Here is a 115,343-nt window from a genome sequence, read left to right on the forward strand (position 1 = left end):
TCCCCCAGCTTCTTCTACTCTATCCTCCGGGAACGCTGCCTCAAAGTCACAATTTCCTCTTACAGCAGCGTAGCCTCTTAATGAGTCATGATCTGCCTGAAGCTCAGAATCTCCGCAATGAATCATCAAATCCATATCAGGATGCATTTCGCGGATTTGGCTGAGTTCAGAGGTTAACCCATGGCTATCACTGACTATCAGAACCTTCATGAGTTCTCAGCTCCGGTCACAAAAGAAGGAAGCAGCTCCTCCAGCTTTTTGAGAGCATTCGCCCTATGGCTGATCTGGCTTTTTTCCTCCGGCATTAATTCAGCCATTGCTTTGTTTTTTTCTTCTGTAAAGAAAATAGGATCATAGCCAAATCCATTAGTCCCTCTTTTTTCTCTTAAGATATGGCCTTCACAAGTTCCTGCAACTGTTACAGTAGTTTTTCCGGGTGCAGCGATTGCAAGAGCACAATAGAACCGCGCCTGCCGCTTATGATCCGGAATACTTTCGAGCTCATCCAGAACCTTTTCCATGTTTTTCTGGTCGTTTTTTTCTTCTCCTGCATAGCGGGCTGAATAGATGCCTGGCTTTCCTCCAAGCGCATCAATGATCAATCCTGAATCATCGGCAATTACCATTCTTCCAAAAGCTTCAGAAACGGCTTCCGCTTTCAGAATGGCATTCTCTTCAAACGTGCTTCCTGTTTCCTCTACATCGTGAAAATCAGGATAATCCAGCAGCGTTTTAACTTCATACCCAAGAGGTTTGAACATCCGTTCAAACTCTCTGGCTTTGCCTGCATTTTTAGTAGCGATAATCACTTCCTGCATGCTATGACCTCCCCTCCAGCTTTTCTCTTTTACTTAGAATACTTTCTGTGATTTTCTCTCCAAGCGCAGCCTTTTGAAACTCAAACAGCTCTGATATCCCTTCCTGTGCAGCACCCAGCATTTCCTGCAGCTGGGTATAAGAAAAAGTCGCTTCTTCTCCCGTTCCCTGAAGCTCCACAAACTCACCGCTGCCAGTCATAACGACATTCATATCTACTTCCGCTGAGGAGTCTTCAATATAATTCAAATCCACTGCAGCCTGCTTATTTTTAAGAATTCCCACGCTTGTGGCAGCAAGGAAATCATTGATTGGGTAGTGAGCAAGCTTCTTGCTGCTGTACAGTTTATCCATCGCCTGTGACATAGCGACAAAGGCTCCTGTAATAGATGCTGTCCGGGTCCCTCCATCCGCCTGGATTACGTCGCAATCAAGCCAAACCGTTCTTTCGCCAAGCGCATCAAGATCCACCACTGCGCGGAGAGCACGGCCGATCAGACGCTGGATTTCCATTGTTCTACCTGAGATTTTCCCTTTTGCCGATTCCCTGATGTTTCTCTGTTCGGTTGCTCTTGGAAGCATGGAATATTCAGCTGTTATCCAGCCTTTCCCCTGTCCCCTCATAAAAGGAGGGACCCTCTCATCGATACTTGCTGTGCAAATCACCTTCGTGTCTCCCACAGTTATAAGCACAGAGCCCTCAGGATGCTTTAAGTAATCTGATTCAATATGTATAGGCCTAAGCTGCTTCGGTTCACGTCCATCTGCACGCATAAGCTGATTCCCCCTTCTTTTCCATATGTAAAAAAATAATTTATCCAGAGCATCGCCCTAAGTATGTTTTTGTCCAGGTACATTGGCATGCCTTCATTTTACCAACAAAGAAGAGGCGGCATTAAATGCCAACCTCTTTTTCCTGTTATTATATAGTATAACAAAATCTGCTCTATTAAAAACTTTCTGTATTCACATTTTCAGGACGGGTTACAGGCTCAGATAGTTTTTGGCCATCCTCATTGACAATCTCTGCTTTGCCATCGACTGTGACAGCCACGCTTTCGATGCCCTTTTGTTCTGTCAGTGAAAGGACAAGTGTATTCAGCAAGTGCTTGGAAATCATTTTCTCTTCGAAGCTGCTGAAAACATTCTCATTGAAGTTTAATGTGACTTTTCCTTCTTCAACTTTTGGAGCCTCAAGCAGCTCTACATCCGGAAGGAAGTCTGTCACCAGATTGGAAGCATAGTTCGGCCCCTTTATCAGTTCGGATACAACCGCTTCAACTTTATTGTCCATATCATTGCTGACACGCTTGGTGACAGGCACGTAATAATAGTTTTCTTCATCCCCGCCCAGATAATAAACGGTAACCGGCTTCGTATTCGTGATATCCACTACTTCCGTTGTATCCATGTTTATTCCATTGGCTCTGCTTAACGCCGAACTGACCGGAGTGCCATTCACAGGCATCTCCTTTAATTCATGTCCGTTTAATGTCAGCTTAACTTTATCAATGGAATCAAATTGTGTAAGTGTCCAGGTTACTGATTGGAGAATTTTCTTTTCATCCTCCTTAGCATATTCCTTAAATTCTTTTGAAAAATCGACGGTTGCAACTTTATCTTTAATATTTACCGAAACTTTTGTATCAGCCGGAAGGACTGCACGGAAATCATTAGGAAGAAATTCTGTAACAGGACCGTTTTCTACCAGGTATTCTAACGCCTGTGTAGCAACTGAATTAGTTTTTGGCAAGTCAATAGTCTGGGGAACGACATACCCGTTCTTATCAATCAAGTAAAGCTCTGTTTTAAGATTTGCCGTAACACCCTCTTCATTTTCGGCTGTTTCTTTTCCAGCTGTTTCTTCGGCTACACTCTCGCCTTCATCGGTATAAGATACTGCTTTTGGCGGATCGACCTTTTCCTTCCCCTGGCTTCCGAACAATCCGCATCCTGATAATAGAACAGATGATACCAGCACAGCTGACACTATAGACGTTTTTTTATTTATAGACATACATAATCCCCCCTGAGACAGTTTGTACTACATGTATACGAGCCTATCTGAAATTTAGACCGGCTTTTGGGATAAAAGTGTTAATAGATTTTTGACAAATTTGGACAAACCGAAAGAAAGGTTTGAAATGGCATCCATTAAAAAAGAAGCCCCCATAAGGAGCTTCTTTGTCATATTTGTTTCTGCAGTTCATCTTTTACCAGGACGGCTTTGATTTTAAAATAATCTATTTCTTCCGGAAGTTCTTCTTTGATTGGTTTAAGTTTGTCTCTTCCAGCTTTTTCAGCAGCCTGTAAAACGAGCTTTTCTTCAGTTTCATTGAATATTTCTGACCAGTCAATTACATTGCCTTCTCTGACAGAGCGAAATATATGCTCTTGAATTGTTATCGGTGAGAAATTTCGCTTTTTGGCTATTTCTCTTATTGAATCTCCATCCTTGTAATAGTCAAAGGAAATCAGGTAGCTTGGGCGATCATCTATTGGTTCCTCTGTTTTTGAAGGTGCTTCTGCAGCCGGATTAGGCGAAATATTATGTTCTTCGGCAAACTCTCTGATAGCCTGGATAAAGTCTTCCCCATACTTTTCATACTTCATTTGCCCTACACCTTTAATATTTAACATCATTTCCTTGCTGACTGGAAAATACCGGCTCATTTCTTTTAATGATGCATCAGCAAATACTACGAAAGGAGGGACATTTTCCTCATCTGCAAACTTTTTCCTGAGCTTTCTCAGCATCTCGAAGAGCTCAATGTTTTCATCTGTTTCCTGAACAGGCACCGGTTCGCTTATTTTCATAAATAATCTTTTCTGCCCCTTCAACACGGGAACCGCACTGGCTGACAGCCTTACTGTTGGATATTTCCCATCTGTTAAAGCCAGATAGTCCTCGGCCAGAAGATAGTTTATCATATCAGCAATCTCTTTTTCTTTGCGGTTTTTCAGCAATCCAAATGTTGAAAGTTTATTAAAATTCATTTCGCGGATTCTCTTATTATTGGAGCCTTTTAAAACCTGGGCTGTCAAAGTAATGCCAAATCTTTCTCCCATCCGCTTAATGCATGAGAAAATCATTAATGCTTCCTGAGTAATATCCATGCTTGTCCGTTCATCCAGACAGCTGCTGCATTTGCCGCATCGAATAGGATCGGCATTTTCATCAAAATATTCAATGATATAGGACTGGAGACATTTTTCTGTATGGCAGTAATTCACCATATCCTTTAGCTTGCTGTATTCCTGCTCCATTTTTTGTTGATTCAGACTGCTCTCCTCTATCAAAAACTTCTGCAGCTGGATATCCTGAGGGGCAAACAGCAGGTAGCATGTACTATCCACGCCATCTCTGCCAGCCCTCCCCGCTTCCTGATAATAGGCTTCAATGTTCCGCGGAAGATTATAGTGGATGACAAATCTGACATTGGATTTATCAATCCCCATTCCAAAAGCATTCGTGGCGATCATAATGTCTGATTCATCGTATACAAAGGAATTCTGTGCTTCTTTTCGTTCTTCTTCCTTTAAGCCTGCATGATACTTGGCAGCTGAGCAGTTCTTGCTTTTTAAAAATTGGTACAGCTGGTCCGTTTCCTTGCGGCTTGAAGTATATATAATTCCCGCTTCGTTTTTATGTTTCTTTATGGTCTGCAATATAAAGTCCCTTTTGTTAACACCTTTCAAAACGTGGAAAGATAAATTCTCCCTTGCAAAACCGGTAATAAACGTATGTTCCTCTCCTATGTTTAAAAGCCTGCGAATATCCTCTGCGACGTCACGTGTTGCTGTTGCTGTCAAAGCAGCGATTACAGGTTTCTGGTACAGGCTGTTTAGCTCTTCGACAACGGAACGATAACTTGGTCTGAAATCATGTCCCCATTGAGAGATGCAGTGCGCCTCATCAAAGACGATAGCACTAATTGAAATATCGTTTAATAATTCCAAAAAGGCCATGGAACCAAATCGTTCCGGCGCCACATACACGAGCTTATATTCACCATTGCGTATTCCGGCCATAACATGCTGATACTCAGCTGAAGACAGCGTGCTGTTGATAAAAGCAGCCGGGATGCCGGCAAGGCTAAGAGCATCTACTTGATCTTTCATCAGGGAAATTAAGGGAGAGATCACAATGGCCGTTCCGGGGAGTACAAGAGCGGGTATTTGGAAGCAGATTGACTTTCCGCCTCCAGTTGGGAGAATGCCAAGAGTATTGTTTTGAGAAAGGATATTTTGAATAATATCCTGTTGGCCAGGGCGGAAAGAGGTATATCCAAAATATTTTTTCAGATAGTTTTCGGCTTGTGCCAGCAAATTGATCACCAACTCAACTAATATAATTTGTCTATCATTCTCATGATACCAAAGCTTTTTTAAAATGTAATCCTAAAAGAAAAGCGGAAGCGCCTTGCCCGCGAAGGAACGCAGACTAAGAACGCCACGTCCTGTGGCAACGTCTGCATGACCCCCATCCTGGGGGCCTCACCTCGAGGGGCTGGGCAAGGCGCTGGAGCTAGACAGTTATCCGCGTTCAAAATTTTATACTTATCTTAAAAAAACACCTTCTGAAAAAGTTCAGAAGATGTCTGCATTTATTAAAGCGATATTTTTTCTACGGTATTTACGGGAGACCCCAGCCATTTTGAAGCAATTTTAGAAAAAATGGCTGTTGAGCCCGTTGTGCAGAATTTATATTCAGGGTTCTCAGCAACAGCTTTTAGCATTCCATAGTGATGCAGAATGGTACTTGCTTCCCTTGCTGTTTCCTCACCGGAACTGATGACATTTACGTCTTTTCCCATTACATTTTTTATAATTGGTTCTAATAAAGGATAATGGGTACACCCGAGAATGAGTGTATCCATTCCTTTGCCTTTAATAGGCTGAAGAGTCTCAGCCACGATTTTTTTGGCAACAGAGCCTTCATACTCCCCGCTCTCTACAAGAGGAACGAATTTAGGGCATGCCAGACTATGCACATCAGATCTCCTGTTTAACTGAATCAGCGCATTTTCATATGCCTTGCTTCTGACTGTGCCTTCTGTGCCAATGACACCAATTTTATGATTTTTTGTTACTTTTATAGCTGTTCTGGCCCCAGGGAAAATGACACCGATAACCGGTATCGTGAGTTCCCTGCGTATTTCTTCAAGGGCTACAGCAGTAGCAGTATTACAGGCAATGATCAGCATTTTAATATTTCTTTCAAGCAAGTATTTCGTCATTTGCCAGGTAAAAGATTTTACCTCGTCTCCAGGCCGGGGGCCATAGGGGCATCGGGCTGTATCTCCAAGGTAAACAATATCTTCATTTGGCAGCTGCCGCATGATTTCTTTTGCGACTGTTAAGCCTCCGACTCCGGAGTCAATAATTCCTATAGGTTGTTTCACAAGTACCGCCTCATTCTCCTCGCATATCATGGTGTAATTTCATTAAGTTATCTTTTAGGAACAAGACCTCATTATGTGAAGAATTTTTTAAAACTTCTTTTAGATAATCCTGGCGTTTTTTTATAACTTCTTCAATAATCCGTTCTCCTTCTTCAAGCAGGTGGATCCTGACCACTCTTCGGTCATTTGGGTCTTTAACCCTCTTCACAAGGGTGTTTTTCTCCATTCGGTCAACAAGATCTGTTGTCGTGCTGCATGCAAGATACATTTTGTTTGATAGCTCACCGATGGTCATATCGCCTTCTTCAAAAAGCCATTGCAATGCAACAAACTGAGGAGGGGTAATGGTGAAATCACTTAGAATTTCCCTTCCCTTCTGCTTGATAATGCCGGATATGTATCTTAAGTCTTTCTCAATTTCAGCTACAACATCATTTATTTCATTTGTTTTAGGATCTTCAAGCTTCATTCTTAAACACTCCCATTTAAGCTTATACGACGTTTTCTGCCCTTGTGCATTTATTTTCACCTTTTTCCGTATAAATTTCAAGATAGAAATAAAACCAATAATGAAAAACCCCTTTATAAATGTGATAACCGGCTTCCCAGAAGGATAGCCGGTCTAAATTAAAGTTCTAGCTCTCCCATTCGAAGGAGCTCTACAACAGCTTGTGATCGCCCCTTTACACCAAGCTTTTGCATGGCATTGGAAATGTGGTTCCGAACCGTTTTTTCACTTATAAACAATTCACCAGCGATTTCCCTTGTTGTTTTATCTTGTACTAACAATTCGAATACTTCTCTTTCTCGTTTGGTGAGTAACGGCTTGTGAGTATATTCATTCTCCTTCAAGTATTGTAACCCTCCTTGCCTTTCGCCAGCTATGAACCGCGGGATGGGTATATATTTAGTCACCATATCATATGTCAGCAAAACAGCCGAAGTGACTATATTTAGTGAAAGGAGAAAGTTATTTTCAAAAATGTGCCATTTGTGCCGCTAGGCTCGGACTTTAACCCCGCTTTTCAGCATTTCTTTCATCTCTGCGGTCCAAGGCACACCCTTGCCTGTCACCTTTGATATCTGCACCATCGTGCCCCTGCCGGTGAAGCAAACTGAACCGTCTGATTTCTTGCCCATATAATGAAGATCAACAGAAGAATTACCTATCGAAGCAGCTTTTACATAAATTTGTATCTCTTCATCAAAGAAAACCTGGCAGATAAAATCGCATTGGAGGTCTGCTACGACTGGTATGGTTTCATTATTATGTTTTACCCAGTCCTGCATAAAGCCTTTGCTTTTGAAAAATTCTATCCGTGCTTCTTCATAATATGTGAATGGAACGGTATTGTTCAAATGTCCAAACATATCTGTTTCAGAAAATCTGACTTTTACTGGATGGAAGAAAATGAATTCTTCTTCCCATTTTTTAAAATCGTCAATATAGCTCAATTTTTTCATGGCAGTTCCTCCCGGCTATTAATGAATGAGCGCTCACTCTGTTATATTTCATTATAGTGTTTTTGGAATTATTTGAAAACCTTTCAGCATGTGTTAAAATATTATGCCTCTAATCAAATTTATGGAAAATTACTTCTCCCCGTTGATTTTCCGTTCCAGGTAATCAAGCTTTCCCACGGGGCTGCCGACGCTTCGCGTCTGCGGCCCTCCCATGGTACGCTACTTGCGAAGGACGTTGAATAAACTTCCTTGAATCCACACCGCATGAAGAAAATGCCATGCATTTTCGAGGATCTCGCGCCTTCCACTCCACTCAGCTCAGTGGTTAAATTTAATTAGCTGCTCAAAGAAATAAATTATACGAATATAGCCTAAAAAACCCCTCTCCAAAAAGGAAAGGGGTTTTAAGATGTTTAGATCTGATCGCTTCCAAAGAAATTTTTGAAAGACTGGAATGTTGTATCGCGGTTAAGTGCCGCAATGGATGTTGTTAAAGGAATGCCTTTCGGGCAGGACTGTACGCAGTTTTGAGAGTTTCCGCAGTTGGCTAGTCCGCCATCACCCATAATTTGCTCCAGGCGTTCTGCTTTATTCATTTCACCAGTTGGGTGAGCATTGAACAAACGAACCTGTGATAAAGGAGCTGGCCCAATAAAGTCAGATTTGCTGTTTACATTCGGGCATGCTTCCAGACAAACACCGCATGTCATGCACTTTGACAATTCATATGCCCATTGGCGCTTTCTCTCAGGCATACGCGGTCCTGGTCCCAAATCATAAGTACCATCGATCGGAATCCACGCTTTAACCTTTTTCAAGGAGTCAAACATACGGCTTCTGTCTACCTGCAGGTCACGGACTACAGGGAACGTGCGCATCGGCTCAAGACGGATCGGCTGTTCCAGCTGATCTACAAGAGCCGTGCAGGACTGGCGGGGCTTTCCATTAATAATCATTGAACATGCACCGCAGACTTCTTCAAGACAGTTCATATCCCATGCGATTGGAGTAGTATGTTCACCCTTCACGTTGACCGGATTACGGCGAATTTCCATAAGGGCAGAAATAACATTCATATTTGGACGGTAATCTATTTCAAACTCTTCCTGATAAGGGGCTGAATCAGGAGTATCCTGGCGGCTGATTACAAAACGGACTGTTTTAGTTTTTGTTTCTTGCATGGATTAATTCTCCCCTTTCTTTTTAGAATAGTCACGCTTACGCGGTTTTATTAAGCTTACATCAATGTCTTCGTAATGGAATGCAGGAGCGGAATTTGCATCAACAAACTTCGCCATTGTTGTTTTCATGAATTCCTCATCGTTACGCTCTGGGAAATCCGGCTTATAGTGTGCACCGCGGCTTTCATTACGGTTGTATGCACCAATTGTAATAACACGAGCCAATTGAAGCATATTCTGCAATTGGCGGGTAAAGCTTGCACCCTGATTGCTCCACTTCGCAGTGTCATTAATATTGATGTTTTTATAGCGCTCCATAAGTTCAACAATTTTTTCATCTGTTTTCAAAAGCCTGTCATTGTGGCGTACAACCGTTACATTATCTGTCATCCATTCACCAAGCTCTTTATGAAGGACATATGCATTCTCTGTGCCATCAAGAGACATAATATTATTCCATTTTTCTTCTTCCTGTTTTACGTGGCGGTCAAATAATGATGATGGCAGATCTTCAGCACTCTTATCAAGGCCGCTGATATATTTGACAGCATTCGGACCTGCTACCATACCGCCGTAAATGGCTGATAGAAGGGAGTTTGCACCCAGACGGTTGGCACCATGCTGTGAATAATCACATTCACCTGCAGCAAATAGGCCAGGAATATTCGTCATCTGATCATAGTCCACCCATAGTCCGCCCATTGAATAGTGGACAGCAGGGAAGATTTTCATTGGCACTTTACGCGGGTCTTCACCCTGGAATTTTTCATAGATTTCAATAATTCCGCCAAGCTTAATATCAAGCTCTTTAGGATCTTTATGGGAAAGATCAAGATAGACCATGTTTTCCCCATTAATGCCAAGCTTCTGGTTAACACACACGTCAAAAATTTCACGGGTTGCAATATCACGAGGCACCAGGTTTCCATAAGCAGGATATTTCTCTTCAAGGAAATACCATGGTTTGCCATCTTTATATGTCCAAACTCGTCCGCCTTCACCACGCGCAGATTCACTCATTAGACGAAGCTTATCGTCTCCCGGAATAGCGGTTGGATGAATTTGAATAAATTCTCCATTTGCATAATAAGCACCCTGCTGATAAACAATCGAGGCAGCTGAGCCTGTGTTAATAACAGAGTTAGTGGATTTCCCGAAGATAATTCCAGGTCCGCCGGATGCCATAATAACGGCGTCAGCAGCAAAAGACTTGATCTCCATAGAAGTCAGGTTCTGGGCAACGACACCCTTACAAGCTCCATCATCGTCGATTACTACCCCTAGGAATTCCCAGCCTTCGTACTTTGTTACTAAGCCTGCAACTTCATGGCGGCGGACCTGCTCGTCCATCGCGTAAAGAAGCTGCTGACCTGTCGTAGCACCAGCGAATGCTGTACGGTGATGCTGTGTACCGCCAAAGCGGCGGAAGTCAAGCAGCCCTTCAGGGGTACGGTTGAACATAACACCCATACGGTCAAATAAGTGAATAATTCCTGGTGCTGCCTCTGCCATCGCTTTAACAGGCGGCTGGTTTGCCAGGAAGTCTCCGCCATAAATTGTATCGTCAAAATGAATCCACGGAGAATCGCCTTCCCCTTTTGTATTTACTGCTCCGTTGATGCCGCCCTGGGCACAAACAGAGTGAGAACGTTTAACCGGCACTAAAGAAAATAATTCAACCGGAGTCCCTGATTCTGCAACTTTAATTGTCGCCATTAAACCGGCTAATCCGCCGCCGACAACTATAACCTTTCCTTTACCCATAGTGACTCACTCCCTAATTACTAGTACAACTTAGAAAAGCGCAGAGCGCCTGCCTATCGCGCTTAAAGCCAGACTGCTTCTCAAAGCTGCAATATTATTGGCACGTTATAAATCCGAAGTCTAATAGTCTTTTATTGTCTTTTAAATGAATGCTGTTAGAGCACGTACACCAACAATAGATAGTGCAATGAATATTCCGATCGTTACATACGTGGAAATAACCTGTGAACGAGGAGATACTGTAATTCCCCAGCTGACAAGGAATGACCAAAGCCCATTAGCAAAGTGGAAAATTGCAGAAATGACTCCAATAATATAGAACCAGAACATAAATGGATTAGATAGGATGTTCTCCATCATCTGAAAGTTAACATCTGCTCCAAAGGCAGCCTGTACACGTGTTTCCCAAACATGCCATGCAACAAAAACCAGTGTAATGACACCTGAAACACGCTGCAGCATAAACATCCAGTTTCGGAAGTATCCATACCTGCTTGCGTTATTTTTTGCAGTAAAAGCAATATAAAGTCCATAGATTGCGTGGAACAGCAAAGGTAGATAGATTACAAACGTTTCAAGGAATATTCTGAATGGAAGACTTTCCATGAAATGCGCTGCATTATTAAAAGATTCCTCTCCCCCTGTTGCAAAATGGTTCACTACAAGGTGCTGCACCAAAAACAAACCAACCGGTATAACCCCAAGTAATGAATGCAATCTGCGATTAAAAAACTCACGATTACCTGCCATAAACTTTCCCCCCCTGATTTTAAAAAAATGATGCTGAGCCCCCGCTCAGGACATCATCTCGAAAATGTTATTCATTTTCTTACAATTATGTGACATGTCCATTTTACTCCCAAGATAATAGAGCGTCAAGAAAACGGATACATAAAATGTTCCATATTAATAAAATTTTTAAAAAATATTAGCGGCTAAAAAACATATATTATTCTGCGGTTCAATATGACCCAGTTGCTGCTCTCCAGTATACTGGAATAGTAATTATTTCTATGCAAATCGTTCTATTTTTTCCCGAATTGATATTAACTCTCTCAGCATATTGTATATAATAGAATCATAGAAAGAGGGGAGACTATTGAGCGAATTAGCATCTGCGAAATCCACTAATGAAGATCACATACAGTCAGTTCCGGTTTTTGGCTATGAACTAATCCGGGAAGTGCTGCTGCATGACCTTTTGGGAAATGAAGCACCGGAAATTTTATATTGGGCAGGCAAAAGGATCGCACGCATGTATCCTCTGGAAACAGCCGGCCAGATTGCCGAGTTTTTTATAAACGCCGGCTGGGGAAATCTTTCCATCGCAAACGAATCGAAAAATGAAATTGAAATGGAATTATCCAGCCAGCTGATTACAGACCGCTGCAAAAAAAATCATAACTGCACCTTTCAGCTTGAGGCCGGATTTATAGCCCAGCAGATTGAACTTCAAAAAGAAGTCATTTGTGAGGCATTCGAACATCCCCGCAAAAAAACTGGCAAAATCCTTATTACAGTGAAGTGGGATAAAAAGGATCCTGCTGAGTAATATCATATGTACAAACAATAAGCTATCAATTTTGATAGCTTATTGTTTGATATTCCTGGAATTAAGCCTTAACCGGAGAAACCGACAGATTGAATGCATCATGCAAAGCATCAACTGCATCAATCATTTTGCTGTTTTCAACAACCGCCGATACTTTAATTTCTGATGTGCTTACCATTTTCACCGTTATTTCATTCGCGGAAAGCACTTCGAACATTTCTGCAGCCACACCCGGATTGGAAATCATGCCTGAGCCAACAATCGAAACCTTAGCAAGGCCCGATTCCCATTCAATTCTGTCATAATTTAATTGTTCTCTATGCTTTTCCAGCACTTTTACTGTATCTGTGAGATCTTCATTCTTTATTGAAAATGAAAGGTTTGTCGTCTGAGCCTCTGTCATGCTCTGGATAATGATATCAACGTTAATGCGATTTTTGGCAAGCGCCGAGAAAATAGTAGACAATCCAGTCATTGAATTAGGAAGACCAAGAATCGTCACCCTTGTTATATCATCCTCAAATGCCACACCGCGCACGACTAAGTTTTGTTCCATTTTTACTTCCTCCTCAATGATTGTTCCGGCTTCCTTCTCAAGGCTTGAACGCACTTCAAGGGGAAGTCCATAATTTTTCGCAAATTCGACTGCTCTTGGATGGAGCACACCTGCCCCCAAATTGGCCAGTTCAAGCATTTCATCATAGGAAACAGAATATAATTTTCTGGCATTCTTTATAAAGCGGGGATCTGATGTAAATACCCCGGTTACATCAGTATAAATATCACATTTATCAGCTTTAAGTGCTGCAGCCAGTGCAACAGCCGTTGTATCAGATCCGCCCCGGCCAAGTGTGGTGATGGAACCATCTTCAGTCATCCCCTGGAAGCCTGCCACAATTACAATTTTCCCCTGGTTTAATTCACCCTGAATGGTACCTGGATCAATATTCACTATCCTCGCATTGCCATGGACTGCTTCTGTTTTAATGCCTGCCTGCCACCCTGTAAAAGAAACGGCGGGATGCCCTTTCGCATTTAAAGCCATTGCCAATAAAGAGATGGTCACCTGTTCGCCGGTTGTAAGCAGCATGTCCATTTCCCTTTTATCAGGTGAGGGGGAAATCTCCCTTGCCATGCCAACCAGCTGATCAGTTGTTTTGCCCATTGCCGAAACAACTACAACAACATCATTTCCCCGATTTTTTTCTTCAATTACCCGATTGGCAACATTTTGAATTCTGTCTACAGTCCCCACGGAGGTGCCCCCGAATTTCTGCACAATGATTCCCACAGCTTTCCCTTCTTTCTAAAGAAATAGTAATTTTGTGATTTGCCGTCCTATGTAAGTGAAGCATATCAGTTCACTCTGCTGTATTTGACAATGGCCTTAACTCTAAAATACCCTTTTGGGCAATAAAAAAAGCAATGGAATAGTTTACTATCCCATTGCTGTGCAGCCAAAGTATAAAAATGAGCAAACACAGTGAGATAGCTCTCCAGGACGGCATTGTCCTGACAATCCTGCATTTATTCAATGCAGAACCAGCAGAAAAAATGATGAGATTTTCTCCACTTCGGCGAACGTACCCTTTCAAAGCTTTTCATGGAAGCTCATTCTTCTCCAAGCTTTTACTGATGAAGTTCGCACCTCTACCTTCACTTAACGATTCGGTTCATAGTCCCAAAACTTTGTTTGAACTAAATGAACATACGCTTTATCGCTATAAAGTGATATTGATATAAAGTTTGAATTAGTATAACATATCTGAAATTTTCTGTCTATATCCATTTATGACTTAGGATTTCCATTTTGTTCCTCGAGCCTCAACTTCAATTCCTCGGCAACATTCTCAGGAATGCCTATTTTCCTATACTCCTCTATTGGTGCTTCTTTCATTTTCTTTACAGATCCAAAGGCTTTCAGCAGCTGTTTCTTTCGTTTTTCTCCTATGCCGGGAATATCATCAAGAATAGACTGAAAGGCATTTTTCCCGCGAAGCTGGCGATGAAAAGTAATCGCAAAACGATGAACCTCGTCCTGAATTCTCTGAAGCAGATAAAATTCCTGGCTGTTCCTTGCAAGTGGAATAATTTGAAGCGGATTACCATATAAGAGCTGAGAAGTCCTGTGCTTTTCATCCTTCACCAGGCCAGAAATCGGAATATCCAGACCGAGCTCATTTTCAAGCACATCCCGTACAGCTTCAACATGCCCTTTTCCCCCATCAATCATGATTAAGTCCGGAAGCGGCAGCTCTTCTTTCAGTACCCTTGTATATCTGCGCCGGACTACTTCTCTCATGGATTCATAGTCATCAGGGCCTTTAACAGACTTAATCTTATATTTACGGTATTCTCTTTTCTCTGGTTTGCCATCAATAAAGACGATCATGGCTGAAACAGGGTCCGTTCCCTGGATATTTGAATTATCAAATGCTTCTATCCGGTGAGGCGTATATATTCCAAGCTGATCCCCCAGATTTTCTACAGCCTTAATTGTCCGTTCTTCATCACGCTCAATTAAAGAAAACTTCTCCTGGAGAGCAATTTTTGCATTTTTATAAGCAAGCTTCACCAGGTCCTTTTTTTGCCCTCGCTGCGGTTTTAGCACCTTAACATCCAGAAGCTGTTCTGCCATTTCAGCATCAACCGAATCCGGTGCCAATATTTCTCGCGGTTTAAAGTGGTTTGCTTTTGTATAAAACTGGCCGAGGAAAGTTAAGATTTCTTCTTCCGGCTCATTATAAATAGGGAACATTGATACATCTCTTTCAATGAGTTTACCCTGTCTGATGAAGAATACCTGAACACACATCCATCCTTTATCAACCGCATATCCAAATACATCCCGGTCGGTAAAGTCTGTCATTGTCATTTTTTGCTTTTCCATTGTTGCATCTATATGGGCAATTTTATCCCTAAGCTCCTTTGCCCTTTCAAAGTCCAATTCTTCAGCAGCTGCTGTCATTTTTGCAGTCAGGTCTTTTTTAATCTCTTTGTATCCGCCATTCAAGAATTTTGCAATCTCGTCTGTCATTTGCTTATATTGGTCTTCACCTACGGCCTTCACGCATGGCGCAAGACATTGGCCTAAATGATAATAAAGGCAAACTCTGTCCGGAAGAGTTGAACATTTGCGGAGAGGATAAATTCGGTCGAGCAGCTTTTTTGTTTCATTGGCAGCCTGCACATTGGGATATGGTCCGAAGTATTTTCCCCTGTCTTTTTTTACTTTTCTGGTTGTAATTAGACGGGGATGGCGTTCGGCCGTCAATTTGATAAAAGGGTAACTTTTATCGTCCTTCAGCATTACATTATATTTCGGATCATATTTCTTGATCAGATTCATCTCAAGGATCAGTGCTTCCATATCTGAAGAAGTGACAATGTACTCAAAATCTACGATCTCATTAACAAGTCTTAATGTTTTTCCGTCATGTGAGCCTGTGAAATAGGATCTTACACGGTTTTTCAGGATTTTTGCCTTCCCCACGTATATGATGGTACCCTGCCTGTCTTTCATCAAATAACATCCCGGCTGGGCAGGAAGCAGCATCAGTTTATTTTTTATCGTATCATTCATGGCACTACACCTCCCCGGTTAAAACTTTTTATTGAAGTTCAATTTATTCATTGTTTGGCATAATCATTTTGGGGTGAAAGCTAGTATAATACTTTGTTTGCGCTGGCAGCAAACCAATATTATTTAGCCGCTAATATGCAGATGGCACATTATTACCATCTTATTATATCAGCCTGGAAACCTGCAGCATAACAACAAAACCCATATGACAAAAAAATCCCGATGTCCTTATGGGACACCGGGAAAATTCCTTATAAATTACGCATGTTTTGAAAGTAATTCAGCGAGAGCCTCTTTCGGCTGGAAACCAACCACTTTATCTACAACTTCACCGTCTTTTAGAACGATTAATGTCGGAATGCTCATTACGCCAAACTTTCCAGCAGTTTCCTGGTTTTCGTCAACATCGATTTTTACAATTTTTACTTTATCGCCCATTTCAGAATCAAGCTCTTCTAAAACAGGAGCGATCATTTTACAAGGGCCGCACCAAGGAGCCCAGAAATCTGCCAATACTAATCCCGAACCAGTCTCAGCAGTGAAGTTTTGGTCAGTTGCATGTGAAATAGCCATTTGATATGCCTCCTAAAATTTAACTCAAATACTAACGACAGTATACCATCGTTTATTATATGTTGCGAACAATCTGCTCGATCGTAATTTACCCTATTTGGAACAGATTATTCTCTTTCTTTCCCTATTGGCACTATGTATAATGGGCGGCCATCAGCCGCCCATTCGATATACTATCTTATGCATTTACTTTAAGCTTTTTGAATTCTTCAGTTAACAGTGGAACAACCTCAAACAGATCTCCAACAATACCATAATCAGCTACTTTAAAGATATTGGCTTCCGGATCTTTGTTAATGGCTACGATTACTTTTGAGTTGGACATCCCAGCTAAATGCTGAATAGCACCGGAGATGCCGCAAGCAATATATAGATCTGGTGTTACAACCTTACCGGTTTGGCCAATTTGCAGCGAGTAGTCACAATAATCAGCATCACAAGCTCCGCGTGATGCACCCACTGCTCCATTTAGAACCGAAGCAAGTTCTTTTAATGGCTCAAAGCCTTCCTCGCTCTTAACGCCGCGGCCGCCGGCAATGATAACCTTAGCTTCGGATAAATCAACGCCTTCACTTGCTTTGCGGACAACTTCCTTAATGATCGTGCGAAGATCTTTGATTTCTGCTGCAACAGAAGCAATATCTCCTGATCTTGATTCATCTTTCTCCAATGGAGCTATGTTGTTTGGACGAATTGTTGCAAAGAGGAGGCCATCTGTAACAATTTTCTTTTCAAAAGCTTTACCTGAATAAATCGGGCGTGTGAACACCAGGTTGCCGCCTGCCTCTTCAAGGCTCGTTACGTCAGAGATTAAACCTGACTCCAGCTTGGCAGCAATTTTAGGAGCGAGATCTTTCCCTAATGCTGTATGTCCAAAAATCAGGCCTTCCGGACTTTCGGAATCAATCACAGCCATTAAAGCCTGTGAAAAGCCGTCAGGAGTATACTGCTTCAGCTTTTCATCTTCAACAGTTACAACACGGTCAGCACCATAGTGAATCATTTCATTAGCTAAAGCGCTTACAGAATCACCAATTAAAACACCTACAACCTCTCCGCCTTCTGACGCAGTCTTACCAGCTGCAACAGCTTCGAAGGATACATTACGCAATGAACCGTCACGGACTTCACCTAACACTAATACTTTTCTAGCCATATGTTTTACCCCCTGCGTTATTATTATCAGTTATTGATGATCAGACAACTTTGGCTTCAGTATGAAGAAGTTTCACAAGTTCCTTAACTTGATCTTCCAGCTCGCCTTCAAGAACTTTTCCTGCTTCCTTCTTAGGAGGCAAATAGATTTCAATTGTTTTTGTTTTGGCTTCAACATCGTCCTCATCAAGATCAAGATCATCAAGCTCAAGCTCATCAAGTGGCTTCTTTTTTGCCTTCATAATTCCCGGCAAAGATGGATAGCGCGGCTCATTTAACCCCTGCTGAGCTGTGACCAATAATGGAAGTGATGTCTCAATTACTTCTGAATCCCCTTCAACATCGCGCACTACTGTCGCAGAGCTGCCATTGATATCAAGCTTTGTAATAGTTGTTACATAAGAAATGCCCAAAATTTCTGCTACACGAGGTCCAACCTGTCCCGAACCCCCATCAATTGCTACATTTCCTGCAATGATTAAGTCAGCATCTTTGTCTTTCAAGTATTCGGATAAGATTTTTGCAGTCGTGTATTGATCTCCACCTTCAAGATCATCTTCTGTATTTATTAATACAGCTTTATCGGCACCCATCGCAAGAGCGGTACGGAGCTGCTTTTCAGCTTCTTCTGTTCCTACGGAAACAACCGTCACTTCTCCGCCATTCGCATCCCGAACCTGGATTGCTTCTTCAATTGCATATTCATCATATGGATTAATGATAAATTCAGCGCCATCTTCATTGATTTTGCCGCCGGAGATGGTAATTTTTTCCTCAGTATCAAATGTTCTCTTCATTAATACGTAGATGTTCATGATTTCCCTCCTAGTAATTAAGCATTGTCATAAAACAAAGCCATTAATTAAAACATTTCTTCACTTCGAAAGATTGAAAATATTTAACGCATACAGAAAGGCTTATCTGCTTGGAACTGCCCGCTTTTAGAATTGAGCGGGCGCTCGCTCACAGACCATAATATAACCATTGAATCTTCTGAAGATTAGATCATCCGCATACAAGTCTATTATAATAGATTATGAGGATGAATGTAATCTTTCAGTACAAATCTTTTAAAACACTATTTTCCGGTAAAGCTTGGTTCACGCTTTTCAATAAACGCAGATATGCCTTCCTTGCCATCTTCAGAAACAAATACTTCCCCAAACAATTCTGCTTCTTTTTTAACACCTTCGTAGAATTGCCCCGTCTTTCCGTAGTTTAAGAGCTCAATGGCCGCCTTGATCGAACCAGGGCTCTTCTTGGCAATTTTCTTCGCCATACTATAAGCATTGTCCAACAGCTGCTCCTCAGGATAGGCATGGTTAGCCAGACCATATTGCACTGCCTCAAGCCCGGTAATTGGGTCACTAGTGAAAAGCATTTCTGCTGCACGCGCTGCACCTACATATCGGGGAAGCCTCTGAGTTCCGGCAAAACCAGGAATTAATCCAAGCTGAAGCTCTGGAAGACCCAGCTTTGCGTTTTCAGCTACGAGACGGAAATGACAGCCCATGGCAAGCTCCAAACCGCCGCCCAATGCCGCTCCATGAATCGCTGCAATAATTGGCTTAGGGAATTTTTCCATTCTCTCAAAGAGATCCTGTCCATAAGTCGCCAAGCTTGAAAAATCTTCACCGCTTTCAATGGTTGTAAATTCTTTAATATCAGCGCCTGCTGAGAAGAATCTGCCCTCCCCATGAATAAGGATTACCCTAATTTCCTCATTATTTTCAACTTCATCCAGGACAGCTGAAAGCTCTTTCAATAGACCTGATGAAAGAGCATTCGCAGGCGGACGTTCAATAGTAATCGTCGCCACAAAGTCCTGATGGGACCATTTTAGATATTCCATCTTATCCCTCCTGACTATATTATGGAGCACTTTATCTGCCTCAAAGTTTTCCGCACCCGCCGATCAAAAGTTTATGAACAGGCTCTGCCAATGCAGTAAGATCATATTTTTGCTCATTCATTACCCATGTGGTCACTGTTTCATCCATGGTGCCAAAAATCATCTGGCGCGCCAGCCTAATGTCCAGATCAGCTGGAAACTCACCGCTCTCCCTGCCATCAGCAAGAATCCTTTCCACTAAAGCAAGATATCCTTTGAGCACCTCATTAATTTTATGGCGAAGGTCTTTATTGGACTGCCTCAATTCGAGCTGGGTTACAATTGCCAGGTGCCTGTCTTCCGAGAGCATTCTAAAGTGTGATTCTACCATCATTAATAGTTTCTCTGCAGCTTTTTCTTTTCCTGCAATTTTTTCTTCAATTTTCTCAACAAAGTAGCCCATTTTATCCTGAAAGAGGGATATTAATATATCTTCTTTGTTTTTGAAATATAAGTATATGGTGCCATCAGCGACACCAGCCTGTTTGGCAATTTTTGATACCTGGGCCTGGTGATATCCATTTTCAGCGATCACGACTACAGCCGCATCAATAATTTGCCGGTATTTAGGCTTTGTTTTTTTCAATAGGTTCCCTCCTTTCAGAATAAACAGGTGCATAGATTTTTAAGGAGCAGCAGGGCTGGAGTAATGCCATACCTGCTGCCGGGATTGGCCAATCAGCTTCGTTTATTTTTGAATTTAAAAAACGATCTAAAATGAATGAATCATCATTCATATTTTTATAATAGTAGGACAATTCATTCGTGTCAAGAAATTATCCCTAGAAATATATTTTATTATTACATTTCTTTTATGTCTGGACAAGCTTAATGGCGCAAAAATAAAGAGCCGATCGAAAATCGGTCTCTGAAGTTAAGCCCGCTTTTCCTCTTCTTCTTTAAATTTCTTTTTTTCTTCATCTACTAATGCCCTTCTCAGTATTTTTCCAACAGCTGTCTTAGGAAGCTCCTTGCGGAATTCATATTGCCTTGGAACCTTATATGCTGCAAGATGCTTTCTTGCAAACTCATTCAGCTCTTCTTCCGTTGCTTCTTTGCCCTCTTTCAGCACAATATATGCTTTTACTGTTTCTCCGCGATATGGGTCAGGTATACCTGCAGCAATCACTTCCTGCACGGCTGGATGCTCGTATAGCACTTCCTCTATTTCACGGGGATAAATATTGAATCCCCCTGCAATAATCATATCTTTCTTCCTGTCCACTACATAGAAGTATCCATTCTCATCCATATAGCCCAGGTCACCTGTAAGCAGCCAGCCATCTCTTAAAGTCTGTGCTGTTTCTTCCGGGCGGTTCCAATAGCCTTTCATTACCTGAGGACCTTTAACTGCAATTTCGCCCACTTCTCCTGCCGGAAGCGCTTCTCCCGTTTCCAGTGAAAAAATCGCTGCATCTGTATCAGGCCAAGGGACACCTATACTGCCTTTGACACGGGGGCGATCCCATAAGAAATTAGCATGTGTAACAGGTGAAGATTCCGTCAAACCATACCCCTCGACAAGCTTTCCTCCTGTTATTTCTTCAAATTTCTGCTGGACTTCAACGGGCAGGGCAGCAGATCCGCTGATGCAAGAGTCTATGGAAGATAAATCATATTTTTTTATATCCGGATGGTTCAATAACCCAATGTAAATCGTTGGGGCACCAGGGAATAAGGTCGGCCTCTCTTTATGAATAGTTTTCAGGGTCGTTTCCGGATCAAATTTCGGAAGGAGGACCATTTTTTGAGCATCCATAACAGATAAGATCATAACGGTTGTCATTCCATACACGTGAAAGAACGGAAGTATGCCCAGCACTGTTTCCTCACCGCGTCTGCACTTATAGAGCCAGGCTTTACACATGGCTGTATTGGATACCAGATTGCTGTGCGTAAGCATGACACCCTTTGGAAAACCGGTTGTGCCGCCTGTATATTGCAGTAATGCCAAGTCTTCTTCAAAATCGAAGTCATGGATTTTCATCGGTTCAGCCGGCCTCTTTAAAATCTCCGTCAGCAAATGGTTATGCCCTTCATGTTTTACATTTACGACAATGCCATACTGTTTTTTCTGGATAAAAGGATATATTAGATTTTTAGGGAATGGAAGAGCATCTTTGACAGCGGTTACAACTATATGCTTCAATTCTGTCTGCGGCACCACTTTGCTCACTTTCGGAAATAAGATATCCATTGTAATAATTGCTTTTGCTCCTGAATCTTTCATTTGGTATTCCAATTCCCGTTCCATATACAGCGGATTTGTCTGGACAACAACCCCGCCAGCCATCAGAATTCCATAATAGCTGATAACGGACTGAGGAGTATTCGGAAGCATAATCGCGACGCGGTCTCCCTTTTCAATTCCAAGATTCTGTAAATAGGCGGCAAGCTTCAGGGAAGATTCATATATATATTTATATGTGAATTCCTTTCCCATAAAGTGGATGGCTATTTTCTCCGGAAATTCATCTGCAGCATTTTTCAAATAATCTTGTACCGGCTGTTTGGGATATGACAAGGTTGAGGGGATTTCTGCCGGATATTGCTTAAGCCATGGTTTTGCTACTGCCATTTTGTCCCTCCTTTGCTTCATGCCCATCAGAAAAGCGCAAGCGCCTTACCCACCCCCGACAAGCACAAGACGAGCCTCACGGAAAGGCGTTCTTTGCCTTTTGGGAGGATTGCCCGAAATGTGAAGGCGACTGCCCAGGGACGACAGGCATAAGACAGTTCCTGTAAGAAGGCGTTTTTCCTTCTGAAAGGAAACGGCTTATGACCCCGAGTCCCTATGAGCCGCAACTAGACAAGCTTGTGACCTCGAGGGGGTAGGCTACTTGCGCTAGACAGTTATTGAAGTTCAAAGTTTCACTTGCTAAACTTTTAGAAAAACGATGGACACCTTCTGAACTTTTAGAACATTCTAACTGTTCGACCTTATTATAATATAATGCTGGTTCTATGACAATTAGAATACGACCTTACAATCAGGAAGATATTTTTTTCAGAGGGCTGTCCAGCCTATCGGGGATATTCTTTTTAATGGACATAAAAAAAATCGCCATATATAATGGCGATTTTCCCATATCCTTATTTCACAAAAATATTATGTTATGAAAAATATATAAATGGCCCCTATAAGAATAAACACTCCGCTAAGAACCAGCAGAACCTTTGCTAACTTTTCCAATGTTAATTCTCTCCTTATGATAAACCTGCACCAATGACATAAGACAATCCGATTGACAGCACCATGGAAATAAAACCGACTGCTTTGTTATTATTTTCAATTTCTTCGTCAATTCTAAACTTAGGTGTTAAAAATTCAAAAATGAAATAGCCGATCAACAAAAGAAAAAATCCAAAAATTCCCCACGTAATCATTGTCAGCAAGGTATCATTATGCATGATGGAATGTCTGAAGATATTGGCAATCCCAAAAATTTTCCCGCCGGTCGCCATCGCTACAGCGACATTTCCATTTTTGATTTCTTCCCAATTGCGATACTTGGTAACTAATTCAAAAACAGCTAAAAAAACAATCATACATAAAATGACTACACTATAATAAGCAGCTGTCTGAATAAATTCATTTTCCCAAAATTCTTTCATTTCCATTCTCCCCGCTGGAATTTAAGTACCCTCCCCCCTAATAAAAAACAAAAGGAGAGCGGGTGGCAAAGCTTATTTAAATTCAACGACTGTAACCCCTGTGCCGCCTTCTCCTGCTTCACCAAATCGAATTTTTTTAACTGACCTGTGATTTTTCAGATATTCCTGAACACCCTGCCTCAAAGCACCAGTCCCTTTACCATGAATGATGGAGACACGGGGATATCCAGCTAAAAGGGCATCATCTATATATTTCTCCACTCTTAAAAGTGCGTTTTCATATCGTTCGCCCCGTAAATCAAGTTCAAGGCTCACATGAAAATCTTTGCCTTTTACTGTTGCTACTGGTTTTGTTTCAACAGGTTTTGGACTCTTGACATATTCTAAATCCCTTTCGGCTACTTTCATTTTTAAGATGCCGATTTGAACCTGCCATTCATTGTCAGACACCTTTTCAAGCAAATGCCCTTTTTGTCCAAAACTCAGAACTTTTACCTCATCGCCTGCTTCAAACACATGTTTATTATTCTTTGGCTTTAATTTATTCTTTGCTGAGCTCATCTGCGGTGCAGCTTCGGACAGGCGTTTCTTTGCTTCTATCAGCTCATGTTCCTTCACTTCAGCATGTTTCTCCATGCGCATTTTTCTTAAGTCGCGGATAATTTCTTCTGCTTCTGCCTTGGCTTTCTCAACGATATCCTCGGCTCTTTCTGCTGCTTTCTCATGCATTGCATCTTTTTCCTCATAAAATTCAGCCATTTGCTTTTGCAGATCTTTATGAAGTTTTTCTGCACTTTTCAAAAAGTCATTGGCTTCTTCCATGTCAGCCTCTGCTTGTCTGCGGCTTTCTTCAAGGGATGCAATCATATTTTCAACCTGATTTGTATCTGCTCCTATATAGGATCTTGCGGTCTCAATCACTTGATCCTTGAGCCCAAGCCGTTTTGATATTTCAAAAGCATTGCTTCGGCCCGGAACCCCAATCAGCAGCTTATAGGTTGGACTAAGCGTTTCAATATCAAATTCAACACTGGCGTTGATAACTCCTTCTCTGTTATAGCCATAGGCTTTCAGTTCAGGATAATGAGTTGTGGCGATAACTCTTGCCCCCCGCTTGTATACTTCGTCAAGAATAGAAATCGCCAGGGCAGCACCTTCCTGCGGATCTGTACCTGCACCAAGCTCATCGAATAATACCAGACTATTGAAGTCAACCTGGTCAAGAATATCCACGATATTAACCATATGCGAAGAGAAAGTACTCAAGCTTTGTTCAATTGACTGTTCATCCCCGATATCAGCATAAACATTTCCGAAAACAGCCGTTTCAGAACCATCAAGCGCTGGGATCTGCAGACCGGCCTGAGCCATCAATGTACAAAGCCCCACTGTTTTTAATGTAACTGTTTTACCGCCGGTATTTGGTCCCGTAATGACAATGGTCGAATATTCAGCTCCGAGCTTAATATCATTTGCCACTACCTCATCAATAGGAATAAGCGGATGACGGGCTTTGAATAATGAAATTATCCCTTCATTATTAATTTTCGGCTTGGAGGCCTTTATGCGTTTACTGTACCTGGCTTTAGCAAACATAAAATCGATTTCCCCAAGCACCTCTACAATGGTTTCCAGTTCACTGCTGTTTTCAGCGGCCTGTACTGACAGTGCGATGAGAATCCGTTCAATCTCCTGCTGTTCTTTTACCCTGATGCCCTGCAATTCATTGTTCAGCTGGACAATGGACGCGGGCTCAATAAATAATGTCTGGCCAGAGGAGCTTTGGTCATGGATAATACCGCCGTAATGTCCCCGGTACTCCTGCTTTACAGGTATGACAAAACGGTCATTGCGGATTGTAATAATCGCATCAGAAAGCATCTTTTGGGCACTGGTGGAGCGAATCATGCTCTCCAGACGCTCTCTTACACGTGATTCTTTCGTGCGCAGCTGATTTCGAAGAGAACGGAGAGTCTCGCTTGCACTGTCAAGCACTTCTCCATTGTCGTCAACCGCATTGCGGATAGACGTTTCCAGGTCAGCCAGTACAATAATTTTATCTGTATATCCCAGCAGGATCGGCAGGCTGCTTTCTTCCTCGGCAAATTCCTCGATGAACCTCTTCATCTGCCTGCTTGCATGAATCGTGCTGGATATCTGGTTAAGTTCCTGGGGACTAAGCATCCCTCCAATGACCGCTCTCTTCACATGAGGACGAATATCAAAAATGCCTCCAAGCGGTACATTTCCCTTAATTCTAAGTACTGTCACGGCTTCATCTGTCTCTTCCTGCCTGCGGATAACTTCTTCATAGTCAGTGGAAGGACGAATATTTATGGCCTTTTTTCTTCCCAAGGATGAAGAAACGTGCTCAAGCAGCTGTTCCTTCACTTTATTGAACTCAAGTATCTTCAAGACTCTTTCTTGCATGAGGATTTTCCCCTTTCATGCCCAATTTCCTACTGGCGTTCTTTCAGAAATTTGAGCAAATCTTCTGTTTCCATGGCATTTAAAACGGATTCCTTCTTGATCCATCCCTTCTTTGCCGCAGAAACTCCGATTTCCATGTGATTTAAAGTGTCTATTTTATGTGCATCAGTATTAATCACTATTTTCACACCAGCTTCCTGAGCTTGTCTGATATGCTCGGAAGCAAGGTCCAGCCTGTTCGGATTTGCATTCAGCTCAAGGGCTGTATTTGTTTCTTTTGCAAGCTCGATGAGCATTTCCATGTCTACTTCATAGCCTTCCCTGCGGCCGATCAATCTTCCCGTAGGGTGGGCAATAATGTCGACATGGGCATTCTGCAGCGCCGTTTTCAAGCGAGCCATGATTTTCTCCTTCGGCTGTGAGAAAGAAGAATGAATAGAAGCAATGACAATGTCCAATTCCTCTAGAAGTTCATCATCATAATCAAGCGATCCATCGGGCAGAATATCCATTTCCACTCCTGACAGAATCGTGAAATCATCGAATTGCTCATTAAGCCGCTTTATTTCTTCTTTTTGACTGCGAAGTCTTTCAGCAGTCAAACCGTTCGCCACTTTCAAGTACTGAGAATGGTCTGTTATTGCCATATATTTATAGCCGCGGGCCCGGCATGCTTCAATCATTTCTTCAATGGAATAGGCGCCATCACTCCAGGTTGAGTGCATATGAAGGTCACCCTTAATATCTTCAAGAGATATTAATTCCATGTCTTGCGTATATTCATCCACTTCTTTCCCATCTTCTCTGATTTCAGGAGGAAAGAATGGAAGTCCGAAATGGGCGTAAAATTCCTCTTCATCCTTAAAGGTAAGGATTTCACCTGTTTCAGTGTTTTCAACTCCGTATTCACTGATTTTTTCCCCGCGCTCTTTTGCAAGCTGGCGCATTCTGACATTATGATCCTTCGATCCAGTAAAATGATGGAGTGTAGTGGCAAATTCATGCGGCAGAACTATACGGAAATCAGCCGATATATCATAGGAATGTTCAAAAACAACGGAAACCTTTGTATCTCCTGCGGCAATCACTTCTTTAATCCCGGATAAACTTAATAACTGCTCTTTGACTGAAGCAGGATTGTCTGTAGCTATAATAAAGTCGAGGTCTTTGATTGTTTCCCTCATTCTCCTTAAGCTTCCTGCCCTTGAGTATTTTTCGATATCCTTCATTTCCTCCAGGGCGGCTTCTATGCCTACCGCTATTGGCAGCATATATGCAAGCGGCAGCCGTTCCGGTCTGGTTCCTGCATTTTCAAGGGCAGCGAGTATCTTTTCTTCCGATTTTTCCCCAAAGCCTGCAAGTACGCGGACCTTCTTATTGCGGCAGGCATCCTCAAGATCTGCGGCATTTTCGACGCCCAGCTCTTTATATAGCTTGGCAATTTTCTTGCCGCCCAGTCCAGGGAGCTGAAGAAGAGGAATTAATCCTGAAGGCACTTCTTCTTTTAATTCATCCAGAACAGAAGACTTTCCTTCTTTTATGTACTCCTCAATAACAGCAGCGGTTCCTTTCCCGATGCCGGATAGCTTTGTAAAGTCTTTTATTTCAGTCAAGCTTTCATCATTTGATTCAAGTGCCAGTGCCGCTTTTCGGAACGCAGCTGTTTTGAAAGGATTTTCTCCTTTTAATTCCATATAAACAGCAATTGTTTCTAAAAGCCTCACAACATCTTTTTTATTTATACTCACGAAAACCACCTGCCTGTAACTGTATTCGTATTCGTATTATCTCTTATTTTGTGTTTGAACTTCAAATCATGGCTATCTCTAAAGCCTCTTACTTAATAAGTGAGGTTTTACCTTTTAATATTGCCCGTTGGTTTCCACTGCGGACACTTGCTTTCCGCGCGGGGAGGTACGGGAGCCTCCTCGGCTTCGCCTGTGGGGTCTCCCGCTCCCTCTCCTCCCGCAGGACATTGAATAACCTCCTGAGCAACACCGCACGAAGAAAATGCGAACGCATTCTCGAGGATCAAGCGTCCTCCGCTCCAACCAACTCAGTGGATTTAGCTAGATTGTAGATTTAAATCCACAAAACTTATATTAACAGCCTTTCAAAAAGAAAACTTCTCTAGAAAAAGAGAAGTTACGCAGCCATATATTCAACCCACATTTCTTTGAGCTGGTTAGAGAGAACAGGCGTATTCTTAACCATTAATTCTGCCATAAAGGAATTATTGATCGGCCCCTGCAGCACTTCTATTGGAACCAGTGCGGCTATGTATAATAGAATAAACATGATAAGATAGACTTCGATAAATCCGAGAATGCCGCCAGCCCAAACATTCAGCTGTTTTAGAATAGGAAGATGGGCAACAAAATCAAGCATGCTTCCAATAATCTGCAGTAATATTCTTACCGCAAAAAAAATCACGACAAAAGCAATGGCGCGATAGTAAGCATCTTCAAGATCTGCATTCTCAAATAACGTCTGAATCGCCGAGTCACTGCTAAAGCTGGGATATGGCACCCATAAAGTCAGCTTAGGTGCTAGCTCGCCGTAATACATACGGGCTACAATGAAAGCAATAATGAATCCAGTCAAATGAATTAATTGAAGGATAAATCCTCTTTTCAAGCCTATAAAAAAGCCAAAAACCAAAATAATGATAATTGCAAGATCCAGCATGACTACTTTCCGTCCTTTACTCTATTTAATTCGTTTTCCAGCCGTTCCAGACGGTCTGTTAGCTTTATATAATCATTAACAGCATTGACTGCGGTTAGCACGGCTAACTTACTAATGTCGAGTGAAGGATTCTTCGAACTGATCTCACGCATTTTATCGTCAACCAGCGAAGCGACAAGGCGAACATGGCTGGAGCTCTCCGAGCCTACTATTACATATTGCTGTCCATAAATATCTACACTTGTGCGATTTCTTTGTATCTCTGACAACGCCCATGCCCTCCTTTTTTAAAGAATCCTAATCAATATCATAACATGAACGTATATTGGTGGGAAGTCAAAGCATGTCAAAAGAGCTCAGTTCATGTAAATCTTTTTCCAAATAGAGGCAGCAGATTCAAACAGTTAACAAAGATGAGGAGAATTAATATGAGCCAAGTAGTACTTTTAAAAAAGGCAAATGAAATCTCAGAAATGAAGGCCTATTATTCAGGCAGGCTAAATGACAAGCTGCCTCCCGGAAGCGTATTTGCTGCAAAGGTGCCAGGGTGTTCGATCACTGCCTATAAATCGGGGAAAGTACTCTTTCAGGGCAGCGGAAGTGAAACAGAGGCAAAAAAATGGGGAGATACCGCACGCAGTGCACAGCCGAGCAAAAAAACCAGCCCTGCAGCGGCCAACTTGCCGGAAAATATCAGTTCCCTTTCTGTCATAGGATCAGACGAAGTGGGTACCGGTGATTATTTTGGCCCCATCACGGTTGTTGCAGCTTACGTAAAAAAAGATCAAATCCCTTTGCTGAAGGAGCTTGGAGTAAAGGACTCCAAGAATCTGGGAGATGAAAAAATCATTGAAATCGCAAAACAGATAAAAGATATCGTTCCCTACAGCCTGTTAACCCTGCATAATGAAAAATACAATAAGCTTCAGCAATCAGGGATGTCACAGGGGAAAATCAAAGCATTGCTGCACAATCAGGCAATCGGGCATGTTTTAGGGAAAATTGCTCCTGAAAAGCCTGAAGCCATTTTGATTGACCAGTTTGCAAAGGAAGAGGTTTACTTCAACTATTTGAAAAACCAGCAGACCATTCAAAGGGAACGGGTCTTTTTCAGCACAAAAGCGGAAGGAATCCACCTCGCAGTTGCAGCAGCATCCATCCTGGCCCGCTATGCGTTTGTGCGCCACTTTGAAAATCTTAGCACAAAGGCCGGTTTCCGGCTCACTAAAGGCGCCGGTCCGAAGGTTGATGAAGCAGCAGCCCGGCTGATCAGAGATAAAGGGCGTGAGGCATTGCCTTCTTTTGTAAAACTGCACTTTGCGAATACTGAAAAAGCGATGAAGCTTTACAGCAGGAAGTATAATTGATAATGAAGCAGCCAATTTAAGGAGATTGGCTGCTTTTTCCTGTTTAAGAGGACCATAACTCTTTGGAATAAATATTTATCGGCCAAAAGCAGAGGTTTATCGGCCAAAATGAGAGGTTTATCGGCCAAATGAGCTGTTTTAACGGCCAAATAAAGAAAAGGCAGCCTTCGGGCTGCCTTCCTCATTATTTTATCCTCTCAATACTGCTCCGGCTTTTTCCTTCACAGCATCCAATACTTTATCATGTGCTTTTGTTACATCTTCATCCGTTAGTGTACGTTCAGGGTCGAAGTATTTAAGGGAGAAAGCAATTGATTTTTTGCCTGGCTCCATCCGTTCGCCTTCGTACAGGTCAAAAACATGAACGTCTTTTAATAGCTTGCCGCCGGCTTCTTTAATGATTCCTTCAAGCTCGCCTGCTGCTGTTCCCTTATCTGCCACAAGGGCAATATCCCTTGTGATGGAAGGGAAACGCGGGATAGCTTCATACTGCAAAGGTGAAACTTCTTCATCCAGGATCGCTTTTAAGGAAAGCTCAAACGCATATGTTTCTTTCAAATCAAGCTCTTTTTCCACAGTAGGATGGATTTGGCCGACAAATCCCACTGATTTCCCGGAAAGCAATATTTCTGCTGTTCTTCCAGGGTGCATCCCATCCTTTTGTGCCTGACGGAATTCAGCCTTATCGGATAGTCCCAGCTTATCAAATAAGCCCTCAAGAACTCCTTTTACAGCGTAAAAATCAACCGGCTTCTTTTCTCCCTGCCATGGGTGGCTGTGCCATAAGCCAGTAACCGCTCCAGCAAGGTGCTCACGCTCTTCAGGCAGATCCTCTTCTCCATTGGAGAGGAAGACCGCTCCTGTTTCATAAACAGCCAGGCTGTCGTTCTGGCGTGCAGAGTTATATTTTAATACTTCTAGAAGCTGCGGAACAATACTTAATCGGAGCAGGCTGCGATCTTCACTCATAGGCATTGCCAGCTGCACAGGTTTGCGCTCTTCCAGTGCATATTGAGACGCTTTTGCTTCATTTGTTAATGAATAGGTTACTGCCTGGTAAAGTCCTGCACCTTCGAGGTAACGGCGGACCATTCTGCGTTTGTTCTGGTATTCAGATAGATGCCCTGGTGTAGAGGACCCAACAGGCAAAGTGGATGCCAGATTGTCGTAGCCAAATAAGCGGCCAACTTCTTCAATAAGGTCTTCTTCAATCGTAATGTCGCCTCTGCGTGTTGGAACTGTAACAGTAATCGTATCGTTATCAGTATTTGTTTCAAATTGAAGACGGGCAAATATATCCTCTACTTCTTTCATGGATAGTTCCGTGCCAAGCACACGATTGATTTTTTCAAGCGTTACAGACACCACAGCGGGTTCCACTTGCAGTGCATCTGCTTCCACGGAACCTTCAAGCACTTCCCCGCCCGCATATTGTGCAAGCAATTGAACAGCTCTTTCTGCAGCAGCTCTAACTCTGTTTGGATCCACACCTTTTTCAAAACGGGCACTTGCTTCGCTTCTTAAGCCATGATCTTTTGAAGCTTTTCTAACCGTTGCCCCTTTAAAATAAGCTGATTCGATAAGTACATTTTTAGTGTCCGACTGTACTTCAGAATTTGCCCCGCCCATGACGCCGGCAAGTGCAATGGGTTCAGACCCATTTGTTATTAAAAGGTGATCTGAGGTTAACTCACGCTTGGCATCATCAAGAGTAACAATCACTTCACCATCTCTTGCTTTGCGGACAAGGATTTGCTTTGATCCCAGCCGGTCATAATCAAAAGCATGAAGCGGCTGGCCGTATTCAAGCAGAATGTAGTTTGTGATGTCCACCACGTTATTGTGAGGGCGAATGCCCGCCGCCATTAAACGAGCCTGCATCCATACAGGAGATGGACCTATTTTTGCATTTTTTACAACCTTCGCAACGTAAAGAGGATTATCTTCTTTTGCTTCCACCTGAACTTCAATATAATCAGAAGCCTTTTCAGATGAAGTCTCAGCCTGCGGCTCAGGAAGCTTTACTCCTCTTCCTAAAATAGCAGCTACTTCATAAGCAACACCCAGCATGCTTAAGCAGTCAGAACGGTTCGGAGTCAGCCCAAGCTCAAGAATCTGGTCGTCACGATTAAGCTGCTCAAGAGCATCCTGGCCAACTTCTGTATCATTAGGGAAAACATAAATGCCCTCAGCATATTCCTTTGCAATCAGCTTGCTTTCAATGCCCAGCTCTTGAAGTGAACAGATCATTCCATTTGATTCTTCGCCTCGCAGCTTCGCGCGCTTAATTTTGAAATTGCCTGGAAGCACAGCTCCAACGGTAGCCACAGCCACTTTCTGCCCTTTATCCACATTTGGGGCACCGCATATGATTTGTACAGGCTCACCAGCTCCTGTATCAACTAAGCATTTATTCAGCTTATCAGCATTTGGATGCTGTTCTCTTTCAAGGACATGCCCTACTACAACACCTTTGATGCCTTCATTCAAAACTTCTACACCTTCAACTTCGATACCGCTTTTTGTAATCTTTTCTGCAAGCTCTGCAGGTGTAACGCCTGATAAATCAACATATTCCTGCAGCCATTTATATGAAACGAACATTTATGATCCTCCTCTTTTATTGTCCAGCTCCTGCTTCTGCCCCCTCGAGGTTATAAGTCATTCTGCCATGAAGGTTAAAGAACAACCTTCATGGCAGCTTGCCTTATGCATGTCGGGGTTGAACAGTCGCCTCCGCTTTTCTAATTACTCATGAATTGAAAATTGCTTTAAGAAACGAACATCATTTGTATAGAAGTGGCGAATATCATCCACACCATACTTCAGCATGGCAATTCGCTCAGGTCCCATTCCGAATGCAAAGCCTGTGTATTTCTTAGAGTCGAAGCCTGCCATCTCAAGAACATTGGGATGAACCATTCCGGCGCCAAGAATTTCAATCCAGCCAGTGCCTTTACATACGCTGCAGCCTTTTCCGCCGCAGATTTTACAGGAAATATCCATTTCCACAGATGGTTCTGTAAATGGGAAGAAACTTGGGCGAAGACGGATTTCCCTGTCATCTCCGAACATTTTCTTCGCAAACACTTCCAGTGTTCCTTTCAAATCGGTCATTCGGATGTTTTCATCTACAACAAGTCCTTCTATTTGCATGAACTGGTGGGAGTGTGTAGCATCATCATTGTCACGGCGATACACTTTTCCCGGACAGATGATTTTAACCGGCCCTTTGCCTTCATGCTTCTCCATTGTTCTTGCCTGTACCGGCGAAGTATGGGTACGAAGAAGAATCTCTTCTGTAATATAGAAGGAATCCTGCATATCGCGGGCAGGGTGGCCTTTAGGGAGGTTCAAGGCTTCAAAATTATAATAATCTTTTTCAACTTCAGGGCCTTCAGCTACTGTATAGCCCATTCCAATAAACAAATCTTCAATTTCTTCAATAATGCGTGTCAGCGGATGATGGTTTCCTGATTTGACAGGACGTCCAGGAAGAGTAACATCTATCTTTTCAGCAGACAGCTTTTCCTGTACTGCCGCTTCCTCAAGATGCTTCTGCTTTTCTTCAATTCCTGCAGCAATACTGTCTCTTACTTCGTTAGCAAGTGCCCCCATTTTAGGGCGCTCTTCCGCAGACAGTTTCCCCATTCCTTTTAGAACTTCAGTTATTGGACCCTTTTTGCCCAGGTAAGAAACACGGATGTCATTTAATTCTTTTAAATCAGCAGCAGTGCTGATTTTTTCCAACGCTTCAGTTTGCAGTTCCTTTAAACGTTCTTGCATCTAAATATCCTCCTTGAAATTAATACTTTTACTTTTTTGGCCAAAATAAAAAACCTCTATCCCCATAAAGGGACGAGGTTTCGCGGTACCACCCTTTTTAACACATATATGTACTTCATGCACGTGTTCACTTCATTGGGATAACGGCTTATGCCGGTACATCTTTACATCGAAAAGCGGAGGCGACAAGCATAAGACAAGATGGCATGAAGGTTGAACTTTACCTTCATGACAGATTGGCTTATGACCTCTAGCCCCTAGGAGCCGGAGCTAGACAGTTATCTATTCTTTCTCGCTTACTTTTCAATGGTCCCGATGCCAACTCAGGAGGTGAATGTTCCCTTGCATTTCCTGTAAAAATGCTTTCAGTCTTAGGCATTTTCTCCCTGAAAAGGCTGACTGCAAGGTATTGGTCTCCGTCATCGTTTTGTTATTATAATTTTGCTGTTAATTATATTACATTCTTGAGGCTGTTTCAAACGGTTTTCAAAAAATGGCCGCCCATTTTCTATTTTCTTAAGTGATAAAGAAGAATTCCGGCAGCCACCGCCACATTAAGTGATTCGCTTTTCCCGAATATCGGTATATAAAGGTTTGCTGCTGTATTAGCCAGAAGCTCTTTATTCACCCCATTTCCTTCATTTCCAACGAGCAGCGCGAAGGAATCAGAGGACTCATACTTTGTGTATTCCCGGGCATTTTCCAAAGCAGTTCCATAGACAGGAACTTTACTTTCTTTCAGTCTGCCAATCCAGTCAGACAGATTCCCTCTTAAAACCGGCAAATGGAAGTGACTGCCCTGTGCAGAGCGGAGCACCTTTGGGTTATATGCGTCAACGCTTCCTTCACCCACAATAACGGCATCGATACCAGCAGCATCTGCCGTCCTGATCATCGTACCCAGATTGCCGGGATCCTGGACGGCATCAATTAATAAAAACCGTTTTCCTTTTACTTCCTCGGAAGATGGTTCCTGACTGCAGACAGCAAAGATTCCCTGCGGCGTTTCCGTATCCGCCAGCTGCCCGATGATTTCTTCTGTAACCATTGTTACAGGGATGTCGCCATAATCCCATCCGGGAGGCATGTCTTTATTTTCACTAATGATTATTTCAGCTATTTGATTGGCTTTCAGTGCTTCTTCCACTAAATGAAAGCCTTCAACCAAAAAGGTTTCTGTTTTGTCCCGCTCTTTTTTGGTCAAAAGTTTCTTCCATTCTTTAATTTTTGGATTTTTTGCAGATTGTATATGCTTCAACACGGTCTCTCCTTTTATAGAAAATCCCGCACAACCGGAATTTCTTTATACAGTTTTTTCATTATAGCCTATTTGAAATACATAATAAAAGCGAAATTAGAGAAGATAATAACGAATTAAATCTGGAAGGAGTGCATCAAGGTGAATTTAAACCTGCGCAATGCCATTTTACACAATGTTTCAGGCAACTCTCAAGACGAACTTAAAGATACGATCGTAGATGCCATTCAAAATGGGGAAGAGAAAATGCTGCCTGGATTAGGTGTTTTGTTTGAAGTAATTTGGAAAAATTCTTCAGAGGAAGACAAGCTGGAAATGCTTCAAACATTGGAGAGCGGCCTTAAATAAAATGAAAAAACTCCGGTATAGCTCCGGAGTTTTTTTAATTCTGCTAAATAACAAAGGGTAAAGCTTAGATAACTGTCCAGCGCCATCAGCTCTCGGGTCAAAGCAGCGGGCCTTCAGCTTTTCTTATTCAAAAGTAATCCTATCCACTGTTTCCCGATCAAGCTTCTTAATCACTTCAGCAATAAGCTTAACGGCATTTTCATAGTCATCGCGGTGAAGCATTGCTGCATGGGAATGGATATAGCGAGTTGCAATGGTAATGGAAAGTGATGGAACTCCATTATGAGTAACATGAATGGCTCCTGAATCTGTTCCGCCGCCAGCGATGGCATCAAATTGATATGGGATATTCAATTCATCCGCAGTGTCTGTTACTAGATCACGAAGACCTTTGTGCGAGACCATTGATGCATCATAAAGGATGATTTGCGGCCCTTTGCCCATTTTGCTCATGGCTTCTTTTTCAGAAATCCCTGGCGTGTCACCTGCGATTCCCACATCTACACCAAATGCGATATCCGGCTCGATTTTTTGAGCCGAAGTGCGGGCTCCGCGAAGTCCAACCTCTTCCTGAACCGTTCCTACACCATATACTTCATTTGGATGATCAGCATCATTCAATTGCTTAAGCACATCAATGGCAATTGCACAGCCGATGCGGTTATCCCAAGCCTTTGCCAATAGCATCTTTTCATTATTCATAACCGTAAACTCAAAATATGGAACCACCATGTCACCAGGTTTTACTCCCCATTCTTTCGCTTCTTCACGGCTTGAAGCACCAATATCAATGAACATGTCTTTAATTTCAACAGGCTTTTTGCGCGCATCCGGGGACAAGATATGCGGAGGCTTAGAACCAATTACCCCGGTGATATCTCCCTTGGACGTTACAATCGTCACACGCTGTGCAAGCATAACCTGTGACCACCAGCCCCCAACTGTCTGGAAGCGGATGAAACCTTTATCATCAATGTTTGTTACCATAAATCCAACTTCATCTAAGTGGCCAGCCACCATGATCTTAGGGCCGCCTTCTTTGCCGGTTTTTTTAGCAATCAGGCTTCCCAGTCCATCTGTTGTCACTTCATCAGCATATGCTGCTATGTATTTTTTCATAACCTCGCGCGGTTCGCGCTCATTTCCCGGAATTCCTTTCGCATCCGTTAAGTCTTTAAGCATGGTTAACGTTTCATCTAATTTAGCCATCATTTCGACTCCCTTAATATTTATTCAACCCTATTATACCGAACATGCGATTTAATATAAAGAATTATCAGACGGATATTTACTCCGGCTGCAGGCGGACCTGCAGGATTAGTATCCTTCAGCCTGCCTTTTATAATTTACTTCATTTTTATCTATATATGCTTTTTCTATATCTGAAGAGTTAAAACCAAGCATTTCCCCTAGCTGCAAATAGGCAGCAATAAGCTCTTTATAATCGGCTAGGGAACGGCTAGTCCGAAACTGTCCGATTTCATCATATACAGACAAAAACTGGCCATTCACTGACTCTGCCTTTTCCAAAGGAACAGCATATTCCTTTTCAGCATCAAATCCGCATTCAATTCCAAGTGATAAAATGAAATGTATACCGTCTACAAACTCTTCCAATACTGTTTCCTGAGGGGAGGATGGCTTAAGGCTCCAAAACTTGAAGCATCTTGTCTCATTTGCAAGCTCTCCCAATTCAACCAGCAGCGCAAGCACCTTACGTTCAAATAAATCTTCTTCCTCTAAACCATGATTTGATTCTATATGGCTGTCCAGCCCTTTTTGCATTTGAAATAATAGCTGATAATTCATTTTCCACCATCCTATAAGAAATAAATGATTAACATACAAAACATTGCCTATCAAAAAAATTATAACAAATCGCAAAAAGGTTGAAACTTTTTTTAATCTCATCCGTAAAGTAAGGAAAATAATAATGGAGGGCTGGTTAATATGTGGCTCCTGCGTATGCTATTGTTTGCTCTGATTCTTTTTCTTATATACACCGCGGTAAAATATCTGCTGAATTCTAAGAGAAAGCTCGAGCTTGCCCACGAACAGAAACGATATTATTTTTGGGATGACCAGGAAAATGTCAGGAAGAACTTCCTGATTACGTATAAAGGGGTTCTATTTGAGGGCGAAAAATATCTGGGAACCACGGACAATGCCTTTGATGTGGTCTCCATTTTCATCTGGCCGCACAATACATCGGCCCTTAAAGGGATGGTAAGGGAGGATTTTCTTTTTATAGAAAGAAAGATAACCGAGGCCTATCCCACTGCAAAAATTGACTGGAAAAGCCCTGTGAAGGAATTTATGCATAAAACAGCTTCACCAGGAGATGAAATTAAAAACCATTTATAAAAAAAACGTTCGGCAGCCCCGAACGTTTTTTTATGCTGCTTTAAAGAATTCCTTCCATTTAATGACAATCACCTTTTCCCTCAGCACAAATACTAAAACAGAAAGGGAAAGCAAAATCAGAATAATCATTGAAGGAGTGAATCGGCTGATGAATTCTCCGAAAACGGTATAAAAAACAGCCAGCGGCAAATTGGTGATCCAAGAATTTTTCAAATATTGATCCAAACCCTTATTCCTCTCCATAAGACAAAAGTTCAATAAATGGTAATGAATAAAAGGGATGAGCCTTAAAACCGCAACCTGACCGACAGTCAAATTCCGGTATTCCCCGAACCACCGCTTTCTTAGTAATGAAAGCTTTTCATGTGTCCTCGGCATTTTTGTGATCAAGAAATAAAAAAGAATGCTGCTGATCATCAGTCCTGCAATGGAGAAAACAGAACCAAAAAAACTTCCAAACAGAACTCCTCCAGTTATGCAGACAAGCGGTACCGGAATGAATAGAAACTGCCTGATGATATGAAAAAAGATAAAAGCAATGGGAGCAAGAATTCCAGCAGTCTCTGCCATGGCAAACAATAGAGTCAATTGATCATTCATGCCCTCACCTCTCCCCGATGTCTTTCCTGCTGTTCCCTAAAGCTTATGGATAGCCCTGATAGTTTATGACAAGAGAATAATCAGGTACACAAGTAAGCCTGCTTCAAGCATCGCCAGAATAGGCAGTCCCCATTTAAACTGCACATGCTTTGTTTTATGCCTGAAAGCCTTCATTCCAAGAGTCATTCCCGCAGCCCCGCTCAAAATGGCTGTGATCCAGAGATTTTTTTCGCTGATTCGATACTGATTCCGTTTCGCCTTCTCCTTATCAAGCTTCATCAGATAAAAACCAGCCGCATTCATAATCAGATAGATAAGAGCAATTGTCTTGACCATGAGCTTTCTCCTTTATATGTATTAAGTCTGTATTGAGCTTAAATGAAACAAAAGCTTCTGTCCATTTAAAGCAAAATAAAAACCATTCCCACATTTAAGGGAATGGCTATTTTATGAATAATTATTACTTGCTAAGCTGCTGCTTTGCAACTGATGCTAATTCAGCAAATGCTTTTTCGTCAGCGATTGCTAATTCAGCAAGCATTTTGCGGTTAACTTCGATGCCAGCAAGCTTTAAACCATGCATTAAACGGCTGTAAGAAAGACCGTTCATGCGAGCTGCTGCGTTGATGCGAGTAACCCAAAGTTTGCGGAAGTCGCGCTTTTTCTGGCGACGGTCGCGGTATGCATACATTAGGGATTTCATAACCTGCTGGTTAGCAACTTTGTATAATGTATGTTTTGAACCGAAATAACCTTTAGCTAATTTGATGACTTTTTTACGACGTTTGCGAGTAACTGTACCGCCTTTTACACGTGGCATATTATTTCCCTCCTAATTTCGAGATATTACTTAAGATTTACTAGTAAGTTACGGATGCGCTTGTAATCGCCTGAAGAAACAAGAGTTCCTTTGCGAAGCTTACGCTTTTGCTTTTGAGATTTGTTAGCGAACATATGGCTTCTGTAAGCATGAGAACGCTTCAGTTTACCAGAACCTGTTCTTTTGAAACGCTTAGCAGCGCCGCGGTGAGTTTTCATTTTTGGCATTGGGAATTCCTCCTCTTACTTGTCGTTTTTCGGTGCTAAGACCATAAACATGCTTCGGCCATCCATTTTTGGATGCGATTCCACTACTGCAACTTCATTGCATGCTTGTGCAAACCGGATTAAAACACGCTGGCCAATTTCCTTATGCGTAATGGCACGACCTTTAAATCGGATCGATGCTTTTACTTTATCGCCTTTTTCAAGGAATTTAATAGCATTGCGAAGCTTTGTATTAAAGTCATGCTCTTCAATAGTCGGGCTAAGACGAACTTCTTTAATACTGATAATCTTCTGGTTTTTGCGAGCTTCTTTATCTTTCTTCTGCTGCTCGAATTTGAACTTTCCGTAGTCCATGATACGGGCTACCGGAGGTTTCGCATTCGGTGCAACCAGAACAAGATCCAGATTGGCACGAGAAGCAATTTCAAGTGCGTCGAATTTTGATTTAATACCTAACTGCTCGCCGTTTTGGTCAATAAGACGGACTTCGCGGGCGCGAATGCCCTCGTTTAACAACATATCTTTGCTAATAGCTAGACACCTCCAAGGTTTAATGCGAACACAACGTTTGGGTCAAGAAAAGCGCAAGCGCCTGCTGGAGCAGACAACTTTTAAGCTGCCAGCTGCACCGGACCAAAGCTGAATCGCAAGTTATGCAACATTTCTCTTCCGGAGCGGAAGCAGAGCTGTTTTTAACCAAATAAAAAAGTGCGGATGAAAACACCCACACTTACGTATATAAACAGAAAATGTTCACGTAAAACCTGCCAACTGCACTTTGCGTCAATCAGGTGAGAAGCGGGTGCTTCTTCTTTTCCTCAAACTGTATTCAATTTACCTTAGCTACTATATCACAAAGTATGATTTCGTGTCAAACGAATAACTTTTATCACAACGAAGAAAAGCATAACAAAATTAATCGCTTTTGGCAATATGATTTCAACATTTTTTCAAAATGAATTTAATGCCAACTTTCTGGTTTGCACAGCTGACTTGGGTATTACAGATTCTGCGGCTGTCACAAAAACTTCACAAAAAAGGGCTGCAGCTCGTGCAGCCCTTTTTCATAATTATCGTTTAACTTCTGCTTTTAATGCTGAGATGAAGTCTTCAAATGAAACTGTTTCTGATTTCTGCTCTCCATATTTACGGACATTGACAGCTTTTTCAGCTACTTCATTGTCCCCCACAACAAGCATGTATGGAGTCTTTTGCATTTGCGCTTCACGGATCTTATAGCCGATTTTTTCATTGCGGTCATCCAGCTCTACGCGGAAGCCCTCTGCCTGAAGCTGCTCCCGGACTTGTTTTGCATAATCAAAGTGAATATCAGGAGAAACCGGAATGACCTGAACTTGAACCGGGGCAAGCCATGTTGGAAATGCTCCCTTATACTCTTCAATCAGGAATGCCACAAAACGCTCCATAGTGGAAACGACACCGCGGTGGATAACGACCGGACGATGAGGCTTTCCATCTTCGGCTACATAAGTCAGGTCAAAGCGTTCAGGAAGCAAGAAGTCCAGCTGGACAGTGGATAATGTCTCATCCTTTCCAAGAGCAGTTTTAACTTGAACATCCAACTTCGGACCGTAGAAAGCTGCTTCACCTTCTGCCTCAAAATAATCAAGGCCGATTTCATCCATGGCTTCTTTAAGCATTGCCTGTGCTTTTTCCCACATTTCATCGTCATCAAAGTACTTCTCAGTATCCTGTGGATCTCTGTAGGAAAGACGGAATGAGTAGTCATTGATATCGAAGTCTTTATATACTTCAAGAATCAGGTGTACTACGCGCTTAAACTCTTCCTTAATCTGGTCAGGGCGGACAAAAATATGAGCATCGTTCAGAGTCATGCCGCGTACACGCTGAAGGCCGGATAGTGCTCCTGACATTTCATAGCGGTGCATTGTTCCAAGCTCAGCAATACGGATTGGCAGTTCACGGTAGCTGTGGATGCCATTCTTATAGATCATCATATGATGCGGGCAATTCATTGGACGAAGAACAAGCTGTTCGTTATCCATTTCCATTACAGGGAACATATCTTCCTGATAATGATCCCAGTGCCCGGATGTTTTATAAAGATCTACACTTCCCATGATCGGAGTATATACATGGTCATAGCCCAGTCTTTCTTCCTTGTCAACGATATAGCGCTCGATATTGCGGCGGATTGTTGCCCCTTTTGGAAGCCACATAGGCAAGCCCTGTCCGACTTTTTGCGAATTCATGAACAAGTTAAGCTCTTTGCCGATTTTACGATGATCACGCTCTTTCGCTTCCTCAAGGAGACGCAAATGCTCGGCCAGGTCTTCTTTCTTAAAGAAAGCTGTACCATAAATGCGCTGAAGCATCTTATTGTCACTGTCGCCTCTCCAGTAGGCGCCAGCAATACTTAATAATTTAAACTCTTTTAGTTTGCCGGTCGATGGAACGTGGACTCCGCGGCAGAGATCAAAGAATTCGCCCTGCTCATAGATTGTCACTGTTTCATCTTCAGGAATGGCTTCAATCAGTTCAAGCTTGTATTCATCACCAATTTCCTTGTACATCTGAACCGCCTCATTACGGCTGACTTCCTTGCGGACAACGTCAAGGTTTTCATTAATGATTTTCTTCATTTCTTTTTCTATCACAGGAAGGTCTTCTGGTGAAAGTGATTCTTCGAGGTCGATGTCATAATAAAATCCGCCTTCAATGACAGGACCTACCCCAAGCTTTACATTTTTATACAAACGCTTGATTGCCTGCGCCATTAGATGGGCAGTACTGTGGCGAAGAACCTCCAGCGCATCGTTTGAGTCCGGTGTTACAATTTCAATAGCTCCATCCTTTTCGATTGGACGGCGAAGATCATACATTTCTCCATCCAGCTTGCCGGCAATTGCCTTTTTCTTCAGGCCCGGGCTGATCGAAGCTGCAATATCTTCTGTTGTCGTTCCCTTTGGGTACTCCTTTACAGCTCCATCTGGAAACGAAACTTTAACAACTTCTGACATGATATTTCCTCCTTATTTATAAAGTGAAACTCCAATCAGGAGTCATTTTCTCCTGATTGTTAGTTGAACTTATCAGGCATTACGGGCAGTTATCCATACATACGTATCGAGTGTAACCAACTTGCATGGGGATATACTGTCCGTTAGACTGCGATAAAGCGCAAGCGCCTTGATCAGCCCCGACAAGCACAAGGCGGGCCTCATAAAAAGGCGTTCTTTCCTTTTTTGAAGGATTCCCGAAATGTGGAGGCGACTGCCCAGGGACGAAGACAAGCCCTGCAAGAAGGCGTTTTCTCCTTCTGAAAGGGATGGGTTAGTCTTTCGTCCCCTGGAGCCGCAACTAGACAAACTTGTGACCTCGAGGGGCTAGGCGCTGGAGCTGGATTAGATTTGCTCCTTAAACGGGTTATACACTTAAAAAAATAAAAAACCCGTCCCTAAAAAAGGGACGAGTTGTATTTAACACGCGGTTCCACCCTACTTCTCGTTCTCTTAGAAAAAAAACGACTCTGTAGTAAGATAACGGTCTTTTCCCGCCAGCCCATTTCCTGGCTGGAGTTCAGAGGCGGTAAGCATTCGAATCGTGTTAGGAAGGTTTCAGCCCTGCCTTCCCTCTCTTTAAACCGTATCAGAATACCCATATCCTCATCGCAACTTTTGCTCGATTTTTATAATATGTACGTTATTATAGTTTGTTATTTCAGGAAAATCAAGGGTATCTTTTACATTTTTCATCATCGGCATAAGAATGGGCGTTTTGATAATTATAAAAGGCTTCAATAGAGCTTAATTCAAGTCTTTCTTCAAAAATATTGCGGATTGTTCTGACCAGCGGCTGCTCGAAATCATCTGAATACAGATAAATGGCTGAAGGTGCGATTGAGAGCAGCGGCGCAATCGTAACAGAATCCACGTATACAGGATGATTGGATAATAGCTTGCGGTCAATCATTCTTAATAGCTCTCCGCGTTTAATTTCGCACAAGTGCTCATCATAAAAATAAACACCTTCATCCATCACGACATGGATCGTATTAATCTTTGGCTGCTTTCCTGACAGGAAGTCCCTCAATGTATGAATAAACATCTGATATTCCTGCTCCATTTTATATTCATCGATGGAAACTTCAACGTATTTGGTCATTTCATTCATAAGCGGCCGCATTCGGAATTTTACAAAAGAATCAAAAGAAAAGGAAATGTTATTCTGAAACAGCTGATCAATTGCGCTCCTCAAGCTTTCTTTTACATCCAGGCCACTGACAAACGCAGCAAGATCCTCCCTGCTTCCTTCCAAAATAGAGTGAATGATCTCAAGAATCTGCTGCTGTTCACCTTCATCCTCATAATAATAATGCTCCATCAGTATCCGTTTAAACCAATCATCCTGCTTCTGGTTCACTATAAATTGAAAAAATACTTCCTTAACAATATTCAGGACATTGCCGTTATTTCCAGCAGAGACTCTGACTATATGTCGATCTTCAAAATGAAGAATATTATTATCACATTGACAAAAAGACTGCAGCTGCTCATAAAGATGCTCATAAAAATTCCTCGCATCCGTGCTGCTTTGGAAAATGATTTCGATCAACCAAATCCCCCCTTTATACAAATCTCTGTTCTATGTATATGGCGGACTTGGCCAAGTTAGAAGTGGGATTAGCCTTTTAGTGCATTAAACTATAAGAAAAGCGGAAGCGCCTTGCCCATGAAGGAACGCAGACTAAAAACGCCACGTCCTCCCAAATGCTAATGCTTTCGGTCGTGCGATGTATACGCTGCCGAAGCTAGACAGCATCAAAGTTCAAAGGAATGATTTCTTACTTTATAACAAAAGCTGCCGGACACTTTATCGGCAGCTTTCAGATTATTATACTCTTCTGTTCGGTCCTTCTACAAGCACTGGTTCAGCAAGGTATTTAATGCGCTCCATGATTCTCCTTGCCTTCATTTTCTCTTCCTCTCCGCGCTGGCTGTAGGAGAGATGATGTTCAAGACCCTGCAGGTCGAAATTGGAAGTAAAGAAAGTTGGCAGGCTTTCCTGCATGCGGAACTGCAGAATCGGCCCTAAAATCTCATCCCTTGTCCAGCTGGACATGGTTTCTGCACCAATGTCATCAAACATTAAAACCGGTGCTTTTTTAATGGTTTCAATTTTGCTGTTAAGAGTTTGATCTCCAATTGAATTTTTCAATTCCCTGAATAGTTCAGGAACGTAGACAATCATGGAGGATACTTTCTGGCTTGCAAGCTTATTGGCGATAGCACCAAGCAAATAAGATTTTCCTACACCGAATTTCCCATAAAAATAAATTCCTTTTCCCTTGGATCCCGGCTGGTAGTCCATAACAAAAGATGCCGCCTTATCAACGGCCTCAATACGATCGTCATCATCATATATGGAATCAAAAGTGGCATGAAGGATATCAGATGGTACATATAAGCTCTGAATTAATTTTTCATTTCTCCGCTTCTCATCGTGCATGACCTTGCGCGGGCACTTATCATATTTCAGATCGACCGATCCTCTTTGAATCACAAGTTCCGGATGATAGCCCTGCATAAAGTTCACACAGCCCTCCAGGCTCGGACATTTATTGCACTCCTTGCTCTGCTGTGTATACTCAAAGAGTTTGCTAAGGCTCTTTTCAACCATCTCAGATGTCAATTCATCTTGATGAGTTTGGATAAAAGCCTTTACTTCAGGGTGATTAAGCGTTTGGTTTCTCATCATTTCATACCTTTTTTGAAAACCTTCATTGCCCGCAAGGCGCCTTAATGTTTCATTAATTTTCTCCATCAATCAGTCACCTCCTGTGAACGCAGTTTTTTTAATTTTTCATGAAGCTCCTTTTTCTTCATTTCCAGCTCATACTGATCCTTTTCGCTTATTTGCTGCTGGGGCTCTTTCTTTTTGGCTGATGAACTGCTTTTTTCATCAAACCAGTCCGGAAGCATCTCTGTCCTGATTGGCTTCTTTTTGTTACCGGTTGTGCTGGCAGTTTTCTTTCCTTCCGCCCAATCCAGGTATTGCCGGTGTTCTTTCTTAGCTAAAGCAATAGCTTCCTGGGGTGTTTTTATTTTCTTTCTAGCCCAGTGGCCAGCTATTTTTTCTACGTAGCCTTTGGTCAATTTCATATCTGTTTTGAGCATAACATATTGAATCAGTACATTAATTACCCCTGGCAAAAGCTTTTGCTGAAACATGACATCTTCAATGATCTGCATATCGCCTTTTGATGGCTCTGCCCCTCCTGATATATCTTTTAATAGCTGCCTTGGTGAGGTGATTTCCAAATAACGGATCAACTCTTCTTCCTGCGTTTCAGGCTGTTTTTTATGAGTCTGATGGATGGCAGGCTGAACCCTGTCAATCAGGGATGGCAGCTGGTCCTGGTTTTGGAATTGATACCAGTCCCGTGCAGATTTTCTCAACTCATCAATGTTTATCTCATTATCTTCATTTACAGCGCTGATGACGATATTTTTCATTTGAATGGGGTCGATTCCGTACAAAAAGGCAAGATTGCTGATAGATTCCTTTACTTTAACTGTAATGGCCTTTTTCGGTACTAGTGATTCATTCAGCCCTGCCTGAAGCAGTTCAAAATTAAAATCTTCATTCCCGATTTGAATACCTTCCTGCTCCTGCCTTCCAATATACCCTTCCACCTCTGATTCATTCATCAGCTGCACCACTTCATCGTCAATCTCAAAAGAACCAGGGTGTCCTGATTGAAATACATCCTGAAAAGCCTTGGTTACTTCCTTATACCCTGTAGCTGTCTTCACCTTCTGTTCTGAAAAGAAGCGTTTAAGCCTCATAAATTGGTTTCTGCCCAATTTCTTATAAAGATAAATATTAAGCATGCCATCAAGGAAAAATTGTTCAGGTGTCAGCGGGGGAAGCAGTTCATAAATAAATGACCTTGTCTCTTCATCTTTGTTTACGTATACCTTTAAAAGTCCTATCCCTTCAAGCTTAAGGCGGGCTTCATATATATCCTTAAGCCCCATGTCCATGAAATTCATTAAACTATGGTGTGAATTAGAAGATGACCATAGCCGATTTTCTTCAAGTTCCGCCCATAATGTCATATATAAACTGAAGCACACAGAGCCAATGAGCGGCTGGTATAACAGCGTCAGCACTTTTCGGTCATAATCATGCAAAAGCCCGCTGGCTGCTACTGTATATCGATCAATGGGGAGCATCTCCTGCCAATGCTGGGCCATGGTATTTCACCTTTTTCTATTAAGAATATTTATCACATTGATTAATATCAAAAACATATACCGTAAAAAAAGAGCCAAAGAAATCCTTCAGCCCATCAAACTATTTCATTCAAAATCAGGGACAGCGGCAACTGACCTGATTTAAGAGTGTTCTTTTTTGATTAATTCTTTGAGTTCATCAATAAAAACATTGATATCTTTAAATTGCCTGTAAACCGATGCGAAACGAACATATGCCACATCATCCACATTTGCGAGCCTGTCCATGACCATTTCGCCAATTTCATCACTTTTTATTTCAGAGACACCGTTGCTGCGGAGCTCTTTTTCCACTTCAAAAGTAATGTCCTCCAGGTCCTTTAGGGCAACCGGCCTCTTTTCACATGCCTTAATAAGGCCTCTAAGTATTTTTTCCCGGCTGAATTCCTCTCTGGTGCCTTCTTTTTTCACAACAATTAAAGGAATTTCTTCCACTTTTTCAAAAGTCGTAAACCGGTACCCGCATTTCTCGCATTCCCTTCTGCGCCGAATGGATCTGCTGTCATCAACAGGACGGGAATCGAGAACACGGGTATTATTGTTTTGGCATGAAGGGCATCTCATACAATCAGCTCCGAATTCTTTTATAAGTAAGTTATTTTGCTGGCGTTAGATCAATTACCGAATTTTATTTGATACTCTTATCTTATAAAAAAGGAGTTGTCAGTACAAGTACAACTATTTATCTGCGTTTCTTGCAGAACCGAGAAAATCATGCCGTTTATTCACCTTTTCATAAATGGAAAGAACTTCTCCCTTAAGGATTGGGTGGACACCTGCCGGGGAGGATTGCTCAGTTGAGATATTGATATCTACAGCCGTTTCGAAAGGCCTGACAGTCACGACTGTGACAATGGCAAAACAAGCTTTATTTTTCTTAATTTCTGCTGCTATCTCGCCGCGTTCTCTGGAAATGCTGAGAATGTTCACATTCTGGTCTGCTTTAAATAAATCTTCAATCGTTTGCATCATTTGAGCTGTATTGGTTCTATAATATCTTGTAGTGAGCTCAGGATCAGAGTGGTTTTCATTTGTTTCACACTGCTTTTTATAGCGGCTGGCAAGCTGCCTGAAAATAGACATCCTCTTTCCTCCGATATTTATTATGTATCCTTATTGTACTATTTTTGAGGAAGATACTAAAGGTAGTGGCAGAGTATTAAACAAAATAAAAAGAGGTGTATTGAATACACCTCTGGATTGCCTAAGATCATTCTGTTATTAAAGTACTTGAGCTTGTTTAACTTGAACTGGACCCATACCGCGAGGAATTTCGATATTCTCACGCGTTTGAGCTCCTAACGATTCTGCAATAAAGTCTGCAGCGATGTTAGGGTCAAGATCTCCACACGTATACACATCAATGCTGGCATAGCCATGCTCCGGGAAGCTGTGAATAGTTAAATGAGATTCAGAGATGATAACCACTCCGCTTACACCCTGTGGTGCAAATTTATGAAATGCAACCTCGCGAATTTCAGCACCAGATTTTAATGCAGCATTTACGAATGTCTGCTCAATAAAATCCATATCATTTAACTTTTCAAAATCGCATCCCCAAAGTTCTGAGATTACGTGACGACCCATAGTTTCCATATTCAAATTTCCCCCTTTAAACTTTTAAGCTATTAATTAATGAAATTCCAGATTTAAACTGGTCCATAACTACCACGGGGGAAAGTTAGTCCAGAGAGGTCCTAACCCTTTAAGTAGCTACCATACCAAAACCTCGGAGAAGTTCACGAGGATTAGTATACTTTGTTTAATTTCTTTTTGCAACACATTGTTTTACATTTTTTTTGGCAAAATTTCTGAAGGCTTTGTCCTTCTCAGGATTTAATTCTGTCCAATAAAAGGAGCCTGCCGGGGAATGGCAGGCTTTAAGGGTATGGGTAGTTTTATATTAAGAGAAATTGGCGATTATCCAATTTTTACTGCAGATGCCTGGAAAAGTTCCTGTGCAACAAATTTTGTTAAGTCTACAACACGGCAGGAATAACCCCACTCATTATCGTACCATGCAAGTACTTTTACTTTGCTGGTGCCGATTACCATTGTAGATAATCCATCGATGATGGCAGAGTGTTCATTTGTGTTGAAATCAATTGAAACCAATGGTTCGTCAGTAATATCAAGGATACCGTGCAGCGATCCCTGTGAAGCAGTTGCAAATGCCGCATTCACTTCTTCTAATGTAACGTCGCGCTTTAAGTCCACTACGAGGTCAACTAATGAAACGTTAGGCGTTGGGACACGGAGTGCCATTCCATGCAATTTGCCCTTTAAGTGAGGCAATACCAGCGACAAAGCTTTAGCGGCACCAGTGGAAGTCGGGATTATGGACTGTCCGCAAGCACGCGCCCGGCGTAAATCCTTATGCGGGTTATCAATATTTTTTTGGTCGTTTGTATATGCATGAACTGTTGTCATAAGTCCGTTTTCAATGCCAAATTGTTCATCAAGGACTTTTGCAACAGGTGCAAGACAGTTTGTTGTACATGAAGCATTAGAAATAATATCATGTTCTTCAATTTTTAATGCGCTTTCATTTACGCCCATAACAATAGTCACATCTTCATTTTTTCCAGGAGCAGTCAGAATTACTTTTTTAGCTCCGGCTTCAAGGTGAAGAGCTGCTTTATCACGTGAATTGAACTTTCCTGTTGCTTCAATGACGATATCGATGTTCAATTCTTTCCACGGAAGCTCTTCAGGATTTCGGCTGCTGACAAGCTTAACACTTTTTCCGTTCACCACAATAGCATTGTCTTCAGGAACAACACTTCCTTCGAATGGTCCGTGGTTTGTATCATATTTAATTAAGTGTGCCAAAGTTTCAGCTGGATAACTTGCATTTATGGCAACCACTTCAAGATTTTCATCAAGGATGGCTTTTCTAAAAACCATACGTCCAATTCTTCCAAAACCGTTAATCGCTATTCTCGCCTTCATGTTACGGCCCCTTCCGCATTAGTGTTATACTTTTTGTTACCCTAAGATGTAATTAGTATAACATATATAAAATCATTTGTGATGAATTAAATGCGGATTTTTTAATGTTTAACAATTCAGAAATATAAACCCTTTACTTTCACCATGTTTTATGGGGTAATGGTCTAAAAATCAGAAACATATAGTTTATTTTTGTCATACTAATTGGGTATTAAATGCAACAAAAAAGAGCCTGTGACAGGCCCTTAGATAGCATTCCATTTTCTTAAAATATCCCACAATTGTTTCTCTGTTTCTTCAATCCTGCCATTATTATCGATTACAGCATCGGCCAATGCCTTCTTTTCTCTTAAAGGCATTTGGGAATGAATTCTTGCCATTGCTTCTTTCTCGGAAAGCTGATTTCTTTGCATCAGCCTCTGCAGCTGTATACCTTCATCTGCATAAACTAATAATGTTTTGTCGCACATGTATTGTAATTTACTTTCAAATAAAAGCGGTATATCTAAAATAATCATCTGTTCATTACGGCTGATAGCTTGTTCCTTTTTGGCTGTCATTCTTTTGCGGACAGCAGGATGTACAATGCTATTTAAGGCTTTCCGCTCTTTTTCATCATGAAAAATAATGGAGCCCAGTTCCGCACGATCAATTGAACCGTCTTTGAGCAGAACCCTTTCCCCAAAATGACGGACAATTTCCTGATAAGCTTCCTCTCCTTTTTCAACAGCTAATCTGGCTTCTATATCCGCGTCGATTACAGTGTATCCTTTTTCGATGAGGAGAGATGAAACGGTGCTTTTCCCGCTTGCAATCCCGCCTGTCAAACCTACAGTCAGTGACATAGTGTGTTCCTTTCATTTAAAATGCTAGATTTTTAATATCCCGATTACGATTAAAATAATTCCAGGGATGAATGAGAACTTATGGACCCACCCGCTTTTGGAGAAGAGGGATCCTACTTGCATTCCCATAAACACAAACAGAGAACTCATAACGGCGACTGTCATTGCCAGGTAGAAAGGCGAGTACCCAAGCATGGCTGCACCGATCCCAGCTCCGAAAGCATCAAGGGATAAAGCGAGCCCGAGCATCAGTGCTTCAATTCCTGTGATGGTTCCGGATTTGTCAAAATCAGCGGACATCGGCTTTTTCAGGATATTAATGACAAGCCCAAGAGATTTGATTTCCAGGTTCACAATCGTTTTTTCATGCGGCAGGACATCCTTAATCTTTTCCGGCCTGAAAAATTGATAAAGTACCCAGGCACCAAGAAAAATAAGTATGACTCCCCCAAAACTTTCAGCTAAAGCCGGAGATAAAAAGGCTTCTATAAAATGGCCAATTGTCATGGCAGCCATTAATGTTAAAGCTGAACAGCAAGCGATTATACTGATCGATTTAAATGGTATGCTCATTTTCCTTAAGCCATAGGTTAAACCGACACTAAAACTGTCAAGACTGACAGCAAAAGCAAGTATCAAAAGAGAGAATGTATGCGCCATAGAATAGAGCTCCTTCCTGTCAATCGCTACGATAGTATATGGAAGAAGCCCATCCAATGTTATTCGAAACGCATTTCAGCTCTATTCTGCATTATTATTTTTTCTGGCATGCTGGACAATAGACTGTCCCTCTGCCTCCTGTCACGATCCGCTCAAGCGTGCTTCCGCAGACTTTGCAATCTTCCCCTTTTCGCCCATACACATAAAGTTCAAGCTGAAACATGCCAATTTGCCCCTGGGAATTAACATAGGAGCGAATGGTGCTCCCTCCCTTATCAACCGCTTCCCTCAGGGTATCTGCAATCTCTTTGTGAAGTGTCTCCAATTCGCTTTTTGTTAAACTATTTGCCGCTCTTTCAGGATGTATTCGTGAACGGAATAATGCTTCATCGACATAAATATTTCCTAACCCTACGATCGTTTTCTGATCGAGAAGTGCAGTTTTGATATTGCGGGTGGTCCGTGCAAGTCTTGCAGCAAGGTCTTCTGCCGTAAACTCTTCTCCAAATGGTTCCGGTCCCAGGTGTGCCAGCGGAAGAGTCTTAAATTCTTCACCCTTTGCATATAAGTGCATCGTTCCAAATTTACGGACATCCTTATATCTGAGCTCTGTGCCATCTGTAAAATGAAAAATCACATGAGTATGTTTATCAACAGGCTCTTCTTTTAAAAAAAGTCCGTACCTGCCTTCCATTCTCAGATGGGACACAAGGGCATAATCAATGGTATAGAGTATTAGAAACTTTCCTCTCCTGCCAATGTCCTGAAAAATTTGGCCTGCTAAAGCATCCTTGAATTGGACAAGCTCTTGCGGATGCTTAACCATTTTGGGCCAGAAAACCGAAACATGTGCAATGGTTTTGCCAATGACCAATTCCTGCAATGTTCTTCTGACCGTTTCAACTTCAGGAAGTTCAGGCATGGTCCTCCCTCCTTTGTAAATCAGTTAAAAATGCTTTGGACTTTGCTTTATGATATATATTGAATCCTGTTTGCCGGGGTGTTAATTTCCGCTGCAGGCACTCGCTTTCCGCGGGGCTTCCGGGAGCCTCCTCGGCGCTATGCACCTGTGGGGTCTCCCTGGGTTCGCCACTCCCGCAGGAGTCCCGCACCTTCCACTCCAATTAACACGATCTTTAATAGCACTTAGCATATCACAACAAGAAAAATCATTTTAGGTGAATTACTTGCAAAGTAATTTCCTCAAGACCAACTTTTATTTCGCATCAAACCACGTTGGCCCAAAGGAATAATCCACTTTTAGCGGAACTTTCAATTCTACTGCATTTTCCATAACGTCCGGTACGATTTTTTTGAGCGTTTCTATTTCATCCTCTGGCACCTCAAAGATCAGTTCATCGTGAACCTGCAGCAGAAGGCGTGCTTTGAGTTCTTCTTTTCTTAGGCGGTCAGCCATGTCAATCATGGCTTTTTTTATTATATCGGCCGCGCTTCCCTGGATTGGTGTATTCATGGCGGTTCGTTCTGCAAAGCTTCGCAGGTTGAAGTTTCGGCTTGTGATTTCAGGCAGATACCTTCTTCTGTGAAGAAGGGTCGAGACATATCCCTTTTGTTTAGCATCATGGATAATATCATCCATATACTGCTTAACGCCAGGATAACTTTCCAGATAGCGGTCAATAAATTTACCCGCTTCTTTCCGTGTGATACCCAGGCTTTGGGACAGGCCATAATCACTGATTCCGTAGACAATTCCAAAGTTTACGGCCTTTGCATGGCGCCGCATATTGGATGTAACTTCATCGGCATTAACGTGGAATACTTCCATTGCCGTTTTCGTGTGAATATCCATATCTTCAATAAATGCTTCAATCAGCTTTTCATCATTCGCAATATGAGCCAGTACTCTCAGTTCAATCTGCGAGTAGTCTGCTGCAAAGATGGCCCAGCCAGGTTCTGAAGGGACAAATGCCTGCCTGATTTTTCTCCCTTCCTCCAGACGGATCGGAATATTCTGCAGGTTCGGATCTGTTGAGCTTAACCTTCCTGTCTGTGTAAGAGCCTGATTAAATCTGGTGTGGACTTTGCCTGTTTCATAGTTAACCACCTTAAGCAGGCCTTCAATATAAGTGGATTGAAGTTTGCCAAGCTGGCGGTAATGCAGAATGTCCCGGATAATTTCATGGCTGTTCTCTAGTTTCTCCAGAACATCAGCAGATGTGGAATACCCTGTTTTTGTTTTTTTAATGGCAGGCAGCCCTAATTTTTCAAAAAGGATCACACCGAGCTGTTTTGGAGAATTGATATTAAACGCTTCTCCGGCAAGCTCATGTATGCGCTTTTCGATTTCATCCAATTTGGAGAGCAGGTCTTGTCCCATTGTTTTCAGGCGCTCAAGATCCACTTTAATACCGGTTGATTCCATATCAGCCAAAATCAGAGACAGCGGCATTTCCAGGTCATAAAAAAGCTCGGATTGCTGGTTTTCCTTCAATTCACTATCCAATTTTTCCTTCAATGTCATCAAGGCCGCTGCTTTCCTTGCCAAATGCCCGGCGAGTTCCTTTTCTTCCGGAATCCGCCTTTTTGCTCCTTTTCCGTAAAAAGCTTCATCAGATTGAATCGCATTATAGCCATGATTTTTTGCTATAGAGGCCATATCTTCAATAGTCTGAGATGGGTTAATAAGATAAGAAGCAATATAAAGGTCAAAATCGGCACCTTTTAGATGAACTCCATGATGCCGGAGTGAGACTTCCGATCTTTTGGCATCATAGACTGTCTTCTTTTTCGTTTCATCTTCAGCCCACGTTTTAAAAACATCTGACTTTAAGGCCGTTTCTTTGGAGAAGAAAAAATTCCCCTTATCATTCGCAACGGAAAAACCAATGATGTCTGCATAATGGTAATTATCTTCTAGAAGCTCAACATAAAATGCATTTTCATCGGTAAACATCTCTTCCTTAATCTCATCCGCAATGATAAATTCAATTTCTTCAAGTTTCTCTTCGACCGCTTCTGTGTCACCGCCCAGCTTTTCCAGTAAAGAGTTAAAGCCTAATTCTTTAAAGATGTTTATAACTTTTTCTTTATCAAAACCTTCATATTCAATATCTTCAATTTTAATTTCAACAGGGGCTTCTCTGGTGATAGTGGCAAGTTCTTTGCTCATTAAAGCTTGATCCCTGAATTCTTCCAGCTTTTCTTTCAGTTTTTTCCCGCTCACCTTATCAACAGAATCCAAGAGCTCTTCAAGGGTTCCAAACTCTTTCAGCAATTTAAGGGCTGTTTTTTCCCCAACTCCCGGAACTCCTGGGATATTATCGGAACTATCTCCCATTAGGCCTTTCATATCAATAATCCTGTCAGCTGTGATTCCGTATTTCTCTTCTATATGAGCTGGTGTGTATTCTTCAATGTCAGTAATGCCTTTGCGGGTAATGCTGACTGTTACAGCATCAGAACTTAACTGTGTTAAATCCTTATCCCCAGATATAACTTTAACTTCATAGCCATCTTTTTCGGCATGCAGGGACAGTGTTCCAATAATATCATCCGCTTCATAGTTTTCCAGTTCATATCTGGAAATCCCGTAAGCATCAAGAAGTTCTCTGATATAGGGGAACTGCTCTGATAGCTCAGGCGGTGTTTTCTGCCTTCCGCCTTTATACTCGCTGAAGGTTTTATGGCGGAAGGTTGTTTTTCCGGCATCGAACGCCACAAGAAGATGAGTTGGTTTTTCATCCTCGAGAATCCTTTGCAGCATCATGGTAAATCCGTAGACAGCATTTGTATGTATTCCTTTATCATTGTTTAAAAGCGGCAGAGCAAAAAATGCCCGATAAGCTATGCTGTTGCCATCAATCAGAACAAGCTTTTTTTTATCCAACTAATATCTCCTCCTATCAGAAAAGCGGAAGGCGCCCGCTTAATAAAGGCACGCAGACTAAAAACGCCACGTCCTGTGGCAACGTCTGCATAACCCACATCCTCCCAAAAGCTATCGCTTTCGGTCGTGCGATGTTTATGCTGACGAAGCCTTCCATGTCCTGTGGGCCTCAAGCATATGACAAGCCGGCTGAAAGGGTGTTCTTTAACCTTTTAGACGGATTGGCCTAGACCCTAGAGCTGATGGCGCCTGAAGCTAGACAGTTATCTAACTAGAAAAGCGCAAGCGCCTTGCCCACAATAAAAAAGCCGTTATTTTCCTTTATTCTATCATGAGCAGATAGAGAAAGAAAAATAACGGCTTTTGGGTTAAAAATTATTAATCCGTATACCCCATCAGCAGTCGGGCATATGGTGAGTCCGAAGGGAGAACAATTACAGTTTCACCATTAATGGTCTTTTTATATGATTCTAGCGTGCGGTACAAGGAATAAAATTCAGGATCCTTTGAGAAGGCTTCGTTGTAGACTTTCGCAGCTCCCGCTTCTCCTTCCGCCCGGATCGTTTCAGCATCCGCCTGGGCCTTGGCCAGCATTTCCCTGACATTCCTGTCCGTTTCAGCAATGATGATATTCTTCTGGGCATCACCCTTGGACAAGTATTCCTGGGCTGTTGACTGGCGCTCTGAAATCATTCTGGTGTACACGGACTGTTCGTTTTCAGAAGGTAAATCTGTTCGTTTAATTCGTACATCTGTTACTGTGATTCCATAGTTATCATTAGAAAGCAATTCATTCACTTTAGTAGTAATTTGATCATTCAATGATCCCCTTGATGACTTTTCATCATTAATTATTTCATCATAATTCAGCCGGCCCAATTCGGAGCGGGTCACAGAGTAGATGAATTCTTCCATTCTGGCCTCCGCTCCCTCCAATGTTCTGGCATTTGAGATCATTTTCTTCGGGTCATCAATTTTCCATACTGCATAATTATCAATAATCATAACCTTTTTGTCCTTTGTATTGATTTCAGCTTCGGACACGTCATAAGTCATTTGGTATTTAGGGAGCGTGGTAACACTTTGGATAAATGGTATTTTGTATGTTAATCCAGGCTCGCTCTCAATCCGGACTACCTCTCCAAATTGACGGATGACCCTGTACTCCCCTTCCTTTACAATAAAAAGGTTGCTGAAAAGAATTACGAGTGCGGCAATGACAAGCACAAGGATGAGTCCAAGTTTGGTATAACTTTTCCACTGGAAATTCCCGCCCCGTTCATTGATATTTACCACATTCTGATCACTCATTATCCTCACCAGCTTCCTCTTTCGGTTTGGCCTGTTCTTTCTCAAGCGGCCTGATCGGGAAATATTTCATTGTATTTCCATCGTCATTCATAATGTAAATTTCAGCACCTGGAAGGACTTGCTCCAGCGTTTCAATGACAAGCCGCTCTCTTGTGATATCAGGATTATTCTTATATTCTCCATACAATTTATTAAATACTGCCACATCTCCACGTGCTCTTTCCAGACGGGCCGCTTTTTCACCTTCCGCTTTGGAGGCAAGAGCCTCCTTCTCACCTTCTGCTTCATTCATTCTCTGGTTCTTATATTTTTCTGCTTCATTTTTTTTGGTATTGGCGGTTTCCCTCGCATCCGTTACATCCGTAAAGGCTTTTCTGACATCATCATTCGGCAGTTCCACATCCTGCAGTTTGACTACAAGAACGGATATGCCAATATCATATTTGCCAATTAAAGAGGTTAGGAGCTCTCTGACATCCGCTTCAATTTCTGCTTTTCCTGAAGTTAGTGCATCATCAATTTTAGATCCCCCTATAATACTTCTTAAGGATGAGGAAGTAGCATCATATAGGATTTCTTCTGGATCTTCAGCATTATAAAGATATTTTTCCGGATCCGTAATTTTCCACTGTACCACCAGATCTGCCAGAACGATATTTTCATCACCGGTTATCATCTTTGTCTCATCAGGAAAATCCTTTATTTCTCCATCCTTTTCTTCATATCCAAACTGGAGCGAAAAGGTTTCCTTTGAAAGCTTCTCCACGGTTTGGACAGGCCATGGCAGTTTGAAATGAAGTCCCGGCTCCGTAATGCCTTCCTCCACTTTCCCAAATGTTAAAATGACTGCCTGATCCGATTCATCGACGGTGTACCATGTTGTAAAGGCAACTATACTTAAAATAACAATTGCCAGAATTAGCCCTGCGATTGTATAAATCCGCTTTAAGCTGACCATTTCTCTCTCCCCTTCCCTAGCACTCTTTCTATAACTTTTCATACGATTTATTTACGTAAAGGTTTCATAAATATGACAAAAGTTCAAGAAAGAAGGAAAATCAGCAAAAATGAAAAAGGCGAAAGCGGGGTCAGCTTTCACCTTTTTCTATGGCTCCTTGGATGAAGGGGTTTAACAATTATGATTTTATCAGCGGAATGTAAAGGGGACATAAATCTGCTGTAAAAATAATGTAAAGATAAACCTGCCACTTCACCCATTTTTTTCATTATTCATTTTGGGAAGTTCAATTATAAAGGAGGTACCTTTGCCGACCTCACTTTTTACTGAGATGGATCCTTTATGTGCTTCAACCAGATGCTTAACGATGGCAAGGCCCAGTCCTGTACCGCCTGAATTCCTGCTTCTAGCTTTATCCACCCGATAAAAACGTTCAAAAATACGAGGAATTTCACTGGCTTCAATTCCAATCCCCGTATCCCTTATTTCAGTCAAAACTGTGCTGCCGGTCTTTGCTGCTGAAATATAGATGACTCCCTGATTCGGCGTATAAGAAATTGCATTGGATATGATATTTATAAACACCTGCTTAAGCCGGTGAATATCACCTTCGATATATACCGGCTTTTCATCTCTCTGATATTTAAAAACAATTTCCTTTTCTGCTGCTTTCCCTTTCATAATGGCCATCACATCTTCGAGTACATCAGTCAGGTCCAGCTGCTGAATGGAAAGGCTGAATCCTTGCTTTTCGATTTTCGATAGATCCAGCAAATCCTGAATAAGAGATTGAAGCCGGTCACTCTCCTTCAAAATGATACTGAGGAAATCATTTAAAGCCTGTTTGTCTTCCATCGCACCATCCAAAAGAGTTTCCGAAAAACCCTTTATCGAAGTTATAGGTGTTTTCAATTCATGGGAAACGTTTGCTACAAAATCCTTCCTCATCTGCTCAAGCTTTTTCAGTTCTGTAATATCATGAAAAACAAGTAAAATCCCTTTCCATTCATCATTCGTGCCAATAATCGGGACTCCATATACTTCAAAGTAACGTCTTTCGATATTGACGGGAATAATAAGCTGTTTTTTTACTTTCTGCTCAGTCATGAAAATTTCTTCGACCATTTCGGTAATACCTTTGTGCTCAATCACTTCATAATAGAGTTTATAAAGATATTCGGAAGGATTTACATTGAAAACCTCTTTATATGGCCGGTTCATTAAATTAATATAGCCTCTGCTGTCAATAAGAATCAGGCCGCTTCCCATGTTTTCAATGAGAGCCCCAAGCCGGTCCTGCTGCATTTCCTGGGACTTCACCATTTCCTGAAGATTCCTCGCCAATACATTGATAGACTTACTAAGCATACCTGTTTCGTCTTCCTGGTCTTCATATGTTCTTGCACGGTAGTTTCCCTTTGTAAGTTCAATTGCAACCTTTGTAGCTGACTCGATAGGTTTTGTATACCGTGCGGTAATTCTTGATCCAAGCAGAATAATCACAAATAAAGAAAGCCCCAGGCTGATAGTCAAAATCCACCAAATCTGCTGGTAAGCCTTTTGGAATTCAGCCATCTTTGTGCTTAAGAAGATATAGCCGTCCTTCTCGCCATTTATTATGACAGGCTGCCAATAATAGTGCAGGTTAAACCCTCCGGCCACTTCCAATCCTGATTCATTTGCAGATTCCTTTTTTAGTACTTCTAATATAATTTCCTGATGCCTGCTTTGTGTTGTCTCACTTTTAACGCTGCTGTCCAATAGTATTCTGCCCTGGCCATCCGTAACTGTTACACGCAAATCAAGAATGTCCCCGAACTCATTGATTTTGTCAATACTTAGGGATCCAATGCCCCCGTTGCCCTCAACATAGCTCGATACCAGTTCAGACTCTTTTTGCAGACGTGCATCAAATGTTTGTAAATAATAGCTTTTAAAAAGCTGGCCTAAAAGAAGGCCCAACGCAATTAAAACAACCAGAATTAAAGTGAGCAATGCGAATAGCAGGCGGGTGCGAAACGTGTTCATTCTCCTTTAGGCTCCTCCAATTTGTAGCCCAGTCCGCGAATGGTCTTTATATATACAGGTTTTTTAGTGTTGGTTTCAATCTTCTCTCTTAAATGGCTAATATGTACATCAACGATTCTTGTGTCTCCCGCAAAATCATAATTCCAAACTGCGCTAAGAAGCTGATCCCTTGTAAGAACACGGCTCTTATTCTTGGCAAGATATAATAGCAATTCAAATTCCTTCGGAGTTAATTCAAGGAGTTCATCTTCAAAATAAGCTTCATAATGCTGCGGAAATATCTTCAGGCCGCCAATCCGCAAAGAATCGCCATCTTCTGTTTTCTCCTCAGCAGCCTCAGGAACAAATTGAGTTCTCCTTAAGATGGCTTTAACTCTGGCAACCACTTCCCGGGGGCTGAAAGGCTTTGTCATGTAATCATCCGCACCCAGTTCAAGGCCAAGGACCTTATCAAATTCATCATCCTTGGCAGTCAGCATTAAAATAGGTGTCGCAATTTTCTGCTGTCTAAGCTGTTTGCATACTTCAATTCCATCAAGCTTTGGAAGCATAAGATCAAGTACAATTAGATCCGGCTTTTCAGAAATGGCCAGATCTTTTCCCTCCTGGCCATCCATGGCTGTGATCACTTCATAGCCCGCCTGCTGCAGGTTATATTGAAGTAAAGTTACGATAGATTGTTCGTCATCTACAACTAGAATTTTCTTATCCATACGATCCTCCGAGTGAATGAATTACCCCTGTTTTGAAACCTCAGCTGAAACAGCACCATTGGAGTGTCAGCGATCTTTATAAAAGCAGGTATCCCTCCTGCCTATCAAACCCCTATTTGCCATATACCTTTATTATAATATATTTCATGATTTTTTTTCGGATCAATTGTTGGATAAGACTGGATTCATAAAAAAAGATGTGCGTCTTCTGCACATCTTTTTACTATCAGAAATTATCCAGAGCATTCCCATCCATTGGCTGAGGCTTGTATGGCGGGCATATAAGGAGCTGTCCGTTAATAACCGTCTGATCCTCTTCATTTGTTCCCTGTACCTTAATTTGTACGGTGTGACTTGACGTGTTCACTTCTGTTACCTCGAATAAAAATTGAACGGTGCCATAATGATAGACAGGCTTCACATACTCGATCTCCTGCTTTAAAACATGGCTTCCTGGCCCCGGCAAATATTTTGATATGGCAGAGTTAATGATGCCATTCAGCATAACACTTGGCACAATCGGCTTTTTATAAGGTGTTTGTGAGGCATAGTCATGCTGGATATATAAAGGGTTTGCATCGTTCGTTAAGCCCAGGTACAGCAATAGGTCCTTATCTTCTATTTTTTCTGTAAGCGTCAGTTTTTCACCAACAGAAATTTCATCAATGGTTCTTCCCAGTTTTCTTTTCTTTCCAAGCAGCATATCTTAGCACCTCCAAGTATTGTAACCGTTTACATAGTTGCTGTAAAAAAATAGACTGTAAAATATTTTAAATTATTCAGTCTATTTTTTATATGATATCATTTTATACTATTTCCCAAAAGAGCTTCCAGTAAAAAAATTCGGAGAGCCGACCCCGAATTTTTTTACTATTTATTTTTCAAAGTTATTGATTAGCTTAAGAATTCTGCACGTTGATTTCAGCACGGGTCACTTGCTTTCTGGGGGCGGGCGGTGCGCCGCCTCGCCGCTCCTGCGCCTGTGGAGTCTCACCAGGACATTGAATAATCTCCCTTGAATCAACACCGTACAAAGGAAATGCAATAGCATTTTCGAGGTTCAAGTGACCTCCGCTCCAATCAAATCAGCGATTAAACTGAGACTGCTGCAGTGAAAACACTAGCCATCTTTCCTTAGTACGCTAAAACTTCCATTACCTTGCGAACTGAATCTGCCGATTTATCGAGGGCAGCTTTTTCCTCGCTTGTCAGTTCAAGTTCTATTATTTTTTCAATACCGTTTGCACCAAGGATTGCAGGCACACCCAGATAGATTCCTTCGTAGCCATATTCTCCTTCAAGGTAAGCAATGGAAGGCAATACACGTCGCTGATCTTTAAGGATAGCTTCACACATTTCCACAAGGGAAGCAGCCGGAGCATAGTATGCACTTCCGTTGCCTAATAAGTTGACGATTTCTCCGCCGCCTTTACGCGTGCGCTCAACTATGGCATCAAGACGATCTTTTGAAATTAATGTTTCCAAAGGAATGCCGCCTGCATATGAATAGCGGACTAGCGGAACCATATCATCACCGTGTCCGCCAAGTACGAATCCTGTAATGTCTTTAACAGACAAATTCAGTTCCTGGGCCACAAATGTGCGGAAGCGGGCTGTATCAAGAACACCCGATTGACCAATTACACGGTTTTTGGGGAAGCCTGATTCTTTGAAGACTGTATAGGTCATCGCATCAACTGGATTAGTCAGGACAACAATATAGCTATTTGGGGAATGTTTTACAATCTCCTGAGCTACGCTTTTCATAATCTTCTGGTTCGTTTGAACAAGGTCGTCCCGGCTCATGCCTGGCTTCCTGGCTATGCCTGCTGTAATAACGACAATGTCAGAGTCCTTTGTATCTTCATAGCTGGAAGTACCCGTGATGTTCGCATCGAATCCTTGAACAGGACTTGCTTCAAGCATATCAAGAGCTTTACCCTTTGTCGGGTTTTCCATTTGCGGAATATCGACCAGCACAACGTCTCCAAGTTCCTTTTGGGCAAGCAAAAATGCGGTTGTCGCTCCAGTAAATCCCCCACCGATTACAGAAATCTTTTTGCGTTTCAATGACATGAGCAGTTCCTCCTTTAGGAAATGAAAGTATCAGGAATTTGCATTCCTTATGTAAGAGGCTGTTTTATTAAAACAGCCATCCTATTAGCTTTACACATTCATCACTTACAAAAATCGCCAGCTGCCCAGCTGCAGAAGTTTCCCCAAGAAGCAATCCAAATAACACTGCAGAAATAGTATATTAGCCAAAAGCGCCTTTTATTAAAGGCGCTTTTGTTTTTTACTCCATATTTTTAATTAATTCGTCTGCAAACTCTGAGCATTTCACTTCAGTTGCTCCATCCATTAGACGGGCAAAATCATATGTTACGACTTTTGAAGCGATAGATTTTTCCATAGATTTAACAATCATGTTTGCAGCTTCGTTCCATCCAAGGTGTTCAAGCATTAATACACCTGAAAGAATAACAGAAGAAGGGTTAACCTTATCAAGGCCAGCATACTTTGGAGCTGTACCATGAGTTGCTTCGAAGATCGCATGTCCAGTTTCATAGTTAATGTTTGCTCCTGGAGCAATACCAATGCCGCCAACCTGTGCAGCAAGTGCGTCAGAAATATAATCGCCGTTCAAGTTCATTGTCGCAACAACATCAAACTCTTTTGGACGGGTAAGGATCTGCTGAAGGAAAATATCAGCAATCGCATCTTTAACGATAATTTTGCCAGCAGCTTCTGCATCTGCCTGTGCTTTGTTCGCTGCTTCAACACCCTGCTCATCTTTAATGCGGTCATATTGAGCCCAAGTGAATACTTTTTCTCCGTACTCCCTTTCAGCAAGCTCATAACCCCAGTTTTTAAAGGCACCCTCAGTAAATTTCATGATATTGCCTTTATGTACAAGTGTTAGAGATTTGCGGCCTTCTTTAATTGCATACTCGATGGCAGCGCGTACAAGACGGCTAGTTCCTTCTTCTGAAACAGGCTTAATGCCGATGCCTGAAGTTTCTGGGAAGCGGATCTTATTAACGCCCATTTCATCCTGAAGGAATGAAATTAGCTTTTTAACCTCATCAGAGCCTTTTGCATACTCAATGCCAGCATAAATATCTTCAGTATTTTCACGGAAAATAACCATGTCAGTATCCTGAGGGCGCTTAACTGGAGAAGGAACACCTTCAAACCAGCGAACCGGACGCAGGCACACAAATAGGTCAAGCTCCTGGCGAAGCGCAACATTCAGGGAACGGATGCCGCCGCCGATTGGCGTTGTTAATGGTCCTTTAATCGCAATTAGATATTCATTAATCACATCAAGTGTTTCAGAAGGAAGCCACTCACCAGTCTGATTGAAAGCTTTTTCTCCTGCTAATACTTCTTTCCAGACAAGCTTGCGCTCACCATTATAGGCTTTTTCAACTGATGCATCCAATACACGGGAAGCTGCTGCCCAAATATCAGGACCTGTTCCGTCTCCTTCAATAAAAGGAACGATTGGATTGTTTGGTACATTTAATACACCATTAGTAACTGTGATTTTTTCACCTTGCATTGTTATACCCTCCATTTTGAAAAGTGCGAGCATCAGCCTTTATTTTTATATAGTTTCGGCACGATGCTGCATCAGTATATCAGAATCAAAGGTTAGAAGGCATTTGCCCCTAACCTTTTCCCTGCTCTCTCTATTACAGCAATTTTTTGATAAAAAGTAAAATGCTGAGTAGTAATTAGTTCTATTAATCTGCTTTTTCTGCTTTTTAAAGACCTCTTTGCTCTACTGGAACGAATTTTTGCATTCCCGGGCCTGTATAGTCAGCACGCGGGCGGATCAGACGATTATTTTCATATTGTTCGAGAATATGGGCCAGCCAGCCGGATACGCGGCTTACAGCGAAAATCGGCGTGAACAGATCGTGGTCGATTCCCAGGCTGTGGTATACAGATGCAGAATAGAAGTCGACATTTGGCGGAAGTTTTTTCTCTCCGGTAACAATCGCTTCAATTTGCGTGGACATTTCGTACCAGTGTGGTTCCCCGGTAAGTTCTGTAAGCTTTTTGGACATTTCTCTTAAGTGCTTGGCACGAGGGTCGCCCTGACGGTATACACGATGTCCAAATCCCATGATTTTCTCTTTCTTTTCAAGCTTTTCACGGATATATGGCTCCACATTTTCAAGAGTGCTGATATCAGTAAGCATTTTCATTACCGCCTCATTGGCACCGCCATGCAAAGGCCCTTTTAAAGCGCCAATTGCAGCTGTAACTCCGGAATAGATATCTGACAATGTGGCTACACATACACGTGCAGTAAAAGTGGAAGCATTTAGTTCATGGTCTGCATGAAGAACCAGCGCTTTATTAAATGCTTCAATTGCGATTGGTTCAGGCTCTTTGCCTGTAAGCATGTATAGGAAGTTGGCTGCAAATCCAAGATCTGTTCTAGGAGCAATTGGCTCAAGGCCTTTTCTTACTCTAGCAAATGCCGTTACGATAGCAGGCATTTTAGCTTGAAGGCGAATTGCTTTTTTATAATTTGCTTCTTCACCCATCTGGTCTGCTTCTTCATCATAAAGTCCCAATAGAGACACTGCAGAACGCAGAGCAGCCATTGGATGCACTTTGTCAATTGGATATGTTTTAAAATGGTTCAGAACTTCCTCTGGAAGAGAGTAGTTTGCTGCAAGCTGACTCTTCAACTCATCCAGCTGGGATTGAGTAGGAAGCTTTCTGTGCCATAAAAGATAAATAACCTCTTCAAAGCTTGCATTTTCAGCCAAATCATCAATATTGTAGCCTGCATAGGTTAATGTATCGTCTATGATGGAGCTGATAGACGAAGTAGTAGCTACTACCCCTTCAAGACCGCGTGTTACTGTCATACCGAATCTCTCCTTTACATAATAAAATTTCCCCATACCCATTTTTGTCTGTACATTAAACATAAGTAAGCCGAACCTGATTTTTCATTTTTCAGAAAAGCTTCCTTGTCATGTCCACATTCTGTTTTATCTTTACTATGAACACTTTTATAGGGCTGCTGGAGCCATTGCAAAGTCGGCTGTATTAGCCGATCTACAGACCAAAACCATGAAAGGTGAAACTTCCATTTAGTGAAAGGGCACTCCACGATATACGGAAGAAATAAACTTTCTTTTGGCATGCATTCCATCGAGCGGTTGCTCGGTACTCTTTAAAAAAAAGAAAATGCTTACATTTTTTTCTGAATAGAAAAAATAAAATATATTAATAACATTTTAATAGAGCTTAACTGAATATAATAGGTACCGTGAAATAGGTTACGCTTACAAGTCCTATTATAAACAATTATCTGACTTTTGTGAATGAAAAGCACTTAAAATGTTAAAAAATATTATTTTCCAAAAAAAGTTTATTTACAATAATGCCCAAGGGCAATGAAAAACCTTTTGAATCCTTCATTTAAAGAGTTCAAAGATTTTCATTGCCATATACGCAATTCCTGCCCCTATCAGAGGACCGACGGCAACACCTTTAAAAAGGGAAACAGCAAGTATGGTCCCAAGAACAAGAGCAGTTGTTATATGAGGGTCTTCAGCCAGCAGAACGATGCCGCCTTTTGCCAAAAGCGCAACTGCAATCCCTGAGACAAGGGCAACCCATGCATAAGGGGACTTGAACGCTCCACCTAAATCCCGGAAGCCGATTTCACCGCTTGCTATAGGCGCCAGGACAGCGATTGTAATTATGGTTACGCCCCAGTTAATCCCTTTGGACTGCAGGAATGAAAAGGCTTTTGAATCGAGGCCGGCTGCTTTAAGGACAATCAATACAAAGACAGCAATGATCAATGATTGATTTTTTGCTATTACACCAATACCCAGCAATAGAATCAAAAAAATGAGCGATTGGGAAAACATTTGCTAATTCACCTGCCAGCTTTCTATATTATCGTAACATAATTTAATTCATTTTAATAATTTCTGAGTTCTTTACCGGATTTTAATAAATAGAATAAGTATTACTAGACAATAGCTAATTATTTTTAGCTTCATCAAAATTGATGTATGATATGACTAATAACATTACATAAAAACGGCAGCTGCAATGACTTAGTCTGTTCTAATTAAATAAGGAGGCTATTACTTGAACCCGGCATATATCTATCGGACCGTAAGATTTTTCTTTGTTATTGGAGTAGTGATCTTAAGTCTCTATGCTTTCTTATATTTATCCAAAGTGACTTACCCTTTCATTATTGGACTGGCCATTGCCTTTCTAATTAATCCCTTTGTCAACATGATGGAAGTTAAATGGAAAATTCCCAGGGCTCTTGCAGTCCTCATTGCTTTGATTCTTATCTTTGCCATTTTTGCTGGATTAATCACATTGCTGGTGGCAGAGATCGTATCAGGTGCAGATTATTTGGCAAAAGTAGTACCGCAGCACCTCGATACTTTAATTGACTTCATTGAGCAGTTCTTTGCTGGGCAAATCATTCCTCTTTATAACCAGCTTGCCAGTTTATTTAATAATCTTGGCACAGGCCAGCAGGATACCATAATGACGAACATAGAAAATGTCGGGAAGCAATTTGGCTCCACTCTGGGAGATTTTATCCAGGCATTCTTCGAGAAAATCCCAAATATCCTTTCCTGGTTTCCCAATGCAGCAACTGTCCTGATATTCTCGCTGCTGGCCACTTTTTTCATCAGCAAGGATTGGCATAGGCTTTCAGGCCTCTTCAGCCGCATACTGCCCAGCCGTGCAAAAAAGAGCGGCAGAACTGTATTTGCCGATCTGCAGAAGGCCTTGTTTGGCTTTGTCAAGGCACAGGCTACCTTAGTATCTATCACGACTGTTATCATACTTGCCGGACTGCTGATTTTGCGTGTCGATTATGCTATTACAATTGCACTGGTGACTGGCCTTGTCGATATAATACCCTATCTCGGAACAGGGCTGGTTTTTGTGCCATGGATCATCTATGAAGCAATCGGCGGAGAAATGAGCAGGGCAATCGGACTTGGCATTCTTTATATCATCGTATTGGTACAACGGCAGATTATGGAGCCAAAGATCCTTTCATCAAGTATTGGACTTGATCCTTTAGCTACCCTGATTGCTTTATTTGTCGGTTTTAAACTGATTGGATTTCTGGGCTTAATCGCCGGGCCGGTTACTCTTGTACTCATCACAACTCTTCATAAAGCTGGAGTATTCAGGGATATCTGGTTGTTTATAAAAGGCAATGAGGAAGCAGATTAAGATGATGATCTGAATGTGGGCATCCCTTAATCTTAATCAGGCTATGTAATGGATTGCCTATTTGGCACTTGCATAATCAAAAGTGTGAATGCGTCCAAAAATAAAATGGCCAATAAAATAAACAAGCCGCTCCAATTTAAAGGAGCGGCTTTATATATAGCTTTTTTCACCTGATTATCGTGATTGTTCCCTTGTTCATCCATTTTTTCAGACCTATATACAGGATGTTTTTAAGTACTTTTCTTGCAGAAGGAAGAAGCAATGTAAATCCTAATGCATCTGTAATGAATCCCGGTGCAAGAAGCAGGGTGCCTCCAATAAGGATGCAGGCCCATCAAGAATGGCATCTCCAGGCATTTGCCCGCAGCGCAGCTGATCCTGTATTTTTCTGATTGTTTCAAGACCCTGTTTTTTGGCCAGATAAGCACCGAGAACGCCTGTAAACAAGATAACCGCAAGAGTAGGCCATAGACCAATTGTGTTCCCTGATAGCAGTAAAACACCAATTTCAGCAGCAGGAACGATTATCATCAGCAAGAGAATGTAGCGCATCAAGCCACCTCTATTTTGTATAAGACTTACCTTTATTATACCAAACATGAAACTGAGAATATAACAATTTGTCTGTCCCAGGAATCCAAAAAAAAGAAGGGCGACCCCTTCCTTTTTTAATCCTAACTACAGCACGCTTGCGTGGCCGTTATAAATTACGCCTCGCTGAGAATCGACTGTTACTTCCTGCCCATCTTTGAGAAGGGTTGTTGCTTTTTCAACCCCTACAATGACAGGTATGCCAATATTAAGGCCCACGACAGCCGCATGGCTTGTAAGTCCGCCTTCTTCTGTAATAAGTGCACTGCATTTTTCAATGGCAGGGACCATTTCACGGTCAGAACCGATAGTAACCAGAATAGAGCCTTCTGTTACTTTTGCCAATGCTTCCTCTGCATTTCTTGCCACAACGACTTTTCCAAAGGCTGATTTGCGCCCGATTCCTTGTGCCTTAGCCAGGATATCCCCCACTACATGAATTTTCATTAAATTGGTGGTACCAGCTTCACCAACAGGCACACCAGCTGTAATAACCACTAAATCTCCTGATGCGACAATTCCGCTGTTCACACTTTCCTCAACTGCAATATCAAGCATATCGTCTGTAGTAGACGCTTTTTGGCCAATTTGAGGATAAACACCCCATGTTAAAGATAAGCGCCGTGATACATAGTCGTTTGAAGTAACAGCAACAATAGGAGCTTTCGGACGGTACTTTGAAATCATCCTTGCTGTATGGCCGCTTTCAGTCGGTGTAATAATGGCGTTAACATCCAGGTTTAGAGCTGTATGTGCCACTGATTGTCCAATGGCATCTGTAATGTTATGTTCATTATCTTTGCTTCGGTTTGATAGAATTTCTTTATGATCCAAAGCAGATTCTGCTCTTGATGCGATGTTGTGCATCGTCTGCACAGCCTCGACAGGATAAGAGCCCGCAGCCGTTTCACCGGATAACATGATAGCATCAGTACCATCAAAAATGGCATTTGCTACATCACTCGCTTCTGCGCGTGTTGGACGGGGGTTGCGCTGCATGGAATCCAGCATTTGTGTTGCAGTAATAACAGGTTTCCCCTGTGCATTGCACTCTTTAATTAATTTCTTTTGCACAAGCGGAACTTCTTCTGCCGGAATTTCGACACCAAGGTCTCCGCGCGCTACCATAAGACCGTCGGAAATTTCAAGAATTTCATCAATGTTATCTACACCTTCCTGATTTTCAATCTTAGGAATGATGTTGATATAAGAGGCATTGTGCTCCTCAAGCAGCTGTCTGATTTCTAAAACATCAGACGCTCTGCGGACAAAAGAAGCGGCAATGAAATCTACGCCCTGTTCGATTCCGAAGATGATGTCCTGAGCATCTTTCTCCGTTATGCCAGGAAGATTCACAGATACACCCGGAACGTTGACGCCTTTTTTATTTTTAAGTGTTCCGCTATTTAAGATTTTTGTGTGAATTTCACTGTTGGCTTTATCGATTTTTGTTACTTCAAGTCCAATTAAACCGTCATCAAGCAGAATTTTGCTTCCTGTGTGTACATCTTCAATAAGCCCTGCGTATGTAACAGAAAACTTTTCTGCTGTTCCTTCAACCTCGTTCATGGAGATAATAATGTTTTCCCCAGCTCTCAGTTCAATCGCACCTTCCAGCATATTGTTTGTGCGGATCTCCGGCCCTTTTGTGTCTAAGAGGATTGCTACTGTCTTTCCTGTCTTTTCCGCAGCTTCACGGATGTTCTGAATTCGCTGTCCATGCTCCTGGAAATCACCATGGGAAAAATTTAACCGGGCAACATTCATTCCTGCTTCAATAAGCTGTGTTAACTTTTCAACACTTTCACTGGCAGGTCCAATAGTACAAACGATTTTCGTTTTACGCATTTTAATTTACCTCCTGATTTGATGCAGCTTGAATACCAGCACTGACAGCTTTATGCCGCTTGTGCCGGCTTATATCTGATTAGATTAAATAGACAGCTCTTTCGAAAGTTTGTATAGGTCCAGGTCAAGTGTATGCTCTCTATCCAATATTTCTATTATATCATGGTCAACAAGTTTATTATTTTGAATTCCTACCGCACGTCCGCCTTTGCCTTCAAGGAGAAGTTCTACTGCATGTGCTCCAAGGCGGCTTGCCAGCACCCGGTCGAATGCAGTTGGGGATCCGCCCCTCTGCATATGGCCAAGTACAGAAACCCGCGTATCAAAGTTTGTTGTATCCTTAATCTGCTTGGCAAATTCCACTCCGCTGCAGACTCCTTCTGCAACCACAATGATACTATGTTTCTTGCCCCGTTCATGTCCCTTTTTAAGTCTCTCTGCAATTTCATCCATACTATAGCCTGCTTCAGGAATGAGGATTGTTTCCGCACCGCCTGCTAATCCTGCACATAAAGCGATGTCTCCTGCATCTCTTCCCATTACTTCAATGATAAATGTTCTTTCATGGGAAGTAGCCGTATCACGGATTTTATCAATTGCATCAATAACCGTATTTAAAGCTGTGTCAAAGCCAATAGTATATTGGGTTCCCGGAATATCATTATCGATGGTGCCAGGTACACCCACACAAGGAAATCCCTGCTCTGTCAAAGCTTTTGCTCCACGATATGAACCGTCCCCGCCAATTACCACAAGACCTTCAATACCGTGCTTATTCATCTGTTCAATGCCTTTTTGCTGGCCTTCTTTTGTTTTGAACTCTTCGCTTCTTGCCGAATGCAGGACTGTGCCGCCGCGATGGATGATATCACCAACCGAACCAAGGTCAAGCTTCTTAATATTCCCTGACATTAAGCCGGAATATCCGCCATAAACACCATACACTTCAATATTATGATAAATCGCTTTACGGACAACTGCACGTACAGCTGCATTCATGCCAGGAGAATCGCCGCCGCTTGTTAATACTCCTATTTTCTTCACAATAATCACCCCGAATGTATATTTATATAAAATAAGAAAGCGTGTTGTCTGCTGAGCTGTTTATTCACAGCCTATAAATCATGGACACCGCCTGCCCAGGAATTTTGTATGTAATATAGGCTCTTCTTTATGTAAAGCAGAGCATAGTCTGCTTATCTTATTATTTAACAAAACGCTATTGAATATTTCTAAAATACCATGAAGAAGGGAGCATCTCAACTTTATCAGGCAAATTCAAGGAAATACAGAATTGTCGGGTAACTGAAAGCGGTTTAAATAGAAAAACCTGCATTTTTTACTTTGAAAGTGGTATTTGTATAAGCCTCCCGCTGACGTAGATGGCTTGTGCACTGAAATAGGCAAAAAATAAAAGCGTGCCCGAAAGCACGCTTTTATTTTACCCCAATAAATTCCTTTAAAAACGAATATTCACCAATGGATTTGAACTTGTTGTACCGGTGATCGATCAGCTGATCTTCAGAAAGATCCAACAAATCCTTCAATGATCGATAAAGGACCTCTCCGATTTCTGCAGCCTGTACCTTTACATCTTTGTGGGCTCCGCCCTTTACCTCTTCGATAATCTCATCCACAACACCTAATTCTTTTAAATCCGGTGCAGTAATTCTCATGGATTCTGCAGCCTTTTTGGCCTGCGTGGCATCTTTCCAGAGAATAGCAGCAGCTCCTTCTGGAGAAATAACCGAATAAGTGGAGTTCTCAAGCATATGAATATGGTTTCCCACACCGAGAGCCAGCGCTCCGCCGCTTCCGCCTTCACCGATGACGATACAGATAACAGGCACCCTAAGGCTGGCCATTTCAAACAGGTTTTTTGCGATCGCCTCACTCTGTCCGCGTTCCTCTGCGGCTTTCCCAGGATAGGCGCCCTTTGTATCAATGAAACAAATAATCGGCCTTCGGAATTTATCTGCTTGCTTCATTAGTCTTAATGCTTTTCGGTAACCTTCGGGATGCGGCATTCCAAAATTTCTGCGGATATTCTCTTTTGTGTCTTTTCCGCGCTGATGCCCGATGACGGTAACCGGAAGGCCCCTAAACTTTGCAATGCCTCCAACAATGGCTTCGTCATCCCCAAAAGCACGATCTCCATGACACTCGAAAAAATCCTCAAAAAGAAAGGAAATATAGTCCTGGGTGGTAGGCCTTGCGGGATGTCTTGCAATCTGCACACGATCCCACGGTTTCATATTTTCATATATATCGGCTTCTAATTTCTCCAAGCGCGCTTCCAGCTTCTCTATCTCAGAGGATAGGTCTACATCGGCTGTTTTTGTGAACTCTTTTAATTCAGCAATCTTTTTTTTCAGCTCCATAACCGGACGTTCAAATTCTAATTCTCCTGCCATTGGAAGTCACCTCCTGGTTGATGTATTGATAAAATGGCTGATATCTTGTCCTTTAACTCTGTTCTGGGGATGACTGCATCCAATTGACCGTGTTTTAATAAGAATTCTGCTGTCTGGAAGTCTTCCGGCAGTTCTTCACGGATCGTTTGTTCTATGATTCTGCGCCCCGCAAAGCCAATCAATGCACCTGGTTCCGCCAAATTGTAATCTCCCAGTGAAGCAAAGCTTGCAGACACACCGCCTGTTGTCGGGTGAGTCATGATGGAGATAATCAGGCCTCCATTATCACTGAATCTTTTTAAGGCTACACTTGTCTTAGCCATTTGCATCAGGCTTAATACGCCTTCCTGCATTCTTGCTCCGCCTGATGCGGTAAATATAATAAAAGGAACTCCAAGTTCATCAGCTTTTTCAATGGCACGGGTAATTTTTTCTCCGACTACTGAGCCCATGCTTCCCATTCTGAATGTGGAATCCATAACGGCCACTGCTATTTTTTGGCCATTTACAGTGCCTGTCCCAGTCACTACCGCTTCATTAATCTTTGTCTTTTCCCGATCCTTTTCTAGCTTTTCAATATAATCCGGGAAATTAAGAGGATTTTCAGATATCATGTTTGCGTTAATTTCCTCAAAGCTATTGGCATCCAAAAAGCTTTCCAAACGCTCTTTTGAATTCATGGTGTGGTGGTATTGACAGTGAAAACACACTTTAAGGTTCTTAACCAATTCTTTTGTATACATGATCTTCTTGCAGTTCGGACACTTTGTCATGATTCCTTCCGGCACATCCTGCTTTGCCGTTTCCGATGGAATGGTTGCATATTTCTTCTTCTTCGTCTTAGTGAAAATATCTTTAAGCAAGATGAAACCTCCCTGATAATCGCTGAATCAATTCCATTAATTTCAACAGTGGTCAGACCACCGATTTAAAAATGAATGCCTAACTCTACTAGGCTCCATTAATGCTTGTCTGATTATTTAAATATAGAGGATATCAGCTATAAAATTTGCAAAAAATTGTCGTTAGCCTTTCGACAATTTTCTCAGATTTCTATATACACGAATAACTTCGGATTCATTTCTGGAAATCAATGTCTCAATCAGCTTTGCATATTGTTCCTTGGTTACCATCATTGTCTCCAGATCCAAAGAATTATAATAATCTTTAAGGATAATCCAGATGCGGAGGAATAGATGATTATCTGCAAGTGTGACGATTTCCAGAAAAAAGTCATCATCTGAGTAGTCTGCTTCAAGAGACCACTTTTTGAACCTAAGAAGCTGATCTTCTCCAGCCTTTTGAATGATTAGCCATAAACAATCAAGTTCGATCAAGAACTTGGTTTCTTTAACATCTCTGATGGATTTCTTATCCTGAAGAATAAACGTGCTAAGCAGCTGTACGAGCTGATGACCTCTAAAATCCCTCATAAAAGTCCCCTCGCCCCTCCTTGTCTCTATTAAGCCAAGAAGTTCAAGGGCTCTTAATGCTTCCCGAACGGAAGAGCGCCCGACACCCAGGCGCTCTGACAGCTCTCTTTCGGAAGGCAATCGATCTCCAGGCTTAAGTCCGTCATGTTCAATCATGGACCTAAGCTGTTTGACAATGCCGATATAAACCTTCGTGTTATTTTGAGGTGGATTCACGTATGGAGTCACTCACCTTTTCCAATGACAGCAAGTTGCTTCGTTTTTTCCTTTACTTCTTCAGGATCCACTTTAATGCGGGCAACACCGGTTTCCATTGCTGCCTTTGCCACTGCAGCCGCAACTGCAGGTGCGACACGGGGATCGAATGGCCCAGGGATGACATAATCCGCATTCAGCTCATCCTGATGAACCAAATTGGCAATGGCTTCTACAGCAGCTACTTTCATTTTCTCATTGATATGAGTTGCACGGACATCCAGAGCCCCTCTGAAAATTCCAGGGAAAGCCAGCACATTATTGACCTGGTTTGGAAAATCGGATCTTCCTGTCCCAACTACCATCGCTCCAGCTGCTTTCGCTTCTTCAGGCATAATTTCAGGAGTTGGATTAGCCATAGCGAAAATAATCGGGTCCTGATTCATGGCACCAATCATCTCTGCCGTTAACGCTCCAGCCGCAGAAACCCCGATGAATACATCTGCACCTTTAATAACATCAGCTAGGCTTCCCTTGGCATTTTCACGATTCGTATACTTCGCTACTTCATTTTTTATCTCATTCATTCCCTGTGGGCGGCCTTCATAGATGGCACCCTTGGTGTCACACATAATAATATCGCGAACACCATAGCTGTATAGAAGTTTAATGATGGCAATTCCGGCCGCACCGGCACCGTTTGCCACAACCTTAATTTCATTCATTTTCTTTCCTGAAAGCTTCAAGGCATTCACAAGACCTGCAACAGTCACAATGGCAGTGCCATGCTGGTCATCATGGAAAACAGGAATATTTGTTTCCTTTTTTAGTCGCTCTTCTACATAAAAGCAATTTGGAGCAGCAATATCTTCAAGGTTTACGCCTCCAAATGTAGGTTCAAGAAGTTTTACAGTCTCAACAATTTTATCAACATCGGTCGTATTGAGGCAAATCGGAAATGCATCCACTCCTGCAAAACTTTTGAATAGTACAGCTTTACCTTCCATTACAGGCAGGGCGGCTTCCGGCCCGATATTTCCTAATCCCAGCACAGCTGTTCCATCGGAAACAACCGCAACCATATTACCTTTCATCGTATATTCATAGACAGTTTCCGGCTTATCATAAATCTCCTTGCAGGGCTCAGCAACCCCTGGGGAATAAGCAAGGCTTAAGTCTTTGGCATTTCGCACCTGTACTTTTGATTTAGATTCCAATTTCCCTTTATTAGCTCTATGCATATGCAGTGCTTCTTCGCGTAAGGTCAAAATTTTCACTCCTCATATTCCGGATAGGATTTATATATAAACATAGATCGACGAAGAAATACCTGCTGCCTTTCTGCTTGATTATCAGATGGCGCAGGGCTTATCCTTCGCTTCAGTGGTCAGACCAGTTTATTTTTCTTCTTACAAATATACCATAATTGTTATTGTTGTAAAGGATAATTACTTTAAAATGACGTTATTCTGCCCAAGCACTTTCATAAGCAATTGAAGGAAATCCTCTGATGGCGAGATCAGGTCTTCTTCACCCAGGCGAATGGTTTTTCGGGAGCTTTCATAATATAAAACCACCTGAACCCGGCCTTCATTTTTCTTAAATAACTCTTTAAGCAAACGAAGATTTTCAGATGTTTCCCGATCCTCGGTAATCCTTAAATATAAAACTGGATCTTTGTTTTGCATTTTTTCAATTGCTTCCTTCACATCATCCAGATGCTGGACAATCAGCTGCTTCTTTCCGTCCCGTTCCTCAATCCTTCCTTCCGCAAAGACGATGCTTCCCTGGGAGCACAGCATTGAAAATCGGTTAAACACCTTTGGAAAAACAACTGCCTCCATATCCCCTGTCTGATCGCTCAAGGATAGAAATGCCATTGGCTCTCCTTTTTTCGTACGGATCTTTTTCACTTCGGATAAATATGCAACTGTTTTTGCCTTATTTGCATTTCTTTCGAGTTCAATCAGCGGACTGGCATCCAGCAGGTGAAAAGATGATTCGTAGATTGAAACCGGATGATCTGATAAATACAGGCCCAGCACATCTTTTTCAAATCTCAGCTTGTCCTCGGAACGGATCGGATCTACTTCGGTATATTTAGGCTTAGGAAAAAATTCATCATCCTCAAAGAAATCAGCTTGATCGTCTTCCGGCATAACAAGCTGGGCATGTTCCGCAGCCACATCCAGGCTGGCAAGCAGAACAGCTCTATCTTCCCCAAATTCATCAAAGCTTCCTGAATGAACCAGGGACTCGAGGACCTTGCGATTAACAGCTTTTGTTGAAACCCTTATGCAAAAATCAAACAGATCTTCAAAGCGCTTATTTTTCCTAGCCTGAAAAATATCCCTTAAAGCTGCAGCACCTACGCCTTTTATGGCTGCAAGACTATACCTGATTGAATCTTTCTCTACCAGAAACGAATAGCCGCTTTTATTTATGGATGGCGGGCTGAGCGCCAAACCCATCTGTCTCAGTTCTCCGATATACTGGGCAATCCTGCCTTCATTGCCTACTGCTGAAGTCAGCAGTGAAGCCATGAAGTAAAGCGGATAATGAGTTTTTAAATATGCCAGCTGATAAGCTATGAAACTGTATGCAACCGCATGGCTCCGGTTAAATCCATAGTTTGCAAACCGGACAATTAGATCATATATATCATGAGCAGCTTGTTCATTATAGCCTTTCTTTACTGCTCCCCCTACAAAATGGACACGCTCACGGTCAAGCACTTCTTTTTGCTTCTTGCTGACCGCTCTCCGAAGCAAATCGGCTTCACCCAGTGAAAATCCTGCCATTTTTGCAGCGATTTGCATAATTTGTTCCTGATACACGATGACACCATACGTATTTTCAAGAATAGGCTTCAAATCAGGATGCGGAAATATAATCGGCTTCCTTCCGTGCTTTCTGTCAATAAACAGCGGGATATTTTCCATAGGGCCGGGGCGGTAAAGGGCATTGACAGCCACAATATCTTCAAAGCGCGTTGGCTGGAGCCTTGTCAGCACACTTCGCATCCCCTCAGACTCAAGCTGGAAAATGCCTGTAGTATCTCCTCTTCCCAAAAGACTGTATACTGCCTCATCATCCAGGGGAATGTTTTTTATATCAATCTGTGTGCCTGTCTTTCTCTGTATAGAGCTTAAGATATTCTCGATTAGTGTCAGGTTCCTAAGACCGAGAAAATCCATTTTTAATAGGCCGACATCCTCAAGATGCTCCATCGAGTATTGGGTCAAATAAACATTCTCATGTCCCTTTTGAATGGGAATGGCCTCAACCAGCGGGTGCTCGCTGATTACAACGCCGGCAGCATGAGTGGATGTGTGCCTTGGGAGACCTTCCAGTTTGATAGCCGTTTCAAAAAGTCTGCGATTTAAATCGGATTCCTCGGTGAATCTTCTTAAAGGCTCTGATTCTTTGTAAGCCTCTTCGAGACTGATGCCCAATTTGGAAGGTACTTTTCTTGAAAGCATGTCCAGCTCTTTCGGATTAAGCCCAAATGCCCTGCCGACATCCCGTAGTGCCGCCTTAGCTGCCAATGTTCCAAACGTAAGAATTTGAGCAACATGCAACTCTCCATATTTCCTGGACACATACCGAATCACCTCATCCCTTCTGTGATCCGGGAAATCGATATCAATATCAGGCATGGAAATTCTTTCTGGATTAAGGAACCGCTCAAATAATAGCTGATGCTCAATTGGATCCACATCTGTAATATATAAGACATAAGCAACCATTGAACCGGCAGCAGATCCCCGCCCCGGACCGGTTAAAATTCCATTTTCTCTCGAAAACTTCATAAAATCCCAAACGATTAGAAAATAATCGCTGAATTTCATATTCTTAATTATATTCAGCTCATACTGCAAACGCTCCCTATGCTCACCATCTGCATCCGGATATCTGTCAGCAAAACCCTTCCAGCAAACTTCTGCCAATAGCTCATCGGCACTCATCCCTTTTACAGCAGGGTATTTAGGGAGGTTCTGTTTATCCAGCTCAAGCATAACATTGCATTGCTCTGCTATCTTAATCGTATTCTCCAAAGCATCCGGATAACCCGATAACAATTCTGCCATTTCCCCGGATGACTTTAAATAATACTCATCGCTCTTCAGCCGCTCTCTCGCTTCATCCTGAAGCTTTTCTCCATTTTTAATGGCCAGCAGGCACTCATGGGCAAAAGCATCTTCTTTTTTTATGTAACAAACACCATTTGAAGCCGCCAGGCCAATCCCGGTTTCCCCGGAAAGCTGAACCAGAAGTTCATGGTTTTTTTTCTCTTCACGCAGCCCATGATCCTGTATAGCGAAAAAGAATGAATGCGGCTCGAAAAGACTGCTGAAAAGTTCAGCTGTTCTTTTTGCCTGGCCGTATTCACCCGCCTCAAGATAGTGTTCTATTTCCCCGTCAAGGCCGGGAGTTAAAGCAAACAATCCTCCTGCATAGTGCTTAAGCCATTTAACAGGGATGCCTTCAGGTGATTTTGTCTGGACTGTGCTTGTGATTTTTAATAGATTCTGAAAACCCTGCCTGTCTTTAGCCAAAAGGACCATCGGATAAGCTTCCCCTTCGGATATCTCGCTTAATACATCCACAGAGAGGCCCAGGATTGGCTTTATGGACTGCTTAAGACATTCTTTATAAAAGGCAACAGCTCCGTACATGACATTCCGGTCCGTTAAAGCCAGGGCAGGAAACCTGTTTTCCCTGGCGCCTGACACTAGCTGTTCTATTCTTGCCGTGCTCGATAGCAGGCTATAAGCGCTATATACATGAAGGTGAATAAATGACACGTTTCTCACACCCTTAATTTCTCTGTATTTTCATTATAGAACGCCCGTTTCCAAAAAGAAAATATGTTCTCTTTTTAATGGCAGCTAAAAAACATATTTTTCTAAGTTTGTCCATATGATGAAGTATCAAGATAATTCTGGCAGGGCCATTCCTGCAGCGAGGATGGATGATATGAATACCCAGCCCTTTTTTTCCACTTTAATTGATAGTTATTTTATTGCTTTCGGTGTTTTGATAGGAGGTTCAATCATTGGAGGCATGGCTGCTTTTCTGACAGGAAAGCCTCCTTTAAATCAAATCTTCCAGATTTCAAATATGATACGCATCTGGGCTATCATTGCAGCAATCGGAGGAACCTTTGATACAGTTTACAGCTTTGAAAGAGGTGTCATGGACGGACAGACAAAGGATATATTTAAGCAATTCATGCTGATTCTTTCTGCTCTCGGAGGGGCCCAGACAGGCGCCATGCTTATTAACTGGCTGACTCAGGAGAACATTTCAGCATGAGGATACCGCCTTACTACCGATTGCCATCCTGGCAGCGCTTTTTAGCAGGAATGGCCCTAGGGGGCATCATCAGCTGGTTTATTTTTTTATTTGTTTTTGGACAATGGCAGGAGAGATACAGCAAAGAAATCAAGCTTCAAAAGGATGCTATCTTTGAATTGGAAAAAGATAAGGAAATCTGGCAGGAGGAATTCAAAAAACTAAATAAAGAAAACCAGAAAAAACTGACTGTCCAGGATATATCCATTAAAATTGTCAACAGCGAAAAATATAAATTGGATTCCTTCAGTGTTTTTCAGCTGGAAGATGAAATAAAAGAGGATATTAGCATGATGGTTGCCAAAGACATCGATACTGTTTACAAAAGCAGCGAACTGATCAAGAAAATAATAGAAAATAAAACACATCGGGTAAATGAAAAGAGATACCGGGTCGAAGTTAAAGAACTGGTCATCTATACAACCGTCTCAATTGAATTAAATATCATGCTGGATTAATGCCCGGCTTTTGCCGGGCATTATATTTTAGTTAGCTTTGCAGACATCCTCCAAATCTCTTACAACCGATTCCATCTCTTCCCATGAATAAATGGAAGCTCCGGCAGCAAGAGGATGTCCTCCGCCATTATACTTTCTTGCAACTTCATTAATAATTGGACCCTTCGAACGGAACCGCACACGGATTTGATCGCTCTCCTCGATAAAGAAAACCCAAGCTTTTATTCCCTTCACATCGCCTAGAACACTTACAAGCAGGGAAGCTTTAGGAGGTACTGCCTGAAATTCTTCGAGCAGTTCTTTTTTCAGGATCATGACAGCTGCACCGCTGCCTCTCATTTCAAAGTTCTGCAGTACATAGCCTTTCAATTTAACAATATTTGCGTCCAGCTCATACATCTTATCAAACAGTTCCGGCCGCGAAAAATTATAGTGAATCAGTTCACCTGCATATGCAAACGTCTTTTCTGTCGTGCTTGGATAGAGGAAACGGCCGGTGTCCCCTACTATTCCGGCAAATAACAATCTAGCAGCTTCATCAGACATTTTCAGACCCTGATCTTTGCCGAAAAGATAAAACTCATAAATCATTTCACTGGTAGAGCTTGCATCCGTATCAACCCACATCATATCTCCATATGGATCCATATTCGGGTGATGGTCAATTTTGATCAGTTTATTACCCGTTCCATATCTATCATCACATATCCGTTCCGCATTTGCTGTATCACAAACAATGACCAGCGCCCCATTATATGCATCATCAGATACTTCATCCAGCCTTCTCATATAATGAAGTGTTTCTTCTTCCTTCCCGACAGTGAAGATTGATTTTTCAGGGAATGAAGCCTTCAGGATTTCAGCAAGGCCTCCCTGTGAACCATATGCATCCGGATCAGGACGGACATGCCTATGAATAATGATTGTTTCATATTTTTTAATTTCATCAAGTATCTTTTGTTTCATGGCGCGCTCCTTTTTTCTGAATACTACTTTATTTTTACCATATCATCGTGAAAAGAAAAAGAAAACACAGCACGCTTATGGCAATTTTTTATTAATGAAGGTAAAATAATAAGAGATTGTCGAAACTTGGAGGTTATGAAATGCCTATCTTTGTTATCCTGATTATTCTCTCTTTTTCTTTCTATATTTTCTACAAAGTGAAATTCTTCAGAAGCAGACAGCCGGCTGAAAGACAATGGATATCAGCCAAGTCCAGGATTGCGCTTGGATCATTCGTCGCCATATTTGGCCTTAATCAGCTGTTTTTATACAATACAACAACAGCTCTTATTGTGGGAATTGTGTTTATCCTTGTTGGGGTATTAAGCATATGGGGCGGCATGAAAGCATATAAGTTTTACATGCCTCACGCTGCAAAAGAAGCTGAGGAAGCAAGGAAGAGTTAAATTTAACCGGATTTCCGTAAGTGCCTGCAAAAAAAGCCGTTCAAAATGTGAGCGGCTTTTTCTTCATCAGATGGAAAATATATCCTTTAACACTTATTACTGTCTAACGCAAACAGCCGGCCCCCTCGAGATGAGGCCCTCAGGACAAGGGAGTCTTCGTCATCATAAACATCGCACGACCGAAAGCGGCAGCTTTTGGGAGGACGTGGCGTTCTTGGTCTGCGTTCCTTTGTGGGCAAGGTGCTTCTGCTTTTCTTGTATTAATGTCTGTCAATTAGCTGGCACATCATCATTGCCTTGCCTACAAGGACGCCTTCGTTAAAAACTTCCACATCCACTTTTCCGAACTTCCGTCCTACTTCCAATACTTTTGGATAGATTTCAAGCATACTGTCGATTTGAACAGGCTTAATAAAGTAGACCGTCATATTTTCAACTACGAGATCACCTTTTTTATAGCTTCTTAACACTCTGTTTGCAGCTTCCGAAACAATGGTTGTAAAGACCCCATAGGATATCGTTCCAAGGTGGTTGGTCATCTGCGGAGTAACCTCACAGCGATAAACGTCATCCCCTTTGGTTTTTCCCCTAGTCATAACCAGCTGGTTGGTGACTATATCGTCAATTGTTTCACCTACCTGCGGCTGCCTTTGGATCATCTGCAGCGCCTTCAGCACATCCTGACGGCTAACAATCCCTTCAAGTTTATTGGCTTCATCTACCACAGGAAGCAATTCAATCCCTTCCCATACCATCATATGCGAGGAAGAGGCAACGCTCGTTTTTCCGCCAACCGTCATAGGGTTTTTGGTCATAATTTTTTCAATAAGCGTTTCTTTATCATGTCCCATAATATCCTTGGAAGTGACAACTCCCTGCACTTTTAGATTACTGTCGACAACCGGGAATCGGCTATGGCCGGTTTCACGATTGTACGTTAGCCAATCTGCAATTGTATCGGTTGTTTTCAGGAAAATCGCTTCTTTCAGAGGAGTCAGGATATCTTCAACAAGTACAATCTCCTTTTTGATAAGCTGGTCATAGATAGCCCGATTGATCATAGTTGCAACTGTGAAGGTGTCATAGCTGCTTGAGATCACAGGAAGCTGCAGATCGTCAGCAAGTTTTTTGACATGGTCTTCTGTATCAAAGCCCCCAGTAATTAACACAGCAGCCCCAGCCTTCAATGCCAATTCATGTGCCTGGGTCCGGTTTCCGACAATCAGCAGGTTTCCGGCATCCGTGTATCTCATCATCGCTTCAAGCTTCATCGCTCCAATAACAAACTTGTTCAGTGTTTTATGAAGACCGGCTCTTCCTCCGAGTACCTGGCCGTCAACGATATTAACAACTTCGGCAAAAGTAAGCTTCTCAATATTTTCTTTCTTTTTCCGCTCGATTCTTATTGTCCCAACACGTTCTATTGTACTGACATATCCCTTATTTTCAGCATCCTTAATTGCTCTGTAAGCAGTCCCTTCACTCACAGCGAGCGCCTTGGCGATCTGTCTGACCGATATTTTTTCTCCAATTGGCAGTTCATCAATGTAATGTAATATTTGCTCATGCTTAGTAGCCAAGACTTTCACCCTCTACAAATTATTCCTTATTTTTCATTATAAGGGTAAAGAGGCCTTGATACAATTGACTTCGGCAATCTTAAATTATCGCAGGCTAACGGGCAGTATAACCCCCACTTCAAGACTCAGAGCAATCAAGAAGATAGGTAGGGGTCAAACTGCCCATAAAGGCCCGATAGAAGAACAAAGACTAAGAACGCCACGTCCTCCCAAAAGCTGCCGCTTTCGGTCGTGCGATGCTCATGCTGACGATGCCTCCTTGTCCTGTGGGCCTCAACTAACAACAATGAGGGACACTGATTGAAGTTTCACTTTATCTGCCGAAGGAACGCACCCGCTTCCTTTCTGCCATTTTGCGCACCCGCTTCCCCGAAGCAGCCGCTTTTTTCGGGGCAAACAACAATGCAGTCAGGTTTCCGGCAATGACAAAAAGGGCAAGGGCCAGCCAGCTGATGGCAAAGATCCCTTCAGTCCCTCCATTAAACACACCCATTCTAGGAGCGGCATAATAAAGCAGCAATCCGCACAGCAGCAAACATAGCAAATATCGATTTTTATTCAATTTAGCTTCCTCCTTTATCCTATCCTCCCTAAAATGTATGCGGACAGGCTGGGAAAATGATTGGTTTTTAAAGAAAAGCGTAAGCGCCTTGCCCACCCCCGACAAGCATAAGACGAGCCTCTCTGAAAGGCGTTCTTTGCCTTTTTGTGAGGCTTGTCCGAAATGTGGAGGCGACTGCCCAGAGACGACAAGCACAAGACGAGCCCTGCAAGAAGGGGTTCTTTCCTTCTGGAAGGGATTGACTAGTCTTTTGTCCCCAGGAGTCGCAACTAGACAGGCTTGTGACCTCGAGGGGATAGGCTGCTTGCGCTAGACAGTTATCTAACTTCAGGATTTATACATTCCTCATTAACAAACGCAGCCTCCATCAGAAGCTGCGTTTTCATATTATAATTCGATTGATTCTCCTGCTTCCAGCACTTGCCCGACTCCTGTTTCCAGCATGCTGATGAATTTATGCGGATCCTGCCTGATTGGCGGGAACGTGTTGAAGTGAATCGGAACCACCTTTTTGGCGCCAAGAAGTTCTGCTGCGTATGCTGCATCATCCGGACCCATAGTGAAATTGTCCCCGATCGGCAGAAATGCCAAATCTATCGGATGCCGGTCGCCAATTAACTTCATGTCAGAGAAAAGCCCTGTATCCCCTGCATGGTAAATCGTTTTTCCTTCTAAAGTGATGAGAACACCGGCTGGCATTCCCAAATAGATGATTTCCTGATTCTCTGTCTCGAGGCCAGTTCCATGAAAGGCTTGTGTCAGCTTCACTCTTCCGAAGTCAAAATCATATCCGCCTCCGATCGACATTCCATGCGCGTTAACTCCCTGCCAGCCCAGATAGGTGGCAAGCTCAAAGTTGGCAATGACAAGAGAGTCATTGCGCTTTGCCAGTTCAATCGTGTCCCCAAGATGGTCACCATGTCCATGGGTGACAATGATGACGTCTGGCTTCTGGTCCTCCGCTTTTAAGTCTGTCAAATCATTCCCGGTAATAAAAGGATCTATTAAGATGGTTTTTCCCTGTGATTCGATCTTCACTATGGCATGGCCATGAAATGATACTTTCAATTTTATGCTCCTCTCTAATTTTAGGTTATGTAAGTTACTTCAACGAAAAACAAGTTATTCCTGCTTTCTTTTAATATATACCCGATTGGCAATCTTTAAAAAGTTTACATTTTCTTATTTAGTTGCTACTCTCAAAGTATAAGTAAATAAGGAGGTTCACTATGAATAATAGATTGCAGAAACTATCTCAGTGGATGAAGGAAAATGATATCCAGGTCACCTTTGTAACATCACCGGATAATGTTTTTTATTTAAGCGGCTTTTTAAGCGACCCACATGAACGCTTGCTTGGGCTGGCTGTTTTCCAGGAAGAAGAGCCTTTCCTCGTATGTCCGGCCATGGAAAAAGAAGATGCCAAGAAAGCAGGCTGGAGCCATGAAATTATTGGCTACAGCGATATTCAGAACCCTTGGGAATTCATCCAGACATCCATACATAAGAGAATTGGGAAGGTAAATAAAGCAGCAATCGAAAAAGAGCATATGAATGTAGAGCGGTATGAAGCCATCTCTGCTCTGTTCAGCGGCGCTTCATTCGCTTCGGCAGAAGAAAAGCTTCGCCAGCTTCGGATGGTTAAAGATGAAAAAGAATTGGAAATCATTCGCGAAGCATGTGCACTGGCCGATTTTGCGATTGAAACAGGCTGTGCCGAGATCCAGGAAGGAAAAACTGAACTGGATGTTCTAGCTGCTGTAGAATATGCGTTAAAGAAAAAAGGCGTTAACGAAATGTCTTTCTCTACCATGGTCCTGGCGGGGGCTAACGGGGCTTCTCCTCATGGCACACCAGGAATGACGAAGATTCAAAAAGGGGATTTAGTCCTATTTGACCTCGGAGTTGTCTGGAATGGCTACTGCTCAGATATTACTAGAACTGTAGCTTACGGTGATATTAATGATAAACAAAAAGAAATTTATGATACCGTCTTAAAAGCTCAGCTTGCAGCTGTTGAAGCGAGCAAGCCGGGAGTCACTTGCGCAGATATTGACCTGACAGCTAGAAACCTGATAGCAGAAGCCGGCTACGGCGAATATTTCCCGCATCGATTGGGCCACGGATTAGGTGTGAGCGTTCATGAATATCCTTCACTAACAGAAACAAACTCACTTTTGCTTGAAGAAGGTATGGTTTTCACCATCGAGCCGGGAATCTATGTCCCAGGCGTTGCCGGAGTGCGGATTGAAGATGACCTTGCTGTAACAGCAGACGGAGTTGAAATTTTAACCAAGTTCCCGAAAGAGCTTCAGGTTATTAAATAGACATTAGAAAAAATTCCACAAAAAAATCCGGAGCTATTCAGCTCCGGATTTTTTTTGAAATAAGGGTTTAAATTCTGAATTGAGATAAGTGTCAAGCTCCAGGCGCCGATAAGCGGATACCTGGAGCTTTTCCTATTGCTGTTCCAATTGCGTACTCGTATCTGAATAGTCAAGGCTATGGGCCTCTGCTACCGCTTTGTAAGTCACATAGCCATTTAACGTATTAACTCCCTTTAATAAAGCCTCATTATCCAGACATGCCTGCTTGTAGCCTTTATTCGCAATTTGAACTGCATAAGGCACCGTCACGTTGGTCAATGCAAGAGTGGATGTTCTGGGAACTGCTCCAGGCATATTAGCTACCGCATAATGAACTACGCCATGCTTTTCATATGTGGGATTATCATGGGTCGTAATTCGATCAGTTGTTTCGAATATTCCACCCTGATCGATCGCAATGTCCACAATTACAGAGCCCGGGTTCATCGTTTTAATCATATCCTCTGTGACAAGCTTCGGTGCTTTTGCTCCCGGAATAAGTACGGCTCCAATTACGAGATCTGAATCCTTAACAGCTTCAGCGATATTGTAAGGGTTAGAGATCAGCGTTGTTACTTCTTTTCCGAAGATATCATCCAGCTGCCGAAGGCGGTCGGGATTCAAGTCAATCATTGTTACCTTTGCCCCAAGGCCTATTGCCATTTTTGCCGCATTGGTTCCAGCAACCCCGCCGCCGATTATGGTAACATTTCCACGCTGTACACCTGGTACCCCCGATAGCAGGATTCCTTTCCCTCCATGTATTTTTTCTAAAAATTGGGCTCCTACCTGAGCTGCCATTCTTCCGGCAACTTCACTCATTGGAGTCAATAGAGGCAAAGTCCGGTTGGGAAGCTGGACTGTTTCATAAGCAATGCCAGCTACTTTCTTATCAATTAAAGCACTTGTCAAATCAGGTTCAGCAGCCAAATGCAGATATGTAAAGAGAATTAACCCTTCCCGAAAATATACATATTCGCCTTGTATCGGCTCTTTTACCTTCATGACCATATCCATTGACCATGCCTCTTCTGCAGTTTGAACAATATGTGCACCAGCACCTATATAGTCGTTATCCGAAAAACCGGAACCTGTCCCGGCATCCGCTTCGATATAGACTTCATGTCCAAATTGAATGAGATTCATAACCCCAGCAGGGGTCATCGCAACCCTGTTTTCATTGTTTTTTACTTCCTTTGGAACTCCGATACGCATGCTGCATACCTCCGTAATTTAAGTGAAATACCTATTAACTTTATATGGCTATTTGACGGAAAAGTATACAAAACCTTTGCCCATTTTTACTTTTTCCGGCATTCTTAATTCTCAGCTAAAAAGCTCTCATGATTAATGAGAGCTTTGCTTCTTTTTCTTATCGGAGATGGCCTTCATTCCGTTCGTGAGCTTTCATGTCAAACTCGGCATTCGGCTGATCAATAACACCGCTGTTATAGGCATTCATAATTTGTTCGCTAACTTCATTTGTACCCTGCTCATCAAAAAAATATGCGGATCCTGCTTGTGGTTCTCGCTTTTCCATCCTCATCTGCTCCTTTAATATATTTTTATCAGCCTTACTATTGTTCGATTTTTTGTTACAGATATTCAGATTTTACAGCTGTATAATATAGGTAAAGGAGGAGATACAAATGGGCATGAAGTATAAAAACATATTAGTCGCTGTAGATGGTTCAACGGAAGCAGAATGGGCTTTTAAAAAAGCAATTGAAATTGCGAAGCGCAATAATGCTTCTCTTGTCTTGGCACATATCATTGATACCCGCACTTTTGCTACTGTTGAAGCCTATGACCGCACAATAGCTGAAAGGGCTGACCTTTTCGCAACTGAATTAATGGAAAAATACAAAAGAACAGCAATGGATGCAGGCATCGATAATGTAACATATGAAGTCGATTATGGTTCCCCAAAAGTGAAAATTCCAAAGGATATTGCCAGAAAGCACAGCGTCGACCTGATCATTTGCGGTGCAACAGGAATGAACGCAGTTGAACGTTTCATCATCGGCAGTGTATCTGAACATATTACCCGCTATGCCCGCTGTGATGTCCTCGTTGTCAGAACGGATAAAGAAGATGAAGAATAGAAAAAAATGGCGCTGCCTTCCGCAGCGCCATTTTTTCATTATTTATTGACAAACTCTTTAATGCCGAGAGATTCCTTCGCTTTATCAATTGCGATGCTTACTTGTTTGAATCCTGTTCCGCCTGCACTATTTCTTCTTTTGACAGCTGTATAAGGATTCAGTACTTCATAAATATCTTCTTCGAACAATGAATGGGCTTTCTTGAAATCATCAAGCGGCAAATCCCCAAGGAAGCATCCCTTTTGTACACAGACAAGAACAAGTTTCCCGACAATCTCATGTGATTCTCTGAATGGAATGCCTTTATCAGATAGATAATCCGCCAATTCAGTAGCGTTGGAAAAATCATTTTTAGTCGCTTTTTCCATTTGCTCTGTTTTAACCTTCATGGTGCGGATCATCCCTGCAAAGATTTTCAGTGAACCTGTGACTGTCTTTACAGTGTCAAACATCCCTTCCTTATCTTCCTGCATATCTTTATTATAGGCTAGCGGCAGGCCCTTCAGTACTGTCAGCAGCCCCATAAGGTTACCGTATACACGTCCGGTTTTACCGCGGATGAGTTCCGCCATATCCGGATTCTTCTTCTGCGGCATAATGCTGCTGCCAGTTGCAAAGCTGTCGTCCAGTTCAATGAATTGAAACTCCTGGCTTGACCAAAGGATGAATTCTTCACTTAAACGAGACAGATGCATCATCAGGATTGAGCTTGAGGATAAAAACTCAAGAATAAAGTCTCTGTCACTGACCGCATCCAGGCTGTTCTCATAGATGCCTTCAAAGCCCAGAAGTTCAGCTGTATACTCACGGTCAATCGGGAAAGTGGTGCCAGCCAGAGCCCCTGCTCCAAGAGGAGATAAGTTTATTCTCTTTAAGCTTTCAGAAAAACGCTCTTTGTCCCTCTCAAGCATCCAGAAATAGGCCATTAAATGGTGGCCGAAGGAGATCGGCTGTGCCCGCTGCAGATGAGTATAGCCCGGCATGATAGTTTCCACATTATTTTCAGCCTGGATGATTAACTCTTCCTGCATTTCCTGAATCAATTCAACAATCTGCTCCACCTGCTTTCGCAAGTATAAATGCATATCTGTTGCCACCTGGTCATTTCGGCTTCTTGCGGTATGAAGTTTACCTCCGACAGGCCCAGACAGTTCGGTCAAATGACTCTCAAGATTTAAATGTATATCTTCAAGCTTTACTGAGTAAGCCAGTTCACCCTTAGCAGCTTTCTCTTTAAGCTGCTGAAGGCCTGTTTTGATTTTTTGAGCTTCGTCCTCTGTGATGATTCCTGTTTTAGAAAGCATGGCAACATGGGCCATGCTCCCTTCGATATCTTCCATAACCAATTCCTGGTCAAATGAAATTGACGCTCCGAACTCATCTACCCATTCTTCAGCAGATTTTGTGAATCTGCCTCCCCATAACTTTTTCACACTGTCACCTTCTTGCTGTTTTGAACAATGCTCTGCACCTTTGTCGGCAATCCCCAAAGCTTAATAAAGCCTACTGCCGCATTATGGTCAAATTCATCATCAGAAGTATAAGTTGCTAACTTTTCATCGTATAGGGAATAAGGAGATTTTCTTCCTTCAACAATCGCATGGCCTTTAAACAGCTTCACTCTCACTGTTCCTGTAACAAAGGTTTGTGTCTCTTTCAGGAAAGCCGTTAAAGCATTGTTAAGCTGCGAGAACCACAATCCCTCGTATATAAGCTCAGCCACTTTTTTCTCAATAACCGGTTTAAAGTGGGCCAATTCTTTTACCATCGTTAAATCCTCAAGCTCTTTATGTGCTTTAAGGAGTGTCATTGCTCCCGGACACTCGTAAACTTCACGGGATTTGATTCCGACAAGACGATTTTCCACATGATCGATACGCCCAACTCCATGCTTGCCTGCAACCTCATTCAGTTCGGCAATAAGCTCGGAAAGCTTCATACTTTTGCCATTCAAGCTGACTGGAACACCCTTTTCAAAACCGATTTCAACCGTATCAGGTGTATCAGGTGCTTTTTCAAGAGAAACAGTAAGATCGTATGCATCTTCCGGAGGAGCTGCCCATGGATCTTCCAAGACTCCGCACTCATTGCTTCTGCCCCATAAGTTTTGATCAATGCTGTACGGAGAATCCAGATTAATTGGGATGGGGATATTGTTTTGTTTTGCATATTCAATTTCTTCCTCACGTGACCAGCTCCACTCACGAACCGGAGCCAGCACTTGAAGATCAGGGTTAAGGGCCTGAATTGCCACTTCAAAACGAACCTGGTCATTTCCTTTGCCGGTACATCCATGCGCGACTGCTACTGCACCTTCTTTTTCTGCTACTTCAACAAGCTTTTTGGCGATCAGCGAGCGTGAAAGTGCAGAGACTAATGGATACTTATTTTCATATAAGGCATGTGCCTGCAGCGCTATTAATGCATATTCATTAGCAAATTCCTCTTTTGCATCAATCACATAAGATTGGACAGCTCCCACAGTTAAAGCTTTTTTCTGGATAAAGTTCAGATCTTTCCCTTCACCAACGTCTAGGCAGCAAGCAACAACAGCATAACCTTGATCCTGCAGCCATTTAACCGCAACTGATGTATCCAATCCGCCTGAGTATGCAAGAACAACTTTATTTTGTGACATTTATATTTCCTCCTTAGATTGCTCGTATAAATATACAACTAAATTATGTTTTTATTCATTTATTATTCTCTTACTTTAACAACCTTTTCTTTAAAAATCAATACTTATTCTAAAAAATGTATAAAAATAAATAAAATTTTCCCAACAAAAAAGGCAAAAGCCCCGTTTTGGCTTTTGCCCTGTAATAGTTTAGTCATTTAATGCTTCATAAACCGCTGAAATTACACTTCCATATTGACTGATGCTGTATGTGTCACCTTGAAACTTATGCGGATCTTTTAATGGATCGATGACTGGAGAATGTTTTTTATTTGTCAGGAGAGCGATAGCTAAATTATTTTCCCTGTCTATCACCGTTACCGTTCCTGTCCAGCCAGTATGTCCAAAAACTTTTTTCCCGGCATACTGGCTGAACATCCACTCCATACTTGAATCTCCGTTCAAACGCCATCCTAACCCATATGTAGGGTTCATATCATATGGTTCTACAAACTCATCAATTGTGCGTTTATCAAATAACTTTACATTTCCATAGCCTCCATCATTAAGCATCACCTGCATCAGGACAGCAAGATCTGAAGTTGTGGAAAAGAGGCCAGCATGCCCGGATATTCCATCCATTGAATAAAAAGACTTCTCATCATGAACCTCTCCCTGGAGAGTATAGGTCCGGATATTAGGGAAGGAAATGACCCCATCCCTGGTGTTGCCGTGTAATTCAGTTGCAGCGAAATCCTTTTCTTTGAAACCCTTGCGGAGCGGATTAAATAAAGTATGCTTTAACCCTAAGGGCTTATAGATATGATTCTCAGTATAATGGTCCAGCTGCATTCCCGTTATTTTTTCAATAATAAATCCCAGCAGCATATAGTCAATGTCACTGTAAACCTGTTTGGTGCCAGGTTCATACTGAAGGGGAGTTTTTAAAATCATGGAAAGCGTTTTACTGCGTTCCTGGGAATACAATTCTCCCGCCCTTTCAGGATTATGATAATGGATGCTTGAAGGAAATCCGGCAGTATGATGAAGCAAGTCGATTATCCGGAGTTCACCTTTCCCTTTTATTTCATCGTCCGCTGAATCTTTAAATGCAGGAAAATAATGCTGAATTTTTTCTTCAAGATTGATCTTACCTTCACTGACAAGATGCTGCAATGAAAAGTTAACGGCATACATTTTCGTGTTTGATGCTAAGTCAAACATGGTTTTTGTCTTCATTTTCTGCGGGTGAGTTAATGGATCAGTTTTATCAAATATTTTGGCTGAACCATATGCGGAGTTTTTAACAATCTTTCCATCTTTAATTACGACTAAAGCTGCTCCTGGAAAACCATTTTCTATTTCTCCCTCGATCAGCTTATCAACCTCTTTGAGCCTTTTGGAAGAAAAGCCTGCATCCTCGGGGCGCTTTGCTTTTGACAAGGTTGGATATTCTAATGGTTTTTTATGTTTAAAGACTTGCTCTTCTGAACTGCTGCTATCTGTTGTGCCCAATTCCACTCCTAAGGCTGCAATGGGATAAGGCAAAAGCAAACTCAACACCAGGCCTAAAACTGTTAAGCGTGTTATAAACCTTTTCATATTCTCCCCCCTTTAAAATAATTAAATATTCTTAATAATAAATATACTATTCGATTTCTATTAAATCTGCAAACCAATCCCATAGCCTTTCTATTAAATCAGTACTTGTGAACCAAGTTCATTTATTTTCACATTAGTCCCATAATAGTATCTGCAAAAAAGATTGAATACTAAAACATCCATGCACCATAAACACCTTTATAGTAAAATAAAAACAAGATTATCGTTTGGGGGATTCATAATGGAAGAGCATTTTTCACATAATCGTCGTCTTGGCATTCCTATACCGGCCTTTGACCGGGATTGGGATGAATATTCACCAAAAACACAGCAGATGATCCTGTTTCAGTGGGAAAAAATAAGAGGCAGGATTCCTGACCGCATCGCAGAGCTTGAAGCGGATATCAACAGGAAACAGGCTGAGCTATCAGATGAGGGCAATTTCGAAAGATCATGCAGACTTAACAGTGAAATTTCAGAACTGGCATCAGTCATAAATGATCTGTGGCTATGGTATCGAACGAATCAGGATATTACAGGGAAAATGCATTCATAATAGAAAAGCGGAAGCGCCTTGCCCAGGAAGAAATGCAGACTAAGAACGCCACGTCCTCTCAAAAGCCGCCGCTTTCGGTCGCGATGTTTTTGCTGCCGAAGCCTTTCGAAGCCTTCCTTGTCCTGCGTCAACTCGAGGGGGGAGGGCTGCTTACGCTAGACGGTTCTCAAAGTTCAAAATGATACTTCCTTCTCTTTTCAAAAAAACCTTTCCGCGGAGGAAAGGTTTTTTTGCCCTTTATAAATCTTTCCTTAGTTCCCTGACGATATGCCCGAGTTCAGGCAAAATCAGCTTATTCATCGCAAGGCGAACTGCCCCTGATGATCCTGGTGTTGAGAAAACTGCTTTATTTTGAACTGTGCCTGCAGCAGCTCGTGAAAGAATGGCCGCAGACCCGATATCTTCCGTATAGCTTAGCATTCTGAACAATTCGCCGAATCCGTCCATTTCTTTATCAAATAATTGTCTTACTGTCTCAATAGTCACGTCCCTTAACGCAATTCCAGTGCCTCCATTTGTAAGTACAGCATCAATGCCGGGGTTTTCACAACCTTTTAATACGGCCTGGCGAATGAGACTTCCTTCATCCTTGACGATTTCATAGTCAGATATGACATGTCCTGCCTCTTCCAGCAGGCGGATCATCAGCTTTCCGCTTTTATCAGTTTCTTTATCTCTCGTATCACTCACGGTGACCACTTTGCATCTAACTTCTTTTGGCGCTTCTTTTTTATGCTCGAATGTACTCATTTGGCATCACCTTTGCTTATAAATCATAGTTATCCGGGAGTTTACTGCTGATTGTTTTTTCTATGCAAATATCTCATTTGATAATATTTATGAGCGAAATCTGTTACTTTTCTTGTCAGCTGATAATTGGTCCCGGCTCCAATGGCCATGCTGATGAAAGGAATTCCTTGAACGGATTTTCTCCGAAAAAAGTAAATAGCCATCGCTTTAAAAAGCTGCTTCATTGGCTGCTCAACCCAGGTTATATCAGTCAATTCTTCTTTTCCCTCATAAAAATAGAATTCTTCCTGATTCTTCAGCTCGTTCTTTAATTCTTCCCAAGCACTGCCCTGCATGCGCGGCGGCAGTGTGGCTGCGTGAAAAACCTTAAGAGAGCTCATCATTTCGAATGGAGTATTGACTTCAAAACCATAGGTCATGGCAATCAGCTGGACGGCACGAAGATTAATAACCGCCATAGCAGGAATATCTGTACCCAGCATGAGTGAGCTGCCTGAACCTGCAATGCCGCCTTGCGCAAAAGAATAAAGACGATGCCGGGCAATCTGCTGCTGAGCTATGTATTGAAGCTGGTCGATAGTCAATTGCTTAAGGTCTTCAATCGTTTCAATATCAGAATGAAAAACACGGCCTGCTGTCAAAATGCGCTCTTTCGCATCCATTTGAAGCTGTGAGCCTTGAATAAGCGCATGAAGATGAAACAGCCAGCTATCCATTGCTGAAAAAAATTGCTGCTGAACTTCTTCAGGCAGTAGTGAGAAAGACCTTTCCAATGATTTATCATAAACCATTTCCAAATCATTGGGCTCATAATTTAACAGCTTGTTCTCCCACTCCTGAATACCGGTCAAAACACTTTCTTCCCGTTCGTTCAATGGCATCGCAATTCCTCCCAAAACATTTTTTTCTTGGACTCAGTATAGCATAAGCAGATGATGAATTCTCCTTCCGCCTGGCGGGGACTAAATCTCGATAAAAACAAAAAGACAAGAGCGTTAGCCCTTGCCTTGTTATGAATGTTATTTAGACAATCTCAAAACATCACGTGCAATCATGACTTCCTCATTTGTCGGGATAATCATGACTTTAACTGGTGAATGAGGGTAGTTAATGAATGCTTCTTCACCGCGTACTTTATTTAATGCAGGATCCCAGTATACGCCCATGAATTCCAGCCCCTGAAGAACACGATCACGGATGACATCACTATTCTCACCGATTCCGGCTGTGAAGATGATCGCATCTACGCCATACATGCGGGATGCATAGGATCCGATATATTTATGGATTCTGTTTGCGAATACTTCAAGAGCCAATTCTGCTCTTTCATTTCCTTCAACAGCTTGAACTTCAATATCGCGAAGATCACTGGAGAATCCGGAAACACCCAGCATACCGCTCTTTTTATTTAGAACGTCAAGAACTTCATCTGCATTCTTACCCGTCTTTTCCATAATGAATGGAATAAGTGCAGGGTCAATGTTACCTGAGCGCGTACCCATTGTAACACCCGCTAACGGAGTGAACCCCATGGAGGTATCGATTGACTTTCCGCCTTCAATAGCTGTAATACTCGCTCCATTCCCTAAATGGCAGGAGATGAGGCGAAGCTGTTCAAGCGGTCGGCCAAGCATTTCTGCAGCACGCTCTGATACATATTTATGTGAAGTGCCATGGAATCCATACTTGCGGATGCCATACTTTTCATAATACTCATATGGCAGACTATATAGGAATGAGCTTTCAGGCATCGTCTGATGAAATGCTGTATCAAATACCGCCACTGCAGGCACATTTGGAAGAACCTGCTGGAATGCCTTAATTCCCGTAATATTAGCCGGGTTATGAAGGGGTGCAAGTTCAGAAAGTTCATCTATTTTCGCAAGCACTTCATCCGTAATGACTACAGAATCGTTGAATGCCTCACCGCCGTGTACTACACGATGGCCAATTCCTTCGATCTCATCAAGAGATTTAATAATCCCAAGATTTGTTAATTTATCAAGCAGGATTTTAACCGCAACTGCATGATCAGGTATATCCGTTACTTCCTTGATTTTTTCTCCATTTACAGAGATATTGAAGACTGCATTATCCAGCCCAATACGCTCGATTAATCCTTTGGTAATAACCTCTTCACTCGGCATGTCAAATAATTGAAATTTTAACGAAGAACTGCCGGCATTGATTGCTATGATTTTTGCCATAAAGCTACCGCTCCTTTAGAAGATGTTCAAAGGGACTTCATTGTCTCTCCAAACCCATACTTTTATATAACAATGTGTGATACGACACTAAAAGTAATACAACTTTATTCTGTGCATCGGCCACAATTAATATCTCTCAATTTCCCATTTAAACACTGTAAGCAATACATTTCAAGAAGCACCTTGCAATGGTATCGTTTTCATGATAAATTAAATATTTTCTGATACTTCCCTATATTTAAAGAAAAGCGGCAGCGCCTTGCCCACCCCGGACATGCACAAGACGTGCCTCTCGGAAAGGCGTCCTTTGCCTTTTTGTGAGGATTCCCCCGAAATGTGGAGGAAACTGCCCAGGGACGATAGGCATATGACGGTTGCTGTAAGAAAGGCGCTCTTCCTTCTGAAAGGAAACGGCTTGTGACCTCGAGGGGTAGGCTGCTTGCGCTAGACAGTTATCAATGTGTAAAAATTATACTTTCCATACATTTAAAAAGAAGCCGGCAAATGCACGGCTTCTTTTCGTTTATCCTTATTTGCTTTCTTTTAACCAGACATCAATTTTCTTGAGAATTTTTTCAGCTTCTGCTGTTTTGGACAAGCTGGGCAAGTTGACCAGCAGAGCCTGCTTAGGTGGAGTGACTCCATCCCCTTTTTTCTGAAGGATAAATATGCTTTTGGCAGCTTTTTCATTTTTGAACATGGTAAGCGGCAGCTGGACCAAACCTTGAATATAGGCAGTTTCCTTAATGAATTCATGCAGCTTTGGTGCCTGTTCACTTTCAAACAGCCCATTTGGAATGATGAAAAATAAATAACCTCCAGATTTCACATGATTCATGCTCTGCTCAATAAATAAGTGATGGGAATAGGAATGTCCCTCATCTGCTTTTAACTTATACTCAGCTGAACGGACATCATTCGGATAATAGCCAATAGGCAGATCACTCACTACAGCATCAGCAGCTTCTATAAACAGGGGCTCAAGGCTATCCTGGTTAAAAAATTGAATGGGATGCTCCTGTAAATTGGCATTTATATAAGCAAGCTTAATTAATAAGTCGTCAATCTCAATCCCAGTTGCCTCAACCGTTTTATCCTTTTGGTGATTCATTACAGTTGTCAATAAATTTCCTGTTCCTACTGCAGGATCCAGCAGGCGGAAACTTTTTTCCTGAATGAATTTTTCGACTAGATACCCCATTAGCATGCCCACTGCATCAGGAGTCATTTGATGATTAGGCTGTACATTTTCTTTCATGCCTTTTAATATGGCAAGCTGAAAGGATTTTCTAATCTCTTCTTTTGAGTAGCTGCTTAAGTTAATTGATTCATAACTCTTCCTAAGCCTTTTTACTGTTAATTCGCTTAGCTCATCCTGAAGAATGCTTTCATGGAATAAATTCTCTCCTGTTTCTGCAAGAGCTTCAAGGTATGTAGAATGCAGTTCTTCCTGCATAATCGTAGCCGTTTCATTTAAAATGGTAAATAAATCCTCAACCGGAGTTATTTTCACAGCTTATTCCTCCCGTCCTTATTCTTTTTCCTATTTTAACGGGCTTTTGTTTCATTCACAAGTTTGGTGCTGAAGGGAAGTAAAAAAATAAAGCCCCGGACCAAATCCGGAGCTTTCAATATTCTATGATTATTTCGCCTGCTTAGCAGCTTCCACGGCCGCTTCATAGTTTGGATGATCTGTTGCTTCACTTACATATTCCGCATATGTAACTGTGTCATTTGAATCGACAACAAAAACGGCACGAGCCAATAGGCGAAGTTCCTGGATGGCAACCCCATAAGCTTCTCCGAAAGAAAGGTCACGGTGATCAGAAACGGTTTGAACATTTTCAATGCCTGCTGCTGCACACCAGCGTTTTTGAGCAAATGGAAGATCCACACTTACAGTAAGAATCTTAACATTGTCAAGCTTGGAAGCTTCTTCGTTAAAACGGCGTGTCTGTGCATCACAAACTCCCGTGTCAATAGAAGGAACTACGCTGATTAGACGCACCTGCCCTTTTGAATCAGCAAGTGTTACTTCAGAAAGATCATTTGCCAGCACCTTGAATTCAGGAGCTTTATCTCCAACTTTTACTTCATTGCCCAGCAATGTTACAGGATTTCCTTTGAACGTAATAGATGCCATTTAAATCGTCCTCCTTAATCACTTATGTACAGTGTAAATCATATCTTTTCAGAATCTTTTTTGCAATTATTAAGGATACATTCCAAGAAAAAAGTTAACTCTCCCTGGGAAAGTTAACTTCCTTCTCTTAAATATCAAGGTCTTGTTTCTTGCCGCTGTACTCATCATTGTTTTGACTCTGAGGCTGGCTTTGCTGATTGCCGGTTCCTCCGTCTTTCTTGTTGAACATTTGCTGAATTTTATCGACGGCCTGTGGAGCAAGGTCAAGAATTTTCTCATATAAATGAGTGCTTTCATCCAGATGAACCATTTTCACCCCTTGAGAATTGACAATCAAAAAGGCGATTGGAGTGATGGAGACACCGCCGCCGCTTCCGCCGCCAAACGGGTGGCCCTTTTCCTCGCCTGATTGTCCATCAAGCATGAATTCGCTTCCTCCTGCGGCAAAACCAAAGCCGACCTTTGAAACGGTTAAAATTACACTTCCATCAGGGGTTTCTACTGGATCCCCAATTATGGTGTTAACATCAATCATCTCTTTCAGGTTTTCCATGGCAGTAGTCATAAGACCTTGAATAGGATGGTCAGACATTCATTGCTCCTCCTTTTTTAGACAGTTTTAGTACCATCATCAGATAAGGCAGAAAGCGGCTTTGTCCTGAAGTCGGGCCGTCCGCCTTTCCAATATTTGATCAGTTTAATTCCTGCTAACATAGCATGCCCGACACGAAAATGAATCATACATGAAATGGCTGTTTGTGAAACGGAAAATTGGAAATGGGGAGTTACAGTGATGCTGGGAGGCGTTTTCAGCTTCATATAATGACTTATTAATCCAAGAATGCTCCCTTTTATCGCCCAGAGAGCTCCAGTTAGCATTCCCGTATGGGCTGCATCCCCAAGGCCAGCAAATGTATGCCATTCAAGATTCCGGATAGTCACACGCTTTAGAAATTTCCGTATTATTTTGTGAATAGACACGATATGATTTATTATTGATTTCGTATCATGCAAACTATTAATAAGATCTTTTGCGGAGAATTGCTTTGTATCCTGTTTAGGAGCATCCTCCTGTGGTCCAGCAGCTGTCTTTTCATTAACAACAAGAGTTGGCGAGTTATCATCAAGTTTTATTAGAGGGACTTCTATTTTGTATCTGATTAGGCCGAACCAGGCTTTAAATTGGATTTTTAAATGGTCATTATCATTACCATGGTAAAAATGAATATATATCTTTAGTTTTGTTGCCATGATTAGAATTAAAAGAAGTATGAGGGCAATTACGGCAATCAGAAGCCACTTCACTTTTTTCACACCCTTTCAGCATTGTATTATGCCCAACTGAAAAAAAATAAACCTGCCACCAAGCGGTGACAGGCTTCCTTTTTTTCAATTATAGACTTGTTCTTTTTGCCTTTCATGAACTACAGAGGTTTCTGCAAAAAGGTCATGCAGCCCCTGTTTCTTCGGCAGGAATGCTACAATCACATACCCGACAAAAATGGTCGCTGATATAAAGCGGCCGATCCATTCACGGAACAAAATTGTGCTCCATGTCAGTTTCTCTCCTTTAAGATTTACTACCTTTAAACCAAATACCATTTTACCGAGTGTCTGGCCAAAAAACTTTGTCATCAGCACAAAATAGGCATAAAACGTAATGGCAGTAGCTATCGAAATCGGAGCAAACAAATTGCTTTCATGCAGAGGAATATCCAGCGCCCTAAAAATTGGATTAATCAATATCCGGTCAACACTGCCAACCACAATTAAATCTAAAAGATAAGCCCAAAATCTCATCCAAAACCCGGCAAACCTGATTGGTTCCCCAGTTTTCTGAATGGGGAGGGTTTCTGCTTGTGTAATCGTTTCGTTAACAGCAGGAGCTGCTTCATCAGGGGATGACTCATTCCTGCCTTCACCCTGCAATGATACAGGACGGGCAAGCTCTCTTTCATTCTGTTCATTTGAAGTCATTTTCTCTCCCCCTCCCTATTCAGCATAAAGATACATTAAACGCGGTGAGTTTGGCTGAGATAACAATTTCATCATCCCTGCCATTTCCAGGTCATCCCCCATGATTTTTCGCGCCCCCATGCTGAACATGGAGCCGAACCCAAAATTCTCAGTGTACTTAACAACCTGGGCACCATCTAATTTATGGTCTTTCTTTAATTGTTCGATTACATCATCGGCATAGCCAAAACCGTCGATTAGATTTAGTTCTTTCGCCTGCCGTCCGTCATAAATACGGCCATCAGCAATTTCCTTCACCTGTGCCTCAGTTAGTCCGCGTCCTTCCGAGATGACTTTAACAAACCCTGCATATGAATTATCAATCATGGATTGAAGGATTTTTCTTTCCTCATCTGTCATATCTCTGGTAGGGCTCATAATATCTTTATACGGCCCGCTCTTAATCGTTACAAACTCGACACCATATTTTTCAGCAAGCCCTGCATAATTATAGCCCTGCATGATAACACCCAGCGAACCGGTCATTGTCTCAGGGCTCGCAAATATCTTGTCAGCCGGAGCGGATATATAATAGCCTCCGGATGCAGCCATGGACCCCATTGATATGTATACTGGCTTCTTTGTTTCTTTTTGAATTTCAATAATCTTATCATGTATTTCGGCGCTTTCCACTACTCCTCCGCCTGGAGAATTAACCTTAATGACAATCGCCTTTACTGTGCCGTCTTCTTTCACATATTCAAGATTATCCATGAATCCTTTGTGATTATATCCCGGGCTTGCAAATAAAGAAGCTGCATCTCCAGTATCCTGAATCACTCCATTTACATCAAGCACGGCTATCTTTTTCTGTGCATTTCCCTCTTCAATGACTTCTTCCAAAAACGCTTCATTGCTTCCTGCAAACAGTTCATTTACCGAGCTTTCAAAATCTGTAAATGCAAATGCAGTTACAAAGTTCAGCACAACAGAAAAAACAAACAGACCTGCTGCTATTCCCAGTGCAGCCCAACGTTTTCCATTCATTGTGAAATCCTCCTTTTAATATGCTTTCTCCTTACATAACCAGCCGCCTTGTGCCTTGTTTGACCGATTATGATTCCCAGAAAACCTATTCGTCACATATTCTTCATACGTATAAACTTTTAAAATGTTTCAAAAAAAGGTAAACTGAACTCAGGCAACCATAATCATAGCAAAATATGAATTATTTGGGAAAGAAAATCCCCAAGGACATTTCCCCCTGGAATTCCACAACCTTTATTACTGTTTGGAGGAATGAATATGCCTGAAAGACGCAATATATACTTTTATCACAAAAAAGATGAAGCAACGATGGAGAAAGTAGCACCGCTTTATAGCCTGGCTGAAGAGCATGCCTTTACCATCGTTAATGACTTCAAACAAGCCAATATCATTGTAAGCATCGGGGGAGACGGAACGTTTTTGCAGGCAGTTCGTAAAACTGGCTATAGGGATGATTGTTTGTATGCCGGGATTTCAACGACTGGCAGCCTGAGCCTGTACTGTGATTTCCATCTCGATGATACCGCGAAAATGGTAGAGGCAATGACAAATGAACAAGTAGAAGTAAGACGCTATCCCACTATAGATGTTACGGTTGATGACCAGACATCGTTTCAGTGCTTAAATGAATTCAGCATCCGTTCTGCCATCATTAAAACTTTTGTAATCGATGTCTTTATCGATGGTTTTCATTTTGAAACGTTCCGCGGGGACGGAATGATTGTTGCCACCCCAACTGGAAGCACGGCTTATAATAAATCTGTAAATGGAGCTGTTGTTGACCCGCTGCTTCCCTGCATGCAGGTGAGCGAACTCGCTTCACTGAATAATAATCGCTATCGCACGCTCGGATCTTCCTTTATCCTGAGCGGAAACAGAAAGCTGACCCTAAAGGTGGTTCAAGATGGCAACGACCACCCTACAATGGGAATGGACAACGAAGCCCTCAGCATTCAGCATGTAGAAAAGATTGATATTAAACTTAGCGACAAAATCATTAAAACCGTAAAACTGAAAGACAATTCCTTTTGGGAAAAGGTTAAGAGGACATTTTTATAAGAAAAGCGGAAGGGCCTTTCCCACCCCAGGCACCTCGAGGGGGGGTAGGCTGCTTGCGCTAGACAGCCTGGCGTTCAAAACTTTATACTTTCTAATTTTTATAAAAAAAGAGTTTCGCAAGATGGTGCGAAACTCTTTTTCTATATGCCAATACCTTTTCCGCGTTTTAGTTTTGTTTCCCAATGGGCAAAGAGTTTTGTTCTTGAAACAGAGTAAATCGTTAAGGCCAGCCAAATAAACATAAAGGAAAGCAAGTGAAGCTTTGTAAAGTGTTCATGATAAACGAAGATCCCCAGAATCAATGTAATTGTCGGCGCAATATACTGCAGAAACCCAAGCATGGACATCGGTATCTTTTGTGCCCCTTTGGCAAAGTACAATAGCGGTACTGCTGTGGCTGCGCCTGCTCCTATAAGGAGCAAGTCGGAGCTTAGCGAAACATGCAGGAATGCCTGTTTGCCATCCATGAAAAGAATAATCATATAAATAAATGCTATCGGGGTCACTACAAGTGTTTCAAGCGTTAACCCAACTGCTGAATCCACCTTTATAAGCTTTTTGGCAAGCCCATAAAGACCAAAGGATAAAGCAAGGACAATGGCTATCCAGGGAAACCGCCCATAGCTGACAGTCAAAATCAAAACCCCTGCAAACGCAAATCCAAAAGATAAATATTGCGCAGTTGATAATTTCTCTTTAAAAACCACCATTCCCAGAATCACACTTACGAGCGGGTTAATATAATAGCCAAGACTAGCCTCAATCATCTGATCGTTATTGACCGCCCAAATATATAAAAACCAGTTGGTGCTGATCAGAATGGAGGCAATTATAAGGGCGTAGAGCTGCTTTCTATTTGTTTTAAATCCTTTCATTGTTGCAGCAAAATCATTCCATTTCTTTGATGCCAGCAAAATCATCAGCATAAAGAAAAATGACCAAAAAATCCTGTTTGCCAAAATCTCATCTGCTTGGACGTGATCTAAAAACTTCCAATAAACCGGGAGAATACCCCATAAAAAGTAAGCAAACCCTGCGTATAGAGCTCCCGTTTGCACTTCATTATTTTTCATTGCCATTTCCTCAATTCTTTCTAGTATCGAAATATTTATATTATAAATCTGCGATAAAAATGTTTGCAATCATTTTTTCTGCTAAAACGAGTGCCAGGCACCTGCTGAATAGGTGCCTGGCACTTTCACTTATGCTTCGTATACTATTATTCCGTCAATAACGGTTTTGTTAACTGAAATGGCAGCAATTTGCCCTATTGGCATTTTAAAGATATCTTCATTTAATATTGTGAAATCTGCCAGATATCCTTCTTTTATAATACCTCTATCATTTTCATGGGATGCAGCATATGCACTGCCTTTTGTGAATAAGCTTACTGCTTCATAAACAGTTAACGCTTCACTTGGATAATAGACTGTATTATGCGGATCATCTATATTTGTTCTTGTAACAGCCGCATGAATTCCAAGGAACGGATTGGCCGGTTCAATCGGTGCATCAGAACCTCCTGCACAATGTATCCCTTCTTTCAGAAGTGTCTTCCATGCATAACAGTACTCCATATGTTCTTCACCAATCCGGTCAATCACCCATGGAAAATCAGAAGCTGTAAATCTTGGCTGGATATCAAGAATTAAAGGCAGTTTTTTAGCCCTGTCTATAAGTTCTTTGCGCAAAATTTGTGCATGAATCAGCCTGTCTCGCCCCAAACCTTCCAGTGGATGCTTTTCTATCGCATTTAATGCCATTTCAAATGCCAAATCCCCAATCGTATGGACGGCAACCGGCAATTCATGCTTGCGGGCTTTCTCCACTAATTCATCAAGCTGCTCCTGTGAATAAATGGCAACTCCCGAAGTGGATGGGTCATCTGCATACGGATGACTTAATAAAGCTGTTCTTCCGCCCAGGGCTCCATCGGCGAATATCTTCATAGCTCCAAACTCTATATGGTTACTTCCCTCTAAATAGCCTCCGCCAGATTCCTTCATTTCATCCGCAACTCCATGATGAACAAGCAGATGTGCACGGAAAGATAGACCATCCGCCTCTATTACCTGCTTGAAAGCCTGATAAGTTTGGCTGAATCCTCCGTAATAATTGAGATCCTCAGTATGTCCTCCTGTCAGCCCAAGCCTATAGGCATCTTTAATGGCAGCATGAAGCGCCTTCTTTAAATAGCTTTCTGATACAGCCGGCATCACATTAAATAAAAGCTCCTGGGCCTGGTCTTTCAAAAGTCCATTTAGTTTCCCAGATTCATCTTTATCGATTACTCCTCCTGGAGGACATTCTGTATCTGCAGTAATGTTTGCTTTTTCTAATCCAAGGGAGTTCACTGCAAGGGCATGTCTGCACACACGTTTCAGCATGACAGGATGCTTTGGAACAAATTGATCAAGTTCTGAGGCATAAATAGGTTCCGGCTGATCCCATAAATTTTCATTCCAGCCTTCCCCAATGACCCACTCTCCCTCTTCTATGGTCTCTGAAAATTCCTTTACAGCCATAAGAACTTCATGCTTTGATGTGTGCTTAGATAAGTCGAGCCTTATTAACCTTTCACCATGCCCGATTAGATGCATATGGCTATCCACAAATCCCGGCAGCATGGTGCTTCCCTGCAGATCTATCTCATTTTGAATCTCTTCTTTATATTTGCTTTTTAAATCTCTCAACGCGCCAATTTCAATAATTTGGCTTCCTTCTGTAAAAACGGCCTCTATCTGATGACCTTCCTGCTGAAGGGTATAAATCGAGCCCCCATGCCAAAGCGTTCCCATAAATCTTTTCTCCTTTAATAGAGTGAAACTTCAATCAGCGGGGATCTTTTTTCCACTGATTGTTAGTTGAGGCCCACAGGAAGCGGGTCACAAAGACGTTGCCACAGGACAAGGCAAGCTGCTGCAGCGATACATCGCACAACCGAAAGCGGTAGCTTTTGGGAGGACGTGGCATTCTTAGTCTTTGTTCTTCTATCGGGCCTTTACGGGCAGTCTGCCCCCAACCAATCCTCCATTGATCACTCTGAGTGTTAAAGTAGGGGTCTTACTGCCCTTAAGCCTGCGATAAACTAAAAGTTCACATTTACCATAGTATAACAAAAATACAGGCGGAATTCCCGCCTGCATTTTTACACATTCAGTTTTGTGCGGAAGCAGTTTCCGCTTCTTTTTTCCGTAATTCCACACGCATGATTTTTCCTGAAGTGGTCTTAGGAAGCTCTGACAGAAATTCAATTTTCCGAGGGTATTTATAAGGAGCTGTCAGTTCTTTTACATGTTCCTGCAGCTGGGAAACAAGATTAGGATCGCTTTGGTCCACACCTTCTCTTAATACAACGAATGCTTTAACGATTAATCCGCGCACTTCATCCGGACTCCCCACAACTGCACATTCAGCTACATACGGGTGCTTTACAAGCGCATCTTCCACCTCGAAAGGTCCAATCGTATAGCCTGAACTGATAATAATATCATCACCGCGTCCTTCAAACCAGAAATAGCCATCTTCATCTTTCTTTGCTTTATCTCCGGTAATATAGTAATCACCGCGGAATTGCATAGCTGTTCTTTCCGGATCTTTATAATAATTTTTGAAGAGCGCAGGAGTTTCGACATGGACAGCGATATCTCCTACCTCACCAACAGCACATACATCACCTTCTTCATTGATAATGTCAACTCTGTTGCCTGGGGTCGGTTTGCCCATTGAACCTGCTTTTAACTCCATATCCTTCGTAATGCCGACCAGCAGGGTATTTTCTGTTTGGCCATACCCATCACGGACATTTACGTTAAAATGCTTTTTGAATGTATCAATCACTTCGCGGTTTAGCGGTTCTCCTGCTGAAACAGCACTATGAAGCGCCGGCAGCTTGTATTCATGAATATTTTCTGCCTTTGCCATCAGCCTGTATTCAGTAGGCGTACAGCAAAGTACGTTTACCTGGTAATCCTCTAACAGCTGCAAATATTTCTTCGGCTCGAACTTTCCATTGTAGACAATTCCGGTAGCACCAGAACCCAGAACAGAAAGGAAAGGGCTCCAGATCCACTTTTGCCAGCCAGGGCCTGCCGTTGCCCATACTGTATCGCCTTCATTAATGCATAGCCAGTTCGGTGCTGCTGTTTTAAGGTGAGCAAATGCCCAGCCATGTGTATGTACTACACCTTTAGGATTTCCTGTTGTTCCTGATGTATATGAAAGGAACGCCATGTCATCCCGGGAGGTGTCAGCCAAAGAAAGTTCATCGGATGCCTTTTTCATTTCCTCATCCAGCTGGGTCCAGCCATCTGCGTTTCCGCCTATCACAAACTTCGGCAGGTCTGCAGCTTCCTTAATATCTTCAAATTGGTCAACATATGGATAATAACTTACAATACCTTTTACATCCCCATGATTAATCCGGTATTGCAGATCTTTCGAGCGAAGCATTTCTGAACTTGGTATGACGACAATTCCGGCTTTTAGTGATGCAACGTAAACCTGATACGCTTCAATCAGTCTTGGAACAATGATCAGAATAACATCCCCTTTATTCAGACCATTTTCCAAGAAAACGTTTCCAATTCTATTTGCATTAAGGATCAGTTCACTGTATGTAATCTCTTTCTTTTCTCCCAGCTCATTTTCCCACTTTATTGCAAGTTTGTCCTTATCTCCGGCAAACCGCTCCATTTCTGATACGAGATTGTATTTCTCCGGTGCAATTAAGTCTTCCCGTTTCATTAAATCTCCCCCTGACAATTTCAAATACTGGTGTCTTAACTCGGATGCGTAGTCTATAGAAATTATTATACTAAATTATTATAAAATTTTAAATTATTTATTTTTTGAAAAATAATTTTTGCGCAAAAATAAGGAGCAGGAATAATTCCTGCTCCTTGTAGCCATATTATTTAATTATCTTTGGAAACCGCCTAATTGCTGTTCAGCCATTTGAACTAAACGCTTAGTGATTTCTCCACCTACAGAACCGTTAGCGCGAGAAGTAGTTTCAGCACCAAGGTTTACACCGAATTCAGTAGCGATTTCGTACTTCATTTGGTCAAGAGCTTGTTGTACTCCAGGAACTAGAAGTTGGTTTGAGTTGTTGTTGTTTGCCATGTGATTTTCACCTCCTTGTGAGTATAGAATGTGTAGAATCACATGGCCATATACACTAATTAATTGGTAATTGTTGTATTATTTTTCGAAGTTAAATTTAACATTTACTGTTTTGGCATATAGATGAATTGCGTTGATTTCAGCACGGGTCACTTGCTTTCAGCGGGGAGGTACGGGAGCCTACCGCAGGACATTGAATACACTTACCCGAATGAACACCGTACGAAGAAAATGCGTCAGCATTTTTCGAGGAGCAAGCCCCCTCCGCTACAATCAACTCAGCGAAATAAAACTTGTATTTAACAATTAACCTGAATTTAGATTAAAATAACTCCCCAAAAGACTCTGCATTACGCGATTGAGGCTTAATAACCATCTTTTCGGTATCCTCAACTGCTTTTGCGATGAGCGGTTCGAAGTCAACAAAGCTTTCGAAGCGGCGGACTTTGTCGCGTTTTGGTTTTGTTTTTGGTGATGATGGGACAAAAACGGTACAGCAATCTTCAAATGGCCTGATGGATATATCGTGGGTATCAATGCTTTGGGCAATCTCGATGATTTCTGATTTATCCATTGTGATAAGAGGCCGAAGGATAGGTGTTGTTGTCACATCATTAATGGCAAACATGCTCTCGAGAGTCTGGCTGGCTACCTGTCCAAGGCTTTCCCCAGTGATGATGGCTAGACCATCATTTTTATTGCGGATTTCATCAGTGATCCGGAGCATCAATCGCCTTGTAGCTGTCATCGTATAATTCGATGGAACCTGCTGATGGATCAGCTGCTGAATCTCTGTAAATGGGATTATATGGAGTACAACGGTTCCAGCAATATTAGCAAGTTTTTCAGTTAAATCAATTACTTTTTGCTTTGCACGCTCACTCGTGAAAGGCGGGCTGTGAAAATGGACAGCTTCAATTTCCAATCCTCTCTTCATGGACAAATAACCTGCTACCGGACTGTCAATTCCTCCAGAGAGCATAAGCATGGCCTTTCCGCTGGAACCTGCAGGAAGTCCGCCAGCCCCCTGAATGGTTTCGCATGATAAATAAGCCGCTTCTTCGCGAACCTCAATTTGCAGATTTATATCCGGTTTTTTTACGTTCACTTTTAGACCCGCCACATTCTGCAGGAGGTGTCCGCCAAATTCATGATTCAGTTCATCCGTATTTAAAGGGAAGCTTTTATCCGCTCTCTTAGCCGTAATTTTGAAAGTCTTTCCTTCTTCAAAATGTTTTAAAAATAACGCCAATGCTGCTGCCTTCATTTCTTCGATATCTTTAGAGGTTTTAACAGCAGGACTGAAAGACTGAATGCCAAAGATGCCCCTAAGTCGATCAGAAACCTCTCTGCCATCTGCCCCATTCAAAACAACGTACATTCGGTCTCTTGTAGATTCTATCTTGATCCCGGGAAATTCATTGAGCACATCGAATATGCTTTTTCTTAATTTATCCACGAACTTATTCCGGTTTCTGCCTTTTGTGGAGATTTCTCCATATCGTATAAGTATACGATCATAATTTATCATGATTTCATAACCTCTCTTAGCCTTATAACGGTCTCTTTTACTGCCTCAACAAAAACCTCTGCCTCTTCCATTGTATTATCATAAGATAAGCTGATCCTGACTGCACTTTTCGCATTTTTTTCAGGAATTCCCATAGCAATCAAGGTGCTGCTGGCAGCAGCTTTCTTTGAAGAGCAGGCACTTGTAGTTGATATATATATCCCGCGCTCTCCTAAAGCATGGACAAACACCTCTGCTTTGAATCCTTCTATGGAAAAATTCACAATATGAGGAGCAGAGTTTTTTTCGGGGGTATGGACAGTAATACCCTCGATTTTATTCATTTCTTCAGAAATATACCTTTTAATAGATATAATCTGGCTTAAACGCCTTTCCATATTATTTATTGTCAGCCTTAGTGCCTTTGCCATTGCTACAATGCCAGCTACATTTTCTGTGCCGCTTCTCATTTTCCATTCCTGATTGCCCCCGGATAATAACGGTGAAAGACGAAGACCATCACGAATGAACAAAACCCCATTCCCCTTCAAACCATGGAATTTATGAGCCGAAATCGTACACAGATCCACACTTGCTTGATAAAGATCAAGAGGAACCTTGCCGATTCCCTGGACATTATCTACATGAAATAACACTCGCGAATGCTTCTTCAGCATCTCTCCAATTTTCTTTATTGGCTGAATGGAACCAATTTCATTGTTTACATGCATGACAGAGACTAAAATAGTTTCCGGTGTAATTTCCTTTTCAATGTCTTCAGCATGGACAATACCGTTTTTATCCGGTGCAATGATGGAGATGCTGAAGCCCAATTCCATCAGCTGATCCATCGCTTCCTTCACTGAAGCATGTTCCAATCCAGTTGTGATAATATGGCGGCCTCTTTTCCTATGCATTAGAGCCGTTCCTTTTATTGCAAGATTATTGCTCTCTGTCCCTCCGGATGTAAAATACACCTCATTATGCTTAACATTCAGCAGATGAGCAATTTGCTCACGTGCCTGCATCAGCAGCCTCTCTGCTTTTCCGCCGAATTCATGCAGGGAAGAGGGATTCCCAAAGTATTCTGAAGAAACCTTTATAAAAGATTCAAGCACTTCTTTATATGGTTTTGTCGTTGCACTGTTATCAAAATAAATCACGGACTTCTCCTTTCCGTTCCGAAAACCCTTTAGCCAACTGTAAATCATATCATAACCACGTAAGATTGGAAATGTAATTAAAGCTTTTGTTTTTAAATATTCATTTCTTTACTATTAAGTTATTCAAGTTTGTCCAGTTTAACCAAATGAATGAATTGCTGCCCCCGTGGAAAGCTGATAATATTGCACTGTGAGTAAAGGACAGCTCCAGTTTATTATCATAAAATACTTAATATTAAGACTTCGTATTTTTTCGACATTTTTTTTAGCACCTGTGCTAATATGAAAATGTTCTAAACATTAAGATATGGAACCATTTTCAGGAGGATATATATGGAGAATAAAACATTGGCACCAAAACAAATTCTCGCCGTCGGACTCATGTTATTTGCTCTATTCTTTGGGGCAGGGAATATGATTTTCCCTCCATTCCTGGGACAATCTGCCGGCACGAATGTATGGACTGCTATTATCGGTTTTTTAATAACAGGGGTCGGATTGCCGCTATTAGGCATTATTGCCATTGCCAAAAATGGAGATTTACAAACGATTGCGAGCCGGGTACACCCTTTATATGGAATTATTTTCACGATTATTATGTACTTAGCCATAGGACCATTTTTCGGAATTCCGCGTACCGGAACCGTTGCTTATGAAATAGGGATTACTCCGTTCTTGTCTGAAACCGCTTTCAATAGCACTTACTCTTTATTGGCTTATACCATTGTCTTCTTTTGCATAACAGCATGGCTTTCTTTGAATCCATCGAAGTTAGTGGATAGAATCGGGAATATTTTCACGCCTGCACTCCTCATAATCCTTGCTGTTCTGGTTATTAAAAGCATCATTACTCCAATGGGCGAATTAAAAGCGCCAATGGGAGCATATGCAGAGGGGCCGTTCTTTAAAGGCTTCATTGAAGGCTACCTGACTATGGATACAATTGCAGCTTTGGTATTCGGTATTATTGTTATTGGTTCAATACAGGGCATGGGTGTGACAAATAAACATTCACTTATGAAAATATGCATTACAGCCGGACTTATAGCAGCTGCTGGTCTTGCGGCAGTATACTTGTCCCTTGCGTATATTGGGGCATCAAGTATGGAAGCTATAGGTCAACTTGATAATGGCGGCGCTATCCTATCCTCTGCTTCTCAGTACCTATTTGGACCTGCTGGAGCATTGATCCTTGGGCTGGCCATTACGGTAGCATGCCTTACAACGTCTGTCGGACTCGTTTCCGCTTGTGCGCAGTACTTTCATAAACTGCTCCCAAAAGTACCTTATAAAACCATTGTCATCATTCTTTCGCTGTTCAGCATGGTGGTTGCAAACATTGGTTTAACTCAGCTGATTCAACTTTCATTGCCAATCTTAATCATAATTTATCCTCTGGCCATCGTGCTGATTCTGCTTTCTTTTATGCACAATGCGTTTAATGGATACTCGGCGGTATATATAGGGGCTTTAATTCCCACAGGCTTAATTAGCATTGTGGATGGGTTAAAAACTGCTGGAATGGATGTATCCGTCATCACAGACTCATTGCAATTCCTGCCATTCTTTGCTGAGGGAATCGGCTGGATTGTACCTGCCATTGCAGGAGCTGTTATAGGTTACTTCCTGGCAATGGCTTTCGGAGAAGCTAAAAAGCCAATTGCAGTAAATGACTAAAGACCAAAGGCGGAAGCGCCTTGATGGATGAACTTCAACTAAAAACCGCCACGTCCGGTGGCGAACGTTAAAGCCGGCTTATCCTGTGCAAGTCCCGCAGGCATAAGACCGAATCACACAGGAAACCTCCTAAAGCTCGCTTTGGCCGGGCGATGTATCGCTGACGAAGCGGTTCCTTGTCCTCATTTCTGGAGTGATTTGGCTTATGACCCGGGAGCTAGGCGCTGGAGCTAAATGCAGATAATTTTTCATTAAAGTTATTTACAACGATATATTTTATAAATTACCAGACAACAAAAAACCAGATCCAATCGGATCTGGTTTTTTAGTGCTCAGTTATTATTTCTTCTATTCTCTTGATCGCACCCGGCTCGACCTCTTCGATCGAAGCTGCAGCCTGCTCCAGTGCTGTTTTATATTCATAGCTTCTGAATGAAGCTTCTGCTTCCTTTAACCCTTTATCAATAGATGGATATCTGCTTCTGTACCGATTTCCATATTGAATGACTTTCTCTGCTAAAAGAATCGTCTCAATCATATCACCCACTGAATCAGCAGCCTTATCAACAGTAAGCACAGCAACTTCAAGATATTGCTGAACCGCAGGAATATTCAATGGTTTCTCATCGAGTTTAGCCAGCACATTATCTATGCTTTCTTTCGCATCCTGGATCAAATATTTATATTCCTGGGAAACACCGGGCACATTGTTTTTGGAGATAAGCCTTATCGTTTCTGCCACTTTCTTGCTTAACTCTTTGACTTTTTCCCTGGCAGACATCTCGTCTTTTCTTAAGGCCTGGAGCATTTCCGCAAAGGCTGTCTGCTCATCTGAAATTTCCTCAATGTGTTCCTTGATTTCAGCAAGTTCTTCTTTCAAGACAGTATGGGGAGTACTCCCGTTATTAATCTTATGCTCCAGCACTTCGAATTTTTTGAAGAGCTGAGTTATTTTTTTCTCCAGGTGGATTTGAATTTCCAGATCCTTATCTGGAACATGATAGCTATGACGGATAGCCGTTATCTCTGTCTTAAGCTGATTATTCATATCTTTATTATTATAAAGCATGTTTCTTGTTGCATCATCCTGCTGGCTTAAGTAATGTCTGGCATGTACTTCCTTTTCGAGCAGATCATACAAAAGTTCAATATTATCTTTAATCTCTTCGACCCCTTTTTGAACTTCCTCGATTTGCGCCTGATCAATGGAGCCGGCATATCCTGTTACTTGTTCTTCAAGCCTCTCAATTTCTTTATCTAGTTGAAGGTGATCAAGCAGATACCCCTGATCCAGCATTTCCTTGTACCCTTCCCTTAACTCTTCCAGCTGGGAAGGGATCTTGGATTGACACTCAACCATCAGGTTTGGAATAGCTTCCATTTTAGCCTGAGAATCCTCAAGCAGCGCTTTGATCACTAGAAGGGTTTCACGAGCTTCAAGGTAATTGCCCTTCTCGGTTTTCTCATCGAATTCTTCAAATTTGGCCAATGCTTCATCCAGCTGTTCTTCAAGAATTTTTTCTGATTTACCGAATGTATGGCGATGCGCAAGCAGAGACTTTTTGCATTGGCGATACATTTCTTTCAGTTCTTCAATTTCCGCTCTATTTTTTTCTTCACTGCCTACCAGCTCATTCAATTCACTCAGCAGATTTTTTATGCTTTCTTCAATCTCAGTTAATCTCTTCTCTATTCTCTGCTGAACTTCCTGGGAATTCTTAAAGCGGTATTTATCGATGCTCTCTTCAGCATCAAATAACAATTCCTCCACATCAGGAAGCTGTGAAGTTACGATTTCATCCCATTCATTTCTCCATCGCTCAAATAATTCTTCTGTCTGGCCCGTCATATTAAGCTTTTTCACTCTTGACATCTCATCTAGAACTGGGCGATCCGTTATGTCCATCTTCCATGTTTCCAGCCTGTCAATTTCCTTATAATGTTTTTTCTTTAAAAAATAACCCGTGAGATATAGGCATAAAAGAATGACTATAACTCCAATTATGTATTCCATTTTAAAGCCCCCTGTTCTGTTCCCGAGCCAATATGTATATGTAAAGTTTTTATTTAAGAAATAACAAATGCCCGCAGGCGTTTCTTCATTTTCACATGTTATTTTCAATGCTTTTATGATACCATGTAAACGACATTTTTTGACTATTTATTTCATATTTTTATGAATTTCTTCTTTTATATCTTGTCTAAATTGCTATTTTCGGAAAATAACTGGAACATCCGTATTTTTTATTGAACTATATGAACTGTTCAAATACAAACAATTCGCTTTTTATAAAAGATTTCCTTCTTTATTTAAGAGATAAGTTAAAAAGTGACTTGAGTACTGTATTTTTAAAGTGAAACTTCAAACAGCGGGATTTCTTCCCCACTGTTTTTTAGTTGAGGCCCACAGGACAAGGAAGGCTACGGCAGCGATAGATCGCACGACCGAAAGCGGAAGCTTCTGGTAGGACGCGGTTTTCTTAGGCTTTGTTCTTCTTTCGGGCCTTTACGGGCAGTTTGACTCTCTCTATTCCTTCTAAAATACCTAGGCTCTTAAAGAGGGAGCTTTTCTGCCCGTTAGACTGCGAAAAACCTATGCAGAAAGGAAGTTCTCCATATGCTAAAAGACGGACACATCCACACTCCCTATTGTCCGCACGGGACAAAGGACGCATTTGAAGATTATGTTGAAAAAGCAATAAATCTGGGTTTTAAAGAAATTTCATTTACTGAACATGCTCCGCTCCCTGAGGGCTTTGAGGATCCCGCACCTGCTCGCGACAGTGCGATGCGCAAGGAGCATCTTGAGAAATACTTCACTGATATATCAAGGGTGAAAGCTGCCTATCAAGGAAAAATCAGGATTAATGCGGGGCTTGAAGTGGATTATATTGAAGGCTTTGAACAGGAGATCCGCAAATTTCTTGATATGAACGGGAGATATATAGATGACTCCATTTTATCTGTACACTTTCTAAAGCATGGAAGCCGCTACGAATGCCTGGACTACAGTCCCGATGTTTTTGCAAAGATGATCAAAGAATACGGTTCTATTGAAGCAGTTTATTTGAATTATTTCCGCACCCTGCTTTTATCTATAAAAGCAGATTTAGGGCCGTTTAAACCTGGAAGGATTGGGCATATCACCCTGGTGAAAAAATTCCAAAAAAAATATCCCGCTGATCGGGAATTTAGAGAGGAAATAAACCAAATACTTGATGAGGTGCAAAATAAAGGCTATGAACTCGACTATAACGGAGCCGGTTTCGCCAAGCCGTTATGCAAGGAGTCCTATCCTCCCGATTGGGCTGCAGAAGCAGCTGCCCAAAAAGGCATTTCACTGGTTTATGGGTCCGATTCTCATCAGGCAAAGGAAATGGGTCAGGGCCTTGATAGAATGAAACACCTTTAAATGCTTTTAGAGTACAGCAGCATAAGGTTTTCCAGCATGATTGCACAGGACTCCATCAACCCAATTGAAGATCTCCTTCGTGTATTTGTCTGCGAAATATTTTTCATGAGGAAATACATGCAGAACTTCAGCCATATAATGTGTGTTCAAAAATGGCATTGACAGGAGTCCTTTCAGCTGAACAATCATATAATTGGCTGAATGGTTACGAAACTCCTTTGTTTTCATTCCCCTTTCCAGCACCTTGCCAAAATAAAACTTTTCCTTTGCTAAATAAGTGGACATAATTTCCCTTACCACTTGGGAATCTATAGAAATTTCCCGGAGTATCAATCTTGTTAGATGGCTATGCTCAAATTGATAAACCATGATATTTTGCGCAATTTTTTTCAGGCTCAGAGCCGCCCCCTGCTCAAGAATTGAAAATCCCTTCTCTATTTCCTCAATATACCCTTCAAAAAATGCTGTAAAGCAATATTCAAGCAGCCCGTGTTTGTTATCGAAATAATATGCAATATTCGCTGGATTCGTCTGCGCTTTCCCTGCAATATCACGGATGGAAGTCCCGGAGAAACCTTTCGTATTAAATAAGGATATAGCGGCCGATACAATTGCCTCTTTTGAATTTTTTTTCATCTTTCCCGCCTCGCTTTCTTTTGTAAAGTCTCTGTTCATGTACATATGAGCGAATAATAAATTATGGGTTTATTCTCAAAACGGATTTGTTGTGATAATTAAACATTCTTGCTAAAATCGTCTTATCCTTTTTAAAGTTCTCGACAATGTCTATCTATTTTCCTGTTCATCTGCCAGGAAATTCATATATCTTTTAGAAAGTAAGGTGAATTGTGATGTTTAGTGTCGAATCATACAAGGGAACCCGTGAAGAAAATTATCAATTATTGATTAAACAGCTCGCTGCTCTTCTTGAAGGGGAAACGAACAGCATTGCCAATCTAAGCAATGCATCAGCACTTCTTAATCAATTCCTGGACCGCACCAACTGGGTAGGATTTTACCTGATGGAAGAAGGGGAGCTTGTTCTTGGGCCATTTCAAGGTCTGCCGGCATGCGTAAGAATCCCCCTTGGTAAGGGTGTTTGCGGGACTGCTGCCAAGCAAATGGAAACAGTCCGTGTTGAAGATGTCCATCAATTTCCTGGACATATCGCCTGTGATGCAGCCTCACAGTCTGAAATCGTCATTCCGCTTGTCAAAGAGGGCAATCTTCTTGGTGTATTGGATATTGATTCTCCTGAAAAAAACCGGTTTGATGAACTTGACCAAAAATTCCTGGAAGATTTCTCGGAAGTACTTGTATCATTCCTTTAACGGAATAGCAAAAAGGAGATGACCGTATCTGCGACCATCTCCTTTTACTATTAAACTCCTTCGAGTGCCTGGGACAGATCATCCCTGATATCTTCAACTGACTCAAGCCCAACTGAAAGCCTCAGC

Annotated in this window: 105 protein-coding genes, 1 pseudogene, 1 riboswitch and 1 other annotated feature (2 of these 108 only partly in view); of the genes and pseudogenes, 15 read left to right on the forward strand and 91 right to left on the reverse strand. The window is 41.9% G+C overall.

The features are described 5' to 3' along the window. From AC0VZ9_RS21810 to AC0VZ9_RS21865, 12 genes are all read right to left on the reverse strand, one after another. Positions 1-210 carry the 5' portion of a metallophosphoesterase gene (locus tag AC0VZ9_RS21810; RefSeq protein WP_019383250.1) on the reverse strand. It extends 309 nt beyond the left edge of the window, so only the first 210 of its 519 coding nucleotides appear in the window; it begins with the start codon at positions 208-210; the stop codon falls past the left edge of the window. Next, the gene (locus AC0VZ9_RS21815) at positions 207-818 is read right to left on the reverse strand and encodes an XTP/dITP diphosphatase (RefSeq protein ID WP_019383251.1); all 612 of its coding nucleotides are present in this window, start codon (positions 816-818) and stop codon (positions 207-209) included. Before AC0VZ9_RS21815 ends, AC0VZ9_RS21810 begins: the two co-directional genes overlap by 4 nt. A 1-nt stretch (position 819) precedes the next feature. Continuing rightward, a complete protein-coding gene (gene rph, locus AC0VZ9_RS21820; protein ID WP_009333179.1) occupies positions 820-1,590 on the reverse strand; it encodes a ribonuclease PH in 771 nt (256 codons plus the stop codon). A gap of 175 nt (positions 1,591-1,765) precedes the next feature. Next, positions 1,766-2,833: a GerMN domain-containing protein gene (locus AC0VZ9_RS21825; protein WP_475396725.1), complete on the reverse strand. Its 1,068-nt coding sequence runs from the start codon at positions 2,831-2,833 to the stop codon at positions 1,766-1,768. Between the two features lie 170 nt (positions 2,834-3,003). Further along, a complete protein-coding gene (recQ, locus tag AC0VZ9_RS21830) occupies positions 3,004-5,145 on the reverse strand; it encodes a DNA helicase RecQ (RefSeq protein ID WP_251174731.1) in 2,142 nt (713 codons plus the stop codon). Between the two features lie 281 nt (positions 5,146-5,426). Continuing rightward, on the reverse strand, positions 5,427-6,221 hold the full coding sequence (gene racE, locus AC0VZ9_RS21835) for a glutamate racemase (RefSeq protein ID WP_019383254.1): 795 nt from the start codon (positions 6,219-6,221) through the stop codon (positions 5,427-5,429). 10 nt (positions 6,222-6,231) lie between these two features. Further along, positions 6,232-6,690, reverse strand: a complete 459-nt coding sequence (locus AC0VZ9_RS21840) for a MarR family winged helix-turn-helix transcriptional regulator (protein ID WP_009333183.1) — start codon at positions 6,688-6,690, stop codon at positions 6,232-6,234. A gap of 158 nt (positions 6,691-6,848) precedes the next feature. Further along, entirely contained in the window at positions 6,849-7,073 is a 225-nt protein-coding gene (locus AC0VZ9_RS21845) for a helix-turn-helix domain-containing protein (RefSeq protein ID WP_009333184.1), read from the reverse strand. Positions 7,074-7,220: 147 nt separating this feature from the next. Beyond that, positions 7,221-7,685 carry an acyl-CoA thioesterase gene (locus AC0VZ9_RS21850; protein ID WP_009333185.1) on the reverse strand — a complete coding sequence of 155 codons (465 nt, stop codon included), beginning with the start codon at positions 7,683-7,685 and terminating at the stop codon, positions 7,221-7,223. 413 nt (positions 7,686-8,098) lie between these two features. Next, positions 8,099-8,866, reverse strand: a complete 768-nt coding sequence (sdhB, locus tag AC0VZ9_RS21855) for a succinate dehydrogenase iron-sulfur subunit (RefSeq protein WP_009333186.1) — start codon at positions 8,864-8,866, stop codon at positions 8,099-8,101. Between the two features lie 3 nt (positions 8,867-8,869). Further along, on the reverse strand, positions 8,870-10,630 hold the full coding sequence (sdhA, locus tag AC0VZ9_RS21860; RefSeq protein ID WP_009333187.1) for a succinate dehydrogenase flavoprotein subunit: 1,761 nt from the start codon (positions 10,628-10,630) through the stop codon (positions 8,870-8,872). 141 nt (positions 10,631-10,771) lie between these two features. Next, entirely contained in the window at positions 10,772-11,380 is a 609-nt protein-coding gene (locus tag AC0VZ9_RS21865) for a succinate dehydrogenase cytochrome b558 subunit (RefSeq protein ID WP_009333188.1), read from the reverse strand. Between the two features lie 349 nt (positions 11,381-11,729). Here AC0VZ9_RS21865 and AC0VZ9_RS21870 point away from each other — a divergent pair, with 349 nt between their 5' ends. After that, positions 11,730-12,182 carry a YslB family protein gene (locus AC0VZ9_RS21870; RefSeq protein WP_009333189.1) on the forward strand — a complete coding sequence of 151 codons (453 nt, stop codon included), beginning with the start codon at positions 11,730-11,732 and terminating at the stop codon, positions 12,180-12,182. A gap of 61 nt (positions 12,183-12,243) precedes the next feature. Here the strand turns inward: AC0VZ9_RS21870 and AC0VZ9_RS21875 are convergent, their stop codons facing one another. From AC0VZ9_RS21875 to zapA, 13 genes are all read right to left on the reverse strand, one after another. Then, the gene (locus AC0VZ9_RS21875; RefSeq protein WP_009333190.1) at positions 12,244-13,473 is read right to left on the reverse strand and encodes an aspartate kinase; all 1,230 of its coding nucleotides are present in this window, start codon (positions 13,471-13,473) and stop codon (positions 12,244-12,246) included. Positions 13,474-13,663: 190 nt separating this feature from the next. Further along, positions 13,664-13,843, reverse strand: a riboswitch (Lysine riboswitch). Positions 13,844-13,971: 128 nt separating this feature from the next. Further along, positions 13,972-15,765: an excinuclease ABC subunit UvrC gene (gene uvrC, locus AC0VZ9_RS21880; RefSeq protein WP_009333191.1), complete on the reverse strand. Its 1,794-nt coding sequence runs from the start codon at positions 15,763-15,765 to the stop codon at positions 13,972-13,974. Positions 15,766-16,023: 258 nt separating this feature from the next. Continuing rightward, positions 16,024-16,338, reverse strand: coding sequence for a thioredoxin (gene trxA / locus AC0VZ9_RS21885; RefSeq protein ID WP_009333192.1), 315 nt, complete (start codon positions 16,336-16,338; stop codon positions 16,024-16,026). Positions 16,339-16,516: 178 nt separating this feature from the next. Continuing rightward, positions 16,517-17,494, reverse strand: a complete 978-nt coding sequence (locus tag AC0VZ9_RS21890; protein WP_009333193.1) for an electron transfer flavoprotein subunit alpha/FixB family protein — start codon at positions 17,492-17,494, stop codon at positions 16,517-16,519. Between the two features lie 40 nt (positions 17,495-17,534). Then, positions 17,535-18,308 (reverse strand): electron transfer flavoprotein subunit beta/FixA family protein, encoded by a 774-nt coding sequence (locus AC0VZ9_RS21895; RefSeq protein ID WP_009333194.1) that lies wholly within the window; start codon positions 18,306-18,308, stop codon positions 17,535-17,537. A 263-nt stretch (positions 18,309-18,571) separates the two neighbouring features. Next, positions 18,572-19,345, reverse strand: coding sequence for an enoyl-CoA hydratase (locus tag AC0VZ9_RS21900; protein ID WP_009333195.1), 774 nt, complete (start codon positions 19,343-19,345; stop codon positions 18,572-18,574). Between the two features lie 40 nt (positions 19,346-19,385). Next, positions 19,386-19,970, reverse strand: coding sequence for a TetR/AcrR family transcriptional regulator (locus AC0VZ9_RS21905; protein WP_009333196.1), 585 nt, complete (start codon positions 19,968-19,970; stop codon positions 19,386-19,388). Positions 19,971-20,258: 288 nt separating this feature from the next. Next, a complete protein-coding gene (locus AC0VZ9_RS21910; RefSeq protein ID WP_071156179.1) occupies positions 20,259-21,962 on the reverse strand; it encodes a long-chain-fatty-acid--CoA ligase in 1,704 nt (567 codons plus the stop codon). Between the two features lie 629 nt (positions 21,963-22,591). Then, the gene (locus AC0VZ9_RS21915) at positions 22,592-22,999 is read right to left on the reverse strand and encodes a DUF350 domain-containing protein (protein WP_009333198.1); all 408 of its coding nucleotides are present in this window, start codon (positions 22,997-22,999) and stop codon (positions 22,592-22,594) included. Between the two features lie 72 nt (positions 23,000-23,071). Next, the gene (locus AC0VZ9_RS21920; protein WP_009333199.1) at positions 23,072-25,429 is read right to left on the reverse strand and encodes an endonuclease MutS2; all 2,358 of its coding nucleotides are present in this window, start codon (positions 25,427-25,429) and stop codon (positions 23,072-23,074) included. 29 nt (positions 25,430-25,458) lie between these two features. Beyond that, a complete protein-coding gene (gene polX, locus AC0VZ9_RS21925) occupies positions 25,459-27,177 on the reverse strand; it encodes a DNA polymerase/3'-5' exonuclease PolX (RefSeq protein WP_217025950.1) in 1,719 nt (572 codons plus the stop codon). 397 nt (positions 27,178-27,574) lie between these two features. Continuing rightward, a complete protein-coding gene (locus tag AC0VZ9_RS21930) occupies positions 27,575-28,117 on the reverse strand; it encodes a CvpA family protein (RefSeq protein WP_217025951.1) in 543 nt (180 codons plus the stop codon). Between the two features lie 2 nt (positions 28,118-28,119). Next, positions 28,120-28,386 carry a cell division protein ZapA gene (gene zapA, locus AC0VZ9_RS21935; RefSeq protein WP_009333202.1) on the reverse strand — a complete coding sequence of 89 codons (267 nt, stop codon included), beginning with the start codon at positions 28,384-28,386 and terminating at the stop codon, positions 28,120-28,122. 159 nt (positions 28,387-28,545) lie between these two features. Between zapA and rnhC the strand changes: the two genes are divergently transcribed. Then, positions 28,546-29,484, forward strand: a complete 939-nt coding sequence (rnhC, locus tag AC0VZ9_RS21940; RefSeq protein ID WP_009333203.1) for a ribonuclease HIII — start codon at positions 28,546-28,548, stop codon at positions 29,482-29,484. A gap of 189 nt (positions 29,485-29,673) precedes the next feature. Here rnhC and pheT read toward each other — a convergent pair whose 3' ends face one another. The 3 genes from pheT to AC0VZ9_RS21955 form a co-directional block, all read right to left on the reverse strand. Beyond that, positions 29,674-32,088 carry a phenylalanine--tRNA ligase subunit beta gene (gene pheT, locus AC0VZ9_RS21945; RefSeq protein ID WP_217025952.1) on the reverse strand — a complete coding sequence of 805 codons (2,415 nt, stop codon included), beginning with the start codon at positions 32,086-32,088 and terminating at the stop codon, positions 29,674-29,676. Between the two features lie 144 nt (positions 32,089-32,232). Then, positions 32,233-33,270, reverse strand: coding sequence for a phenylalanine--tRNA ligase subunit alpha (gene pheS / locus AC0VZ9_RS21950; protein ID WP_009333205.1), 1,038 nt, complete (start codon positions 33,268-33,270; stop codon positions 32,233-32,235). 508 nt (positions 33,271-33,778) lie between these two features. Next, complete coding sequence (locus AC0VZ9_RS21955) at positions 33,779-34,528, reverse strand: TrmH family RNA methyltransferase (RefSeq protein WP_019383093.1); 750 nt, start codon at positions 34,526-34,528, stop codon at positions 33,779-33,781. 141 nt (positions 34,529-34,669) lie between these two features. Between AC0VZ9_RS21955 and sspI the strand changes: the two genes are divergently transcribed. Then, positions 34,670-34,876 (forward strand): small acid-soluble spore protein SspI, encoded by a 207-nt coding sequence (sspI, locus tag AC0VZ9_RS21960; protein ID WP_009333207.1) that lies wholly within the window; start codon positions 34,670-34,672, stop codon positions 34,874-34,876. Positions 34,877-34,999: 123 nt separating this feature from the next. On the opposite strand, the gene AC0VZ9_RS21965 is transcribed toward sspI, so the two are convergent. Together AC0VZ9_RS21965 and AC0VZ9_RS21970 are read right to left on the reverse strand one after the other, a co-directional pair. Then, complete coding sequence (locus AC0VZ9_RS21965; protein ID WP_251263999.1) at positions 35,000-36,085, reverse strand: M42 family metallopeptidase; 1,086 nt, start codon at positions 36,083-36,085, stop codon at positions 35,000-35,002. Positions 36,086-36,193: 108 nt separating this feature from the next. Continuing rightward, a complete protein-coding gene (locus AC0VZ9_RS21970; RefSeq protein WP_009333210.1) occupies positions 36,194-36,685 on the reverse strand; it encodes a dUTP diphosphatase in 492 nt (163 codons plus the stop codon). Between the two features lie 141 nt (positions 36,686-36,826). On the opposite strand from AC0VZ9_RS21970, the gene AC0VZ9_RS21975 reads away from it, so the two are divergent. After that, positions 36,827-37,240, forward strand: a complete 414-nt coding sequence (locus AC0VZ9_RS21975; RefSeq protein WP_009333211.1) for a hypothetical protein — start codon at positions 36,827-36,829, stop codon at positions 37,238-37,240. 30 nt (positions 37,241-37,270) lie between these two features. Here the strand turns inward: AC0VZ9_RS21975 and AC0VZ9_RS21980 are convergent, their stop codons facing one another. From AC0VZ9_RS21980 to AC0VZ9_RS22105, 26 genes are all read right to left on the reverse strand, one after another. Further along, the gene (locus tag AC0VZ9_RS21980; RefSeq protein WP_475396726.1) at positions 37,271-37,840 is read right to left on the reverse strand and encodes a TVP38/TMEM64 family protein; all 570 of its coding nucleotides are present in this window, start codon (positions 37,838-37,840) and stop codon (positions 37,271-37,273) included. 63 nt (positions 37,841-37,903) lie between these two features. Next, a complete protein-coding gene (locus tag AC0VZ9_RS21985) occupies positions 37,904-38,176 on the reverse strand; it encodes a DUF1294 domain-containing protein (RefSeq protein ID WP_475396727.1) in 273 nt (90 codons plus the stop codon). A 124-nt stretch (positions 38,177-38,300) separates the two neighbouring features. Further along, the gene (rplT, locus tag AC0VZ9_RS21990) at positions 38,301-38,660 is read right to left on the reverse strand and encodes a 50S ribosomal protein L20 (RefSeq protein ID WP_009333214.1); all 360 of its coding nucleotides are present in this window, start codon (positions 38,658-38,660) and stop codon (positions 38,301-38,303) included. Between the two features lie 26 nt (positions 38,661-38,686). Beyond that, positions 38,687-38,887 (reverse strand): 50S ribosomal protein L35, encoded by a 201-nt coding sequence (gene rpmI, locus AC0VZ9_RS21995; protein ID WP_009333215.1) that lies wholly within the window; start codon positions 38,885-38,887, stop codon positions 38,687-38,689. A gap of 15 nt (positions 38,888-38,902) precedes the next feature. Then, complete coding sequence (gene infC / locus AC0VZ9_RS22000) at positions 38,903-39,406, reverse strand: translation initiation factor IF-3 (protein ID WP_009333216.1); 504 nt, start codon at positions 39,404-39,406, stop codon at positions 38,903-38,905. Between the two features lie 177 nt (positions 39,407-39,583). Beyond that, positions 39,584-39,707, reverse strand: a sequence feature (ribosomal protein L20 leader region). Between the two features lie 250 nt (positions 39,708-39,957). Next, positions 39,958-41,889, reverse strand: coding sequence for a threonine--tRNA ligase (gene thrS / locus AC0VZ9_RS22005; protein ID WP_009333217.1), 1,932 nt, complete (start codon positions 41,887-41,889; stop codon positions 39,958-39,960). Positions 41,890-42,598: 709 nt separating this feature from the next. Then, positions 42,599-43,483 carry a putative sporulation protein YtxC gene (ytxC, locus tag AC0VZ9_RS22010; protein ID WP_217032711.1) on the reverse strand — a complete coding sequence of 295 codons (885 nt, stop codon included), beginning with the start codon at positions 43,481-43,483 and terminating at the stop codon, positions 42,599-42,601. 279 nt (positions 43,484-43,762) lie between these two features. Next, positions 43,763-44,692 (reverse strand): primosomal protein DnaI, encoded by a 930-nt coding sequence (gene dnaI, locus AC0VZ9_RS22015; protein ID WP_019383087.1) that lies wholly within the window; start codon positions 44,690-44,692, stop codon positions 43,763-43,765. Beyond that, the gene (locus AC0VZ9_RS22020) at positions 44,692-46,128 is read right to left on the reverse strand and encodes a replication initiation and membrane attachment family protein (RefSeq protein WP_475396728.1); all 1,437 of its coding nucleotides are present in this window, start codon (positions 46,126-46,128) and stop codon (positions 44,692-44,694) included. The genes dnaI and AC0VZ9_RS22020 overlap by 1 nt, the downstream gene beginning before the upstream one ends. Positions 46,129-46,269: 141 nt before the next feature. Then, complete coding sequence (gene nrdR, locus AC0VZ9_RS22025) at positions 46,270-46,731, reverse strand: transcriptional regulator NrdR (protein WP_009333221.1); 462 nt, start codon at positions 46,729-46,731, stop codon at positions 46,270-46,272. Between the two features lie 114 nt (positions 46,732-46,845). Then, on the reverse strand, positions 46,846-47,250 hold the full coding sequence (locus AC0VZ9_RS22030) for a hypothetical protein (protein WP_009333222.1): 405 nt from the start codon (positions 47,248-47,250) through the stop codon (positions 46,846-46,848). 138 nt (positions 47,251-47,388) lie between these two features. Continuing rightward, a complete protein-coding gene (gene speD, locus AC0VZ9_RS22035) occupies positions 47,389-47,763 on the reverse strand; it encodes an adenosylmethionine decarboxylase (RefSeq protein ID WP_009333223.1) in 375 nt (124 codons plus the stop codon). Positions 47,764-48,087: 324 nt separating this feature from the next. Continuing rightward, positions 48,088-49,119, reverse strand: a complete 1,032-nt coding sequence (locus AC0VZ9_RS22040) for a glyceraldehyde-3-phosphate dehydrogenase (RefSeq protein WP_009333224.1) — start codon at positions 49,117-49,119, stop codon at positions 48,088-48,090. A 245-nt stretch (positions 49,120-49,364) separates the two neighbouring features. Beyond that, a complete protein-coding gene (gene coaE / locus AC0VZ9_RS22045; protein ID WP_009333225.1) occupies positions 49,365-49,964 on the reverse strand; it encodes a dephospho-CoA kinase in 600 nt (199 codons plus the stop codon). A gap of 24 nt (positions 49,965-49,988) precedes the next feature. Next, positions 49,989-50,624: a sporulation membrane protein YtaF gene (gene ytaF, locus AC0VZ9_RS22050; RefSeq protein ID WP_009333226.1), complete on the reverse strand. Its 636-nt coding sequence runs from the start codon at positions 50,622-50,624 to the stop codon at positions 49,989-49,991. Positions 50,625-50,718: 94 nt separating this feature from the next. Further along, positions 50,719-51,546 (reverse strand): DNA-formamidopyrimidine glycosylase, encoded by an 828-nt coding sequence (gene mutM, locus AC0VZ9_RS22055; RefSeq protein ID WP_475396729.1) that lies wholly within the window; start codon positions 51,544-51,546, stop codon positions 50,719-50,721. Positions 51,547-51,840: 294 nt separating this feature from the next. Continuing rightward, positions 51,841-54,474, reverse strand: coding sequence for a DNA polymerase I (gene polA, locus AC0VZ9_RS22060; RefSeq protein WP_251174726.1), 2,634 nt, complete (start codon positions 54,472-54,474; stop codon positions 51,841-51,843). A gap of 378 nt (positions 54,475-54,852) precedes the next feature. Continuing rightward, positions 54,853-55,785: a protease modulator HflC gene (gene hflC, locus AC0VZ9_RS22065; protein ID WP_009333229.1), complete on the reverse strand. Its 933-nt coding sequence runs from the start codon at positions 55,783-55,785 to the stop codon at positions 54,853-54,855. Then, a complete protein-coding gene (gene hflK / locus AC0VZ9_RS22070; protein ID WP_475396730.1) occupies positions 55,778-56,743 on the reverse strand; it encodes an FtsH protease activity modulator HflK in 966 nt (321 codons plus the stop codon). Before hflK ends, hflC begins: the two co-directional genes overlap by 8 nt. Positions 56,744-56,995: 252 nt before the next feature. Beyond that, positions 56,996-58,771 (reverse strand): two-component system histidine kinase PnpS, encoded by a 1,776-nt coding sequence (gene pnpS, locus AC0VZ9_RS22075; protein ID WP_009333231.1) that lies wholly within the window; start codon positions 58,769-58,771, stop codon positions 56,996-56,998. After that, positions 58,768-59,484 carry a response regulator transcription factor gene (locus AC0VZ9_RS22080; RefSeq protein WP_009333232.1) on the reverse strand — a complete coding sequence of 239 codons (717 nt, stop codon included), beginning with the start codon at positions 59,482-59,484 and terminating at the stop codon, positions 58,768-58,770. Before AC0VZ9_RS22080 ends, pnpS begins: the two co-directional genes overlap by 4 nt. 226 nt (positions 59,485-59,710) lie before the next feature. Continuing rightward, positions 59,711-60,187 (reverse strand): MaoC/PaaZ C-terminal domain-containing protein, encoded by a 477-nt coding sequence (locus AC0VZ9_RS22085; RefSeq protein WP_009333233.1) that lies wholly within the window; start codon positions 60,185-60,187, stop codon positions 59,711-59,713. Between the two features lie 431 nt (positions 60,188-60,618). Next, entirely contained in the window at positions 60,619-61,560 is a 942-nt protein-coding gene (gene mdh, locus AC0VZ9_RS22090) for a malate dehydrogenase (RefSeq protein ID WP_009333234.1), read from the reverse strand. 220 nt (positions 61,561-61,780) lie between these two features. Then, positions 61,781-63,049 (reverse strand): NADP-dependent isocitrate dehydrogenase, encoded by a 1,269-nt coding sequence (gene icd / locus AC0VZ9_RS22095; RefSeq protein WP_009333235.1) that lies wholly within the window; start codon positions 63,047-63,049, stop codon positions 61,781-61,783. Positions 63,050-63,254: 205 nt separating this feature from the next. Beyond that, the gene (citZ, locus tag AC0VZ9_RS22100) at positions 63,255-64,376 is read right to left on the reverse strand and encodes a citrate synthase (RefSeq protein WP_034296644.1); all 1,122 of its coding nucleotides are present in this window, start codon (positions 64,374-64,376) and stop codon (positions 63,255-63,257) included. Positions 64,377-64,931: 555 nt separating this feature from the next. Then, positions 64,932-65,393: a DUF441 domain-containing protein gene (locus AC0VZ9_RS22105; protein WP_009333237.1), complete on the reverse strand. Its 462-nt coding sequence runs from the start codon at positions 65,391-65,393 to the stop codon at positions 64,932-64,934. A gap of 226 nt (positions 65,394-65,619) precedes the next feature. On the opposite strand from AC0VZ9_RS22105, the gene ytvI reads away from it, so the two are divergent. Continuing rightward, positions 65,620-66,741: a sporulation integral membrane protein YtvI gene (gene ytvI / locus AC0VZ9_RS22110; RefSeq protein WP_009333238.1), complete on the forward strand. Its 1,122-nt coding sequence runs from the start codon at positions 65,620-65,622 to the stop codon at positions 66,739-66,741. Positions 66,742-66,907: 166 nt separating this feature from the next. Here the strand turns inward: ytvI and AC0VZ9_RS22115 are convergent. The 8 genes and pseudogenes from AC0VZ9_RS22115 to dnaE all read right to left on the reverse strand — a co-directional run bounded on the left by AC0VZ9_RS22115 (position 66,908) and on the right by dnaE (position 78,030). Continuing rightward, positions 66,908-67,293 (reverse strand): annotated as a pseudogene (locus AC0VZ9_RS22115) (FxsA family protein). 126 nt (positions 67,294-67,419) lie between these two features. Beyond that, complete coding sequence (gene pyk / locus AC0VZ9_RS22120) at positions 67,420-69,180, reverse strand: pyruvate kinase (RefSeq protein WP_009333240.1); 1,761 nt, start codon at positions 69,178-69,180, stop codon at positions 67,420-67,422. An 84-nt stretch (positions 69,181-69,264) separates the two neighbouring features. Next, entirely contained in the window at positions 69,265-70,224 is a 960-nt protein-coding gene (pfkA, locus tag AC0VZ9_RS22125; RefSeq protein ID WP_009333241.1) for a 6-phosphofructokinase, read from the reverse strand. A gap of 392 nt (positions 70,225-70,616) precedes the next feature. Then, entirely contained in the window at positions 70,617-71,594 is a 978-nt protein-coding gene (gene accA / locus AC0VZ9_RS22130; protein ID WP_009333242.1) for an acetyl-CoA carboxylase carboxyl transferase subunit alpha, read from the reverse strand. Further along, positions 71,579-72,457 (reverse strand): acetyl-CoA carboxylase, carboxyltransferase subunit beta, encoded by an 879-nt coding sequence (gene accD, locus AC0VZ9_RS22135; RefSeq protein ID WP_019383075.1) that lies wholly within the window; start codon positions 72,455-72,457, stop codon positions 71,579-71,581. Before accD ends, accA begins: the two co-directional genes overlap by 16 nt. Positions 72,458-72,619: 162 nt before the next feature. Then, positions 72,620-73,183: a FadR/GntR family transcriptional regulator gene (locus tag AC0VZ9_RS22140; RefSeq protein WP_050807810.1), complete on the reverse strand. Its 564-nt coding sequence runs from the start codon at positions 73,181-73,183 to the stop codon at positions 72,620-72,622. A 68-nt stretch (positions 73,184-73,251) separates the two neighbouring features. Then, a complete protein-coding gene (gene ystJ, locus AC0VZ9_RS22145) occupies positions 73,252-74,490 on the reverse strand; it encodes an NADP-dependent malic enzyme (RefSeq protein ID WP_217025962.1) in 1,239 nt (412 codons plus the stop codon). 180 nt (positions 74,491-74,670) lie between these two features. Continuing rightward, complete coding sequence (dnaE, locus tag AC0VZ9_RS22150; protein ID WP_475396731.1) at positions 74,671-78,030, reverse strand: DNA polymerase III subunit alpha; 3,360 nt, start codon at positions 78,028-78,030, stop codon at positions 74,671-74,673. Between the two features lie 115 nt (positions 78,031-78,145). On the opposite strand from dnaE, the gene ytrH reads away from it, so the two are divergent. Both ytrH and ytrI read left to right on the forward strand, forming a co-directional pair. Further along, positions 78,146-78,541: a sporulation membrane protein YtrH gene (ytrH, locus tag AC0VZ9_RS22155; RefSeq protein WP_019383072.1), complete on the forward strand. Its 396-nt coding sequence runs from the start codon at positions 78,146-78,148 to the stop codon at positions 78,539-78,541. Beyond that, positions 78,538-79,038 carry a sporulation membrane protein YtrI gene (gene ytrI / locus AC0VZ9_RS22160; protein ID WP_009333249.1) on the forward strand — a complete coding sequence of 167 codons (501 nt, stop codon included), beginning with the start codon at positions 78,538-78,540 and terminating at the stop codon, positions 79,036-79,038. The genes ytrH and ytrI overlap by 4 nt, the downstream gene beginning before the upstream one ends. A gap of 27 nt (positions 79,039-79,065) precedes the next feature. On the opposite strand, the gene AC0VZ9_RS22165 is transcribed toward ytrI, so the two are convergent. Next, on the reverse strand, positions 79,066-80,004 hold the full coding sequence (locus tag AC0VZ9_RS22165; RefSeq protein WP_251156453.1) for a DHH family phosphoesterase: 939 nt from the start codon (positions 80,002-80,004) through the stop codon (positions 79,066-79,068). Between the two features lie 140 nt (positions 80,005-80,144). Here AC0VZ9_RS22165 and AC0VZ9_RS22170 point away from each other — a divergent pair, with 140 nt between their 5' ends. Continuing rightward, positions 80,145-80,450: a YtpI family protein gene (locus tag AC0VZ9_RS22170; protein WP_019383070.1), complete on the forward strand. Its 306-nt coding sequence runs from the start codon at positions 80,145-80,147 to the stop codon at positions 80,448-80,450. Between the two features lie 260 nt (positions 80,451-80,710). Here AC0VZ9_RS22170 and AC0VZ9_RS22175 read toward each other — a convergent pair whose 3' ends face one another. From AC0VZ9_RS22175 to AC0VZ9_RS22185, 3 genes are all read right to left on the reverse strand, one after another. Beyond that, on the reverse strand, positions 80,711-82,030 hold the full coding sequence (locus AC0VZ9_RS22175; protein ID WP_009333252.1) for a CBS domain-containing protein: 1,320 nt from the start codon (positions 82,028-82,030) through the stop codon (positions 80,711-80,713). 313 nt (positions 82,031-82,343) lie between these two features. Continuing rightward, complete coding sequence (locus AC0VZ9_RS22180) at positions 82,344-82,592, reverse strand: hypothetical protein (protein ID WP_019383069.1); 249 nt, start codon at positions 82,590-82,592, stop codon at positions 82,344-82,346. Between the two features lie 387 nt (positions 82,593-82,979). After that, the gene (locus AC0VZ9_RS22185) at positions 82,980-83,660 is read right to left on the reverse strand and encodes a metal-dependent hydrolase (protein WP_009333256.1); all 681 of its coding nucleotides are present in this window, start codon (positions 83,658-83,660) and stop codon (positions 82,980-82,982) included. Between the two features lie 161 nt (positions 83,661-83,821). On the opposite strand from AC0VZ9_RS22185, the gene AC0VZ9_RS22190 reads away from it, so the two are divergent. Further along, the gene (locus tag AC0VZ9_RS22190) at positions 83,822-84,919 is read left to right on the forward strand and encodes a M24 family metallopeptidase (protein WP_071156156.1); all 1,098 of its coding nucleotides are present in this window, start codon (positions 83,822-83,824) and stop codon (positions 84,917-84,919) included. 132 nt (positions 84,920-85,051) lie between these two features. Here AC0VZ9_RS22190 and ald read toward each other — a convergent pair whose 3' ends face one another. Both ald and AC0VZ9_RS22200 read right to left on the reverse strand, forming a co-directional pair. Then, on the reverse strand, positions 85,052-86,173 hold the full coding sequence (gene ald / locus AC0VZ9_RS22195; protein ID WP_009333260.1) for an alanine dehydrogenase: 1,122 nt from the start codon (positions 86,171-86,173) through the stop codon (positions 85,052-85,054). A gap of 157 nt (positions 86,174-86,330) precedes the next feature. Then, complete coding sequence (locus AC0VZ9_RS22200; protein WP_009333262.1) at positions 86,331-86,498, reverse strand: hypothetical protein; 168 nt, start codon at positions 86,496-86,498, stop codon at positions 86,331-86,333. 109 nt (positions 86,499-86,607) lie between these two features. Here AC0VZ9_RS22200 and AC0VZ9_RS22205 point away from each other — a divergent pair, with 109 nt between their 5' ends. Then, a complete protein-coding gene (locus tag AC0VZ9_RS22205; RefSeq protein WP_009333264.1) occupies positions 86,608-87,063 on the forward strand; it encodes a universal stress protein in 456 nt (151 codons plus the stop codon). 38 nt (positions 87,064-87,101) lie between these two features. Here AC0VZ9_RS22205 and argH read toward each other — a convergent pair whose 3' ends face one another. The 3 genes from argH to pbp4b form a co-directional block, all read right to left on the reverse strand. Beyond that, positions 87,102-88,496, reverse strand: a complete 1,395-nt coding sequence (gene argH, locus AC0VZ9_RS22210) for an argininosuccinate lyase (protein WP_019383066.1) — start codon at positions 88,494-88,496, stop codon at positions 87,102-87,104. After that, entirely contained in the window at positions 88,493-89,701 is a 1,209-nt protein-coding gene (locus AC0VZ9_RS22215) for an argininosuccinate synthase (protein ID WP_475396732.1), read from the reverse strand. The genes argH and AC0VZ9_RS22215 overlap by 4 nt, the downstream gene beginning before the upstream one ends. Before the next feature lie 189 nt (positions 89,702-89,890). Further along, positions 89,891-91,282, reverse strand: coding sequence for a penicillin binding protein PBP4B (pbp4b, locus tag AC0VZ9_RS22220; protein ID WP_071156152.1), 1,392 nt, complete (start codon positions 91,280-91,282; stop codon positions 89,891-89,893). A 241-nt stretch (positions 91,283-91,523) separates the two neighbouring features. On the opposite strand from pbp4b, the gene AC0VZ9_RS22225 reads away from it, so the two are divergent. Beyond that, positions 91,524-91,838 (forward strand): hypothetical protein, encoded by a 315-nt coding sequence (locus AC0VZ9_RS22225; protein WP_009333272.1) that lies wholly within the window; start codon positions 91,524-91,526, stop codon positions 91,836-91,838. Positions 91,839-92,075: 237 nt separating this feature from the next. Here AC0VZ9_RS22225 and AC0VZ9_RS22230 read toward each other — a convergent pair whose 3' ends face one another. From AC0VZ9_RS22230 to sppA, 9 genes are all read right to left on the reverse strand, one after another. Then, positions 92,076-92,588, reverse strand: coding sequence for a MogA/MoaB family molybdenum cofactor biosynthesis protein (locus AC0VZ9_RS22230; RefSeq protein WP_019383064.1), 513 nt, complete (start codon positions 92,586-92,588; stop codon positions 92,076-92,078). Positions 92,589-92,629: 41 nt separating this feature from the next. Then, positions 92,630-93,469, reverse strand: a complete 840-nt coding sequence (locus AC0VZ9_RS22235; protein WP_009333276.1) for an EcsC family protein — start codon at positions 93,467-93,469, stop codon at positions 92,630-92,632. Positions 93,470-93,607: 138 nt separating this feature from the next. After that, the gene (locus AC0VZ9_RS22240) at positions 93,608-94,795 is read right to left on the reverse strand and encodes an acetate kinase (RefSeq protein WP_009333278.1); all 1,188 of its coding nucleotides are present in this window, start codon (positions 94,793-94,795) and stop codon (positions 93,608-93,610) included. Positions 94,796-95,324: 529 nt separating this feature from the next. After that, positions 95,325-96,308: a class I SAM-dependent methyltransferase gene (locus AC0VZ9_RS22245; RefSeq protein WP_475396733.1), complete on the reverse strand. Its 984-nt coding sequence runs from the start codon at positions 96,306-96,308 to the stop codon at positions 95,325-95,327. A 129-nt stretch (positions 96,309-96,437) separates the two neighbouring features. Further along, positions 96,438-96,938: a thiol peroxidase gene (tpx, locus tag AC0VZ9_RS22250; protein WP_009333282.1), complete on the reverse strand. Its 501-nt coding sequence runs from the start codon at positions 96,936-96,938 to the stop codon at positions 96,438-96,440. Between the two features lie 127 nt (positions 96,939-97,065). After that, positions 97,066-97,530: a GerW family sporulation protein gene (gene ytfJ, locus AC0VZ9_RS22255; protein WP_009333284.1), complete on the reverse strand. Its 465-nt coding sequence runs from the start codon at positions 97,528-97,530 to the stop codon at positions 97,066-97,068. A gap of 17 nt (positions 97,531-97,547) precedes the next feature. Next, positions 97,548-98,243, reverse strand: coding sequence for a DUF2953 domain-containing protein (locus AC0VZ9_RS22260; protein WP_009333286.1), 696 nt, complete (start codon positions 98,241-98,243; stop codon positions 97,548-97,550). Between the two features lie 84 nt (positions 98,244-98,327). Then, complete coding sequence (locus AC0VZ9_RS22265; RefSeq protein WP_009333288.1) at positions 98,328-98,915, reverse strand: RDD family protein; 588 nt, start codon at positions 98,913-98,915, stop codon at positions 98,328-98,330. A gap of 15 nt (positions 98,916-98,930) precedes the next feature. Continuing rightward, a complete protein-coding gene (gene sppA, locus AC0VZ9_RS22270; RefSeq protein WP_019383062.1) occupies positions 98,931-99,941 on the reverse strand; it encodes a signal peptide peptidase SppA in 1,011 nt (336 codons plus the stop codon). 258 nt (positions 99,942-100,199) lie between these two features. On the opposite strand from sppA, the gene AC0VZ9_RS22275 reads away from it, so the two are divergent. Beyond that, on the forward strand, positions 100,200-101,000 hold the full coding sequence (locus AC0VZ9_RS22275; protein WP_019383061.1) for an NAD kinase: 801 nt from the start codon (positions 100,200-100,202) through the stop codon (positions 100,998-101,000). Between the two features lie 140 nt (positions 101,001-101,140). On the opposite strand, the gene rarD is transcribed toward AC0VZ9_RS22275, so the two are convergent. From rarD to AC0VZ9_RS22305, 6 genes are all read right to left on the reverse strand, one after another. Continuing rightward, complete coding sequence (gene rarD / locus AC0VZ9_RS22280) at positions 101,141-102,073, reverse strand: EamA family transporter RarD (RefSeq protein WP_026041818.1); 933 nt, start codon at positions 102,071-102,073, stop codon at positions 101,141-101,143. 129 nt (positions 102,074-102,202) lie between these two features. Then, positions 102,203-103,798: an amidohydrolase gene (locus tag AC0VZ9_RS22285; protein ID WP_217025970.1), complete on the reverse strand. Its 1,596-nt coding sequence runs from the start codon at positions 103,796-103,798 to the stop codon at positions 102,203-102,205. 358 nt (positions 103,799-104,156) lie between these two features. Beyond that, entirely contained in the window at positions 104,157-105,746 is a 1,590-nt protein-coding gene (gene mbcS / locus AC0VZ9_RS22290) for an acyl-CoA synthetase MbcS (protein ID WP_009333298.1), read from the reverse strand. Positions 105,747-105,920: 174 nt separating this feature from the next. Continuing rightward, positions 105,921-106,124, reverse strand: coding sequence for an alpha/beta-type small acid-soluble spore protein (locus AC0VZ9_RS22295; protein ID WP_009333300.1), 204 nt, complete (start codon positions 106,122-106,124; stop codon positions 105,921-105,923). Positions 106,125-106,446: 322 nt separating this feature from the next. Beyond that, the gene (gene thiI, locus AC0VZ9_RS22300) at positions 106,447-107,655 is read right to left on the reverse strand and encodes a tRNA uracil 4-sulfurtransferase ThiI (RefSeq protein ID WP_009333302.1); all 1,209 of its coding nucleotides are present in this window, start codon (positions 107,653-107,655) and stop codon (positions 106,447-106,449) included. After that, a complete protein-coding gene (locus AC0VZ9_RS22305) occupies positions 107,652-108,797 on the reverse strand; it encodes a cysteine desulfurase family protein (protein ID WP_251156449.1) in 1,146 nt (381 codons plus the stop codon). The genes thiI and AC0VZ9_RS22305 overlap by 4 nt, the downstream gene beginning before the upstream one ends. Before the next feature lie 333 nt (positions 108,798-109,130). On the opposite strand from AC0VZ9_RS22305, the gene brnQ reads away from it, so the two are divergent. Then, positions 109,131-110,474 carry a branched-chain amino acid transport system II carrier protein gene (gene brnQ / locus AC0VZ9_RS22310; protein WP_019383057.1) on the forward strand — a complete coding sequence of 448 codons (1,344 nt, stop codon included), beginning with the start codon at positions 109,131-109,133 and terminating at the stop codon, positions 110,472-110,474. Positions 110,475-110,799: 325 nt separating this feature from the next. Here the strand turns inward: brnQ and ezrA are convergent, their stop codons facing one another. Beyond that, on the reverse strand, positions 110,800-112,488 hold the full coding sequence (ezrA, locus tag AC0VZ9_RS22315) for a septation ring formation regulator EzrA (protein WP_475396734.1): 1,689 nt from the start codon (positions 112,486-112,488) through the stop codon (positions 110,800-110,802). Positions 112,489-113,091: 603 nt separating this feature from the next. Here ezrA and hisJ point away from each other — a divergent pair. Next, positions 113,092-113,886: a histidinol-phosphatase HisJ gene (gene hisJ / locus AC0VZ9_RS22320; protein ID WP_019383056.1), complete on the forward strand. Its 795-nt coding sequence runs from the start codon at positions 113,092-113,094 to the stop codon at positions 113,884-113,886. Between the two features lie 6 nt (positions 113,887-113,892). Here hisJ and refZ read toward each other — a convergent pair whose 3' ends face one another. Next, positions 113,893-114,522 carry a forespore capture DNA-binding protein RefZ gene (gene refZ, locus AC0VZ9_RS22325; protein WP_019383055.1) on the reverse strand — a complete coding sequence of 210 codons (630 nt, stop codon included), beginning with the start codon at positions 114,520-114,522 and terminating at the stop codon, positions 113,893-113,895. Between the two features lie 215 nt (positions 114,523-114,737). Between refZ and AC0VZ9_RS22330 the strand changes: the two genes are divergently transcribed. Continuing rightward, complete coding sequence (locus AC0VZ9_RS22330; protein ID WP_009333314.1) at positions 114,738-115,217, forward strand: GAF domain-containing protein; 480 nt, start codon at positions 114,738-114,740, stop codon at positions 115,215-115,217. 50 nt (positions 115,218-115,267) lie between these two features. Here the strand turns inward: AC0VZ9_RS22330 and megL are convergent, their stop codons facing one another. Further along, positions 115,268-115,343, reverse strand: the 3' portion of a protein-coding gene (megL, locus tag AC0VZ9_RS22335; protein ID WP_475396735.1) for a methionine gamma-lyase. The gene runs 1,112 nt beyond the window's last position; the window shows 76 of its 1,188 coding nt (coding positions 1,113-1,188); the start codon falls outside the window, past its right edge; the stop codon is at positions 115,268-115,270.

The organism is Cytobacillus sp. QJM3NY_8 (genome assembly GCF_056173585.1).

Coding starts and splice junctions, on each gene's coding strand:
- AC0VZ9_RS21815 (WP_019383251.1), bottom strand. CDS start 818: ATGCAGGAAGTGATTATCGCTACTAAAAATGCAGGCAAAGCCAGAGAG.
- rph (WP_009333179.1), bottom strand. CDS start 1,590: ATGCGTGCAGATGGACGTGAACCGAAGCAGCTTAGGCCTATACATATT.
- AC0VZ9_RS21825 (WP_475396725.1), bottom strand. CDS start 2,833: ATGTCTATAAATAAAAAAACGTCTATAGTGTCAGCTGTGCTGGTATCA.
- AC0VZ9_RS21840 (WP_009333183.1), bottom strand. CDS start 6,690: ATGAAGCTTGAAGATCCTAAAACAAATGAAATAAATGATGTTGTAGCT.
- AC0VZ9_RS21850 (WP_009333185.1), bottom strand. CDS start 7,685: ATGAAAAAATTGAGCTATATTGACGATTTTAAAAAATGGGAAGAAGAA.
- sdhB (WP_009333186.1), bottom strand. CDS start 8,866: ATGCAAGAAACAAAAACTAAAACAGTCCGTTTTGTAATCAGCCGCCAG.
- sdhA (WP_009333187.1), bottom strand. CDS start 10,630: ATGGGTAAAGGAAAGGTTATAGTTGTCGGCGGCGGATTAGCCGGTTTA.
- AC0VZ9_RS21865 (WP_009333188.1), bottom strand. CDS start 11,380: ATGGCAGGTAATCGTGAGTTTTTTAATCGCAGATTGCATTCATTACTT.
- uvrC (WP_009333191.1), bottom strand. CDS start 15,765: ATGAATGATACGATAAAAAATAAACTGATGCTGCTTCCTGCCCAGCCG.
- trxA (WP_009333192.1), bottom strand. CDS start 16,338: ATGGCTATTTCACATGCAACTGACCAAAACTTCACTGCTGAGACTGGT.
- AC0VZ9_RS21890 (WP_009333193.1), bottom strand. CDS start 17,494: ATGGCTAGAAAAGTATTAGTGTTAGGTGAAGTCCGTGACGGTTCATTG.
- AC0VZ9_RS21895 (WP_009333194.1), bottom strand. CDS start 18,308: ATGAACATCTACGTATTAATGAAGAGAACATTTGATACTGAGGAAAAA.
- AC0VZ9_RS21900 (WP_009333195.1), bottom strand. CDS start 19,345: ATGGAATATCTAAAATGGTCCCATCAGGACTTTGTGGCGACGATTACT.
- AC0VZ9_RS21910 (WP_071156179.1), bottom strand. CDS start 21,962: ATGGCAGTAGCAAAACCATGGCTTAAGCAATATCCGGCAGAAATCCCC.
- AC0VZ9_RS21915 (WP_009333198.1), bottom strand. CDS start 22,999: ATGAAAGAATTTTGGGAAAATGAATTTATTCAGACAGCTGCTTATTAT.
- AC0VZ9_RS21920 (WP_009333199.1), bottom strand. CDS start 25,429: ATGCAAGAAAGAGTCTTGAAGATACTTGAGTTCAATAAAGTGAAGGAA.
- AC0VZ9_RS21930 (WP_217025951.1), bottom strand. CDS start 28,117: ATGCTGGATCTTGCAATTATCATTATTTTGGTTTTTGGCTTTTTTATA.
- rnhC (WP_009333203.1), top strand. CDS start 28,546: ATGAGCCAAGTAGTACTTTTAAAAAAGGCAAATGAAATCTCAGAAATG.
- pheT (WP_217025952.1), bottom strand. CDS start 32,088: ATGTTCGTTTCATATAAATGGCTGCAGGAATATGTTGATTTATCAGGC.
- pheS (WP_009333205.1), bottom strand. CDS start 33,270: ATGCAAGAACGTTTAAAGGAACTGCAAACTGAAGCGTTGGAAAAAATC.
- AC0VZ9_RS21965 (WP_251263999.1), bottom strand. CDS start 36,085: ATGGCTAAATTAGATGAAACGTTAACCATGCTTAAAGACTTAACGGAT.
- AC0VZ9_RS21970 (WP_009333210.1), bottom strand. CDS start 36,685: ATGAATTATCAGCTATTATTTCAAATGCAAAAAGGGCTGGACAGCCAT.
- AC0VZ9_RS21975 (WP_009333211.1), top strand. CDS start 36,827: ATGTGGCTCCTGCGTATGCTATTGTTTGCTCTGATTCTTTTTCTTATA.
- AC0VZ9_RS21980 (WP_475396726.1), bottom strand. CDS start 37,840: ATGAATGATCAATTGACTCTATTGTTTGCCATGGCAGAGACTGCTGGA.
- AC0VZ9_RS21985 (WP_475396727.1), bottom strand. CDS start 38,176: ATGGTCAAGACAATTGCTCTTATCTATCTGATTATGAATGCGGCTGGT.
- rplT (WP_009333214.1), bottom strand. CDS start 38,660: ATGCCACGTGTAAAAGGCGGTACAGTTACTCGCAAACGTCGTAAAAAA.
- rpmI (WP_009333215.1), bottom strand. CDS start 38,887: ATGCCAAAAATGAAAACTCACCGCGGCGCTGCTAAGCGTTTCAAAAGA.
- infC (WP_009333216.1), bottom strand. CDS start 39,406: ATGTTGTTAAACGAGGGCATTCGCGCCCGCGAAGTCCGTCTTATTGAC.
- thrS (WP_009333217.1), bottom strand. CDS start 41,889: ATGTCAGAAGTTGTTAAAGTTTCGTTTCCAGATGGAGCTGTAAAGGAG.
- dnaI (WP_019383087.1), bottom strand. CDS start 44,692: ATGGAGAAAATTAATGAAACATTAAGGCGCCTTGCGGGCAATGAAGGT.
- AC0VZ9_RS22020 (WP_475396728.1), bottom strand. CDS start 46,128: ATGGCCCAGCATTGGCAGGAGATGCTCCCCATTGATCGATATACAGTA.
- nrdR (WP_009333221.1), bottom strand. CDS start 46,731: ATGAGATGCCCTTCATGCCAAAACAATAATACCCGTGTTCTCGATTCC.
- AC0VZ9_RS22030 (WP_009333222.1), bottom strand. CDS start 47,250: ATGTCTATTTTCAGGCAGCTTGCCAGCCGCTATAAAAAGCAGTGTGAA.
- speD (WP_009333223.1), bottom strand. CDS start 47,763: ATGGAAACTATGGGTCGTCACGTAATCTCAGAACTTTGGGGATGCGAT.
- AC0VZ9_RS22040 (WP_009333224.1), bottom strand. CDS start 49,119: ATGAAGGCGAGAATAGCGATTAACGGTTTTGGAAGAATTGGACGTATG.
- coaE (WP_009333225.1), bottom strand. CDS start 49,964: ATGTCACTGACTGTAGGTTTGACAGGCGGGATTGCAAGCGGGAAAAGC.
- ytaF (WP_009333226.1), bottom strand. CDS start 50,624: ATGGCGCATACATTCTCTCTTTTGATACTTGCTTTTGCTGTCAGTCTT.
- mutM (WP_475396729.1), bottom strand. CDS start 51,546: ATGCCTGAACTTCCTGAAGTTGAAACGGTCAGAAGAACATTGCAGGAA.
- hflC (WP_009333229.1), bottom strand. CDS start 55,785: ATGAGTGATCAGAATGTGGTAAATATCAATGAACGGGGCGGGAATTTC.
- hflK (WP_475396730.1), bottom strand. CDS start 56,743: ATGGTCAGCTTAAAGCGGATTTATACAATCGCAGGGCTAATTCTGGCA.
- pnpS (WP_009333231.1), bottom strand. CDS start 58,771: ATGAACACGTTTCGCACCCGCCTGCTATTCGCATTGCTCACTTTAATT.
- AC0VZ9_RS22080 (WP_009333232.1), bottom strand. CDS start 59,484: ATGGATAAGAAAATTCTAGTTGTAGATGACGAACAATCTATCGTAACT.
- AC0VZ9_RS22085 (WP_009333233.1), bottom strand. CDS start 60,187: ATGCTGCTTGGAAAGAAAAGAAAACTGGGAAGAACCATTGATGAAATT.
- mdh (WP_009333234.1), bottom strand. CDS start 61,560: ATGTCATTGAAACGCAAAAAGATTTCTGTAATCGGTGGGGGATTTACT.
- icd (WP_009333235.1), bottom strand. CDS start 63,049: ATGCAAGGTGAAAAAATCACAGTTACTAATGGTGTATTAAATGTACCA.
- citZ (WP_034296644.1), bottom strand. CDS start 64,376: ATGACAGTAACACGCGGTCTTGAAGGGGTAGTAGCTACTACTTCGTCT.
- AC0VZ9_RS22105 (WP_009333237.1), bottom strand. CDS start 65,393: ATGTTTTCCCAATCGCTCATTTTTTTGATTCTATTGCTGGGTATTGGT.
- pyk (WP_009333240.1), bottom strand. CDS start 69,180: ATGCGTAAAACGAAAATCGTTTGTACTATTGGACCTGCCAGTGAAAGT.
- accA (WP_009333242.1), bottom strand. CDS start 71,594: ATGGCAGGAGAATTAGAATTTGAACGTCCGGTTATGGAGCTGAAAAAA.
- AC0VZ9_RS22140 (WP_050807810.1), bottom strand. CDS start 73,183: ATGATTGAACATGACGGACTTAAGCCTGGAGATCGATTGCCTTCCGAA.
- ytrH (WP_019383072.1), top strand. CDS start 78,146: ATGATGAAGTATCAAGATAATTCTGGCAGGGCCATTCCTGCAGCGAGG.
- ytrI (WP_009333249.1), top strand. CDS start 78,538: ATGAGGATACCGCCTTACTACCGATTGCCATCCTGGCAGCGCTTTTTA.
- AC0VZ9_RS22165 (WP_251156453.1), bottom strand. CDS start 80,004: ATGAAACAAAAGATACTTGATGAAATTAAAAAATATGAAACAATCATT.
- AC0VZ9_RS22170 (WP_019383070.1), top strand. CDS start 80,145: ATGCCTATCTTTGTTATCCTGATTATTCTCTCTTTTTCTTTCTATATT.
- AC0VZ9_RS22190 (WP_071156156.1), top strand. CDS start 83,822: ATGAATAATAGATTGCAGAAACTATCTCAGTGGATGAAGGAAAATGAT.
- ald (WP_009333260.1), bottom strand. CDS start 86,173: ATGCGTATCGGAGTTCCAAAGGAAGTAAAAAACAATGAAAACAGGGTT.
- AC0VZ9_RS22200 (WP_009333262.1), bottom strand. CDS start 86,498: ATGGAAAAGCGAGAACCACAAGCAGGATCCGCATATTTTTTTGATGAG.
- AC0VZ9_RS22205 (WP_009333264.1), top strand. CDS start 86,608: ATGGGCATGAAGTATAAAAACATATTAGTCGCTGTAGATGGTTCAACG.
- AC0VZ9_RS22215 (WP_475396732.1), bottom strand. CDS start 89,701: ATGTCACAAAATAAAGTTGTTCTTGCATACTCAGGCGGATTGGATACA.
- pbp4b (WP_071156152.1), bottom strand. CDS start 91,282: ATGAAAAGGTTTATAACACGCTTAACAGTTTTAGGCCTGGTGTTGAGT.
- AC0VZ9_RS22225 (WP_009333272.1), top strand. CDS start 91,524: ATGGAAGAGCATTTTTCACATAATCGTCGTCTTGGCATTCCTATACCG.
- AC0VZ9_RS22230 (WP_019383064.1), bottom strand. CDS start 92,588: ATGAGTACATTCGAGCATAAAAAAGAAGCGCCAAAAGAAGTTAGATGC.
- AC0VZ9_RS22235 (WP_009333276.1), bottom strand. CDS start 93,469: ATGCCATTGAACGAACGGGAAGAAAGTGTTTTGACCGGTATTCAGGAG.
- AC0VZ9_RS22240 (WP_009333278.1), bottom strand. CDS start 94,795: ATGGCAAAAATCATAGCAATCAATGCCGGCAGTTCTTCGTTAAAATTT.
- tpx (WP_009333282.1), bottom strand. CDS start 96,938: ATGGCATCTATTACGTTCAAAGGAAATCCTGTAACATTGCTGGGCAAT.
- ytfJ (WP_009333284.1), bottom strand. CDS start 97,530: ATGTCTGACCATCCTATTCAAGGTCTTATGACTACTGCCATGGAAAAC.
- AC0VZ9_RS22265 (WP_009333288.1), bottom strand. CDS start 98,915: ATGACTTCAAATGAACAGAATGAAAGAGAGCTTGCCCGTCCTGTATCA.
- sppA (WP_019383062.1), bottom strand. CDS start 99,941: ATGAATGGAAAACGTTGGGCTGCACTGGGAATAGCAGCAGGTCTGTTT.
- AC0VZ9_RS22275 (WP_019383061.1), top strand. CDS start 100,200: ATGCCTGAAAGACGCAATATATACTTTTATCACAAAAAAGATGAAGCA.
- rarD (WP_026041818.1), bottom strand. CDS start 102,073: ATGAAAAATAATGAAGTGCAAACGGGAGCTCTATACGCAGGGTTTGCT.
- AC0VZ9_RS22285 (WP_217025970.1), bottom strand. CDS start 103,798: ATGGGAACGCTTTGGCATGGGGGCTCGATTTATACCCTTCAGCAGGAA.
- mbcS (WP_009333298.1), bottom strand. CDS start 105,746: ATGAAACGGGAAGACTTAATTGCACCGGAGAAATACAATCTCGTATCA.
- AC0VZ9_RS22295 (WP_009333300.1), bottom strand. CDS start 106,124: ATGGCAAACAACAACAACTCAAACCAACTTCTAGTTCCTGGAGTACAA.
- thiI (WP_009333302.1), bottom strand. CDS start 107,655: ATGATAAATTATGATCGTATACTTATACGATATGGAGAAATCTCCACA.
- brnQ (WP_019383057.1), top strand. CDS start 109,131: ATGGAGAATAAAACATTGGCACCAAAACAAATTCTCGCCGTCGGACTC.
- ezrA (WP_475396734.1), bottom strand. CDS start 112,488: ATGGAATACATAATTGGAGTTATAGTCATTCTTTTATGCCTATATCTC.
- hisJ (WP_019383056.1), top strand. CDS start 113,092: ATGCTAAAAGACGGACACATCCACACTCCCTATTGTCCGCACGGGACA.
- refZ (WP_019383055.1), bottom strand. CDS start 114,522: ATGAAAAAAAATTCAAAAGAGGCAATTGTATCGGCCGCTATATCCTTA.
- AC0VZ9_RS22330 (WP_009333314.1), top strand. CDS start 114,738: ATGTTTAGTGTCGAATCATACAAGGGAACCCGTGAAGAAAATTATCAA.